General features: G+C 65.3%; 110 protein-coding genes (1 of these 110 cut by a window edge). 43 read left to right on the forward strand and 67 right to left on the reverse strand.

What is annotated here, in order from left to right; all coding sequences use genetic code 11:
* Both ARTH_RS20610 and ARTH_RS20615 read right to left on the reverse strand, forming a co-directional pair.
* Positions 1-489, reverse strand: partial view of a Gfo/Idh/MocA family protein gene (locus ARTH_RS20610; RefSeq protein WP_011693883.1) — the 5' portion only. It extends 624 nt beyond the left edge of the window; only the first 489 of its 1113 coding nucleotides appear in the window; it begins with the start codon at positions 487-489; its stop codon lies beyond the left edge, outside the window.
* Positions 490-504: 15 nt separating this feature from the next.
* A complete protein-coding gene (locus tag ARTH_RS20615; protein ID WP_011693884.1) occupies positions 505-2073 on the reverse strand; it encodes a sugar transferase in 1569 nt (522 codons plus the stop codon).
* A gap of 427 nt (positions 2074-2500) precedes the next feature.
* On the opposite strand from ARTH_RS20615, the gene ARTH_RS20620 reads away from it, so the two are divergent.
* From ARTH_RS20620 to ARTH_RS20645, 6 genes are all read left to right on the forward strand, one after another.
* A complete protein-coding gene (locus ARTH_RS20620) occupies positions 2501-3340 on the forward strand; it encodes an ACT domain-containing protein (RefSeq protein WP_043430148.1) in 840 nt (279 codons plus the stop codon).
* 252 nt (positions 3341-3592) lie between these two features.
* Positions 3593-4951: an MFS transporter gene (locus ARTH_RS20625; RefSeq protein ID WP_011693886.1), complete on the forward strand. Its 1359-nt coding sequence runs from the start codon at positions 3593-3595 to the stop codon at positions 4949-4951.
* A gap of 83 nt (positions 4952-5034) precedes the next feature.
* Positions 5035-5718: a GntR family transcriptional regulator gene (locus tag ARTH_RS20630; RefSeq protein ID WP_011693887.1), complete on the forward strand. Its 684-nt coding sequence runs from the start codon at positions 5035-5037 to the stop codon at positions 5716-5718.
* Complete coding sequence (locus tag ARTH_RS20635) at positions 5715-6554, forward strand: aspartate/glutamate racemase family protein (RefSeq protein ID WP_011693888.1); 840 nt, start codon at positions 5715-5717, stop codon at positions 6552-6554. The genes ARTH_RS20630 and ARTH_RS20635 overlap by 4 nt, the downstream gene beginning before the upstream one ends.
* A gap of 10 nt (positions 6555-6564) precedes the next feature.
* Positions 6565-8004, forward strand: coding sequence for an amidohydrolase family protein (locus tag ARTH_RS20640; RefSeq protein ID WP_011693889.1), 1440 nt, complete (start codon positions 6565-6567; stop codon positions 8002-8004).
* Positions 8005-8012: 8 nt separating this feature from the next.
* Positions 8013-8741, forward strand: coding sequence for a maleate cis-trans isomerase family protein (locus tag ARTH_RS20645; RefSeq protein ID WP_011693890.1), 729 nt, complete (start codon positions 8013-8015; stop codon positions 8739-8741).
* An 81-nt stretch (positions 8742-8822) separates the two neighbouring features.
* Here ARTH_RS20645 and ARTH_RS20650 read toward each other — a convergent pair whose 3' ends face one another.
* Positions 8823-9809 (reverse strand): diacylglycerol/lipid kinase family protein, encoded by a 987-nt coding sequence (locus ARTH_RS20650; RefSeq protein WP_011693891.1) that lies wholly within the window; start codon positions 9807-9809, stop codon positions 8823-8825.
* Between the two features lie 110 nt (positions 9810-9919).
* Here ARTH_RS20650 and ARTH_RS20655 point away from each other — a divergent pair, with 110 nt between their 5' ends.
* Positions 9920-10381 (forward strand): pyridoxamine 5'-phosphate oxidase family protein, encoded by a 462-nt coding sequence (locus ARTH_RS20655; RefSeq protein ID WP_011693892.1) that lies wholly within the window; start codon positions 9920-9922, stop codon positions 10379-10381.
* Between the two features lie 10 nt (positions 10382-10391).
* Here the strand turns inward: ARTH_RS20655 and ARTH_RS20660 are convergent, their stop codons facing one another.
* From ARTH_RS20660 to ARTH_RS20715, 12 genes are all read right to left on the reverse strand, one after another.
* Positions 10392-11216 carry an IclR family transcriptional regulator domain-containing protein gene (locus tag ARTH_RS20660; RefSeq protein WP_011693893.1) on the reverse strand — a complete coding sequence of 275 codons (825 nt, stop codon included), beginning with the start codon at positions 11214-11216 and terminating at the stop codon, positions 10392-10394.
* 110 nt (positions 11217-11326) lie between these two features.
* Positions 11327-12022 carry a 3-oxoacid CoA-transferase subunit B gene (locus ARTH_RS20665; RefSeq protein ID WP_011693894.1) on the reverse strand — a complete coding sequence of 232 codons (696 nt, stop codon included), beginning with the start codon at positions 12020-12022 and terminating at the stop codon, positions 11327-11329.
* Position 12023: 1 nt separating this feature from the next.
* The gene (locus ARTH_RS20670; protein WP_011693895.1) at positions 12024-12683 is read right to left on the reverse strand and encodes a 3-oxoacid CoA-transferase subunit A; all 660 of its coding nucleotides are present in this window, start codon (positions 12681-12683) and stop codon (positions 12024-12026) included.
* A gap of 4 nt (positions 12684-12687) precedes the next feature.
* Complete coding sequence (locus ARTH_RS20675; RefSeq protein ID WP_011693896.1) at positions 12688-13887, reverse strand: thiolase family protein; 1200 nt, start codon at positions 13885-13887, stop codon at positions 12688-12690.
* Positions 13888-13972: 85 nt separating this feature from the next.
* A complete protein-coding gene (gene pcaC, locus ARTH_RS20680; RefSeq protein WP_011693897.1) occupies positions 13973-14437 on the reverse strand; it encodes a 4-carboxymuconolactone decarboxylase in 465 nt (154 codons plus the stop codon).
* Positions 14434-15252 carry an alpha/beta fold hydrolase gene (locus ARTH_RS20685; protein WP_011693898.1) on the reverse strand — a complete coding sequence of 273 codons (819 nt, stop codon included), beginning with the start codon at positions 15250-15252 and terminating at the stop codon, positions 14434-14436. Before ARTH_RS20685 ends, pcaC begins: the two co-directional genes overlap by 4 nt.
* Positions 15245-16750, reverse strand: a complete 1506-nt coding sequence (locus ARTH_RS20690; protein WP_011693899.1) for a class-II fumarase/aspartase family protein — start codon at positions 16748-16750, stop codon at positions 15245-15247. The genes ARTH_RS20685 and ARTH_RS20690 overlap by 8 nt, the downstream gene beginning before the upstream one ends.
* Complete coding sequence (pcaG, locus tag ARTH_RS20695; protein ID WP_011693900.1) at positions 16747-17352, reverse strand: protocatechuate 3,4-dioxygenase subunit alpha; 606 nt, start codon at positions 17350-17352, stop codon at positions 16747-16749. The genes ARTH_RS20690 and pcaG overlap by 4 nt, the downstream gene beginning before the upstream one ends.
* 4 nt (positions 17353-17356) lie before the next feature.
* Positions 17357-18259: a protocatechuate 3,4-dioxygenase subunit beta gene (gene pcaH / locus ARTH_RS20700; RefSeq protein ID WP_011693901.1), complete on the reverse strand. Its 903-nt coding sequence runs from the start codon at positions 18257-18259 to the stop codon at positions 17357-17359.
* Positions 18260-18310: 51 nt separating this feature from the next.
* A complete protein-coding gene (locus tag ARTH_RS20705) occupies positions 18311-20200 on the reverse strand; it encodes a bifunctional sugar phosphate isomerase/epimerase/4-hydroxyphenylpyruvate dioxygenase family protein (RefSeq protein ID WP_011693902.1) in 1890 nt (629 codons plus the stop codon).
* Positions 20200-21081 carry a shikimate dehydrogenase gene (locus ARTH_RS20710; RefSeq protein WP_011693903.1) on the reverse strand — a complete coding sequence of 294 codons (882 nt, stop codon included), beginning with the start codon at positions 21079-21081 and terminating at the stop codon, positions 20200-20202. Before ARTH_RS20710 ends, ARTH_RS20705 begins: the two co-directional genes overlap by 1 nt.
* 167 nt (positions 21082-21248) lie before the next feature.
* The gene (locus tag ARTH_RS20715; RefSeq protein WP_043431229.1) at positions 21249-21989 is read right to left on the reverse strand and encodes an IclR family transcriptional regulator; all 741 of its coding nucleotides are present in this window, start codon (positions 21987-21989) and stop codon (positions 21249-21251) included.
* Positions 21990-22355: 366 nt separating this feature from the next.
* Here ARTH_RS20715 and ARTH_RS20720 point away from each other — a divergent pair, with 366 nt between their 5' ends.
* Positions 22356-23675, forward strand: coding sequence for an MFS transporter (locus ARTH_RS20720; protein WP_011693905.1), 1320 nt, complete (start codon positions 22356-22358; stop codon positions 23673-23675).
* A gap of 83 nt (positions 23676-23758) precedes the next feature.
* Here the strand turns inward: ARTH_RS20720 and ARTH_RS20725 are convergent, their stop codons facing one another.
* The 4 genes from ARTH_RS20725 to ARTH_RS20740 all read right to left on the reverse strand — a co-directional run bounded on the left by ARTH_RS20725 (position 23759) and on the right by ARTH_RS20740 (position 27817).
* Entirely contained in the window at positions 23759-24841 is a 1083-nt protein-coding gene (locus ARTH_RS20725) for an ATP-dependent DNA ligase (RefSeq protein WP_043430149.1), read from the reverse strand.
* A 92-nt stretch (positions 24842-24933) separates the two neighbouring features.
* Entirely contained in the window at positions 24934-26307 is a 1374-nt protein-coding gene (locus ARTH_RS20730; protein ID WP_011693907.1) for an NAD(P)(+) transhydrogenase (Re/Si-specific) subunit beta, read from the reverse strand.
* The gene (locus ARTH_RS20735; protein ID WP_011693908.1) at positions 26304-26600 is read right to left on the reverse strand and encodes an NAD(P) transhydrogenase subunit alpha; all 297 of its coding nucleotides are present in this window, start codon (positions 26598-26600) and stop codon (positions 26304-26306) included. The genes ARTH_RS20730 and ARTH_RS20735 overlap by 4 nt, the downstream gene beginning before the upstream one ends.
* Positions 26600-27817, reverse strand: a complete 1218-nt coding sequence (locus tag ARTH_RS20740; RefSeq protein WP_083812761.1) for a Re/Si-specific NAD(P)(+) transhydrogenase subunit alpha — start codon at positions 27815-27817, stop codon at positions 26600-26602. Before ARTH_RS20740 ends, ARTH_RS20735 begins: the two co-directional genes overlap by 1 nt.
* A 128-nt stretch (positions 27818-27945) precedes the next feature.
* Here ARTH_RS20740 and ARTH_RS20745 point away from each other — a divergent pair, with 128 nt between their 5' ends.
* The 3 genes from ARTH_RS20745 to ARTH_RS20755 all read left to right on the forward strand — a co-directional run bounded on the left by ARTH_RS20745 (position 27946) and on the right by ARTH_RS20755 (position 31056).
* The gene (locus tag ARTH_RS20745) at positions 27946-28932 is read left to right on the forward strand and encodes a TIGR03885 family FMN-dependent LLM class oxidoreductase (protein WP_011693910.1); all 987 of its coding nucleotides are present in this window, start codon (positions 27946-27948) and stop codon (positions 28930-28932) included.
* Complete coding sequence (locus ARTH_RS20750) at positions 28929-30620, forward strand: alpha-amylase family protein (RefSeq protein ID WP_011693911.1); 1692 nt, start codon at positions 28929-28931, stop codon at positions 30618-30620. The genes ARTH_RS20745 and ARTH_RS20750 overlap by 4 nt, the downstream gene beginning before the upstream one ends.
* A 199-nt stretch (positions 30621-30819) precedes the next feature.
* Positions 30820-31056, forward strand: a complete 237-nt coding sequence (locus ARTH_RS20755) for a hypothetical protein (protein WP_011693912.1) — start codon at positions 30820-30822, stop codon at positions 31054-31056.
* 5 nt (positions 31057-31061) lie between these two features.
* On the opposite strand, the gene ARTH_RS20760 is transcribed toward ARTH_RS20755, so the two are convergent.
* From ARTH_RS20760 to ARTH_RS20770, 3 genes are read right to left on the reverse strand one after another with little or no spacing between them, the layout of a single operon-like run.
* Positions 31062-31349: a MoaD/ThiS family protein gene (locus tag ARTH_RS20760; RefSeq protein ID WP_011693913.1), complete on the reverse strand. Its 288-nt coding sequence runs from the start codon at positions 31347-31349 to the stop codon at positions 31062-31064.
* A gap of 9 nt (positions 31350-31358) precedes the next feature.
* Positions 31359-32492: a WD40/YVTN/BNR-like repeat-containing protein gene (locus ARTH_RS20765; RefSeq protein ID WP_011693914.1), complete on the reverse strand. Its 1134-nt coding sequence runs from the start codon at positions 32490-32492 to the stop codon at positions 31359-31361.
* A 60-nt stretch (positions 32493-32552) separates the two neighbouring features.
* Positions 32553-32753, reverse strand: coding sequence for a hypothetical protein (locus ARTH_RS20770; protein ID WP_011693915.1), 201 nt, complete (start codon positions 32751-32753; stop codon positions 32553-32555).
* Positions 32754-32972: 219 nt separating this feature from the next.
* Between ARTH_RS20770 and ARTH_RS20775 the strand changes: the two genes are divergently transcribed.
* The 7 genes from ARTH_RS20775 (at position 32973) to ARTH_RS20805 (ending at position 38986) form a co-directional block, all read left to right on the forward strand.
* Positions 32973-33305: a hypothetical protein gene (locus ARTH_RS20775; RefSeq protein WP_156810721.1), complete on the forward strand. Its 333-nt coding sequence runs from the start codon at positions 32973-32975 to the stop codon at positions 33303-33305.
* A 73-nt stretch (positions 33306-33378) separates the two neighbouring features.
* Positions 33379-33885 (forward strand): universal stress protein, encoded by a 507-nt coding sequence (locus ARTH_RS20780; protein WP_011693917.1) that lies wholly within the window; start codon positions 33379-33381, stop codon positions 33883-33885.
* Positions 33882-34451: a DinB family protein gene (locus tag ARTH_RS20785; RefSeq protein WP_011693918.1), complete on the forward strand. Its 570-nt coding sequence runs from the start codon at positions 33882-33884 to the stop codon at positions 34449-34451. The genes ARTH_RS20780 and ARTH_RS20785 overlap by 4 nt, the downstream gene beginning before the upstream one ends.
* Before the next feature lie 209 nt (positions 34452-34660).
* Positions 34661-35860: an MFS transporter gene (locus ARTH_RS20790; protein WP_011693919.1), complete on the forward strand. Its 1200-nt coding sequence runs from the start codon at positions 34661-34663 to the stop codon at positions 35858-35860.
* Between the two features lie 75 nt (positions 35861-35935).
* Positions 35936-36283: a metal-sensitive transcriptional regulator gene (locus tag ARTH_RS20795; protein ID WP_011693920.1), complete on the forward strand. Its 348-nt coding sequence runs from the start codon at positions 35936-35938 to the stop codon at positions 36281-36283.
* 94 nt (positions 36284-36377) lie between these two features.
* Complete coding sequence (locus tag ARTH_RS20800; protein ID WP_011693921.1) at positions 36378-36608, forward strand: heavy-metal-associated domain-containing protein; 231 nt, start codon at positions 36378-36380, stop codon at positions 36606-36608.
* A gap of 38 nt (positions 36609-36646) precedes the next feature.
* Positions 36647-38986: a heavy metal translocating P-type ATPase gene (locus ARTH_RS20805; protein ID WP_011693922.1), complete on the forward strand. Its 2340-nt coding sequence runs from the start codon at positions 36647-36649 to the stop codon at positions 38984-38986.
* On the opposite strand, the gene ARTH_RS20810 is transcribed toward ARTH_RS20805, so the two are convergent.
* A complete protein-coding gene (locus tag ARTH_RS20810; protein WP_011693923.1) occupies positions 38983-39255 on the reverse strand; it encodes a DUF2277 domain-containing protein in 273 nt (90 codons plus the stop codon). The genes ARTH_RS20805 and ARTH_RS20810 overlap by 4 nt on opposite strands.
* Before the next feature lie 222 nt (positions 39256-39477).
* Between ARTH_RS20810 and ARTH_RS20815 the strand changes: the two genes are divergently transcribed.
* Positions 39478-39741, forward strand: a complete 264-nt coding sequence (locus ARTH_RS20815; RefSeq protein ID WP_011691158.1) for a hypothetical protein — start codon at positions 39478-39480, stop codon at positions 39739-39741.
* Positions 39742-39869: 128 nt separating this feature from the next.
* Here ARTH_RS20815 and ARTH_RS20820 read toward each other — a convergent pair whose 3' ends face one another.
* Positions 39870-40943: an EamA family transporter gene (locus tag ARTH_RS20820; protein WP_011693924.1), complete on the reverse strand. Its 1074-nt coding sequence runs from the start codon at positions 40941-40943 to the stop codon at positions 39870-39872.
* Positions 40944-41014: 71 nt separating this feature from the next.
* Here ARTH_RS20820 and ARTH_RS20825 point away from each other — a divergent pair, with 71 nt between their 5' ends.
* On the forward strand, positions 41015-41557 hold the full coding sequence (locus ARTH_RS20825) for a CGNR zinc finger domain-containing protein (RefSeq protein WP_011693925.1): 543 nt from the start codon (positions 41015-41017) through the stop codon (positions 41555-41557).
* 61 nt (positions 41558-41618) lie between these two features.
* Here the strand turns inward: ARTH_RS20825 and ARTH_RS20830 are convergent, their stop codons facing one another.
* From ARTH_RS20830 to ARTH_RS20840, 3 genes are all read right to left on the reverse strand, one after another.
* Positions 41619-41996, reverse strand: coding sequence for a hypothetical protein (locus ARTH_RS20830; RefSeq protein WP_011693926.1), 378 nt, complete (start codon positions 41994-41996; stop codon positions 41619-41621).
* Positions 41997-42078: 82 nt separating this feature from the next.
* On the reverse strand, positions 42079-42675 hold the full coding sequence (locus ARTH_RS20835; protein ID WP_011693927.1) for a hypothetical protein: 597 nt from the start codon (positions 42673-42675) through the stop codon (positions 42079-42081).
* Positions 42672-44048: an MATE family efflux transporter gene (locus ARTH_RS20840; protein WP_011693928.1), complete on the reverse strand. Its 1377-nt coding sequence runs from the start codon at positions 44046-44048 to the stop codon at positions 42672-42674. The genes ARTH_RS20835 and ARTH_RS20840 overlap by 4 nt, the downstream gene beginning before the upstream one ends.
* Positions 44049-44197: 149 nt before the next feature.
* Between ARTH_RS20840 and ARTH_RS20845 the strand changes: the two genes are divergently transcribed.
* Complete coding sequence (locus ARTH_RS20845; RefSeq protein ID WP_011693929.1) at positions 44198-44632, forward strand: DoxX family protein; 435 nt, start codon at positions 44198-44200, stop codon at positions 44630-44632.
* Positions 44633-44735: 103 nt separating this feature from the next.
* On the opposite strand, the gene aztD is transcribed toward ARTH_RS20845, so the two are convergent.
* The gene (gene aztD, locus ARTH_RS20850) at positions 44736-46025 is read right to left on the reverse strand and encodes a zinc metallochaperone AztD (RefSeq protein WP_043430150.1); all 1290 of its coding nucleotides are present in this window, start codon (positions 46023-46025) and stop codon (positions 44736-44738) included.
* A gap of 247 nt (positions 46026-46272) precedes the next feature.
* Here aztD and ARTH_RS20855 point away from each other — a divergent pair, with 247 nt between their 5' ends.
* Entirely contained in the window at positions 46273-47259 is a 987-nt protein-coding gene (locus ARTH_RS20855; protein ID WP_011693931.1) for an acyl-CoA thioesterase, read from the forward strand.
* A 9-nt stretch (positions 47260-47268) separates the two neighbouring features.
* On the opposite strand, the gene dnaB is transcribed toward ARTH_RS20855, so the two are convergent.
* Positions 47269-48651 (reverse strand): replicative DNA helicase, encoded by a 1383-nt coding sequence (gene dnaB, locus ARTH_RS20860; protein WP_011693932.1) that lies wholly within the window; start codon positions 48649-48651, stop codon positions 47269-47271.
* Positions 48652-49340: 689 nt separating this feature from the next.
* Here dnaB and ARTH_RS20865 point away from each other — a divergent pair.
* Positions 49341-49808, forward strand: coding sequence for a hypothetical protein (locus ARTH_RS20865; RefSeq protein WP_011693934.1), 468 nt, complete (start codon positions 49341-49343; stop codon positions 49806-49808).
* Between the two features lie 2 nt (positions 49809-49810).
* Positions 49811-50392 (forward strand): hypothetical protein, encoded by a 582-nt coding sequence (locus ARTH_RS20870; protein WP_011693935.1) that lies wholly within the window; start codon positions 49811-49813, stop codon positions 50390-50392.
* Between the two features lie 17 nt (positions 50393-50409).
* On the opposite strand, the gene ARTH_RS20875 is transcribed toward ARTH_RS20870, so the two are convergent.
* Positions 50410-50790, reverse strand: coding sequence for a TFIIB-type zinc ribbon-containing protein (locus ARTH_RS20875; RefSeq protein ID WP_011693936.1), 381 nt, complete (start codon positions 50788-50790; stop codon positions 50410-50412).
* A gap of 79 nt (positions 50791-50869) precedes the next feature.
* Complete coding sequence (locus ARTH_RS20880) at positions 50870-51496, reverse strand: FMN reductase (RefSeq protein WP_011693937.1); 627 nt, start codon at positions 51494-51496, stop codon at positions 50870-50872.
* 160 nt (positions 51497-51656) lie between these two features.
* Here ARTH_RS20880 and ARTH_RS20885 point away from each other — a divergent pair, with 160 nt between their 5' ends.
* A complete protein-coding gene (locus ARTH_RS20885) occupies positions 51657-52079 on the forward strand; it encodes a DUF1801 domain-containing protein (RefSeq protein ID WP_043431235.1) in 423 nt (140 codons plus the stop codon).
* Between the two features lie 136 nt (positions 52080-52215).
* Here the strand turns inward: ARTH_RS20885 and rplI are convergent, their stop codons facing one another.
* The 4 genes from rplI to rpsF all read right to left on the reverse strand — a co-directional run bounded on the left by rplI (position 52216) and on the right by rpsF (position 53990).
* Complete coding sequence (gene rplI, locus ARTH_RS20890) at positions 52216-52668, reverse strand: 50S ribosomal protein L9 (RefSeq protein ID WP_011693939.1); 453 nt, start codon at positions 52666-52668, stop codon at positions 52216-52218.
* Between the two features lie 17 nt (positions 52669-52685).
* The gene (gene rpsR / locus ARTH_RS20895; protein WP_003800144.1) at positions 52686-52925 is read right to left on the reverse strand and encodes a 30S ribosomal protein S18; all 240 of its coding nucleotides are present in this window, start codon (positions 52923-52925) and stop codon (positions 52686-52688) included.
* Between the two features lie 125 nt (positions 52926-53050).
* Positions 53051-53629, reverse strand: a complete 579-nt coding sequence (locus ARTH_RS20900; RefSeq protein ID WP_011693940.1) for a single-stranded DNA-binding protein — start codon at positions 53627-53629, stop codon at positions 53051-53053.
* A 55-nt stretch (positions 53630-53684) separates the two neighbouring features.
* On the reverse strand, positions 53685-53990 hold the full coding sequence (rpsF, locus tag ARTH_RS20905) for a 30S ribosomal protein S6 (protein WP_011693941.1): 306 nt from the start codon (positions 53988-53990) through the stop codon (positions 53685-53687).
* Positions 53991-54256: 266 nt separating this feature from the next.
* Between rpsF and ARTH_RS20910 the strand changes: the two genes are divergently transcribed.
* The 7 genes from ARTH_RS20910 to ARTH_RS20940 all read left to right on the forward strand — a co-directional run bounded on the left by ARTH_RS20910 (position 54257) and on the right by ARTH_RS20940 (position 61580).
* Complete coding sequence (locus ARTH_RS20910) at positions 54257-54925, forward strand: DUF1345 domain-containing protein (RefSeq protein ID WP_011693942.1); 669 nt, start codon at positions 54257-54259, stop codon at positions 54923-54925.
* Between the two features lie 291 nt (positions 54926-55216).
* Positions 55217-56398 carry a glycosyltransferase gene (locus ARTH_RS20915; RefSeq protein WP_011693943.1) on the forward strand — a complete coding sequence of 394 codons (1182 nt, stop codon included), beginning with the start codon at positions 55217-55219 and terminating at the stop codon, positions 56396-56398.
* 159 nt (positions 56399-56557) lie between these two features.
* Positions 56558-57838 carry a hypothetical protein gene (locus tag ARTH_RS20920; RefSeq protein ID WP_052309736.1) on the forward strand — a complete coding sequence of 427 codons (1281 nt, stop codon included), beginning with the start codon at positions 56558-56560 and terminating at the stop codon, positions 57836-57838.
* Positions 57835-58707 carry a glycosyltransferase gene (locus tag ARTH_RS20925; RefSeq protein ID WP_011693945.1) on the forward strand — a complete coding sequence of 291 codons (873 nt, stop codon included), beginning with the start codon at positions 57835-57837 and terminating at the stop codon, positions 58705-58707. Before ARTH_RS20920 ends, ARTH_RS20925 begins: the two co-directional genes overlap by 4 nt.
* Before the next feature lie 61 nt (positions 58708-58768).
* Positions 58769-59548, forward strand: coding sequence for a hypothetical protein (locus ARTH_RS20930; protein WP_011693946.1), 780 nt, complete (start codon positions 58769-58771; stop codon positions 59546-59548).
* 3 nt (positions 59549-59551) lie between these two features.
* Complete coding sequence (locus tag ARTH_RS20935; protein ID WP_011693947.1) at positions 59552-60874, forward strand: O-antigen ligase family protein; 1323 nt, start codon at positions 59552-59554, stop codon at positions 60872-60874.
* Positions 60867-61580, forward strand: coding sequence for a hypothetical protein (locus tag ARTH_RS20940; protein WP_011693948.1), 714 nt, complete (start codon positions 60867-60869; stop codon positions 61578-61580). Before ARTH_RS20935 ends, ARTH_RS20940 begins: the two co-directional genes overlap by 8 nt.
* A gap of 14 nt (positions 61581-61594) precedes the next feature.
* Here ARTH_RS20940 and ARTH_RS20945 read toward each other — a convergent pair whose 3' ends face one another.
* The 3 genes from ARTH_RS20945 to ARTH_RS20955 are packed head-to-tail and all read right to left on the reverse strand — an operon-like array spanning position 61595 to position 64196.
* Positions 61595-62938 (reverse strand): M18 family aminopeptidase, encoded by a 1344-nt coding sequence (locus tag ARTH_RS20945; protein WP_011693949.1) that lies wholly within the window; start codon positions 62936-62938, stop codon positions 61595-61597.
* 48 nt (positions 62939-62986) lie between these two features.
* Complete coding sequence (locus ARTH_RS20950) at positions 62987-63898, reverse strand: intradiol ring-cleavage dioxygenase (protein WP_011693950.1); 912 nt, start codon at positions 63896-63898, stop codon at positions 62987-62989.
* Positions 63899-63920: 22 nt separating this feature from the next.
* A complete protein-coding gene (locus tag ARTH_RS20955; protein ID WP_043431242.1) occupies positions 63921-64196 on the reverse strand; it encodes a YegP family protein in 276 nt (91 codons plus the stop codon).
* A gap of 260 nt (positions 64197-64456) precedes the next feature.
* Between ARTH_RS20955 and ARTH_RS20960 the strand changes: the two genes are divergently transcribed.
* Complete coding sequence (locus ARTH_RS20960) at positions 64457-64942, forward strand: Hsp20/alpha crystallin family protein (protein WP_011693952.1); 486 nt, start codon at positions 64457-64459, stop codon at positions 64940-64942.
* 53 nt (positions 64943-64995) lie between these two features.
* A complete protein-coding gene (locus tag ARTH_RS20965; RefSeq protein ID WP_011693953.1) occupies positions 64996-65280 on the forward strand; it encodes a hypothetical protein in 285 nt (94 codons plus the stop codon).
* Positions 65281-65362: 82 nt separating this feature from the next.
* On the opposite strand, the gene ARTH_RS20970 is transcribed toward ARTH_RS20965, so the two are convergent.
* From ARTH_RS20970 to ARTH_RS21015, 10 genes are all read right to left on the reverse strand, one after another.
* Complete coding sequence (locus ARTH_RS20970) at positions 65363-66781, reverse strand: amino acid permease (protein WP_011693954.1); 1419 nt, start codon at positions 66779-66781, stop codon at positions 65363-65365.
* A 228-nt stretch (positions 66782-67009) separates the two neighbouring features.
* Complete coding sequence (locus ARTH_RS20975; RefSeq protein ID WP_011693955.1) at positions 67010-67762, reverse strand: response regulator; 753 nt, start codon at positions 67760-67762, stop codon at positions 67010-67012.
* Positions 67759-69093: a sensor histidine kinase gene (locus tag ARTH_RS20980; protein WP_011693956.1), complete on the reverse strand. Its 1335-nt coding sequence runs from the start codon at positions 69091-69093 to the stop codon at positions 67759-67761. Before ARTH_RS20980 ends, ARTH_RS20975 begins: the two co-directional genes overlap by 4 nt.
* 38 nt (positions 69094-69131) lie before the next feature.
* Positions 69132-70058 (reverse strand): ABC transporter permease, encoded by a 927-nt coding sequence (locus tag ARTH_RS20985; protein ID WP_011693957.1) that lies wholly within the window; start codon positions 70056-70058, stop codon positions 69132-69134.
* Between the two features lie 3 nt (positions 70059-70061).
* A complete protein-coding gene (locus ARTH_RS20990; RefSeq protein WP_011693958.1) occupies positions 70062-71006 on the reverse strand; it encodes an ABC transporter ATP-binding protein in 945 nt (314 codons plus the stop codon).
* Positions 71007-71166: 160 nt separating this feature from the next.
* The gene (locus tag ARTH_RS20995; protein WP_011693959.1) at positions 71167-72666 is read right to left on the reverse strand and encodes a bifunctional phosphatase PAP2/diacylglycerol kinase family protein; all 1500 of its coding nucleotides are present in this window, start codon (positions 72664-72666) and stop codon (positions 71167-71169) included.
* A gap of 66 nt (positions 72667-72732) precedes the next feature.
* A complete protein-coding gene (locus tag ARTH_RS21000) occupies positions 72733-73935 on the reverse strand; it encodes an MFS transporter (RefSeq protein WP_011693960.1) in 1203 nt (400 codons plus the stop codon).
* Entirely contained in the window at positions 73932-74702 is a 771-nt protein-coding gene (locus ARTH_RS21005) for a DeoR/GlpR family DNA-binding transcription regulator (RefSeq protein WP_011693961.1), read from the reverse strand. Before ARTH_RS21005 ends, ARTH_RS21000 begins: the two co-directional genes overlap by 4 nt.
* A 171-nt stretch (positions 74703-74873) precedes the next feature.
* Complete coding sequence (locus ARTH_RS21010; protein WP_011693962.1) at positions 74874-77699, reverse strand: FAD-binding and (Fe-S)-binding domain-containing protein; 2826 nt, start codon at positions 77697-77699, stop codon at positions 74874-74876.
* The gene (locus ARTH_RS21015; protein ID WP_011693963.1) at positions 77699-79444 is read right to left on the reverse strand and encodes an L-lactate permease; all 1746 of its coding nucleotides are present in this window, start codon (positions 79442-79444) and stop codon (positions 77699-77701) included. Before ARTH_RS21015 ends, ARTH_RS21010 begins: the two co-directional genes overlap by 1 nt.
* A gap of 144 nt (positions 79445-79588) precedes the next feature.
* Here ARTH_RS21015 and ARTH_RS21020 point away from each other — a divergent pair, with 144 nt between their 5' ends.
* Positions 79589-80281 carry a GntR family transcriptional regulator gene (locus ARTH_RS21020; protein WP_011693964.1) on the forward strand — a complete coding sequence of 231 codons (693 nt, stop codon included), beginning with the start codon at positions 79589-79591 and terminating at the stop codon, positions 80279-80281.
* 39 nt (positions 80282-80320) lie between these two features.
* Here the strand turns inward: ARTH_RS21020 and ARTH_RS21025 are convergent, their stop codons facing one another.
* The 5 genes from ARTH_RS21025 to ARTH_RS21045 form a co-directional block, all read right to left on the reverse strand.
* The gene (locus tag ARTH_RS21025; protein ID WP_011693965.1) at positions 80321-82003 is read right to left on the reverse strand and encodes an ABC-F family ATP-binding cassette domain-containing protein; all 1683 of its coding nucleotides are present in this window, start codon (positions 82001-82003) and stop codon (positions 80321-80323) included.
* A 31-nt stretch (positions 82004-82034) separates the two neighbouring features.
* Positions 82035-83840 (reverse strand): S-layer homology domain-containing protein, encoded by a 1806-nt coding sequence (locus ARTH_RS21030; RefSeq protein WP_011693966.1) that lies wholly within the window; start codon positions 83838-83840, stop codon positions 82035-82037.
* Between the two features lie 151 nt (positions 83841-83991).
* Positions 83992-85986, reverse strand: coding sequence for a penicillin-binding transpeptidase domain-containing protein (locus tag ARTH_RS21035; RefSeq protein ID WP_011693967.1), 1995 nt, complete (start codon positions 85984-85986; stop codon positions 83992-83994).
* 99 nt (positions 85987-86085) lie between these two features.
* Positions 86086-86742 (reverse strand): response regulator, encoded by a 657-nt coding sequence (locus tag ARTH_RS21040; protein ID WP_011693968.1) that lies wholly within the window; start codon positions 86740-86742, stop codon positions 86086-86088.
* Entirely contained in the window at positions 86739-88043 is a 1305-nt protein-coding gene (locus tag ARTH_RS21045) for a sensor histidine kinase (protein ID WP_011693969.1), read from the reverse strand. The genes ARTH_RS21040 and ARTH_RS21045 overlap by 4 nt, the downstream gene beginning before the upstream one ends.
* A 201-nt stretch (positions 88044-88244) precedes the next feature.
* Between ARTH_RS21045 and ARTH_RS21050 the strand changes: the two genes are divergently transcribed.
* Together ARTH_RS21050 and ARTH_RS21055 are read left to right on the forward strand one after the other, a co-directional pair.
* On the forward strand, positions 88245-89330 hold the full coding sequence (locus tag ARTH_RS21050) for an ABC transporter permease (protein ID WP_011693970.1): 1086 nt from the start codon (positions 88245-88247) through the stop codon (positions 89328-89330).
* 41 nt (positions 89331-89371) lie between these two features.
* Positions 89372-90085: an ABC transporter ATP-binding protein gene (locus ARTH_RS21055; protein WP_011693971.1), complete on the forward strand. Its 714-nt coding sequence runs from the start codon at positions 89372-89374 to the stop codon at positions 90083-90085.
* Here ARTH_RS21055 and ARTH_RS21060 read toward each other — a convergent pair.
* Positions 90046-90450 carry a winged helix-turn-helix transcriptional regulator gene (locus tag ARTH_RS21060; protein ID WP_011693972.1) on the reverse strand — a complete coding sequence of 135 codons (405 nt, stop codon included), beginning with the start codon at positions 90448-90450 and terminating at the stop codon, positions 90046-90048. The genes ARTH_RS21055 and ARTH_RS21060 overlap by 40 nt on opposite strands.
* A gap of 79 nt (positions 90451-90529) precedes the next feature.
* Between ARTH_RS21060 and ARTH_RS21065 the strand changes: the two genes are divergently transcribed.
* Positions 90530-91180: an NAD(P)-dependent oxidoreductase gene (locus tag ARTH_RS21065; RefSeq protein ID WP_011693973.1), complete on the forward strand. Its 651-nt coding sequence runs from the start codon at positions 90530-90532 to the stop codon at positions 91178-91180.
* A gap of 25 nt (positions 91181-91205) precedes the next feature.
* On the opposite strand, the gene ARTH_RS21070 is transcribed toward ARTH_RS21065, so the two are convergent.
* The 5 genes from ARTH_RS21070 to ARTH_RS21090 form a co-directional block, all read right to left on the reverse strand.
* Complete coding sequence (locus tag ARTH_RS21070; protein WP_011693974.1) at positions 91206-92645, reverse strand: phytoene desaturase family protein; 1440 nt, start codon at positions 92643-92645, stop codon at positions 91206-91208.
* The gene (locus ARTH_RS21075; RefSeq protein ID WP_011693975.1) at positions 92638-94107 is read right to left on the reverse strand and encodes a glycosyltransferase family 87 protein; all 1470 of its coding nucleotides are present in this window, start codon (positions 94105-94107) and stop codon (positions 92638-92640) included. Before ARTH_RS21075 ends, ARTH_RS21070 begins: the two co-directional genes overlap by 8 nt.
* 183 nt (positions 94108-94290) lie before the next feature.
* On the reverse strand, positions 94291-94512 hold the full coding sequence (locus tag ARTH_RS21080; RefSeq protein WP_011693976.1) for a hypothetical protein: 222 nt from the start codon (positions 94510-94512) through the stop codon (positions 94291-94293).
* 583 nt (positions 94513-95095) lie between these two features.
* Positions 95096-95680 carry a histidine phosphatase family protein gene (locus tag ARTH_RS21085; protein WP_011693977.1) on the reverse strand — a complete coding sequence of 195 codons (585 nt, stop codon included), beginning with the start codon at positions 95678-95680 and terminating at the stop codon, positions 95096-95098.
* Positions 95681-97171 (reverse strand): CCA tRNA nucleotidyltransferase, encoded by a 1491-nt coding sequence (locus tag ARTH_RS21090; protein ID WP_011693978.1) that lies wholly within the window; start codon positions 97169-97171, stop codon positions 95681-95683.
* Positions 97172-97331: 160 nt separating this feature from the next.
* Between ARTH_RS21090 and ARTH_RS21095 the strand changes: the two genes are divergently transcribed.
* The 5 genes from ARTH_RS21095 to trxA all read left to right on the forward strand — a co-directional run bounded on the left by ARTH_RS21095 (position 97332) and on the right by trxA (position 103364).
* Positions 97332-97880, forward strand: coding sequence for an NUDIX hydrolase (locus ARTH_RS21095; protein ID WP_011693979.1), 549 nt, complete (start codon positions 97332-97334; stop codon positions 97878-97880).
* Positions 97881-97949: 69 nt separating this feature from the next.
* A complete protein-coding gene (gene murJ / locus ARTH_RS21100) occupies positions 97950-100049 on the forward strand; it encodes a murein biosynthesis integral membrane protein MurJ (protein ID WP_052309828.1) in 2100 nt (699 codons plus the stop codon).
* A 167-nt stretch (positions 100050-100216) separates the two neighbouring features.
* Positions 100217-101836 (forward strand): ABC transporter substrate-binding protein, encoded by a 1620-nt coding sequence (locus ARTH_RS21105; protein ID WP_011693981.1) that lies wholly within the window; start codon positions 100217-100219, stop codon positions 101834-101836.
* A gap of 207 nt (positions 101837-102043) precedes the next feature.
* Positions 102044-103000, forward strand: coding sequence for a thioredoxin-disulfide reductase (gene trxB / locus ARTH_RS21110; RefSeq protein WP_011693982.1), 957 nt, complete (start codon positions 102044-102046; stop codon positions 102998-103000).
* 37 nt (positions 103001-103037) lie between these two features.
* On the forward strand, positions 103038-103364 hold the full coding sequence (trxA, locus tag ARTH_RS21115; RefSeq protein WP_011693983.1) for a thioredoxin: 327 nt from the start codon (positions 103038-103040) through the stop codon (positions 103362-103364).
* 6169 nt (positions 103365-109533) lie between these two features.
* On the opposite strand, the gene ARTH_RS21120 is transcribed toward trxA, so the two are convergent.
* The 8 genes from ARTH_RS21120 to rpmH form a co-directional block, all read right to left on the reverse strand.
* Positions 109534-110718: a ParB/RepB/Spo0J family partition protein gene (locus ARTH_RS21120; RefSeq protein ID WP_011693986.1), complete on the reverse strand. Its 1185-nt coding sequence runs from the start codon at positions 110716-110718 to the stop codon at positions 109534-109536.
* Between the two features lie 65 nt (positions 110719-110783).
* Positions 110784-111851, reverse strand: coding sequence for a ParA family protein (locus ARTH_RS21125; RefSeq protein ID WP_011693987.1), 1068 nt, complete (start codon positions 111849-111851; stop codon positions 110784-110786).
* Positions 111852-111938: 87 nt separating this feature from the next.
* A complete protein-coding gene (rsmG, locus tag ARTH_RS21130) occupies positions 111939-112589 on the reverse strand; it encodes a 16S rRNA (guanine(527)-N(7))-methyltransferase RsmG (RefSeq protein ID WP_043430154.1) in 651 nt (216 codons plus the stop codon).
* Positions 112590-112608: 19 nt separating this feature from the next.
* On the reverse strand, positions 112609-113175 hold the full coding sequence (locus ARTH_RS21135; RefSeq protein WP_011693989.1) for a Jag family protein: 567 nt from the start codon (positions 113173-113175) through the stop codon (positions 112609-112611).
* Positions 113175-114149, reverse strand: a complete 975-nt coding sequence (yidC, locus tag ARTH_RS21140) for a membrane protein insertase YidC (RefSeq protein ID WP_011693990.1) — start codon at positions 114147-114149, stop codon at positions 113175-113177. The genes ARTH_RS21135 and yidC overlap by 1 nt, the downstream gene beginning before the upstream one ends.
* A 16-nt stretch (positions 114150-114165) precedes the next feature.
* Positions 114166-114561 carry a membrane protein insertion efficiency factor YidD gene (gene yidD, locus ARTH_RS21145; protein WP_011693991.1) on the reverse strand — a complete coding sequence of 132 codons (396 nt, stop codon included), beginning with the start codon at positions 114559-114561 and terminating at the stop codon, positions 114166-114168.
* A complete protein-coding gene (gene rnpA, locus ARTH_RS21150; protein WP_011693992.1) occupies positions 114554-114964 on the reverse strand; it encodes a ribonuclease P protein component in 411 nt (136 codons plus the stop codon). The genes yidD and rnpA overlap by 8 nt, the downstream gene beginning before the upstream one ends.
* 42 nt (positions 114965-115006) lie before the next feature.
* Entirely contained in the window at positions 115007-115144 is a 138-nt protein-coding gene (gene rpmH / locus ARTH_RS23625) for a 50S ribosomal protein L34 (protein WP_003800212.1), read from the reverse strand.
* Positions 115145-115343 lie beyond the last annotated feature (199 nt).

Raw genomic sequence — 115343 nt, forward strand, 5'->3', positions numbered from 1 at the left:
GATCTCGCCCAACGAGCCCTCCGCGATCAGTTCGCGGATCTTCAGGACGGCGGGGGTGTAACAGTACGTATGGTCGGCCATCAGGACCAGCCCGCGGTTCTCTGCTTCTTCGACCATCTCCACGCCTTTGGCCCTGCTGTCGGCCAGGGGCTTTTCCACAAGCACGTGCTTTCCCGCGCGCAACGCTGTCAGGGCGATCCCGTGGTGGGTGTGCGCCGGAGTAGCAATGGCCACCGCGTCGACGTCAACGGTGTCCAGCAGTTCGTCAATTGATTCGCAGACCGGCACGCCGCCGTGGGCTGCCGCAAGCTTGGCGGCCCGGTCGCGGTCCATGTCCACGATCGCTGCAAGTTGCCAGTCCGGGCTGGCCTTGAAATTCCGGGCAAGGTTTGGCCCCCAGTAGCCGGCACCGATCACGGCGGCCCGCAGCGGTGCCGCGGATGCCATAAGGTCAAGGTCCCGGCGGTAGGACTCCTGTGACGATTCCATATCTGTCCCCTCCACTTAATACGCGCCCGCAGGCATGCACATTGCTTTGAAGGTCCGCCACATGATGATGACGTCCCCCATGATCGACCAGTTCTCGACGTAGTAGAGATCGAGGCGCACGGCCTCATCCCAGGGCAGGTCCGAGCGTCCGTTGACCTGCCAGAGTCCGGTGATTCCGGGCTTGATGAGCAGCCGCCGGTGGGTGTGCCGTTCGTAGGCCTCCACTTCGCGCTGCAGCGGTGGCCGGGGGCCCACCAGGCTCATTTCGCCGGTGAGCACGTTCCAGAACTGTGGAAGTTCATCGAGTGAGTAGCGGCGCATCCATCGTCCGCAGCTGGTCACCCGCGGATCGTTCTGCATCTTGAACAGCACGCCCGCGCCCTCGTTGCGGGCCATCAGTGCCGCGAGTGACGCTTCCGCGTCGGTGACCATGGAACGGAACTTGATCATCCTGAACGGGCGGCCTGCTTTGCCGACGCGCTCCTGCTTGAAGAACACGGGTCCGGGGCCGTTCCGCTTGACGATGACCGCCAGGACAAGGAACAGCGGCGACAGCAGGATGAGGGCCAAGGAGGCGGCCACAATGTCCAGCAGCCGCTTGAGAACATGCTTGCCGCCGCTGTACTGCGGCACGTCCACGTGCATCAGAGGCAGTCCCTCCACCGGCCGCCAGTGGATCCGCGGCCCGGCGACATTCGTGAGTGTTGAAGCGAGGACCAGTTCGGCGGAATACTCCTCCAGCCGCCACCCCAGCTCCCGGATGTACTGGTTGCCTCCCGGCACCGGTCCCGCCACGATGACGGCTTCGGCGCCGTACCTTCCCACGGTCCGGACAACGTCGTCGGTGGAGGACAACACTGGAACACGGCGGCCGTCGACGTCGAGCATCATTCCCCGGCGGGCACCAGGGAGCGACACCCCAAGGATTTCGTATGCTGCACCCGTCTTCTTGGCGATCCGGCCGAGGACGTAGCGGACATCTTCGGGCTGTCCAATGACTATCGCCCTCACCAGGAACTGACCGTCGGACTGTTTCCGGTTGTACCAGCGGCGGGCGAACCAGCGGTTCCCCACCAGGGCCAGGAGCCCCAGCGGAAACGATGCGACATAAAAGGCCCAGGCCGGTTCCAGCCGGAATACCACCAGGAACACGGCCAGCAGGCCAAACACCCGGGTGGTTGCAACGGCGACGCGTTTGTATTCGCTGGCACCGACTCCGAGCACCTTGGGATCCCTGGTCCGGTAAAAGTGGAGGGCGCCGGTCCATAACACCACGAGGCCTGCGGCCAGGACGGCGCCCAACGCATTGTCGCCGCTTTCGGAAAAGGAGTGCCCGCCGTCGAACCGGATCACGTATCCGATCAGCACCGACAAAACGACTACCAGGGTGTCGGTCAGGCGGAGGAAGCGGGCAAGGAAGCGCGCCCATTCTCGGCCGGAGAGCCGGCGCCCGGGCAGCTGCCCCTCGGTGCCTCCGAGGGAATGCCCGACGGCGGCACGCGGCGGGCCGGCGACCGTCCCGGAACTCACTCCGGGACTAATGAACTTCAGCACGAACGGGCTTGTTTTACCGAGTTGGCTCATTCCAGCCCCCGCATACTGAGGGCTGACCACAGCGATATGCCTGCAGACGAGGTCGCCATTTGCCTATCCCCCCGACCGTTGGTAGGCGGCACCGGTTGATGCCTTCCCCAATAGAAGCCGTGGGCGCCTGCCCCCGTCACGAGGGCCACCTACCCGGCTTTCTATGCAGCGGTCCGGTGCTTTATGCGTGTGCTACTCGGACGTCTGGATGACCGTTAGGTGGGCGGGCGGAAATTACGCGCCGGCTTTAAGGCCCGGGACACCCGGGACTACTTGCACGGCCCCGTCAGCCTGGCTGCAACCGGCACCTCCCGGCCGCAGCTTGCGGGCGGGGCAAGTACTCCAAAAATCCGCGCCATTCCAAGGATGTTGGCGATCGTGACGCGGTCGCAACGCCATTGAAACAGGGCCGGACCATGATGTGAGTATGAAGCGCAAGGCACAGTCCACCGAAGCAGCCGACCTGAGCTGCGAAGTTTGCGGGCAAATGCCGGAACCCACAAAAGCACGGCTGACCCTCGCGAATATCGCCGTCATGCTGCCCATTGAGCTCCTGGTGCACGCTGCGGTGGTGGAAACCCACCTCCCCTACGTGGCCAAGGTCCTGGTCCTTACCCTGACGGCAACAGTGCTGGTGATCTGGGTGGCTGAGCCTTCCGCAGCCCGGATGCTGAGGAGTTGGCTGCACGCTCCCGCCCTGCGGCACCGGAAACGGCTGAATACCGCCCCTGCCCTCTGGCGGGCACGCACAGTGCTGCGCGACCAGCCCGGGTCGCTCCAGAAAGTCACGCAGGCCCTGGCGCGCCTGGACACGAACATCCTCAGCATCCACATCCATCCGGTGGCGGGCGGCGTACTCGACGAGTTCGTCCTCTCCGCGCCCGGGAACCTTGGCGAACGTGAACTCCTGGACGCCCTGCGTGACGGCGGCGGCAGGCATCCGCACGTCTGGCCCACCACGGCCCTGGCCATGGCGGACGGCCAGACCAGGGCACTCAGCCTCGCCGCCCGGATTGCGGCCAACCCGGATGAGCTTCCGCTGGCCGTTGCCGAGCTTCTTTCCGCCAGGCTTGTCCCCGTCGCTGCTGAGGGGCGCCAGGAACTCCTGGCCACCGCCGACGCCGGGACGGTGCTGAAGATCCCGACGGCGTGGCACGGGCCCGCCACCTTCTACCGGCCCGGCGAACCGTTCACTCCGGCGGAATCAGCGCGGGCACACCGGCTGGCGGAGCTCGCGGAAATTCTGGCGCACAGCGACAGCCGGTAGTCACAATCGGTAAATAGGCCGCCCGGCGGGCACTGCGCGAAAAACCCTTGACAGTGGCACGGGTCACTTCTATCTTTGTTTTTGGGATCCCAAAACGGGATCCCAAAAGTGACCATCTTCCCGGAGCCTGGCGCCATGAAGGCGTACCCAGATCCAGGCCGGGACAGTAAGGCCTCCGCCGGATCCGGCCGCGGCCAGCCACAACACCAGAGTCTTTCCCCTGCCCGCAATCTTCCCCGTGAAGGAGAAGCTGTGTCTCTTCCAAGTACCGAAACTTCCAGCACCGATCCAGCCGCAGTTCAATCCCCTGAGAGCCAAACCGGCAAGGACGGCGTGCAACGGCGCACCAACGTCCGCTGGAAACTCTTCCTGCTGCTCCTCGTCCTGGTCGCCGTCAATTACATCGACCGCGGCTCCATCTCGGTGGCGCTCCCCATCATCCAAAAAGAATTCAACCTCGCTCCCGAACTCGTGGGCCTGCTGCTCTCGGCCTTTTTCTGGACCTATGCCCTGATGCAGATCCCGGTCGGCCTGCTGATCGACAAGTTCGGCCCGCGCAAGGTCATGACCGCTTCCTGCGTGGGCTGGGGCGCCGCAACGGCCGCTTCGGGCATGGCCGGCGGCTTCCTCAGCATGTTCATCGCCCGGCTCGGCATCGGCGTCACCGAAGCCGGCGTCATGCCGGCCGGCGGCAAGCTCAACGCGATCTGGATGCACAAGTCGGAACGCGGCCGCGGCGCCACGATCCTGGACGCCGGCGCTCCGCTCGGCGCCGGGCTCGGCGGCATCCTCATCGCGGGCCTCATTGCCGCGACCGGCAGCTGGCGCAGTTCATTCGTCATCGCCGGTGCCGCCACTGTCCTGATGGGCCTGGCCGTCTGGTGGTACGTCCGGGACAACCCGCGCCAGCACCGTGGAGTCAACGCCGCAGAGGCCGAATACATCGAAGCCTCCCACGCGGCCGAGGACGCCGAGGCCGAGCTGGACGGCAGCAAGGGCAAGCGTGCCCTGCTGCCCTACCTGAAATTCCGTTCCTTCTGGGCCATGTGCTTCGGCTGGCTGGGCTTCAACGGCGTGTTCTACGGCCTGCTCACCTGGGGCCCGCTGTACCTCGCCCAGGCCAAGGGCTTCGACCTGAAGACCATCGGCTGGTCCACGTTCGTGATCTTCGGGGCGGGCTTCGTCGGTGAGATCCTGGGCGGGACCATCGCCGACAAGTGGCGGGCAGCCGGGGCCTCGGCAAACCGAGTCATGCGCACACTGCTGGGAACATCCAGCGTCGTGGTGGTGGGCGGCCTCGTCGGGGTGACCGTCGTGGCAGACCCGACCACCGCCGTCGTGCTCCTCTCCGTGGTGATGTTCTTCCTCCGCTGGGTCGGCCTGTTCTGGAGCATTCCCTCCATCCTGGGCGGCCGGACCAACGCCGGCGTCCTGGGCGGGGCGATGAACTTCAGCGGCAACATCTCCGGCTTCGTCACCCCCATCGCGGTCGGGCTGATCGTCGGTGCCACCGGCTCCTACACCTGGGCGCTGCTGTACTTCGTCGGGTCCGCGATCATCATGGGCGTGTCCGTCCTGGTGCTGGACTACAACAAACGCCTCCCTGTCTAAGCTGGCGGCCCTAAGCTAGGCACCGCAGCACCCCTCCCGGCGCCGGGAGCGCACCACCCGTCAAGAGACCCGAATGGAGCACCATGCTTACCGCAGAAGAAACCCAGGACAAGGAACGCCCCCTCCGCGAGACTGTCCGGGACACGCTCCGCACCAGGATCTTCGAAGGGCACTACGCTCCCGGCACCCGGCTGGTGGAACGCGACCTGGCAGCGGAGTTCAACGTCTCCCGGCTGCCTGTCCGGGAGGCGTTGCGGATGCTGCGCCAGGAAGGGCTCCTCAGCGACCGGGGTGCGCGCGGCGCCGAGGTCAGCTCGCTCAGCCCCAAGGATGTGGAGGACCTCTTCGATGTCCGCCAGTCGCTGGAGGTGCTTGCCTGCCGGCTTGCTGCCGTCCGGGCCACCGGCGAGGACCTTGAATACCTTGCCGGGCTGCTGGACGAGGCCGAACGCTGCCTCGCCATGGGCGCCGTCATGGAGGCCCACCGCGCCAACAGCGAATTCCACGACGCCATCACCCGGATCGCGGACAACGGCTTCCTCAAGTCCGCCCTGGAACCCCTGCAGGGCCGCATGCACTGGCTGTTCCGGCACGTGAGCGACCTGCCCGAACTGATCCGGGAGCACCGGGAACTCTACGCCGCCATCGCCAGCGGCGACCCGGACCGCGCCGCGGCACAGTCGGCGTCGCACATCGGCAAATACCGCGAACAGTTCCCCGACGACTTCCAGAAAACCGAACCCGCCCTTCACCGGAAGAAAAAATGAAACTCCTCGTCATCAACCCCAATATCAGCGACGACGTCACGGCGCTGATCGAATCGGAGGCCCTGCGCTCCGCCTCGCCGGGCACCGAACTGGTGGTCCGCACCGCGGCCCAAGGTGTCGAATACATCGAAACCCGCTTCGAGTCCCTGATCGCCGCCGGCGCGGTGGCCGAGGTGATCGCCGAATACACCGCGGGAACCGCCAACGACGGCCCGTCTGTCGGCGCCGACCCCGCGGACCGCATCGACGCGGCACCCGTCGATGCCGTCGTCGTCGCGGCCTTCGGTGATCCGGGCATGCCCGCCCTGAAGGAGCTCACGGACGTTCCCGTCATCGGGATCACCGAAGCCGCGCTGTGCGCCGCAGCCCTGCAGGGGCACCGCTTCTCCATCATCGCCATCTCCGACCGGATCCGGCCCTGGTACCTGGACTGTGTGGAGCGCTTCGGCCTCGGCGGCCGGCTGGCCTCCATCCGCTCCATCAACGAGGCGCTCAACGGCATCGCCTCCGTGCAGCAGGACTTCAAGGAAACGCTGCTGGCACTCAGCCGGCAGGCCGTCGCCGAGGACGGGGCCGACGTCGTCATCCTCGCCGGCGCGCCCCTCGCCGGGCTGGCCCGCGAACTTAGCGGCCAGATCCCGGTTCCGGTGGTGGACGGCATCTCCGCCGGCATCCGCATGGCGGAGGCCGTCGTCGGACTTCAATCCGGCCCGCACCGCGCGGGAGCCTTCGCGCCGCCGCCGGTCAAGGCCCGCAAGGGACTCTCCGAAAACCTCGACGCCGCCCTGGCTGCCGCGCAGTCAGCACAGTCAGCACGCACCGCTTCAACGAACTAGGAGGACAAAGATGTCCCGCATTCCCGACCTCGTCATCGCCCACGGCACCGTGGTCAACAGCTTCGGCCGCCGGAACGCCCACGTGGTGGTCCGCGACGGCCGCATAGAACAGCTCATCGATGCCGCGGAACCCGTCCCCGCCGCTAACCGCACCATCGACGCCACCGGACAGCTGGTGATTCCGGGCGGCGTGGACGGCCACTGCCACGTGGCCCAGGTGACCGGACGCTTCCGCACCTTGGACGACTACCGCACCACCTCCACCGCGGCACTGTGGGGCGGCACCACCACCATCATCGACTTCGGCATTCCCCGCGACGCGCAGGAAACCCCGCTGGCGGCCGTCCTGCACAAGAAGGAACTGGCGCTGGAATCCCGCTGCGACGTCGCCCTCCACGGCTCCGTGGTCAGCTGGGACGAGACCGTGCCCTGGCAGTTGGAGCAGCTCGCCGCCGAGGGGGTGCGTTCAGTAAAGATGTACACCACCAACCGCGGCACCACCATGGCGGACGGCGACACCATCCTGAAAGTGATGCGAGAGATGGTCCGGCTGGACGGCCTCACCTACATCCACGCCGAACACGACCCCATCATCAGCGACTGCACCCGGCAGCACGCCGACGACGGCAGGATCGGCATCGAACACCTGCACCGGACCCGCCCCGAGCTCGCCGAGGAAATCTCGGTCAAGGAAACCCTGGCCATGGCCGAGTACACCAAGGCACCGGTGTACTTCGTGCACCAATCCACGCCGGGCGCCGTCGACCTGGTCACCGAGGCACGGGCCCGCGGCCAGGAAGCCTTCTCCGAGACGTGCCCGCACTACCTCACCCTCGATGACACGGTGTACGGCTCCGCTTTCCCCGAATGGTACGCCTGCTGCCCGCCCATGCGCAGCCCCGAAACCGTTGCCGCGCTCAAGGAGCGGCTGGCCGACGGCGCCATCCACACGGTTTCCTCGGACCACTCCTGCTACGACCTCTCCCAGAAGCGCGAGCGCACCGATGACATCCGCGCCATGCCGCACGGCCTGCCTGGCGTCGAAACCCGGATGCCCGTCACCTTTACGGCCATGGCGTCCGCGGGCTCGTCAGTGGAGGACTTTGTGGAGGTCTTCGCCGCCGGCCCCGCCCGCATCAACGCGGTCCCCGGCAAGGGAACCATCGCCGAGGGCTTCGACGCCGACCTGGTGATCTTCGATCCTGCCGAGGAACGGACGGTGGACGGCGGTGCGCTGCACATGGGCACTGATTTCTCACCGTTCGACGGCCGCACGCTGACCGGCTGGCCCGCCGTCGTGGTTTCCGCGGGAAGGGTGGTGCTCGACGGCGCCGGCTTCCATGACCCCGGAGCTGTGGGACGTTTCGTGGCCCGGAACGGCTTCCGCGAACACCTCTCGTCCACCACGGCGTCCGCCGCCACTCCCGCGACCCTCTCCGCAGCTAAGTAGGAGCAGCCATGCCTTCCGAAGCACGCAAGACCCGCATCGGCATGATCGTGCCGTCCTCCAACACCTGCCTGGAGCCGCAGAGCTACCGCATCCTGGGCGACCGGGACGACGTCACCATCCACTTCACCAGGATCCCCGTTACCCGCATCGCGCTGGACGATTCCTCGGACAGGCAGTTCGACCCCGCTGTCATGAGGGCCGCCGCCGAGCTGCTGGCGACGGCGGACGCGGACGTCATCGCCTGGAACGGCACGTCAGGCTCCTGGCTCGGCGCCGACCACGACCGCGAACTGGTCGGTGAGATCGTCGACGCGACGGGCATCCCGGCCACCACGTCCACGCTCGCCTACCTGGCGGCTTTCGAATCCTTCGGCACGGAGCGGATCGGGCTCTTCACGCCTTATACGGCGGACGTCAACCACGCGATCATGGCTTCCTACGAGCGGGACGGCATCAAGACCATCGGCCATCGGGCCCTCGGGCTGAGCGACAACGAGTCGTTCGCCCGGGTCACGGAGGACGAGATGCGGCCGGGGTCGCTGGAGCTCGCGGCGGCACGGCCGGACGCCCTGATCTACCTTTGCACCAACCTGTACGGCGCCAACATCGCGGCGGAAATGGAGGCAGAAACCGGCGTACCGGTGCTGGACTCCGTGGCCGTGACCCTGTGGCAGTGCCTCAAACTTGCCGGGTCCCCCTTGCTCGCACCGAGGTGGGGCAGGCTGCTCGCAGACTGATCCAGCCCAGGCAAGAACCGACGGCGGCCCACTGGGAGCGGGCCGCCGTCGAACCCTCTTGAGTCTGCTGCGCGCTGCCATCTAGGCGGCAGCGGGCGCGTTCATCCTGACCGTCAGTGCGCCGGGAAGCATGGTCATGCGGACGTGCTTGCCGTCTCCTTCATGGTCGCCGTCGAGCTGGTAATCATCGGCGTGTTCAAGGGTGATCTCCACGTCCTTGCCCTGGAAGTACTCCACGGACGTGTCCTTGCCTTTGCCCTTGCCGATCATGCCGGCCACAACGGAGAACCAGCCGAGCTTGCCCCGGGGCGCCAGGACCACGACATCCAGCAGGCCGTCATCCACCTTCGCGTCGGGGAAGATTTCCAGTCCGCCCTGAACTTTGCCGCAGTTCCCCACCATGACGCTGCGGACACGGCGATGGACCACTGATTTGCCGTCGATGACAATGCTCGCCTTCACCGGTTTGCCGGGAAGGTTCCTGATGCCCGCATCAACGTAGGCCAGCCAGCCCACCTTGTCCTTCAGGTCCTCATTCGTGTCCGCCATGATGGTGGCGTCGTAACCCACGCCAGCCATCACCAGGAAGTGCTGCTCCTTGTCCGGATCGCTCCGGACGGCACGGACCACGTCGATCTTGCGGTCCTCGCCCGTCAGGGCACCGGCCATGGCGCCTTCAATATCGGTGACGTCCATGCCGAGGTTGCGGGCCAGCAGGTTTCCCGTGCCCAGCGGCAGCAGCCCCATGGGCGTGGAAGTGCCGGAGAGGACCTCTGCCACGCACCGAACGGTGCCGTCGCCGCCGGCGGCAATCACGACGTCGGCCCCGCGGCTCAGCGCTTCCTTCGCCTGTCCGACGCCGGGGTCCTCCTTGCTGGTTTCGATCCACATGGGCTCATCCCAGCCCGCATCTGCACAGTGCTTGGCCATCATGCCGCGAATATCGAAGTCCACCGGTTTGGCCGGATTGATGATCACGGCGGCGCGCTTGGGACCGGTGCCGGCCTGCGGCGCGGCGCTGCCTTCCGGAGTGTTCGTGTTCTCCGGCTCATTATTGTGCTGGGTCATGGCATCCTTCACGGGCAAATGGTCGGGGGTTCTCACTAAACTGAAGCGTAACTGAAAACAGGGTCTTACTGCCTTGCCGCAACCCGGACCTGACGCCTAGGCTCAGCACCATGAACACCTCTGGGCCGGGGCCGGAAATAACAGAACTCACCGTCCGTGAATGCTGGCGGCACCTTCGCTCAGCGTCAGTGGGACGGCTGGCGGTCATCAGCCATGCTGCCCCGGAGATCTTTCCGGTGAACTACCTGCCGGACGAGGGCACCATAATTTTCCGGACCGGTCCCGGGACGAAGCTCGACGCTGTGCTCGCCGGGGAGCCGGTGGTTCTTGAAGCCGACGGGCTGAACGTCTACGGGACCATCGCGTGGAGCGTGGTGGTCAAGGGGGTCGCCGAGGCCGTGCAGCCGGGCGAGGACGCTCCTGACGAGACTCCGTCGCCGTGGCAGGAGGGTGCCAAGGACGTCCTGGTCCGGATCACGCCCAGCGAACTGACCGGGCGCCGGTTTGTCATCGGTCCGCCCACCAAATGGTGGCCGCCCCTGGAGCCGATCACGCCGGGAAAGAAGGAATGAGCCACACGGGCTAGTGCTTGGCTGAAAGGTCCGCGGAAATCAGCCGGGCCGTCTCCACAGTTTCCTTCCGCACCATCTCCAGGTAGGCCTTGGGATCCGGTTTGGCGGCCACCGACTGGGCCTGCAGCGACACGTTGATCGCCGCCACCACCTTCGTCGGGCCGTGGTACACCGGCGCCGCTATGGACATCAGGCCAAGTTCGAGTTCCTGGTCCAGCAGGCACCAGCCCTGCGCGCGGACCGCGTCCAGGGCAGCCACAAGGTCCTTCGTGGTGCCGATGGCCCGGGGAGTGAGCGGCCTGATCTCAGCCTCCGCGAGGTACTGCTTCAATGCGGCCGGCGGCAGCGCCGCGAGCAGCACGCGGCCCATGGAGGTGGCGTAGGCCGGGAAGCGGGTTCCCACCGTGATGCCCACGTTCATGATCCGGCGGGTGGTGACCCGCGCGATGTAGGCGATGTCCTTGCCGTCCAGGACAGCGGCCGACGTCGACTCCCCCAGCCGCAGCGAAAGCTCCTCAAGGTGCGGCTGGGCAAGCTGGGGCAGCGACAGCCCGGACAGGTAGGCGTAGCCGAGCTGCAGCACCTGCGCGGTGAGGGCGAACGTCTTCCCGTCCGTGCGCACGTACCCCAGTTCCACGAGGGTGTGCAGGAAGCGGCGTGCAGTGGCCCGGGTCAGGTCCGTCCGTGCAGCAACTTCGGTGAGCGTCATCACCGGGTGGTCGGTGTCGAAAGCGCGGATCACCGCCAGCCCGCGGGCCAGCGATTGAACGTATTGGTCACTGGCCTGGGGCGCAGAGGAAGGCCTGGGCGCGGTCTCGGCTGCTGCGTCGGTCATGGTTACCAATCCTATTAGCCGCCGTCGTCTCCCCTGAGCGCGAACCGGCAGCTAATGACTCCAAATCGGGGATTTGGCGTCATCTTCTGCCGGTTCGCGCTGTGGTGAGGTTAGCGTTCGACGGCGGGGGCTGCCGTGAGGGGGACGGGCACCAGGGCCTGGAGCTCCTCGAGGGTGCAGCCGAACGTTTCGCGGACCTGGACGCCGTCCGGGCCCGTGAGGAACACGGCCTTGTCCGTGTACACGCGGGTCACGCAGCCCACGCCGGTGAGCGGGTAGGTGCAGGCCTCCACGATCTTGGACGCACCGTCGCGGGTCAGCAGCGTCATCATCACAAAGACGTCCTTGGCCCCGGTGGCAAGGTCCATGGCGCCGCCCACCGCGGGGATGGCGTCCGGCGCGCCGGTGTGCCAGTTGGCGAGGTCACCGGTGGCTGAGACCTGGAACGCGCCGAGGACGCAGATGTCCAGGTGGCCGCCGCGCATGATCGCGAACGAGTCGGCGTGGTGGAAGTAGGACGCCCCCGGCAGCTCGGTCACGGGGATCTTGCCGGCGTTGATGAGGTCTTCATCAATCTCATCGCCCTTGGCTTCCGGGCCCATGCCCAGCATCCCGTTCTCGGTGTGGAGCGTGATGTTCTGCTCCGGTTCGAGGTAGTTGGAGACCAATGTGGGCTGGCCGATACCGAGGTTCACGAAAGAGCCGGGCTTGATGTCCTTCGCCACCAGCCGGGCGAGGTCGTCGCGGCCCAGGGGCTGGTCGCTGCTCTGGATCGAGCCGGTCTCGCGGCTTGTCTGTGCGCTCATGTCAGGCCACCTTCACAATGCTGTTGACGTAGATGCCAGGGGTCACGACGTTCTCCGGGTCGAGTCCGCCGGTGGGCACAATCTCGGAGACCTGGACAATGGTGTGCTTCGCGGCGGCGGCCATGATCGGGCCGAAGTTCCGGGCGGTCTTGCGGTACACCAGGTTTCCGACGCCGTCCGCCTTGAGCGCCTTGATGAGCGCCACGTCGGCGTGGATGGGGGTCTCGAAGACCTGGCCGCGGCCGTCAAGGATGCGGGTTTCCTTGCCCTCGGCCAGCATGGTTCCGTAGCCGGTGGGCGTGAAGAAGCCGCCGATGCCGGCGCCGGCGGCCCGGATGCGCTCGGCCAGGTTGCCCTGCGGGACGAGTTCCAGTTCGATCTCGCCGGCCTTGTACTTGGCATCGAAGTGCCAGGAGTCGGACTGCCGCGGGAAGGAGCAGATCATCTTCTTCACCCGGCCTTCCTTGATGAGCAGGGCGAGGCCCTGGTCGCCCTGGCCGGCATTGTTGTTCACCACGGTAAGCTCGCGGGCGCCGCAGTCCAGCAGCGCGTCGATCAGTTCGAACGGCTGGCCGGCGTTGCCGAAGCCGCCGATCATCACGGTGGACCCGTCCTTGATGCCGGCGACGGCCTCGCCGACAGTGTCAATAAAATTCAGCATGTTCTTAGCCCTTAGTTCCCGTGGTGACGTTTTCGAGGACGACGGCGAGGCCCTGGCCGACGCCGATGCAGATCGCGGCGACGCCCCAGCGTTCCCCCGAGGCCTGCAGGGACCGGGCCAGGGTGCCCAGGATGCGTCCGCCGGAAGCACCCAGCGGGTGGCCCATCGCGATCGCGCCGCCGTGCCGGTTCACTATTGCGTGGTCGATGCCCCAGGCGTTGACGCAGGCCAGGGACTGCGCGGCGAACGCTTCGTTCAGTTCGACGGCGCCTACCTGGTCCCAGCCGATGCCCGCCTTCGCGAGGGCCTTGTTCGCTGCCTCTACCGGGGCGTAGCCGAAGTACTGCGGATCGTTCGCGTGCGCACCGCGGCCGGCGATCCGGGCCAGCGGTTCCATGCCCAGGAGCCCGGCGGCGTTCTCCGACCCGATCCAGGCCGCGGATGCACCGTCCGAGAGCGGGGACGCGTTGCCGGCGGTGACCGTGCCGTTCTCGGCTCGGAACACGGTCTTCAACCCCGCGAGCTTCTCCGCCGAGGACCCGGCACGGATGCCCTCGTCACGGACCAGGTCCGTGCCCGGCACCGGGGCAACGAGGTTGTCATAGAACCCCTCGTCCCACGCCGCGGCGGCCAGGTTGTGGGAGTTCGCGGAGAACTCATCCTGCTGCTCGCGCGTGACGCCGTACTTTTCAGCCAGACGCTCGGTGGCCTCGCCCAGGGAAATAGTCCAGTCCTTCGGCATCGCCTTGTTCACCAGCCGCCAGCCCAGGGTGGTCGAGGCCAGGTTGAGGTCGCCGGCCGGGTACGGCTTCTCGGTCTTCGGCAGAACCCACGGGGCACGGGACATCGACTCGGCGCCGCCGATCAGCATCAACTCCGCGTCCCCGGCATTGACCTGGCGGGAGGCGATGATCGCCGCGTCCAGGGAGGAGCCGCAGAGCCGGTTCACCGTGGTCCCCGGGATCGACACGGGCAGCCCGGCCAGCAAGGTGCCCATCCGGGCGACGTTACGGTTCTCCTCTCCGGCGCCGTTGGCGTTGCCGAAGACAACCTCGTCGATCCGCTCCACGTCGAGCTTTGGAGCGCGTTTGACGATCTCACCGATCACGTGGGCGGCAAGGTCGTCGGGACGGACGGCAGCGAGGCCGGAGCCGAACTTCCCGAAGGGCGTGCGCACGGCATCGTACACAAAAGCTTGATTCATAACTATTCCTCTAATTCCGTCTGATAGTCCCGACTGGGTCGCAGTTAATGTCGATATGAGGGCTCAAAACGACACCTGTTGCTGCCTAGTTGGGCGGGGCGGCAGCGTCCATGTCTCTAAAGACCTGTTGCGCTGTCTTGAAGGCGGTGTTGGCGGAGGGAACTCCGCAGTAAATGGCGGTCTGCAGCAGGATTTCCTTGATCTCGTCCCTGCTCAGGCCGTTGGTGATGGCTGCGCGGATGTGCATCGCCAGTTCTTCCCAGTGCCCGTGCGCCACCATGGCAGTGATCGTGACGGCGGAGCGCATCTGCCGGGTCAGGCCCGGCCGGGTCCAGATGCCACCCCACGCGATGCGGGTGATCATGTCCTGGAAGTCTTCGGTGAAGGAGTCCTTGTTGGCGTTGGCGCGGTCAACGTGCGCGGCGCCCAGCACCTCGCGGCGAACCACCATGCCGCCGTCGTAGATGTCCTGGCTGGTGGCACCCGGCTGGACGACCCCGTGCCGTTCCGGGCCGGCGGGTGCCCCGCCGGGGGTTTCGGGGCCGGTCACTTGGCCGCTCCGCTGGTTTCACTCCAGGTGATGAGGCTCCGCAGAAGTTCGGCAACATGGGCGGGCGCCTCGAACGGAGCCAGATGTGCCACTCCCTCCAGTGTCACGGCGTTTGCGGTGCCGCCGCCGGCGGTGATTCCTTCGACGATCTCCTTGGCAAACGACGGCGGCGCAACCGCGTCCTCCGCGCCGGCCACAGCCTGCGTGGGAACACGGATGCTGCCCAGCTCGGCGCGGACGTCGAAGCCGGCAAGGGCTTCGCAGCAGAAGGCATAGCTGAAACGGTCGGCATCGCGCAGGGAGTGCAGGAGCCGGCCGCTGAGCTCCGGTTCGCGATCCATGAAGCCGGGCGCGAACCAGCGCTCGGCTGAACCCTGGATCATCACGGGCGTGCCCTGGGTGCGGACGGTCTCCGCGCGCTCCAGCCAGCCTTCGGGCGTGCCGATCTTGGCACCGGTGCACTGCACCGACAGGCTCTTGAGGCGTTCGCCGTGCTTGATTCCCAGCTGCAGGCCGATGGCACCGCCGAGGGACACGCCGGCGTAATGGAACCTCTCGCCCGGGGCAATCGAGTCAACAAGGTCGACGACGGCGTCAGCCAGTTCGGCGACGTCGAACGTTTCCTTCGCAGCCGGTGACACGCCGTGGCCGGGCAGGTCGCAGGCGACGACGTCGTGGTCGGTCCCGAGGAGCGCGCCAGCCTGGCTCCACAGCAGTGAGGACGTCCCCAGCGACGGGCCCACCACCAGCAGGGGCTTGTCCCCCAGCGGGCGCTGGGGCGAGAGCAGTACTGCCTTGACTGTTGGTCTAGCCACGGGGGTCTCCGTTCAGGTCTGTTTCGGTAGTGGTTCCGGCGGGAATGGCCCGGCCTGCGTCAGCCGGTGGTTCACCGCTGCCGGCAAAGTCGGGGAAAGCGGCCAGGATGCGGCGGGAAATTTCGCCGGCCTGGCCCAGGTAGCTGGCAGGATCCAGGAGTTCTTCCAGCTGTTCGTCGGACAGGGCGCTGGCCGGAACGGCCTCCCGCAGCAGTCGGCGGTATGTTCCGGACTGCTCGGCGGGCGGGGCCTGGAGCGTCCGGTCCACCACGTCCTGGAGCTGTTGCTTGCCGGTGCGGCCGTCCCGTTCTTCGAGCAGCGGCGCCACGGCGGCGGATACTCCCTCGCTGAGCAGCAGCGGCCCGGACAGTTCGAGGTTGCGGCGCATGGCAGCCGGGAAGACCTGAAGGCCCTCCGCGAGTTCCCGCAGGTGCCCCGCGGCTCCAAGTGCCAGCCGAAGGAGCTGGCGGAAGGCCGGCCATTCGCTGTGCCAGGCGCCGTCGGGACGTTCATCGTTGAAATTGGCCGCTGCCAGATGCAGCTGCGCGGCCTGGCCGGGTGCCTGCAGCGCGGCGCTGCGAACCAGCACGGACAGCACGGGGTTCTGTTTCTGCGGCATGGCCGAGGACACTCCGCGACCGGCGGCCCGGGGTTCGGCGAGCTCTCCCACCTCCGGCCGGCTGAGGAACAGCACATCGCCGGCGATCTTGCCCAGCGCGTCCGTCACCGCTGCCAGGGCATCGCCCAGCGATGTCACAGCCAGCCGGTTCGTGTGCCACGGACCCGGTGCCACCGCCAGGCCAAGGTGCGCGGCCAGGTTGCCCGACAGGTCGAAGGGCGTATCCACCGATCCCTTGGTGAGCACCGTCCCGGCCGCAAGCGTTCCCGCGGCGCCGCCCGTCTGCAGCGGCAGCTCCACCGCCTCAAGGCGCCGGGCAGCGGCGGCCAGTCCGTGGAACCACTGCGCCGCCTTGAGCCCGAACGTAAACGGCAGCGAGTGCTGCGTCAGGCTCCTGCCCACGCACAGCGTGTCCGCATGCTGCTCCGCAAAGACCGCCAGCGCCGTCGTGATTGCGCGAACGTCAGTCATGAGTGCGGTCACGGCGTTCCTGGCCAGCAGCATCAGCGCCGAGTCCAGCACATCCTGGCTGGTCAGCGAGGCGTGCACCGCACGCAGTGCACCAACGCTCTCCGTGTCCAGCGCCTTGACCTCCGCGCGGAGGTCAGCAAGCAGCGGGATGACCGGATTGGCCCCACCCTGCGCGCGGACGGCGATGCCGGCCACGTCATAGCGGTCCACGTCCGCGGCGGCATCCACGACGGCGGCAGAGCCGGCTGGCGCGAGGCCGGCCTTCTCCAGTACCGAGGCCCAGCCGGCCTCGACGGCGAGGATCGCCGCAAGGACCGCACGGTCCCCCGTCAGCACCGCCACCGAAGGCGACGCCGACACGGGGCTAAGGAGTCCGACGTCGCCATCCGACAGGTGGGAAGCAGTCACTGCGCGGCGCCCCCGGCAGCCGCACCCTCGAAGTCGAGGAACACGGTTTCACCCTCGCCCTGCAGCCGGATATCCCAGGTGAGTCCGCCATCGGCGTCGCGGCGCGCAATCAGCGTGCTGCGGCGTTCGGGGTCCAGGGAGGACAGCAGCGGATCGGCCGCCAAAGCTTCCTTGTTCTCCGGCAGGTACACCCGGGTGAAGAGCCGGTTCATCAGGCCGCGGGCAAACACGGCCACGGAAATAAACGGAGCCGCCGCTGGTTTTCCGGGAATCGGCTCGGTGGGGCCGGGATTGACCGTGGTGAAGGTGTACACGCCGGTGTTGCCCACCGCGCTCCGGCCGAAGCCGGTGAACGTGTAGCCGTCGCGGACCAGCGAACCGGTACGGTGTACGACGTTGCCTTCGGAGTCCGGCTGCCAGATTTCCAGGATCGCGTCCGGGATGGGGTGGCCGGCGCCGTCGTACACCGTGCCCTGCAGCCGGATGGAGCCCGGCGAACCAGGAGCCAGCAGTTCACGGTCCTTCTCGTACGGGAGGGCGTAGCCGTAGAAGGGGCCTACGGTCTGGCCGGGGGTGGGGGTCAGCTTCGTGGGGTTGCTCATCCGACTACTCCTCGCCTTCTGTGCCAAATGCTTCGTTTTCGGTCCAGGTTCGCTTGGAGCCCGTCAGGACAATGTCCCACTTGTAGCCGATCGCCCACTCAGGCTGGGTGAGGTCGTGGTCGTAGGTGGCCACCAGGCGGTCCCGGGCATCCTGGTCAACGATGGACTGGTAGATGGGGTCCAGCGGGAAGAGCTGGTCACCGGGGAAGTACATCTGGGTGACGATGCGCTGGGTGAACTCCTGCCCGAAGAGCGAGAAGTGGATGTGCGCCGGCCGCCAGGCATTAAGGTGGTTCTTCCACGGGTACGCGCCGGGCTTGATGGTGGTGAAGCTGTAGGAGCCGTCGGCACCGGTGATGCAGCGGCCCACGCCGGTGAAGTTGGGATCCAGCGGGGCGGGGTGCTGGTCCCGTTTGTGGATGTAGCGGCCGGCGGAGTTGGCCTGCCAGATCTCCACGAGCTGTCCCGCTACGGGACGGCCGTCGCCGTCGAGCACACGGCCGGACACAAGGATGCGTTCACCCAGGGGTTCCCCGTTGTGCTGGATGGTCAGGTCCGATTCCAGCGCGTGAACGTCCATGTGCCCGAAGGCCGGTGAGAACAGTTCGATGGTTTCCGGGTCCGCGTGGTGCAGGTCCTTGGTCGGGTGGCGCAGGACGCTGCTGCGGTACGGTGCGTAGTCCAGCCGGGGCTGGATTTCCGCCTTGGCTCCGTTCTTGAGCGCCTCCGCATATGCTTCGCCGATCGACTTCATTTCTGCGCTGAGGTCCGCCTGCGATTCCACAGCGGCGTCAAGCGGCGCATAGGTCTTCGGTGCGGCTCCGGTTCCGGCCTCGGGCGCCGCGTCCGACACGTCTTCGGTGATCGGGTCGGCATTGAAAATTTCAAGGTTGATGTCTTCAGGCACAGCAGCCTCCTTTCAGTTGTTGTTGATGGTTGGTGGTGATGGCTGGTCTGTTCAGCTGGTGCGGCCCAGCCGGTGCAGGTGGTCGTACTGGACGGCATGCCGGACCGGCGCGTTGGGCGCCCCATAACCGTCGTAGCCGCCGCGGCGCTCCACCATTTCGAAGAAGACGCTGCCCACGGTGGCGGTGTAGAAGTGCAGGAACTCACCGTCGGCGTCGCGGTCGTACAAGAGGTTGAGCTCCCGGAGCGTGGCCAGGAAGGCGGGGTCGAGGTCGAACCGCGCGTCCAGGTCCTCGTAGTAGTTGGCCGGGATCTGCAGGAAATCCAGGCCCCGGTCCCGGGCTGCACGGGCTGCCTCCACGAGGTCGTCCACGGCGAAGGCGATGTGCTCCTGGTAGGTCTTCCGGTGCGCGGTGCCCGAATCCGCGCCGTCCTGCTGGATCACCGGGGCAAGGTTCAGCACCAGGCGCACGGCACGGTCGGCCGTCAGCATCACCTGGGAGCGCACCAGTCCGCTGGGGCTGGGCACCTCCGCGAACGGCTGCGGCTCCAGGGCCAGGGCGCTGGTGTAGAACAGCACAGCTTCGTCAAAGTGCTGCCACGGCTGGGCGAGGTTCACGTGGTCGATCACCGCGTTGCGTCCGCCGGCGCCCGGAAACTCCAGCCCTTCGCCGAACTCGCGGGTCCAGGCTGCGGTGCCGTCCGGGCTGCCCTGGCAGAGGAAGATCTCGGTGGAGTCCGGCGCAGCGAATCCCTGGAACACTTCTTCGTCGGCCTGGCTCTTGCGGGGCACGGCGGGCGCCTTGAGCTGCTGGGCGCGGGCCGCGGCGATCACGGGAGAATCGACATCGAAGCCGAGGGCGGCAATCGCTGGCGAAGAGTCCCCGGCGCCTGCCGAAGCCTCATTGATGATCACGCGTGCGTGGCCCATGCTCCACAATTGCACGTCCTTGGTGCGGTGTCTGCCGTTGAATTCAAATCCTAGTTGTCCCAGCACCTTTTCCAGGCCCGCGGTATCGGCCGCTTTGACCTCGGCGAAGTTGAAACCGGCCGGTTCGGCCACCTGCGGGAGGGTGGCCAGTTCCATGGGATAGCGATGGCGGCCGGCCGCTTTTTCGTTTGCGTCCAGCCATTTGGCACTTTGCTCCTCCAGCCAGATCAGCGAGCGCATGGCGTCCACTGCCGTGCGTTCGACGTCGGACTGGCGGAAGACGTCATTGAAGACCTCCAGCGAGACCGGTCCGGTGTATCCGGCGCGCACCACGTGGCCCATGAATTTGGCGAGCTCAAACTGGCCCTCGCCCGGGAAGACCCGGTAATGGCGGCTCCAGGACAGGACGTCCATGGACAGCTTTGGAGCGTCGGCCACCTGGACGAAGAAAATCTTGTCCGCACTGAACGCTTCGATGGGCGCCGTGTCCCAGTCCCGGGAAAGGATGTGGAAGGAATCCAGGCAGGTGCCCAGGTTCGGGTGGTCCACGGTCTCCACCAGGCGGTGGGCGTGCTCGTAATCATTGACGTACTTGCCCCAGGCGAGTGCCTCGTAGGCCACCTTCACGCCGTGGTCCGCGGCGAGTCCGGCGAGCCGGGCCAGCTGTTCGGCGCGCAGGGAGTCGTCGTCGATGGTCGCCGTGCCGACGTTGGAGCAGACCAAAATGGTGTCCATGCCCAGGCGGGACATCAGCTTGAACTTGGCCCCGGCCCGGCGGAGGTTGGCGGCGAGGAGGTCCTCGGGGACGCTGTCGAAGTCGCGGAACGGCTGGTAGAGGTCCAGTGTCAGGCCCAGGTCCGCGGCTGTCTTCCGGATGTCCTCGGGGCTAAGGGAGGACGTCACCAGGTCCTGCTCGAAGATTTCGATTCCGTCGAAGCCGGCGATGGCGCATGCCTGCATTTTTTCCTTGAGCGTGCCGGACAGGCACACGGTGGCGATTCCGGTGCGCATCAGGCGGTCACCTCTTCGGCGGCAACGAGTTCCAGGAAATGGGCGCGCATGCGGTCCGCGTCGGCCTCGAGGCCGGTGAAGATCCGGAAGGCGTCGGCTGCCTGGCCCACGGCCATGCGTCCGCCGTCAAGTACCTCGCAGCCTTTGGCGCGGGCTTCACGGACCAGTTCGGTGTCGATCGGGCGGTAGACAATGTCCGCAACCCAGTGCCGGGACTCCAGCAGTGACAGATCCAGCGGCGCGCCCGGGTGCGCGGCCATGCCCACGGGAGTGCAGTGCACCAGGCCGTCGGCGAGCGGCATCAGCTGCGGCAGCTCCGCCGTCGTGCGGGCCGTAACCGAGCTGTCGGGGAAGAACCCGGCCAGTTCGGCGGCGCGCTCGGCGCAGCGGGCGGCATCCGTGTCCACGAGGTCAAGGTGGCGGACGCCGGCGGTGAGAAGGGCGTACGCGACGGCTGAACCGGCGCCGCCGGCACCCAGCTGGACTACGCGGTCAAGCTTTGCATCGGGCAGCCCGGAGGCGAGGGCGGCCGCGAAGCCGGAGAAGTCGGTGTTGTGGCCGGTGAAGCGGCCGTCCCGGATGATCACGGTGTTGACAGCACCCAGGCGGCGGGCGTCCGGTGCAATTTCATCGAGGTGGTCCAGGACCAGCTGCTTGCACGGGTGCGTGATGTTCAGCCCGTTGAAGCCCATGCGGTGGGCACTCTGCAGGAGCTCGCCCACCGATTCACCCGGCAGGCCCAGCTCCAGCAGGTCGATGGGGCGGTAGAGGTACCGCAGGCCCTGCACGTCGCCTTCGCGCTCGTGCATGTGGGGCGTGAGCGACGGCATCACGCCATCACCTACGAGGCCCACCAAAAAGGACTCTGCTCGATTGCTCATCCGTATAGCTCCTTTGACAACGGCACTCGGCGTACCGGGGACGCGCTGGGCGCCGGCGGCGTGCCGGGTGATAGGGATTACAGTACAGGAAATGTTCATATATTGCACTGATGTTCTTATGACGAACAAAAAACGACGCCGACGACCACCACTGCGGGCGGCCCGGCTTATCTCTGCGGCAGCCTCGCGGACAGTTCCGCAGCGGCTTCTTGGAGCACGGGGACAAGGGCCACCAGATCCTCCAGGCCGAGCCGGAAGACCGGAACCGCCGTGGCCAGCGACGCGAAGGCGTAGCCCTGGGCATTGAAGACAGGAACGGCCACGGCGCGCATGCCAAGCTCATTCTCCTCATCCATGACGGCGTAGCCGCGGCGGCGGACCTGCTCGATCTCGGACCGGAAGGCCTCCCGGTCCGTGATGGAAAATTCCGTCAGCGGCTCAAGTTCCAGCTCCTCCACCAGGCGCTTCCGCTCGGCATCCTCGGCAAAAGCCACCAGCGCCTTGCCCACCGACGTAGTGTGGAGGGCACCCAGATGCCCGGGATCACTCGTGACGCGGAACGTCTGCGGCCCGTCCACCTTGTTGACGGTGAGGTGATGGTTTCCGTCGCGGACAGAGAGGATGGTCGCTTCCCCGGTCTTCTCAGTGACCCGGCGAAGGATAGGCAGCGCCGTTCCGGCAAATCCATGGTGGTTGGATACGCGCTGGCCCAGTTGGAAGACGCGCAGGCCCAGATGGTAGCGGCGGCCGTCCGGCTCGTAGTCCACAAAACCGTCGCGCGTGAGCGAGCCCAGCAGCCGGTACGTGGTGCTGAACGGAAGCTCCGCCCGCCGGGACAGCTCCGCAGCACTGGCGCCCCGCGGCTCATCACCCAGCAGGACGAGAAGACCCAGGGCCTTGCCCACCATGTCCGTCCGGGAGTCATCCTTTGCAGCCCTGGGCGCCTTCGCCGTTGCGGCTGTTCCATCCGTGGCCGCGGCGGCTGTTCCGGCGGCTTCCAGCCCTGTGGTTTGATTCACACTCATAGTTCGATGTTGCCACATTGTGAGAGCTATTTCTAGATAGTGATCATTTTTCTTGACAGGTGACAGCCCTCACAGTCATCATTGCTATATCGCACAAGTAGCTCCCACCATGTGGCTACTCGTCCGGGTCTTCACACGGACCACCGGCCGCCGCCAGCAAGGGCCCACCATCAAGGCCTGGCCCCCCACGTGCGGCAGCTGCGAAAATCCTGATCCATCCGCGACAATGTCGTCACACAAAGGAACACCATGAGCCAGACACTCCCGTCCACGACGCCGGGCACCGTTGCACCGGCCGGGACACCGAAGAAGGCGGCCCTCGCCAGCTTCCTGGGAAGCGCCGTCGAGTACTACGACTTCTTCATCTTCGGTTCAGCCGCAGCGCTGATCTTCCCGCACGTGTTTTTCCCCAATGCTGATGCCAACGCCGCCATCATGTCCTTTGCCACCTTTGGCTTTGCCTACGTGGCACGCCCGGTGGGCGCCGTCATCCTGGGCCACTTCGGCGACCGGGTGGGCCGGCAGAAGGTCCTGATGTTCACCCTGGTGCTGATGGGAGCCTCAACCTTCGTCATCGGCTGCCTCCCCGACTTCAACACGGTGGGGTGGTGGGCTCCCGCCCTGCTGGTGCTTGCCCGCCTGTGCCAGGGCCTCTCCGCAGCCGGCGAGCAGGCCGGTGCGTCTTCCATGACCTTGGAACATGCCCCGGACAACCGCCGTTCCTTCTTCACCTCCTGGACCCTCACCGGCACCCAGGGCGGCCAGATCCTCGCCGCCCTCGTCTTCATCCCCGTGCTCGCCCTCCCGGACGAGGTCAAGTACGGCATCGGCTGGCGCATCCCGTTCTGGCTCAGCGCCGTAGTGGTCCTGGTGGCCTTCTTCATCCGCCGCACCCTGCACGAGCCGCCGGCATTCGCCGAAGCCCAGAAATCCGCCGCCATCTCCAAGCTGCCGGTGGCCGACCTGCTGAAGCACCACTGGCGCGACGTCCTCCGGGTTGTGGCCTGCGCATTCATCGCCGCCGTGTCCACCGTGTTCGGCACGCTGGCCATCAGCTACGCCAAGACCGTGGCCGGCGTTGACGGCACCACCACCCTGTGGCTCGTGGTCGGCGCCAACTTCGTGGCCCTCGGCACCCAGCCGCTGTTCGGCATGCTGTCGGACAAGATCGGACGCAAGCCCGTCTTCATCTATGGCGCAGTGGCCAGCGCCGTCCTGACTCCGGTGTTCCTGCTGAGCCTCGAATCCGGCAGCGTCCCGCTGATGTTCCTGGCCGCCATCGGCTTCTTCTCCTTCGGTTACGCAGCCTCCAACGCAGTCTGGCCGTCCTTCTACGCCGAGATGTTCAGCACCAAGGTCCGCTTCTCCGGCCTGGCCATCGGTACCCAACTCGGCTTCCTGATGGCCGGTTTCGTCCCGGCGATCGTGGCCGCAATGGGCGGCATCAAGCCCGGCGGCTGGGTCCAGATCAGCATCTTCACGGCAGTCATCTGCGGTATCGCGGCGATTTCGGCCCTCACCGCCAAGGAATCCTTCAAGACTCCCACCCGGGAGCTCGGCCTGAAGTAAGCCGCGTTCCCTCAAAGGGACAGTAGACGCACAACGGCGGCCCGTCCCCTCCCGGGGGCGGGCCGCCTGGGTTTAGGCGCCGTCTAGGTGGCCAGCACCTCGGCGAGGTCGTACTTGACGGGCTCTTCCAGCTGCTCGTAGGTGCAGGAGGCAGGGTCCCGGTCGGGGCGCCAGCGGACAAACTGGGCCGTGTGCCGGAACCGTTCGCCCTCCATGTGGTCGTATTTCACTTCCAGCACACGCTCGGGCCGGAGCGGGATGAAGGACAGGTCCTTGCCCGCGCTCCACCGGCTGCCCTCGGCGTTCCGCGGCGTCCGGCTGCCTTCCTCCTGCTTGGCCCAGGCCCAGGGGTGGCCGTCGAAGCCAGTCACCAGGGGCTGGAGTTCCTCGAACAGGTCCTTGCGGCGCTGCATGGGGAAGGCGCCCACCACGCCCACGCTGGCCAGCTGGCCGTCGCCGTTGTAGAGCCCCAGCAGCAGGGAACCGATCCGGTCCGGTCCGCTGGTGTGCACGCGGTAGCCGGCCAGGACGCAGTCCGCCGTGCGTTCGTGCTTGACCTTGAGCATCACGCGTTTGTCCGGCTGGTAGCTGCCGTCCAGTGCCTTCGCCACAATGCCGTCGAGTCCGGCGCCCTCGAACCTGTGGAACCACTGCTGCGCTGTGCCGTTGTCCCGGGTGGTGGAAGTCAGGTGGATCGGCGCGGCACTGCCCGCGAGGGCCTTCTCCAGCATGCTGCGCCGCTCCGAGAACGGGCGGCCGGTGAGGTCCTCGTCGTCGAGCGCCAGCAGGTCGAACGCCACAAAGCTGGCCGGAGTCTGGGCGGCGAGGAGCCTGACCCGGCTGGCGGCGGGGTGGATCCGCTGCTGGAGCGCCTCGAAGTCCAGCCGGTCACCGGAGGCACCCACCAGGATGATTTCGCCGTCCAGAACGCAGCGGGGCGGCAGGTTCGCCTTCAGCGCCTCTACGAGTTCGGGGAAGTAGCGGGTCATGGGCTTGCCGTTGCGGCTGCCGATCTCCACCTCGTCGCCGTCGCGGAAGATGATGGACCGGAAGCCGTCCCACTTGGGTTCAAAGCTCCATTTCGGGCCGGAATCCGGGACTTCGGGCAGGGCGCTGACGGCTTTGGCGAGCATGGGCGCGATCGGGGGCATCACCGGCAGTTGCATAACGCCCATTCTTACCCGCCGGTACGCGTCGCACCACCCCCGCAGGGCCGGAACCTCCGCAGCAGCGCTCAGGCGGGTCGGGGGTCCGGCGGCTACAGGGCTTTGACCGCCCCCAGCACCTTGGTCAGCGAGTCCTTGGCGTCACCGAACAAGAGCGTGGTCTGCGGTTCGTAGAGCAGTTCGTTCTCGATGCCCGCGAAGCCGGGGCGCATGGAGCGCTTGAGGAAGACCACCTGGCGGGCGTCGGCCACTTCCAGGATGGGCATCCCGAAGATGGGCGAGCCGGAGGAGGTCTTCGCGGCGGGATTGACCACGTCGTTGGCGCCCACCACCAGGGCAACATCGGCGGTTTTGAATTCCGAGTTGATCTCGGTCATTTCCTTCAGTTCCTCGTACGGCACGTTCGCTTCGGCCAGGAGCACGTTCATGTGCCCGGGCATCCGGCCGGCCACGGGATGGATGGCAAAGTCCACCTGGATTCCGCGCAGCTGCAGGGCCTTGGCCAGTTCCGCGGCGGTATGCTGGCCCTGCGCCACGGCCAGGCCGTAGCCGGGAACAATGATCACGCGCTGCGCGTAACCCAGCAGCACGGCGACGTCCTCGGCGCTGGAGGAGCGCACCGGGCGCTCACTGACGGCGGTGGAGCCTGCCGTCGAACCTCCCCTGAACGCCCCGAACAGGATGCCCGCCACACTGCGGCCCATGGCGGCAGCCATGGCCCGGGTCAGGATGGTACCGGAGGCACCCACGAGCGTGCCGGCCACAAGCAGCAGCACGTTGCCCAGCACCAGGCCCGAGGCCGCGACGGCCAGGCCGGTGAAGGCATTCAGCAGCGAAATCACGATCGGCACGTCCGCGCCGCCCACAGGCAGCACCAGCAAGACGCCCGCGGCGAGTCCCAGCACCAGCAGCACCAGGGCCAGAGGCAGCGAACCAATCAGAACGACGGCGGTGCCGGCACCCACGGCGGCGAGCAGCACCGAGCCCATGATCACCGGCAGTCCGGGGAAGACCACCGGCCGGGTGGTCATGAGTTCCTGCAGCTTGGCGAACGTGACGGCGGAACCGGCGAAGGACACCGCGCCCACCAGCAGGGTGAAGGCAATGGCCAGCCGGACCCACGCGTCCTCCGTATGGGCGAGTTCAAGCAACGCCACGAGGGCGGCGGCGCCGCCTCCCACTCCGTTGAAGGCGGCAACGAGCTGCGGCATCTGGGTCATCTTGACGCGGCGTGCCACCGGAGCAGCCACGGCGGAGCCCACGGCAATCGCCCCGAGGATCCACGGGATGTTGTCCAGCCGGGCCGAAAGAAACACGGTGGCTACGCCCAGTAAAGCTCCGGCGGCGCCCACGAGGTTGCCGCGGCGGGCGGTGCGGGGCGAGTTCAGGCCCATGAGGGCCAGGATGAACAAGACTGCGGCCACCAGGTAGAGGAGTCCCGTCCAAGTCGGGTCCAGGATGCTCATCGCGGGCCCGTCCCGTCTTTGCGGCCGCGGAACATCTCCAGCATGCGGTCCGTCACCACGAAGCCACCCACCAGGTTGGCCGTGGCCAGCACCACGGCGAGCAGCGCGACGCCGAGGACCCACGGGTCCGCGGCCTGCCCGGCCACGATGATGGCCCCCACCAGGATGATCCCGTGGATGGCATTGGCCCCGGACATCAGCGGTGTGTGCAGGGTGCTGGACACCTTCGAGACCACTTCGAAGCCCACGAAGACCGCCAGCACGGTGATCGTGAGCAGGCTGATGCCGTCCATCAGGCCACCCCTTCGTTATCGGACCGGCGGTTCCCGGGATCAGTGGGAAGCGGGTCAGCGGGAACCGCTGCACCGGGACCCGCTGCCAGCGCCTCCGCCGTGGGCGCGTGCCTAACCTCGCCGTCGTGCGTCAGGCACGTGCCGGCCACCACCTCGTCCCCGAAGTCCAGGGACAGGGTTCCGCCGCGGACCACCAGGGCGAGCAGGTTGGCCACGTTCTTCGCATAAAGCCGGGAGGCGTCGGCGGGCATGGCGGATGCGGCGTCCTTCAGGCCCACCAGCGTCACCGTGCCCTGGCCGTCGGCGGTGTCCACCTGGATGTCCCGGCCGGCCACCGATCCCTCCACGTTGCCGCCGGACTCCGCTGCGAGGTCCACCACGACGGATCCGGGCCGCATTCCCTGCACCATTTGCCGGCTCACCAGGAGCGGGGCCCTGCGGCCGGGGACGGCCGCCGTCGTAATCAGCACATCCGCCTGGGCCACATGCGGTGCCAGGAGCTGCCGCTGCAGGGCGCCGCGGTCCGCACTGAGCTCGCGGGCATAGCCGCCCGCGGCCTCTGCCGTCTCCAGGTCGAGCTTGATGAACGTGCCGCCCATCGAGGCGACCTCGTCGGCCGAGGCGGGCCGGATGTCGTTCGCGGAGACCCGCGCGCCCAGCCGTTTTGCCGTGCCGATGGCCTGCAGGCCGGCCACACCGACGCCGAGCACCAGCACGCGTGCCGGCGGAACGGTGCCCGCCGCCGTCATAAAGAGCGGGAAGAACCTCGGCAGCCGGATGGCCGCTTCCAGTACGCAGCGGTAACCGGCCACGAGGGCCTGGGAGGACAGGGCGTCCATCGACTGCGCCCGGGAAATCCGCGGCACCAGTTCCATCGCGAAGGAGGTCACCCCTGCGGCGGCGAGCGCCCGGACCGTGGGCAATTCGGACGACGGCGACGCGAGGCCCGCGGTGACGGCCCCGCGGCGCAAGGCCGCCGCCGTCGCAGGTTCCAGGGGGCGCACGTGGGCGAGGATGTCGAGTGATCCGGGCTCGAGTACGGGGACGACCCGGGCGCCCGCGCGGACGTACGCCTCGTCGCTGTAGCCGGCCGCGGCTCCCGCCCGGGATTCGACCAGGGCCTCAAGGCCCAGGCCAATGAGTTGCTGCACCGTCTCCGGTGTTCCGGCAACCCGCCGCTCGCCCTCACGGTGTTCCCGCGCAATGCCTAGCTTCACCCGCCACTCCCTTTCCAGCGTCATCGCTGTCCCGGGTCATCGCTTCCCCGGGTCGGTACTGGCTAGAGTCTATGCAGAAAGACGCGTAATTCCTCGACACACCTCCTCCCCGCCGGTAGACATTAACGATGGCTACTATCGGTTTTCACGCGTCGCATGAACAGATCAGCCCGGGACAACTGCTCCAGGACGTCCAACTGGCGGAGCAGGCGGGCTTCGACGCCGCCATGTGCTCGGACCACATTGAACCCTGGTCAGCGCGGCAGGGCCACTCCGGTTTCGCCTGGTCCTGGCTGGGGGCTGCGCTGGCCACCACCTCGCTGCGCTTCGGCGTGGTCACAGCTCCCGGCCAGCGCTACCACCCGGCCATCATCGCGCATGCCTCGGCCACCCTTGCGGACATGTTCCCCGGGCGGTTCTGGATGGCGCCGGGGAGCGGGGAAAACATGAATGAACACATCACGGGTGATGCGTGGCCGGCCAAGGAAACACGCCAGCAGCGCCTCGAGGAATGCGTTGATGTCATCCGGCGCCTGCACAACGGCGAAGAAGTCACCCATCACGGACTGGTCACCGTGGAACAGGCACGCCTCTGGGACGTTCCGGAAACCAGGCCGCCGCTCATCGCCCCCGCCATCAGCGTGCAGACAGCCCGGCGTGCGGCGGCCTGGGCGGATGGACTGGTCACCGTCAACCAGCCGCACGCCAAACTGCAGGAGATGCTGGCCGCCTACCGGGACAACGGCGGCAAGGGCAAGGCGGTGCTCCAGATCCACCTGTCCTGGGCGCCGCGGCAAGAGGACGCGGTTTCCGTAGCCCTGGACCAGTGGCGGTCCAACGTCTTCGCGCCGCCCATCCCCTGGGACCTTCCCACAGCGGCCCACTTTGACGGCGTCAGCACCGACGTCGGCGAGGACCAGGTCCGGAAGGCCGTCAACATCTCCTCCAGCCTGGACCAGCACGCCACATGGCTGCAGGAGTACGCGGACCTGGGCTTCGACGAGCTCTACCTGCACTTCGTGGGCCAGCAGCAGAAACCCTTCATCGAAGCGTTTGCCGAACACGTCCTGCCGCAGCTGCGGGCCGGCAGCGGGACGCAGGCGGTGACAGCATGAGGATCGCAGAGACGTCCGATCTGTGGTGGAAGAATGCCGTGGTCTACTGCCTGGACCCGGAAACCTTTTTCGACGACGACGGCGACGGCACCGGAGATTTCGGCGGCCTGATTCAGCGCGTGGACTACCTGGCGGCCCTCGGGGTCACGTGCATCTGGCTCATGCCGTTCTACCCCTCGCCGGACCGGGACGACGGCTACGACATTACCGACATGTACGGTGTGGACCCGCGGCTCGGCACCCTGGGCGACGTGGTGGAGTTCATCAGGACGGCGAAGGACCGGGGAATGCGGGTGATCGCGGACTTCGTCATCAACCACACCTCGGACAAGCACCCCTGGTTCAAGGAATCCAGGAAGTCCGTCGACAATCCCTACCGTGACTACTACGTGTGGCGGAAGGACACTCCCCCGGACACGTCGGAACAAGTGGTTTTCCCCGGCGAGGAAACGTCCATCTGGACCCAGGACAAGGCGACGGGCGAGTGGTATCTGCACATGTTCGCCAAGCACCAGCCGGACCTGAATGTCGCCAATCCGAAGGTCCGCGACGAGATCGCCAAGTCCATGGGGTTCTGGCTCCAGATGGGGCTGGACGGATTCCGGCTGGATGCCGTGCCGTTCTTCCTGGAGCTTCAGGGCGTGTCCAAGGAGGACGCGGCCAAGATCGATCCGCACGACTACCTGGCCGCGCTGCGCAGCTTCCTGAACCGGCGCAACGGCAGCGCGGTGCTGCTCGGAGAGGTCAACCTCCCCTACAAGGAGCAGTTGAAATACTTCGGCGGTCCGGACGGCAACGAGCTGAACATGCAGTTCGACTTCCTGAGCATGCAGAACCTCTATCTTTCCCTGGCCAGGGAGGACGCCCGTCCGCTGGCCAAAACCCTGGCCGGCAGGCCGGCCATCCATCCGGACAACCAGTGGGCCATGTTCGTCCGCAACCATGATGAACTGACGCTGGACAAGCTGAGCGACGAGGAACGCGCGGAGGTTTTCGCCGCCTTCGGGCCGGACCCGGACATGCAGATGTACGGGCGGGGACTCCGGCGCCGCCTGCCGCCGATGCTCGACGGCGATCCCGCCCGGATCCGAATGGTCTATTCGCTGATGTTCTCCCTCCCCGGAACCCCGGTCCTTTTCTATGGCGAGGAGCTCGGGATGGGTGAGGACCTGCGGGCGAAGGGCCGCTCCGCCGTGCGCTCCCCCATGCAGTGGACTGACACGGCAAACGGCGGGTTCTCCACCGCTCCGGCGGACAAGCTGGTGGCGCAGGTAGTGGACGGCTACTTCGGGCCTAAGAACATCAACGCGGCACAGGCGAAGCGTGACCCGGACTCGCTGTGGAATTTCATCGCCGCACTGATCCGAAGCTACCGGGAGAGTCCGGAGCTTGCCTGGGGCGACTTCGAGCTCATCAAGCAGTCCAATCCCGGAGTGCTCCTGCACAGCTGCACCCGCGCCGGTTCAACGCTGGTCCTGGCGCACAACATGGCCGCGCAGCCGGCCTCCGTCTCGGCAAAGGTTTCCTCGCCGGAAGATCCGGAGGAGGCATTCGGCGGTGCCATCCTGCGGGATCTGCTCGACGGCGACAATGTCCCCTTGGCGGACGACGGCGGCTTCGAACTCGAGCTGGAACGCTACGGCTACCGCTGGTTCCGGATCCAGCACCCCGCCGACAGGCGGATATAGCGCCGAGGCGGATATAACACCGCCGATCAGCCGCGGCGGTGGGCTTCCTTCAGCTGCTTCGGGGCACGGAAACGTCGCGGGCGCGGAAAGCTAACGCGGCCATTACCGGCGTGAAACGCGGCGGCAACAATGGCGCAGGACACTGGATGTGCCGGCAATTGCAGGCAACAGCACAAGCTCCAGCTCAGGAGGCCCCGCCATGTTGAAGGAAGCCAAAACCCATGTGACCCGCGTTCGCGCCCTGGACCAGCTGCACCGCGGCGACGAGATTGAAGCCCGCCTCTCCGTGGGTCCCAGCTATGACGATGTGGTGATCCGTCGGGGCCGCGTGCAGGAAACTGCGCCGGGCATCGGCGTTGTATGGATCATGGACCGTCAGACCGGGATGCGCAAAGCGATCAATTCGGACGAATGCAGCATTTGGCGAGTAGCCTGAGCCCTTCAGCCGCCGGCCACGGACTGGATGATCACCACCTCCTGGCCGGCAGCCACTTCAGTTTCCAGTCCCCGCAAGCGCCGGACCTCGTCCCCGTTCACGTAAATATTCACGTAGCGGCGGAGGGCACCGGTCTCATCCCTCAACCGCCTCGCAAGCACCGGATAATCCCCGGCCAGCGAGTCAAGCAGCAACCCCACAGTCACCGCACCGTCGGCGGGCGTAGTCAGGATGGACTGCCCGCCGGCGAGCGGCTGGAGGACACTGGGCAGCACCACGCTGATGTCAGCCACAACGGACCCTTAAACGGGTACCGGAGCGTCTGGCACCAGGGCCGCGGACACTACCGCAGCGCGGACGCACAGGACGTCCGGAAGATGTGACGCCACTTCGGTGAAGTGCTCGCCCTCGTCCGGGCTGGCGTAGACCGAGCCTCCGCGCGTTCCGAAGTACACCCCGGCCGGTTCCGCGGAATCAACCGAGGCAGCGTCACGGAGCACCGCGTTGTATTCGCCCTGCGGCAGCCCGGAATCAAGGCGTTTCCAGGTCTGCCCGGCATCGTCCGTCCGGTGTACTGCCAGCTTCCCGTCCGGCGGAATGCGTTCGCCGTCGGCCTTTAGCGGGACCACCCACGCCGTGCCTGCCCGCCGGGGATGGGTGAGCATCACAAAGCCAAAATCGGCCGGAAGTCCTTCCGCTATCGAATCCCAGTTCTCTCCGTTGTCATCCGTGCGGTACACGCCGTGATGGTTCTGGGCGTACAGCCGGCCCTCGACGGCGGCATCGGCCGCGATCTTGTGCACGCACTGGCCGAACTCGGGGTTGGGATCAGGCATGAAGTACGCAGAGATTCCCTTGTTCCGCGGCTCCCAGGAGGAACCGCCGTCGAGCGAGCGGTAAACGCCGCCGGTGCTCATGGCTACGTGCACATTTTCCCCGGAGGGATTGACGACGATTGAGTGCGCGGCCGCTCCGCCGTACCCTGCACCCCATTCGCTGCGGTGCGGGTGGTCCCAGAGTCCGCGGTTGAGTTCGAAGTGTTCGCCCCCGTCCGTGGACTTCCACACGGAAATGGGTTCGGCCCCGGCCCAGACAACCCCGGGGCGGGATTCGGCGTCCGGGTAAATCTGCCAGATGCGCTCCACCGCGGCGTCAGTGCCGTCCGGGAACTTAATGGCGCCCTGTTCCGGCTCGGTCCATGTCGCGCCGAGGTCATCCGAGTGCGCGACAGTGGGCCCCCAGTGCTCGGAGCGGACACCCACCATGATCCGGGTACGGCCGTCGCGGGTGTCGATGCCGATGCTGGGGACTTCGCTCATCAGGAAATGAGGGCCGGACATGGACCATGTCTGCCGGTCGTGGCTGGTCGCCAGCCACAGCCCTTTTTTGGTTCCGATTGCTAGGACATAACTCTGTTCGGTGGCCATGCACCCCATGCAACCACTCAGACCCGGAGGCCGCAATGGTTTTTGCGCGACGTTATGCGCCCTGCAGGGTCAGTCCACGAATTCAGACTGCGTCTCGATGAAGTCCCAGTCCGCGTTCGTGAGGACTCCCGTAGCGGTGTCCGGGTGCGGTCCGCCGGCCTCGGCAATCCCTTGAAGCACAAACAACGGCAGTTCGTCCGCGCGCAGATTCTCGCGCAGCCATTCCTTGCTGGCCAGGTCCAGATCAAGCCACCACATGTAGATTTCCACCGCGGACCACCTCTCCTTATGCGTCAACGTTAATCCGCGGCGAGGGGGTGTACAAGGGTCCAACGGCCGTGGCGCTCCGTTCCCGGGCCGCGCGCCCGTTGACCCTTGTGCCGGCACTTCCACTGCGTCAATCTTGTCTTGTGGGCCTGCCCCGCGCACCCGCACCACAGGCGTCGGAGGCCCGCTGTGGAGGCTCCGCACGGCACTGAGAAGGTTGTCATGGACGGCGACATAGAACTCGAACTCGCATCAGGTTCCGAGCCGGGTGAGTACACCGTGCGCGTCGTTCAGGCCCCGGCAGGCGGCAATGCGTCGGGGCTGTTGAGGCTGGATGTGGACGGGATCCTGGCACGCCGCGCGGAACTGGAGTCCACGGTCCTGGCCTCGGCCGTGGCTGCCCGCCGGACCACGCCGGTCGCCGAACTTCCAGTGCGGGGCGTGGGCCGAAGCCGGGGCGTTCATTGCCGCCGCCAGCACCAGCTCAAACTTCACGGTGACCCTCACCTGGCGGCGCCCCAAGCCTGCGCTGGAGGCTCCGGAGGGCGGCCCTGACTAAGCCGCCCCGGCGCAGGCAGTGCTGCGTGGCCGCGCTGTTCAATGAATGCACGCGGGGCCACAATGGAGTATGTCTCCTGAACGCTTCAGCGGTCCGCCTCCCCTGGTGGTCGGAGTGCTGCCCGGCCAGCACGCAGAGGTACTGCACTCGGCTACCGGCCTCGCAGAAAAACTGGGCGTTCCGTTGTTGTGCGCCTACGTGGACGAGGCAAGCTACCTGGTCGAGTGGGACCCGGCGCGGTCAGCGCACCGGCTGTCCCTGCATCCGGACAAGGACGACGCCGACGTCCGGGCCGTGAGCGAAGAGCTCCGCGGCGTCGTGGGGGCCGCCTGCGCATCGAAATCGGTGGAATGGACACTGCGGATCCTGTCCGGGGACCCCGCCCGCGCCCTGGGGCGTGTGGCAGCGGAGGCCAACGCCTCCATGATCATTGTGGGAACACCCGAGCGCGGTCTGGGCCACCGCCTCTCGGCAGCCCTCAACGGTTCCGTGGCTGCGTGGCTGACCCACCACCAGGACCGCCCCGTCCTGGTGGTCCCGGCACATATGGGCGCCCACCGGGACACCCCCGCGTGACCGCCGTTCCGGGCAAGGTCCTGCATGGCTATGAGCGCAACTGCAGGGAACTCGAGCGGTGGCTGGCCTCCGCGTCCGACGCGGACCTCCGCCGCACCAGCGCCGGCACCCGCTGGACCAACGAGGAGCTTCTGTTCCACATGGTTTTCGGCTACATGGTGGTGCAGGCGCTGTTGCCCCTGGTACGGATCTTCGGGGTGCTCCCGGCGCCTTTAAGCCGGGGGTTTGCGTGGATGCTGAATGCCGGAACCGCACCGTTCGACGTCGTCAATTACCTCGGATCCAAGGCTGCGGCCCGCGTGTACAACCGCAGGCGGATGGCCGCGAAGCTCCGGCGGGTGACGCGCTCCCTTGAGCGGCGGATGCGGCGCGAGACAGCCGCCGCGATGGCCCGCGGGATGTCCTTTCCGGACCGTTGGGACCCGTTCTTCACACCCTGGATGTCCTTGGCAGAGGTCTACGCCTATCCCATCGAACATTTCGACTTCCATGCCACCCAGCTCAGCCTGGGCGGGAGTCAGCCTCAAGAGACAAGGGGCAGGAAGACAGGACGAAAGACCCTGTGAAAGTAAAGCGAAAGTAGTTATTCAAGGTGGTGGCGCTCACCGCTACCGCCACGTAAGCTGGAGTTCGCAGGAAGATGTTGGACCTGCCCCAGAAGCTGCTCCGGAGTGCGTATCCCCCAATAACGCACTCCGGAGCTTTTTAATGCCAGGCCGGATTCCGGGGATAGTCAAGCGAAAAGCGGCGCCGGCCGCATGCCAGGAGCAATCCCGTGACCACAGCGCCAATCCCCACGCCGACCGCAGCCGTCACCGCGCCACTGTACGCCGCAGGCTTTGTCACAGCCTTTGGTGCCCACAGCATCGCAGCCGGGATGGGCGCCCACAGCGGTGATATCGGCCTGAGCCTGCTCAATCTGGGCGTCCTCCTGGCTGTTTACGACCTCGCCGAGGTGGTGCTGAAACCGGTCTTCGGAGCTTTGAGCGACCGCATCGGCACAAAGCCGGTGGTCGTGGCAGGGCTTTTCGCGTTTGCGCTGATGTCGTTGATCGGATTGTGGGGCTCCAACCCCCTGATGCTCGGGCTCGCCCGGATCGGCCAGGGCGCCGCCGCCTCGGCGTTTTCCCCGGCGTCCTCGGCGATGGTGGCCAGGCTTGCCGGCCGCAACGCAGGAACGTATTTCGGCCGCTACGGCTCGTGGAAAAGCCTGGGCTACGTCGCGGGCCCGCTGATCGGTGCCGGCCTGATCTTCCTGGGCGGCTTCACCCTTCTCTTTGCCGCCCTGGCCATCCTCGCGGCGGCCACTGCGGTGTGGGCGATGGTGACGCTGCCGCAGCTGGCCCCTCTGCCCCGCCCGCGGTACACGCTGTTGGATCTTGCCCGCCAGGTAACCCATCGGAGCTTCCTCGTGCCTACGCTCGTTCTTGCGGCAGCCACCGGGGCCCTGGGCACAGCCATCGGCTTCCTCCCTGCGCTGGCAACGCGGCACGGCCTGGACCCTGTGGCGGCCGTTGCCGCGGTCAGCGTGCTGGCACTCGCGTCCGCTGCCACCCAACCCTGGATCGGCCGCCTGCGTGACGGGGGCCGGCTCCATGACGGCCCCGGCATGACAGCCGGGCTGCTGCTGACGGCGGCCGGAATCGCCGCGGTGGCACTGCTTCCGGGACCGGTCACCATTTTTTGCGCTGCGGCGGCCATCGGCACGGGAATCGGTGTTGCCACGCCGCTGGGCTTCGCGCACCTTGCCGCCACCACTCCGCCTGAGCGTTTGGGAAGGACCATGGGAACAGCCGAGCTGGGACGGGAGCTTGGCGACGCCGGTGGTCCGCTCCTGGTTGGCGCCGTGGCTACAGCTTCAGCTCTGCCGCTGGGCCTCGGAGTCCTTGCCGCGGCCGTCACCGCCGCGTCCCTGCTCGGCGTCGGCAGCATCGGCCGCCGGGCGCCGTCGCCGGAACCGGCCGCCAAACCGTGACATCCGGCCCGGCAGTCGCACACCATACCCCCGGGGGTACTTGTCATATACCCCTTAGGGGTATATCTTGAGGACATGGACTCAGCAGAAGACGCCGGACCCCGGACCGTGGACGCCGGAACCGTCCCCCAGCATGGCTACACCTCGAACAAAGAGGCATACCTGCGCCGGCTCAAACGCATTGAAGGCCAGGTCCGCGGCATCGCCAGGATGGTGGATGAGGACAAGTACTGCATCGACATCCTCACCCAGGTTGCGGCCGTGAACAAGGCCCTGCACGCAGTGAGCCTGGGCCTCGTCGAGGAGCACATCGGTCACTGCGTCGTGGGTGCCGCCTCCGAACCGGACCCGGAACTCCGCGCGGAAGCCATCGACTTCAAGGTCAAGGAGGCCACCGATGCCATCGGGCGCCTGCTGCGGTAGCGGTCATCCCACCCACCACACCATCCGGATGACCCGACCGGGTCCATCCGGTGCCACCGGTGCCACCGGCACCACCGAGAAAGAGGAGCAAACCATGAGCCCCGTATCCACCACCGTGAACGTGTCCGGCATGACCTGCGGACACTGCGTGTCCTCCGTGAGCGAAGAACTGGAAGCACTGGAAGGCGTGGAAACGGTCGACGTCGACCTCAACGCCGGCGGCATCTCCACCGTCACCATCACATCCGATAAGGCCCTTTCCCGTTCCGAGATCGGCGAAGCCGTAGCCGAGGCCGGTTACCTGGTGGTGGCCAACGAGGCCTGAACCGCACGAACCCATCCCACCCGAATTGAGGACACGCCGTGAGTAACGAGCAACTGCTGCACCAGCCGGGAACCCGGGTCATCGAACTCGACATCGAAGGCATGACCTGCGCTTCATGCGTCGGCCGGGTGGAACGCAAGCTCGGAAAGCTCGACGGCGTCGAAGCCTCGGTAAACCTGCCCCTCGAATCGGCCCAGGTCACGGTCCCCGCCGGCATCACCGACGAACAGATCACGGCCACGGTAGAGGCGGCAGGCTACAAAGCCCGGGTGCGGCCCCCGCGCTACCCGAGACGGGGTGGCGACGCTGAGATTTCGGCCGGCTCAACCACAAGCGGTGGGCCGCCCGCGGACGGCGACCACCTAACGCACCCTGCCGCCGCTGCCCAACTTAAAACGCGGCTCATCGTTGCCGCCATCCTCACCGTCCCGGTGTTCGCGATATCGATGGTTCCGGCGTTCCAGTTCTCCAACTGGGGCTGGGTGGCGGGGGTGCTCGCCTTGCCGGTGGTGACGTGGGCGGCCTGGCCGTTCCACCGCGCTGCGGCCATCAACGCCCGGCACTTCGCATCCACTATGGACACCCTGGTCTCCCTCGGCGTCACGGCCGCTTACCTGTTCTCCGCCTGGCAGTTGCTGGCCGATCCCCGCATGACCGAACACCCCGGCATGGAGATGGGTACGGGCGGACTGTACTTCGAGGTGGCCTCCGTGGTCACCACGTTCCTGCTGCTGGGCCGCTTCTTGGAAGCCAACGCGAAGCAGAAGGCGGGCGACGCCCTGAAGGCGCTGCTGAACCTGGGCGCCAAGGATGCCGCGGTCCTGGTTGACGGCGCCGAGCTCAGGATTCCCGCCGACCAACTCATGGTGGGCGACGTCGTAGTGGTCCGCCCCGGCGAGAAAATCGCCACGGACGGCGTGGTGGTTGACGGTGCCTCGGCCGTGGACACCTCCCTGGTGACGGGCGAGTCGGTACCCGTCGAGGTGGCTCCGGGCAGCCCTGTCACCGGGGCCACGATCAACACCTCCGGCCGCCTGCTGGTCCGTGCCACCCGGGTCGGATCCGAAACCACGCTGGCCCAGATGGCCCGGCTGGTTGCCCGGGCGCAGACCGGAAAGGCCCCCATCGCCCGCCTGGCGGACCGCATCAGTGCGGTGTTCGTTCCGATTGTGCTGGCCATCGCCGTCCTCACGTTCGTGCTCTGGATCGTCTTCAGCGGCCCGGTGATTGAGCCTGCCGAAATCCGCGCGGCGTTCACGGCGGCTGTGGCGGTTTTGGTCATCGCCTGCCCTTGCGCCCTGGGCCTGGCCACGCCGGTGGGCCTCCTGACCGGCACGGGCCGCGGGGCGCAGCTGGGGATCCTGATCAAAGGCCCCCAGGTGCTTGAAGATACCCGCACCGTGGATACCATCCTGCTGGACAAGACCGGCACCGTGACCACCGGCCACCTGGCCGTGTACGGCACGCTGGCCTTCGGCACGTACAGCAGCGCCGAAGTGCTGCGCCTTGCGGGCGCCGTCGAGGCCGCCTCCGAGCACCCCGTGGCCCAGGCCATTGCGGCTGCTGCGCTCTCCGCGGAGCGCAGGAACGACGGCGGGCGGCTTCCCGCCGTCGAACACTTCCGTTCCGCGCCGGGAGGCGGGGTATCCGGAACCGTGCAAGGCCGGCTGGTCATCGCCGGACGGACGGGCTGGCTGCGGGACAACGACATAACGGTCACGACGGAACAGCAGGAGGCACTCGGGGCCGCCGAAGAATCCGGTGCCACCGCCATCTGGGTTGCCGTGGACGGGGAACCTGCGGGCATAGTCTCCCTGCGCGACACCATCAAGCCCGGATCGGCTGCCGCGATTTCACGGCTGAAGCAGCTGGGCCTCCGGCCGATCCTGCTGACCGGGGACAATGCCGCAGTGGCCGAGCAGGTGGCCACCGCCGTCGGCATCCCTCCGGAAGATGTGTTCGCGGGGGTCCTGCCGGAGGGCAAGGTCGACGCCGTGCGGAAACTGCAGGCTGGCGGCGCAACCGTTGCAATGGCCGGAGACGGCGTGAATGATGCAGCAGCCCTGGCCCAGGCCGATCTGGGCATAGCCATGGGGTCGGGCACCGACGTGGCCATCGAAGCCGCGGACCTGACCGTGATGGGCAATGACCTGGGACAAGTGGCTCAGGCCATCGAACTGTCCCGCCGAACGCTGGCCACCATCAAAGCCAACCTGTTCTGGGCGTTCTTCTATAACGCAGTCGGTATACCCGTGGCGGCACTGGGGTTGCTGAATCCGATGATCGCCGGCGCAGCCATGGCAGCGAGCTCGGTGCTGGTGGTGGCCAATTCGCTCCGGCTTCGCAGCTTCGGCAAGACCGGCGGCCGGGGCGCTTAGGCGGCGCCGAAGCGGACGGCCGCCTTGGCACGGGCCTTGGCGGCTTCCTCTTCCCGGTCCTTGGCCGGGGCATGTGTCACCAGGGAATCGAGCAGGTGCTGGGTGGCGTGCGCGATCTCGTGCACGGCGCGGTTGAACGCCTCCTCGTTGGCTTTCGACGGTTTGGTACTGCCACTGATCTTGCGCACGTACTGCAGCGCAGCGGCTTCCACCTCGGCCGACGTGGCATGGGGCTCAAAGTTATGCAGGGTCCGGATATTGCGGCACATAGTCCCATGCTAGGCTCTGGACCGCCTGGGATCGAGGTCCGAAGCCTAGTACGGATACCACTGGCCCGGCAGCTGCCCTCACGGGTAGGGCTGCATGGGGAGCGGTGCCCATCGACAGTGACCGGGCCGCGGGATAGTTTCTAGGTAATGGATCTTCCGGATGAGCCGGGGGCCGCTGGGGATGCCGATCGGATCGGGTCCGTTGACTGAAGGAGAAAACTAATGGCTATTTGGGGTGCAGACATTGCTCAGCTCAAGGCGCTCGGAACCAAGCTTCAGGCTGGTTCGTCCGAGATCGAGAAGGCTAAGTCGCAGCTGACGAAAGCTCTTGACAGCACCGACTGGAAGGGCCCGGACGCGGAGAAGTTCCGCAGCGAATGGTCCGGCCGCCACGTAACGGACCTGGCCCGCGTGGCCCGGGCACTGGAAGAAGCCGGCAAGCAGGCCAGCAAGAACGCCGCCCAGCAGGAAGAGGCTTCCCGCTAGGGAACGCCCGCCGCTGGCAACGCTGAAACGGATGCCCCGGACGCAACAAAGCGTCCGGGGCATCCGCCTTTAAACCGAAGCCGCTTAACGCGATGACCGCCGCGTGGTGCAGATTCGCGTGGTGCAGATTAGGGGACGGGTTCGACGTCGTTCGCGTGGTCCAGCGGCGCCGGCACCGGCGCTGCACCGGGTCCGCCTGAAGAGGCCGGCGCTACCCGCGGCCCGCGGAGCTCGTCCACGCGGACCAGAACGACGCCGCCAACAATCAGCACACCGCCGAGGAGCTGGATAGGACCGGGCAGTTCACCGAGCAGGAGCCACGCCCAGATGACGGCGAAAAGCACCTCGGTGAGCGACACGAATGATGCAACCTTTGAACCGAGCGCCCGCGCGGCAACGATGCCCGAGACGTACGCGAGGACCGTGGCAAGGATGATTAGGCCGCCCAGCGAAACCCACCACGGTGTGACCCACGGCCCCAGTTTGGTGTCCGCCGTGCTGAACGCCATCGGCAGAAGTCCGGTGGCAGCCGCCAGCCACATCACCACGGCGCCCACCATCAGGCCGCCGGATGCGAGGACGATCGGCGGGAGGGTGTCATTTTCCTTTGCAGTGATGAAGAAATAGATCGCCAGGCAGACGGCTGCGGCGACTCCCCACAGGACGCCGACGACGTCGATCTTCACGGCACCGGTAAGGTCCAGCACCAGGATGAGTCCGCCCAGCGAAAGCAGCGTTCCCGCAATGGTGAGCGGGCGCGGACGCCGTCGGCTCGCGGCCCACAGCCAGAGGACGATGATCACCGGGGCCAGGTACTCCAGCAGCAGGGCAACGCCCACGGAGAGCCGCTCGACGGCGTTGAAGTAGAACAGCTGGCAGGCTGCGACCCCGATGAGCCCGAACAGCAGGATGGTCAGCCAGTTGTCCCTCAGCTGGCGCCAGCGGCCGTGCAGTGCGGGCACTGCCGGGATCGCGAGGATGAGGGCTGCCCCGGTCAGGCGCGCGGTCACGGCCGCACCCGGAGTCCACCCGGTTTCGAGCAGGGCCTTGGCAAAAGATCCGGAAAGGCCGAAGACGGCTGAAGAGAATAGCGCCACGCCGAGCCCGGATGCCAGGAACCCGGCAGCCGGCCGGCGGGGGGCGCCGACCCTGGGCGCGGCGCCCTGGAAGGACGCATCGGCGCGTTTGCTTGCGGCAGGCACGGCTGCCTCCTGTCAGGAGTAAAGTGGGGTAATGGTCATGACATTACGCCCCGCCCCTGTAAGGAGTCAAGATGGTTTTTGCCCCTGACACTGAAGTGGCACTTCGCACCGTTGTGGGACTGATCAACAGCGCGGCTAACGGCGAAGAACATCTCGCCACGATCGCGGACCTGGACCGCTTCCTCCTGGCTGAGGGCTTCTCCGGTGCGAGGTCACGGGACGCGGCTGAACTGGCCAGCGTCCATAAGTTGCGGAGCCAGCTCACCGAGCTCTGGACCATGGACGAGGACGCGGCCGTCGGGACGGTGAACCGCCTGCTCCGCGAAGCCAATGCCCTTCCGCAGCTGATCAAGCACGACGAATGGGACTGGCACCTGCACGCCACTACCCGCGAGGCCCCGCTGGCGGACCGGATGGGCACCGAGGCCGCCATGGCGCTGGCGGACGTGATCCGCAGCAAGGAGATGGACCGGATGCTGGTGTGCGCCGCGGAGGATTGCGACGCCGTCGTGCTGGACCTCAGCCGGAACAGGTCCAAGCGGTATTGCGATACCGGAAACTGCGCCAATCGGGCACACGTGGCCGCCTACCGCGCACGGAAAGCCGCGTCCTAGGGACGCGTGGCGGAAGAAGCGTTGCTTGAGGGAACTGGTGCCGGGGAAGCCCCCGGAGGATCTAGCGGGGATCGGCGCCGGGTGCGGCATCCGGCGCACCGGGAGCCTGCGCACCGGGAGTCTGCGCGTCCGGACGCGCCGAATAGCCGCCATGGCCGGAAGACTTCTTGGAACTCAGGTTGACGCCGGACCCCTTACCCAGGTGGTCGGCATTGTCCTTGTGGCTCATGGAAAGCATCGCCGCGATGACCAGGGTCACGATGAACGCAATCCCCGCACCCGTGAAGGCGAGATCGAAACGAGGGGACCGGGCGCTGCCGCCGGAGGCGAAGATCAGCACGGCAAAGAAGGCCAGGACAGCCCAGAATGCGGAGAACATGAGGGGTCCCTTGACCGAGGTCCGCAAGTTTCGCGGTTCTCCTGGTTTCTGCTGTGCCAAGGTGTTTCCTCCCGTGCAGCACGGCCTGGGCCCTGCCGCTTAAGTCAAGCGATTGTTCTACGCGAAGTAGAACCGTTCCCTACTAGTTTACGGCCTCGCTGGAAACAGACCGCGCATCGTGCCGCAGGGTCAGGCCGGCCAGGATCCAGAGAACCCCCGAAATGATCGCTCCGCCACCGGCCACTCCCAGCAGCGCATGCGCTCCGAGGCTGATGAAGAACGGCAGGGCCACCGCAGTCCCCAGCCCGATCACCCCGGAGGCAAGCCAGTCGCGCGCCAGGACACTGCGTCCGCGGTACAGGAAACCGAGGTAGAGTTCCGCAGCTCCCAGCAGGCCCAGGCCCAGGGCCGCCAGGACACCGAACACCAGTTCACTGCCCAGGAACGCCACGGCCACACCGGCACCGGTGAGGACTGCCCCGGCGGCTGCCATGACCTTGCCGGCCGGCTGCCTGGCCGCCAAGCCAAACTTCCCGATTCCGCGGATCAGTATGACGCCGGTCGCCAGCAAGTAGAGCCCGCCGGTCCAGCCCATTTCGGACGCCGACGGGGACGCCCAGAAGACCGTCACCGCACCGAAGGCAAGGGCAAGCAGGGCCCTGGTGAGCACGGGCTTCCACAGGTCCGCAGCAGGAGCGGTCAGGGCAGCGGGATCGGAAGGAGTTGCGGGAAGGGTCACGGATCCAGTTTAGTGCGCAGCGGATTCGACCCGAGAACCATCCACTTGTCAGTCCTTGCCCGTAGTCCCAGCGTTACCGCCCGGGCGGACATGTAACCCAGCGAAAAGGCCACCCACAGCCACGCCAGCCCGGCGGCACCGTCGACATGGGCGAGTCGGACGGCTGCCAGCAGCGGCAGGTACACCGCGAGGTTCACGACGCCGGCAATCGCCAGGTATTTCGCGTCGCCGGCGCCTATCAGGACGCCGTCCAGTACGAAGACATAGCCCGCCACGGGCTGTCCGGCGGCGAGCACCCACAGGGCGAGCATCAGTGCGGACTGGACGCCGGCGTCGGACGTGAACAAGGCGCCGGCCCACGGAGCCGCAGCCGCCAGCAGCACTCCCGTGATCACCCCGAACCAAGCACCCCAGCGGATCATGGTCCGGGTCAGGTCCCGCACCGCGGCAGGGTTTGCCGCTCCCAGTTCCTTGCCGATCAGGGCCTGGGCGGCAATGGCCAGGGCATCCAGGGCGAAGGCCAGGAAGGTGAAGATGGTCATGGCCAACTGGTGGGCGGCCAGGTTCACCGGGCCCTGGGCCGTGACCACCAGCACGGTCGCGAGGATCGCGATCCTCAGGCTGAGCGTCCGAAGCATAAGCCAGGACCCCACTTTGGTCATGGCACGCACGCCCCGCCAGTCCGGACGGAGTGAAACCCCGTGATCACGCGCATTGCGACGGACGATCACCAGGTACACCAGGGCCATGGCCCAGTGGGCAATGCTGGTGCCCACGGCGGAACCGGTCACGGACCAGCCCAGGCCGTAAACCAACGCCAGGTTGAGGAGGACGTTCAGGGTGAACCCTGCAGAGGCCACCGCCAAGGGGGTCCGGGTGTCCTGGAGGCCACGCAACACACCGGTCCCGGCGAAGATCAGCAGCATGGCCACGAGCCCGGGCATGGACCAGCGGAGGTAGTCCACGGCGAACCGGCGGACGTCGCCCGTAGCGCCCATCAGGTCAACGAGCACTTCGGCGCCGGCGAACCCTGCCGCCGCCAGCATTAGGCCCAGGACAAGCGCCAGCCAGACACCGTCCCGTCCTGCCGCGAGGGCTTTGGGAAGCTTGCCCTCGCCGATGGCCCGGGCAACTGCAGGGGTGGTGGAGTATGCAAGGAACACCATGAGGCCCACGGCCGTATGCAGCACTGCCGACGCCAGCCCCACCCCCGCCAACTGGGACACGCCGAGGTGGCCCACTATGGCCGAGTCAGCCAACAGAAAGAGCGGTTCCGCGATGAGGGCGCCGAATGCCGGCACGGCGAGGCGGAGGATTTCCCGGGCGTTTCGGCTGGCGGGAACAGTCCGGGAGGTGGCACGTGATTCTGGCACGGAGCCAGCCTAGCTGGAGAGACCTGTCACAGCCGACCCTATTAGTTGACTCTTCAACTAACTAGCTGGCAAGGTTGAGTATTGAAGCTTCAACCGCGTCCGAAGAGGGCGCACGGCAATGCTCCCGACCTCGAAATGGTGAAATTCCCATGACCCAGTCCACACTGACCACCACAGCACTCACTATCCTGCGCGTCATAGCGGGCTTCCTGTTCGCAGCCCACGGCTGGCAGAAGTTCAACGAATGGACCATCGCCGGCACCCAGGTCTCGTTCGCCAAGATGGGCGTGCCGGCCGCTGAGCTGGCAGCCCCTGCCGTGGCCACTCTCGAGCTTGTGGGTGGAATCGCGCTGGTCCTGGGCGTACTGACCCGCGTTTTCGCAGCCCTTCTCGCTGTGGACATGCTCGGCGCCCTGTTTCTTGTGCACGCCTCCGCCGGTGTCTTCGCCGCAACGGGCGGTTATGAACTGGTGCTGCTGCTTGCAGCCGGAGCGCTGGCCATTGCCCTCACCGGCGCCGGCAGGCTGGCCGTCGACCAGGCACTGTTCGGCCGCAGCAACTCGAAGCTCCGCATCCTCGCGTAAGGCGGGAAGCGCCAAAGACCATGCGCGACGCCGGGCCGGCCACTCACGTGGCTGGCCCGGCGTCGTTGCATCCACCATGTAGAAGTATTCCCGCGCCGGAATGCTAGCCCGAGACTCCCGTCAGCTCGTTGGGCACGTGCGCGAGTTCCGCCGATTTGGTTACTTTGCCCGAGGCAAGGTCCACGGCATGGATCGCGCTTTCTGCAGGCTCCGTGACGTAGGCGGTGGAGCCCTGCACAAACAGCGTCGGGCGCGGGTCCTGCCACGTTTCCGATTCCTCCCAGGCGTCAACGACGGGGATGGTGGAGGTGATGCTTCCGGTCAATGGGTCAATGACACGCAGGGCGCCGTCGGTCCCCAGGACCAGGGCCTCGCCGGCGGCACCCCTGCCCAGCGAGCGGAACGAATAGCTCGTACCGAGTTCCACCAGCCGGAGGGTGGCCGTCTCCGTATTGACGAGCGAGACGCGCGTGGGCCGTTCCAGCGCAGCATCCTTATCCACTTTGTAGTCACCCAGAACCACCGGCGACCTGGGCGAACCCGCCTGGTTTCCCATCCGCCCGTAGGCGTCGGGGCTTGCCACTTTGGAAATCTTCCCGTCCCGGTAGATCAGCATGCCGTCTTCACAGCCCACCACGACTGTATCCGGGCCTGCGGCTGCTTCGCCGTGCACGCCGGGGCAGTCCTCGTTGCGCACCAGTTCCGCGCGGTCCTGCCCCGCTCCCGCTGCCAGCACGGCAATCCCCCGCCTCGACTCCTCGTCTCCGACCGTGACGAGGAGTTTGCCCGCCTCGAGCGGCACCGCTACGCCATGATGGGCTTCCGCAGTCGTGTAGACATCACTGTCCGGAAGGACACCCGCACTCTCCCCCAGTCCTGCCGGGTCGAAGAGCTCCACCTTTCCGGAACCATCGCTGAAGAGGGCGGTCCGGCCGGAATGAAAGACAGCGTGGCCGGCCTTGCTGGCTTCGAACGAGGCAGCCGTGAGGGACGGCTCAACGGCGTAGGAATGCCCGTGATCACCATGCTTCTCCGTCCACACGCCCGCATCGAACACCCTGAACGCGTTTCCGGTGGACACCAGGACATGCCGGCCGTCGCCCGCAGGGTTCAATCTGTTGAAGCCCGTAAGCTCGGCCTCCCCCACGACCTCCAGTGAGGTGGCATCGAGCACCGTGATGCCCCCGGCATGAGTCAATACCAGCCTGAGCGCGGGGCCCGGGACCTCCTGGCTTGCACTGGACGACCCGGTGGACTGCCCGGCGGATGACGCGCCGCCTCCCGACTGGGCGCCGTCAGCGCCCCGCCCCGGGTCCGCGGCGCAAGCGCTCAGGACGAGGGCGGCAACGGCAAGTCCCGCCGCTCCCGGAACGCCGATAGGGGAAACCCTCAAACCGGGCCGCCGCGCCGGGCGAAGTGGAGGAAAAGAGGGTCTAAGGCGGCGGCGATTGACGCTATGCTGATTCTTCATAAGCTAAATGATAGTCATTCTCATTAGAAGGGCAAGCTGAACAGTCATGTCCAGGACTACCCGCCTGTCCTGACAAGGCGCGCCGCGGCCCCGCCCGCATGTGGCGGGTTCTGCGGCCTTTGTGTCATTCGGACCCGCCGGTATGCCGGGTCATCAGTAAACTCTCAGCATGAGCGAGACTGCCGCCAATTCAGTGACCCTCCGCTTTCTAGCGGCCCCCATGGACGTCGGCCACAGCGGCTCCGTGGATGCCGGAACCGTGCTCGAGTGGGTGGACAAAGCGGCCTATGCCGCAGCGGTTGGCTGGGCCAAGTCGTACTGTGTCACGGCCTACGTGGGTAACATCCACTTTGCCGATCCGGTCAACAGCGGGGACATGGTGGAAGTCACCGCGACGATCGTCTATACCGGCCGGTCCTCCATGCATATCCGCACGGTGGTGTCCTCGGGCGACCCCAAAGGCGGGGCGGCCACAATGCGCAGCCAGTGCATGGTGATTTTTGTGGCGGTGGGCCCGGACGGTAAACCGGTGCCCGTCCCGCAGTTCGAACCTTCCACTCCCGAGGAAATCGAGCAGCGTGACCACGCCCTGGCGCGGATCAAGGTCCGCGAGGACATCGTCCAGGCGATGAATGCACAGGAATATACGGACGCCGGCACCGCGGAACGGGTGGTCCTTCGGTTCATGGCCGCCCCCACGGATGTCAATTGGGGCGGCAAGGTGCACGGCGGCATCGTCATGAAGTGGATCGACGAGGCCGCCTATGTTTGCGCCTCCCGGTACTGCGGCAAGGACACCGTGGCGGTATTTTCCGGCGGGGTGCGTTTCTACCGGCCACTGCTGATCGGCCATGTCGTGGAAGTGGAGGCGCGGCTCGTGTACACCGGCACCAAGGGAATGCACATTGCGGTGCACGTCCGCTCCGGGGATCCCAAGGGGCGGGAGATGAACCTGACGACGTACTGCCTGACCGTAATGGTGGCCAGGGACGCTGCGGGGAACTCCCTGCCGATTCCGCCGTGGGTGCCGGTCTCGGAGGAGGACAAGCGCCTGCACGCCCATGCCCGGGAGCTGCTGGAAATCCGTGGCCGGGCACCGGGAAACCGGCTGCCCAACCACCTGCTCTCCGCTGGTGGCGTGCAGGAGCCCGCATAGTCGGGTCGGCTAGAAGCCGCCGCCGCCTGCGTCTGCCGCCATGTTGGCGAACCGCGAGTAATGCCCCTGGAAGGCCACCACAATGTCCTTCGTGGGGCCGTTACGGTGCTTGGCGATGAGGATGTCCGCCTCGCCGGCGCGCGGCGATTCCTTGTCGTAGACGTCCTCGCGGTGGAGCAGGATGACCATGTCGGCGTCCTGCTCGATGGAGCCTGATTCACGGAGGTCAGAGACCATGGGCCGCTTGTCCTGGCGTTGTTCCGAGCCACGGTTCAGCTGGGACAGGGCAATCACGGGCACCTGGAGCTCCTTAGCCAGCAGCTTCAGTGCACGGGAGAACTCCGAGACTTCCTGCTGGCGCGATTCCACTTTCTTACCGGAGCTCATGAGCTGCAGGTAATCCAGGATGACCAGCTTGAGGTCGTGCTGCTGCTTGAGCCGGCGGCACTTGGCCCGGATTTCCATGAGCGACATGTTGGGGCTGTCATCGATGAACAGCGGCGCGTCATTCATCCGGCCCATGGTCGTGGCGATCTTGGACCATTGTTCGTCCTTGATGGTGCCCTTCCGGAGATCCTGGAGGCCGATGGTCGCCTCCGCGGAGAGCAGGCGCATGGCGATTTCGTTCCGGCCCATTTCCAGGGAGAACATCACCGTGGCGAGGTTGTTCTTAATGGCGGCGGACCGGGCAAAGTCCAGCGCAAACGTGGACTTGCCGACGGCCGGACGGGCTGCGATGACAATCATCTGCCCCGGGTGCAGGCCGTGGGTCAGTTCATCCAATTCGTAGAAGCCCGTAGGTACGCCCACCATTCCCTCGCCGCGATGGCCTGAGGCTTCGATTTCGTCCACCGTGGATTCCATGACGTCCTTGAGGACCACGTAGTCCTCGGCGGTGCGCCGCTCGGCCACGGCGTATACCTCGGCCTGCGCCTGGTTGACGAGGTCTTCTACTTCGCCGTCCGAGCCGTAGCCCAGCTGGACGATCTTGGTACCGGCATTGACCAGCCTGCGCAGGACTGCACGCTCGGCAACGATCTCCGCGTAGTATCCGGCGTTGGCTGCCGTGGGGACGGTCTGGATGAGCTCGTGCAGGTACGCGGGCCCGCCGATCCTGTTGATCTCGCCGCGCTTGGTCAGTTCATCGGACACTGTGACGGCGTCGGCGGGCTCACCACGGCCGTAAAGGTCAATCACGGCTTCGTAGATGGTCTCGTGCGCGGGGCGGTAAAAGTCCTGGCCCCGCAGGATCTCCACTACGTCGGCGATGGCGTCCTTGGACAACATCATGCCGCCAAGAACTGATTGCTCAGCGGGGATGTCCTGGGGCGGCTTGCGGCTGCCTTCGGAACCCCGGGTGCCCTCGATTGAGTCCAGGTGCGTAACTGACAAAGCTGCCGTCCTCCGTTGTGTACCGCGGCGCATTCCTTGATGCCGTCGGTGCTGTAGCTATCTGCCATTGGGCTGCCGCGGCGCAGCGAAACCCCGCTGCGTGGCAGGACAAGTACTACCACCCGGCACTGACAGTCCTCCTGCGCGGGACTGCGCCCGCGCCCGCTGTTCCGGCCGTAAGCCCGGTTATCCCCATTTTGCGGAGGTTATCCACAATTCGTGGTCCGGGCGGGCCCGGGATCGCCTGCAATATGCTTCTGCGGACTCCCGAAACCAAGTACTGATGCCCCATAAACAGGTATCCCGCTACGTTAGTACCCCTTCCCCCGGGCACCAAGCCCACATGCATGCACACCTGTGGATAAGTTGTGGACTACCGGCCGCTGCTTGTGCACAGCCTGTGTGGCCACCTGTGGAAACCAAGAAACTTTGAGAGCGAATATGGCTCTGACCTGCGGAAACGCTAAAAATGGCCTGTGGATGAAAGATTCTTTTAGGGAACGTTCATCCACAGCTTGCAGGTTCCCACTGGGGATACCGGCCAGTAACTCGGGGACAAGTGACGGAGAATATACCCGTTGTGTGATTTAGGCCGCTCCACGGGGTCCGAATTGACGCTTTCCTCTCAGCGCTGTATGCGCAACCGAGAATATGCTGTGGATAACAGCGAACTGGCATAAGCTCTATCCATGGGCGATGTATTCATAGTTATGCTGCCTGCCCTCATCCTTGTGGCAGTAATCTGGGCGGTTTCCACGGCACTGAAACCCCGGGACACAGGGATCTCGGATGCGGAGCGCTATCAGCTGGAACTGGCCATACGGTCGCAGGCTCACTACGCCGCCCAGGTGCAGGCAGCCACCGCCGCGCGGGCACGGGTTGATGCCGCCACCCGGCCAAGCCAGAACGAGCAACAGCAGTCCCAGCAGGCAGACCACGCACGGGCGGCCTTGCGCGCCCAGGCCGGGTCCAGTCCCGGCGTTGGCATGCATGGCTACCAAGGTCCGGTCCTCCCCGGCGGCCAATTGAACCCGCAGTTCGCCCTCCAGCTGCAGTCCATGGCCCGCAACGGCCAGAAACTGCAAGCCATCAAGATGCTGCGGCAGGCAACGCACTCAGATCTCTTGACCGCAAAAAATTATGTAGATCGGCTTTAGCAATGGAATCGCTAGTGATCCCCGTCCTGATCCTGCTCATCGTAGGGGCCGCCGTCCTGCTGGTGGCCCGTGCTCTAGGACGCCGCACCGCCGGCGCAACGGGTTCTGCCGCCAAGACGGGCCGCGGCACGCCGCCCGGCGATCCGGTGGAAGCTGCCAAGGCCGCAGCAGCCAAACTCACCGAAGACCAGCACCGGCGCCTGTACGCCCTGATCGCCCAAGGCCAGGCCATGGCGGCCATCAAGCTCTACTACGAAGCATCAGGTGAGGGCCTGCGGGCCTCCCGCGACGCCGTCGGCGCCCTGGCCGCCCACCCGCAGCCGTTCCACTCAGCGGCCCCTGAGGCCCCGGAGCATGACGACGACGATGCTCCCGAGCGTTTCCCGTACCGCTACCGCGCGATCGCCAGTAAAGGCGACGTCACTCGGGAGGTCAGCAGCAATATGCTGAACGACGAGATCTACGGCCGGATCCGCACGCTGGCCAAAAGCGGTGACACTGAGGGAGCAGCAACGGCACTGACCCGGCACTCGGACATTTCCATGAAACAGGCCAGGGAGTTCATTGCGCTGCTCGACGACTGAGCATCCAGCCTGACCACTCAGAAATCGAAGAGCTCCCCGAGCCAGCCTTCTTTCTTCTTGGGCCGCCGTCGGTCGTCGTAGCGTCGGTCGTCATGGCGGGGCTGATCATAGCGGGGCCGGTCCCTGCGCTCGTCATAGCGTCGGTCATCCGGCCGCCTGTCATCCCGGCGCGGGTCAAGGTTGTTGTACAGCGGCGGCGGAATCAGCCCGGGAGCGGGAGCCGCCGGGGCAACGGGAGCAGCCGGCGTCCCCGGCCCCATCAACTCGGCTGCGCGGTCGATAATCTTGTCCAACTCGCCGCGGTCCAGCCACACGCCTCGGCACTGCGGACAGTAATCGATCTCCACTCCGCTGCGCTCACTCATTACCAGGTCTACTGAATCCACAGGGCATTTCATGTCCCGCACAACGAGCGGACCCCTGGAATAGTTCGGCGAACGTGCGGAGGACACGCCGGCCTGGTGCCGGGCGCCGCGCCTACCGGCTGTTCGAGATTCCCGCCAGCAGCTGTTCAAACGGCAGGGACTCTGCGGCGTCCGGCTTACGCTGCGGCCGCGAAGCTGCAACAAGTCCCGCGAACTCTTCTGCTGCCCGCTCGATCCGCACCGAAAGGGGCGAGCCGCCGTCGTCCGTGTTTCCCCAGTCCTGGGGCCCGGCGAACACGCCGGTGGCAGCAGTGCGGGTCCGCAGGTAACTGAACAAGGGCCGCATGGCGTAGTCCAGAACCATCTGGTGGCGGTCGGTGCCGCCGGTTGCCCCAAGGAGGACGGCCTTGCCCTCCAGCGCCTTGGGGTCCAGGACATCGAAGAAGGACTTGAACAGGCCGCTGTAGGAGGCGCTGAACACCGGCGTGACGGCGATGATGCCATCGGAGTCCTCCACACCGGCAATCACTTCGGCCAGCCGCGGTGGCGCGAACCCGGTCACGAAGTTGTTGGCAATGTCCACGGCCAGATCGCGGAGTTCCACCACATCGATGGATACCTCATAGCCGGCGGCAGTGATGCTGCGTTCGGCTGCGGCTGCGAGTTGGTCGGCCAGCAGCCTACTCGACGACGGTACGCCCAGTCCGGCGCTGAGGACGGTTATGCGGCGGGTTTCCACGGTTTACTCCTGAGGGTCAACGGTAAATCAGACTACATGCGTTTGCATCTATCGAATAAACCCGCCTGGGCCCGTCTTTATTCCGCGGCAACCGAACCCTGCTGTGGAACGCTGCCGCGACCCTGCTGACAAGCGCAGCGGTGTCTGCCAGACTGCCGTCATGGTTGAAAACAAGACCCAGGCAACGGACGCCTCCGTGGAGGACTTCCTTGACGGTGTGGAGAATCCGGCCCGCCAGCGGGACGGCCTGCGGCTCCTGGCCCTCATGAAGGAACACACCGGCGAAACGCCCGTGATGTGGGGCCCCGGCATCGTGGGTTTTGGCAGCTATCACTACCGGTATGAGAGCGGCCGCGAGGGGGACACGGTAGCCGTCGGCTTCTCCCCGCGAAAGGGGAGCCTCTCACTCTATGGACTGACCTACGCGCCCGAAGCTGCGGAGCTCCTTCCGCGGCTAGGCAAGCACAAGGTCGGCGCAGGATGCCTCTACATCAACAAGCTGGAGGACGTGGATGAAGCCGTACTGGCAGAACTCATCCGGGCGGGCCACCGGCACTCCACCACGGTGATGCACCAGGAATAGCCCCGCGGACACCATGCACTGAAAGCAGCCTGGAATTTAAGAACAAAGGCCCCCGCGTTCGGTTCCGATAGGAATCCGAAGCGGGGGCCTTCAGCAGTTCAGGACTTCGTAGCGCTCTGGCGAATGGCCGGAGGAACTACTTGCCTGCGACTACGTCGAGTTCGATCACAGCAGCAACGTCGTCGTGCAGACGGACGTTGGCCTGGTAGGAACCAACCGACTTGATGTGTGCCGGCAGTTCAACCTTGCGCTTGTCGATGCGGCCGAGACCGGCGGCCTCAACAGCGTCGGCCACGTCGCCCTGCTTGACGGTACCGAACAGGCGTCCGGTCTCGCCAGCCTTGACAACGAGCTTGACCGGCTTGGCGGAGAGTGCAGCGGCCTGCTTCTGAGCGTCTTCCAGGGAAGCGTGCTCACGGGCAACGCGGGCAGCCTTGATCGACTCAACCTGCTTCTCGCCACCCTTGGACCAGGTCAGTGCGAAACCGCGGGGCAGCAGGAAGTTACGTGCGTAACCGTCCTTGACCTCGACAACATCGCCAGCAGCACCGAGACCGGTTACTTCGTGGGTCAGAATGAGCTTTGCCATTTTAGTTAATCCCTTCCTTAGCCGCGGCCAGCGCCGGAGTAAGGCAGCAGAGCAACTTCGCGGGCGTTCTTGATTGCCTGGGCGATTTTGCGCTGTTCCTGCACCGTGACGCCAGTGACGCGACGGGCGCGGATCTTTCCGCGGTCGGAGATGAACTTGCGCAGCAATGCTACGTCCTTGTAGTCGATGACGGTGATGTCAGCGGCCTTCAAGGGGTTGGACTTTGGTTTGGGCTTACGGAGTTCAGCCTTAGCCATCGTGGAGCTCCTATTCTATGGAGCCCGTGGATATTGATCCACGGGATGGTGGTGGTTCGACGGCGGTACTCACCCGGGAGCCGTAAGGCATCCCGGCGGGTTCCGAGCCGGACCTGAATTATTGGTTAGAAGGGAGGTTCGGAATCCGGGCCGTTGCCCCAGCCGCCGCCTGCATTGCTGACACCGGGCGTTGCCCAAGGGTCTTCCTGCGCTGCCGCGGGCTGGTTGCCGCCCCAGTTTCCGCCGGTATTGCCGCCCTGGCTTGCACCCTGGCCGCCACCGAACCCACCGCCGCTGTTGCCGCCGCCGAAGCCACCCTGACCACCCTGGCCGCCGGAGCGCTGGGTGCGGTTGACCTTGGCGTTGGCGTAGCGCAGGCTCGGGCCGATTTCATCGACTTCGAGCTCGATAACGGTGCGCTTCTCGCCTTCTTTGGTTTCGTAGGAACGGCTCTTCAAACGTCCGGAAACGATAACCCGCATACCCTTTGTGAGGGATTCTGCGACGTTTTCGGCTGCTTCACGCCAGACGGATGCGCGGAGGAACAGGGTTTCCCCGTCCTTCCACTCGTTCGACTGGCGATCGAAGGTGCGGGGCGTAGAAGCGATGGTGAAATTCGCTACTGCCGAACCTGACGGTGTAAACCTCAGTTCGGGGTCATTGGTGAGATTACCGATGACCGTAATAGTGGTTTCGCCTGCCATCTACTGCCTCCTTGTTCGTTCCTGCGGGATAAAGATTGAATGCACGGTGCTGAAATTACTCAGCAACGACCTTCTGCTCTTCGGGGCGGGTGATCTTGGTGCGCATGATGGTCTCGTTGAGACTCAGCTGGCGGTCAAGTTCCTTGGCGGTGTCCGGCTTGGCGGTGAAGTTCACCACGGCGTAGATACCTTCAGACTTCTTCTTGATTTCGTAAGCCAGTCGACGACGGCCCCAGATGTCAACCTTTTCGATGGTTCCACCATCGTTGGTGATGACGTTCAGGAACTTCTGAAGCGACGGCTCAACGGTACGCTCTTCGACCTCGGGGTCGATGATTACCATCAATTCGTAAGGACGCATATGTGAACCCACCTCCTTTGGGCTAAGCGGTTACGGCATTTCCGTAACAGGAGGTTCATTTGCGGTGCCGTGCGCATCCGGTCCCCAAACGGAGGCAGGACGCAGCACAGACTTCAATATCTTAGTGCATTTAGGCCGGTTTCGGCGATTCGTGACCGCTTCAGGCTAGCCCCGGGTCCGCCCCGGGCGGAAACGCTCCAGGTCCCTATGTGGAAAAACAGCCCGGATCCGGGCGCGGCCTGTTTGTTTGACTAGAGTATCGACATATGGACACCAGCCCCCTGCCCGCCAGGGTGAAACGAAGCCGGCTGCGGTTTCTTGCCATGGTTATGACCGGGCTGGCGGCCGCTGCGGCCACCGGACTTTCCGGATATTGGGTGGAGGCGCCGGCCGTCGGCTGGGGCAGCGCCGCGCTGGTCTACGTGGCCTGGATCTGGCTTGTGGTGGGACGCCTCGATCCCGCCGGGACCCGCGCCCACGCGACGTCCGAGGACCCGTCCCGCAGTACCACCGACCTGCTGATCCTGGTGGCCAACGTCGCGAGCCTGGCCGCAGTTGCAGCCGTTGTGGTGGACTCGCACAGATCCGACGGCGGCTCGCGACTGAGCGGCGGCCTCCTGGCCCTGGCGTGCGTCGCGTTGTCGTGGATCCTGGTGCAGACCCTTTTCACCCTGCGCTACGCCGAGCTGTACTACAGTCCCGGGAAGCGCGGCGGATCGGACGCGGGCGGCATCGATTTCAACCAGGACCGGCCTCCGCAGTACACGGACTTCGCCTACCTGGCCACGAGCCTGGGCATGACCTACCAGGTGTCCGACACCAATTTGCAGAACCACCTCATCCGAGCCGAAGCCCTCAAACACAGCCTGCTGTCCTATCTCTTCGGCACCGTCATCCTGGCCGCCACCATCAACCTGGTGATCGGGCTCGCCTAGGACCCGGCTTGTTGCACCGGCGTCCTACGGGGACGTCGTGCGAGTGGTGGAGCCCTTCACCCAAGTGGTGGATTCTCTAGTGCCGGGTAGAACCGGTCGTTATATTTGCCTCAGTTCATCACCACCGGTCCATGCATCTTCCGGCCTAAGCCGCTGGGCGCAGGATCGCGGTGTGTGGGGCATCGCCGGTGAGAAGACTGAAGCTGGGCCATGGCCAACGGCAAAATGCCGGCGGCAATGGATTGGGAACGCAGAAAGCACGGTCTCTTTCTGACAGAGGAAGGCAACCGCATGCTTCAAACCGGCAGTCTCGACTGCAAGCCAGGGCAACAGGTTTTCGTGTATGTCCCCGGGAGCCGCTGGGAGAACGTTCAGGGAACCGACCACCGGCTGGCGGCAGCTCTGGCGAGCCAGGTAGCGGTGCTGTGGGTCGATCCGCCGCTCCCGGTTCACCTGGCGTTCCGGCATGGGATAAACGCACTGCGCGTCCGCAACGAACTGAGCAACGTCGCACCCGGCATCACCCGCTTGCGTTCACTTTCCATCCCCGGCTTCACCCGCGCGGTCCTTGCCACTGTTGCCAAGGGCGTATTGGGGCATGCCATCAGGTCCGCTCTCCGGACCATGAAGGCTACCCCCGTCGCCGTGATGGTCTCATCGCCCACCTCCGGTTTCCCCACCCGGCTGGCGGGCCGGAAGATCCTTTTTGTCACCGATGACTGGGTGGCCGGAGCGCCATTGATGGGCCTGTCCGGTCCGTTGGTGCGCCGTACGCTGCGCCGGAACCTCCGCGAGGCGAACATCGCCGCGGCCGTGTCCCCGCATCTGGCCGAAAACCTGGAGGCGAGCTTCCCTGACCGCCCGGCCTCCGTCGTCGTCCTGCCTAACGGCTGTGATCCCGGGAAGGACGCCCCGCTTCGCGTCGAACGCTCCGACAACGCCGCCCTCGTGGGCCAGCTGAACGAAAGGCTGGATATGGATCTGTTGGAGGCGGTCACGGATGCGGGGGTCCCGTTGCTGGTCATCGGTCCCCGGACCGAACGCGACCCGGAGACCGGCCGGCGCCTCGACCTCTTCCTGGCTTCCGAGAACGTCACCTGGCTCGGTGAGCTTCCGACCACGGAACTGGGGCAGCACCTGGCGGCAGCGGGCGTGGGCCTGACTCCGTACGCCGACACCCCCTTCAACCGGGCGAGCTTCCCCCTAAAGACTTTGGAGTACCTTGCCGCCGGCGTACCGGTTGTCGCCACCGACCTGCCGGCCGTCCGGTGGTTGAACACGGAACTGGTGACCGTCGGCAGCGGCCGTGACGAGTTCGCAAAGCGCGTTCAGCAGGCACTGGCCGGCCCGCACGATCCCCTGGCGGAGGAACAGCGCCGTCACTTTGCGGCACTCCACACCTGGGAGGCAAGGGCCAACCAGCTCCTTGACATGGTGGGCCCGCATGGCCAGGCAGGAGGCATGGCCGCGTAGTGCGGCAATGACGGTTGATTGGAGTGACAAGCGATGAGCGGAACCACAGCAACTCGGGCAACAGAGTCCCGGGAGCGGAGGGAACAAGGCATGCGCGGAATCAGAACAACACGAAAATGGAAAGGCTTCCAGCAGAGGGCGAATGGCAGGCGCCGGGCCATGAAGTCCTTGCTGACCTCAACAGCCCTGCTATCAGCCGTGGGGCTCCTCGTCACGGCATGCACGGCGCCCGATGACCGCTCCCGGATCGAGGCAGCACCCGTCGTAGCCGTTCAAGACCTGCCCAAGATCCCGTGGGAAGGCGGCCCTGACTACTGGAAGAAGTTCAGCAAGGCCGACGGCGCCGGGTGGGATGATCCGGGCTTCTTTCCGATAGCCATTTGGTACAACGGGATCAGCAGCGACGCCGAAGTCCAGTACGACAAGGATCACGGCATCAACACCTACATGGGGATGTCAGACACCACTCCCTACTCAATATTTGAGGCCAACGGCGTCTATTGGATCGGCGGAAAACTGAACGCGACGTTCACGGAGCAGAGCCGCAACTGGGTTGGCTCTTTCCTGGACGACGAGGTGGACGGGCGGTTTACTCCGGAAGCCGGGAGGCAGCACCTGAAGGCGCTGGCTGACGGCTCACCCCAAGGGTTCTTCAAGTACGCGAATTTCACCCAAATGGTAATCAGCCATTACATGGCCGCCCCGGACGCCCAGCAATTCGTGAACAATTACACCGACGCCGTCTCGCTCGACATGTACTGGTACACGATTCCTTACTGCGGCCTGCGCCCATACACCAACGCCCACATTGTGCCTGTAACCGAGCAAAACTGCCGCACTGCCTCCAGCTACGGAAAAACAATGAACGCCCTCCGGATCCAGGATGCCGCGGATGGAAAGCTTCAGCCGTTGTGGCAGTTCGTGGAAAACCTCAACGGCGGCCCCGGGGAAGGCCCGTTTGTGGCAAACATTTCGGCGGGCCAGCTGCAAGGAGCCGTCATGAATTCGATTATCAATGAGGCACGAGGGATCGTGTACTTCAATCAAAGCCTGAGCGGCCCCTGTGGCGGCGGAAGCGTGCTCCGGCTCTCCCAGGTCATGACCGGCTTCTGCGGAGCCGAACAGATGGAGGCCGTCAAAACCGTGAATTCCCGAATCAGGGAACTCGCGCCGGTGATAAATACGCAATCCTATGACTTTTCACTGGGAAATCAATTGGACACGATGCTGAAAATTCGCGATGGATACGCGTATATTTTTTCCATGGTGGACGGGAGTTCCACGCCGGGTAATCGGAATTTCAAGCTACCCGACGGCATCAAAACGAACCAGGCAGAAGTCCTATTCGAAAACCGCACTGTCCCCGTTGACGCTGCGGGGTCTTTTTCTGACACATTCGAATCGGAATACACCTACCACATTTACAAGGTGAAGCTGTGAGCGCGCCCGCCGACCACGTTCTGCTTACCAGGTTCAATCTGCCATCGAGGGGCGCCGAGAGCAGGATAAGGGCCAAGGATGGATGGCTGAAGACCCGCCTGGGGCTCTTCGAAAGCTACTGCCTGCCCTCAGTCCGGTGCCAGTCGAACCAGAACTTCCATTGGATTATCTACTTCGACCCGCAAAGTCCCGCGTGGCTCAGGGAACGCATTGCAGAGCTCAACCAGGACGCGCTCTTCACGCCCATCTTTCGCGCCGAAGTGAGCAGCGCGGAGCTACTGCAAGACCTGCATGCCGTCACCGGGGCCAGGCACAACGAACTCCTCACCACAAACCTGGACAACGATGACGGACTGGCCAGCGACTTCGTGGAGCGCCTCCAGGCGGCCGGCCATAGTGGTACCCGCACCGCGATCTACCTCGTCAATGGCCTCATTCGCTGCGGCAGCGGACTTTATCTGAGAACAGACCGGGCGAACGCCTTTTGCTCAGTCAGGGAAGACTGGGCGGCGGCCCGCACCTGCTGGTCGGACTGGCACAATCTCCTCGGACGCTCCATGAGCGTCAAGGAACTGGCCGGAGACCCGGCCTGGCTCCAATTGGTCCACGATTCGAACGTCAGCAACAGAATCCGCGGCAGGCGGGTTTCTCCGGAACCGTACCGCGTTGCCTTCGGCGGGTTGCTGGACGGCGTGCCCGATCTCAGCGCCATCGAGGAGTTCAAGGATCTGGCGGTGGGCAGGCCGCGGCGATTCGTCAAGGAATCCGGCCGTTTGCTGGTGAAAAAGATCGCCTTGAATGTCCTGGGCAAAGAGGGACTGGACCAACTCAAGTCGGGCTGGGCGCTTCGCCCGGTGCATCGAAGATAAGGGGAAGCTGCGATGAGAGGCTGCGAGGCGCTCCAAGAACTGTTGAGGCGGGGGATATCCTGTGTTCTTACGTGACCTGTACGCCAGCGCAAGGCGTCGCTGGTACTTTGTGCTCGCCGGGCTGCTGATCACGGCGGGAATGTCCTTCTGGGTGTTCCGTGTGGCGCCCGTGACTTATGAAGCGACCGCAAATGTGGCCCTTATACCCCCGCCAACAGCCGTCATATCGGGAGACAACCCGTTCTTGTACATGGGTGGCCTTGACCAAGCCATGGGGGTGCTCACGGTCAAACTGAATTCGGACTCCGTGCGCGGTCCCATTGAGGAAGCCTATCCGGGCGCGGAGTATTCCACCGAGCGTGACGCCACAACCAGCGGTCCTATCGTGCGGGTGAAGGTCGCGGGAGACTCCTCCGAAACAACCTTGGAGGCCCTGAACCGCGTGCTGGACGCCATGCCCGTGACCATGACGTCGCTCCAGGACGAACTGTCCCTGCCGCAGGCATCCCGCATCTCCTTGCTGACCCTCGGTGTGGACAAAGACACGACACTCGTGGGCGAGGCCCGGACCCGGTCCCTGCTGGTGGTTGCGGCGCTCGGTCTGGCGGGCACGCTGCTGCTGACGGGGCTGGCAGACAAGAGGCTGATCAAGCGGCGCGGCAGGAAGCATAGTGGGGCTGCCACCTCGCCCGCCGATGACTTTCCCGTTGAGGAGACGGGACTGTCACGGCGGAACCGTGCGGACCGCATGCCTTTGCCTTCCGGATCATATGCCGGCACCACTCCGTCGGCCGAGCCTTTACCTGAACCGTACGTGCCCGTTGCCGATCTGCGACGGTAATGCATGTTTACCAACAGCGGCCCCCGGCAGCAGGTAGTTCTTCCAGGCCTGGAGCGAAGACCTCCCGGGCCGGATGCGGCGACCGTCCTGGCGGTCTACCTGTTGCTCCTTCTGGCCATCCCGTCCAACAGGAGCGTAGCGGCACTCGGCGGCGCGGGCGCTCCGGCGGCCCTCTTCGCGCTCGTCGCGTTGCTGTGGTGGTGCTGGTACCACGTTCAACGCCCGACGCCGTCGCTCGCCCGGGACTCCCAACCAATCCGGATGGCCTTACTGGTCTTTGTGGCGGCAGCGCTGGCCAGCTACGCTGCCGGCGCGGCGCGGGCACTCCCGCCGGCTGAGGTCAACGCACTGAATCTGGGACTGCTCCGGGTGGCAGCCTGCGCCGGAATACTCCTGCTGGCGACGGACGGAATCCCCAACCGGGAACGGCTGATTAAGCTGCTGCGCTGGCTCTGCCTTCTGGGGGGAATGTTTGCAGCCCTCGGCCTGCTTCAGTTTTTCACCGGTCAGTCATTTGTCGAAAAACTCAGCATTCCGGGCCTGGCCGTTTCTGACTTCGGCGCCCTCCAGGACCGCGGCGGCTTCAACAGGTCCATCGCCACGGCCCGCAACCCGCTGGAGTACGCCTTCGTACTTGCCATGGTCCTTCCCCTCGCTTTGACGTTGGCCCTGTACGACACGGGCTCCCGTCTTCTGTTGCGCTGGTTCCCCGTCGGAACCATCACCGTGGCTGCGCTTTTGTCCGTATCCAGGTCTGCGATCATCGGCGTTCTCGTGGCCGTGGTGATTCTCCTGCCTTCGTGGAGTCCGGCTGTGCGGCGGCGGGCAGGACTGGCGGCGGTGGCGCTGGTAGGCGTTGTCTGGGTGATGGTGCCGGGCATGGTGGGCACCATCAAGGGCCTGTTTGGCGGCCAGGATCCGAGTCTGAAATCTCGGACTGACAGCTACGATGTTGTCTCCAGCTTCGTGGAAATGAATCCGCTCCTGGGACGCGGCTTTGGGACGTTCCTGCCGGATTACCGCATTCTCGACAACCAGTACCTGGTCACACTCATCGACATGGGCATCCTTGGGCTGATCGCCCTGTGCGCCGTTCCCGCAGTAGGGTTCGTCGTCGTCATCAGGGCACGCCGACACTACGCAGAGCCGCTGCTGGCCAACCTCGGCCCGGCTCTGGCAGCTTCCCTGGCGGCCGGCGCCGTGCTCACCGGGTTCTTCGATGCATTGTCCTTCCCCCAGGCCGCCGGGATGCTGTTTTTCGTGGCCGGACTGTGCGGGGCCTACTGGCGGATGAAGGATTCGCAGGGAACGGAGCGCTATGCCTAGCCCCGGACCCCAACACCGGCTGCGCATGCACGCCGTCCTTCGGCGCTGGTATGTGGTCCTGGCCGTGATGGCTCTGATGGTTCCGGCCGTTTTGCAGGCAGCCGGGGCCACCGGCGTCTACTGGAGCAAGGTCGACGTGGTGTTCTACCCTCCCAGCGGCGCGGCAGCGGGAAATCCCCTGCGGGCCGATTCGCAGGCCACCATCCACTATGCCGCGATGGTGGAGCGACTGGTGAACGGAGAGCGCGGCGACGCCGAACCCGGGACTACCAGTGCCGATCTGTACGGCACCGGCCTACGGAACGGTTACTCCGTCTACGTTCCCAGTTCCGGCGGCCAGTGGCAGAACTCATTCGACCGCTCGGCCATCACCGTGGAAGTGGTGGCAGAGACAAGGGACGAGGTGAGCAGGGTGCTCACGGGGATCGTGGACAGGATTGAAACAACGGCAGCGGAACGGCAGGAAGCCATGGGAGTGATTCCGCGGTCCTTCATCACCACGAGCCTTTCGCCCGGCACTCCGGAAATCAGCTACCAGGCGGCCAAACCCGTTTACGCCGCCAGTGCGCTGGCTGTACTCGCCGTTGGGTTGTCCATAGCCGCGGCAGGTTTTGTGGACCGGCTGACGCTGCGTGCCGCAGGCCGGCGCGCCCAACTCCGCCCCCGTGCCCCCACCGCCAGGGACCGCACCGAAGTCCGCTCCTGAATCCTGCGCCCCCGCTAAGCCGCCGTCCGGAAGAACAATTCCGTCACACGGGCCAGCCGGAACGGGTCTTCCACGCCGCAGAGTTCACGGGCGGAGTGCATGGACAGCAACGGCACGCCCACGTCCACGGTCCTGATGCCCAGCCGCGTCGCCGTCAGCGGTCCGATGGTGGACCCGCACGGCATCACGTTGTTCGAGACGAACTCCTGGTACGGGACCCCCGCGTCGGCGCACAGCCGCGCCCAGAAGGCGGCACCCGGGCCGTCGGTCGCGTAGCGCTGGTTGGCGTTGATCTTAAGCAACGGGCCGCCGTTGAGCACCGGCCGGTTGACCGGGTCATGGCGCTCCGCGTAGTTCGGGTGCACCGCGTGGCCGGCATCGGCCGACACGCAGAACGACGCCGCCAGGGCCTGCCGGCGCTGGCTGACCGACGCTCCGAGGCCGTCCGAGATACGCACCAAAACGTCCTCGAGGAGCGGTCCGCAGGCCCCCGACCGCGAATTGGAGCCGATCTCCTCGTGATCGAACGCCGCCAGCACCGCGATGGGCCCCCCGTCCGGATGGTTCCCGGCTTCGGCGTGGGCGATGAGCGCGGCCAGTCCCGCATGGGTGGCGGACAGGTTGTCCAGCCGTCCGGAGGCAAAGAACTCACCCCTGGCCCCGAAAACCGCGGCCGGCTGCGTGTCCGCCACGACTACGTCGTACCCGCCGATCTGTGCGGGATCCACCGGCGCCAAGCCGGGCGCCGCTGCAGTGGCCCGTTCCGCCAGCAGCGCGAGGAGGTCCTCAGCTCCCGGATCGCCGAGCCCAAAGACGGGATTCATGTGCTGCTGCTTGTCCAGCGCCAGGCCCTCATTGACCGCGCGGTCCAGGTGGATGGCGAGCTGCGGGAACCTCAGCAGCGGCCCCGTGGCGGTCAGGCACTGCTTACCGTCCAGCATCACCAGCCGGCCGGCCAGCTGCAGTTCCCGGTCCAGCCAGGAATTGAGCAGGGGGCCGCCGTAGACTTCCACACCGGCCTGCAGCCAGCCGAATTTTCCCGTGGTGGGCTTGGGCTTGAGTTTGAACGACGGCGAATCGGTGTGGGCCCCGAGGATGTTGAAGCCGGTGGTCGGGCCGGCATTCTTCGGCGTCAACCATGCGATCAGGGCGCCGTCGCGGACCACATAGAACCGCCCTGCCGCGCCGCCATCCGTGCCACCGCCGGCCGGCCACGCCGCCAGTTCGTCCAGGCCGGTGAAGCCCGCCCGGTCCAGCCGGCTCGCGGCTTCCTGTACTGCGTGAAAGCTCGACGGCGAGGCGCTGACGTACGCGCCGAGGTCCTGGATGTGGTGTGCGGCAGTGGCGTGGGAAGGCATGGCTCCGAGTCTAGCCGTGACCCGGCGGCCCGCGCCTGAGGCCCTGTCCTACACCGTGACGTTGAGTCCTGCCGAGAAGCCGCCGGCCACTGAACCGGACATGGTGGCCAGCTGGTGGATGCCGCCGTCGTCGCCAAACACGTTGTCCGAGGTGAGCGTGGTGTTCGGAAAATTCCGGGCGCTGGACTCATAGCCTGCCGTGGCGTAGACCTCGTTGCAGGCGGCTTCCGTCATGGCGATCTGGGAGACCGCCAGCACCTGGCCGGCCGCTGTGGTGTTGCTCATGGATTCGAAGACTTCGAAGTGGATGTGCGGCCAACGTCCGTTGTATGCCCCGGGGTAGATGGTGGTGAAAGACACCTGCCCGTTGGCATCCGCTTCCTGGACACCGCGGAGGAAGTTCTCATTTTCAAGTCCGGCGTCGTACATCGAGTATTTGCCGTCCCGGTCGCAGTGCCAGGCGTAGACGGCGGCGCCGGCAAGGGGTTTGCAGCCGCTGGCGTTGTCCAGGAGAGTCAGGGTGACCGTCAGCGGGATGCCTTCCGCCTTGGTGGTGGAGGTTCCGAAGCTGGCGGTGATGTCCTGCCGGACCACGCCGGACGCCTCCAGGACGTTGGGCCCGTTGGAACCGTCCCCGGGATAAGGCCCAGCTGTTTCCTGCGGAATTTCCACGCCGCATTCGGCGATGGCCCGGGTTAGCGTGGGTGATGTGGATGGTGTGGCGGACCCTGTCACTGACGAAGCCGGGGTGTTGGTTGCGGAACTGCTGGCGGCCGCCGTCGTGCTCGCGGTTCCGGAAGCGGACCCGCCGGGAGTGCAGGCCGCCAGCGCCGCGGCGGCTGTGCCGGCGCCGAAAAAAAGGCCCAGGGAACGCCGGCTCATCAGGGTGGAGAGGTCGAATTCCAGGCCGCGGTCATGGTCGGGATGGGGCTCGCGGGGAAGTTGCGTTGAGGTTGTCATGGACACATCAAACGCCGACGGGCTATGCCGCGCATAGGCCTTTCCTGTGAGCCCGCTGTGCGACTGCCGAAGGTGCGGGGGTTTTCATGGTGCGGGCCTTCACCGGCTCGAGGACGCTTGGGCAGAGGTTGCTGATCAGGCCCGTGCCGGCGCATTCCCGCATTGCCTCGATGCCGGCAGCGGCCGACCTGGTATCCGGAAACGGCCGGGATACGGCCAGCACCGTACCGTCGGGGGCGATCATCCTAAAACGCACCTCGGCTGCATCGTCCGCGAAAAGTTCAAATTGTCCCGCCATGGTTTCCTTCCAAAGGTGGTCGTGGGGATTCCCATCCATGGTGTCCCGCATCCCTTCAACCGGTAAGGGGCGAAAGTCCTCTGCTTGGATAAATTCCGGACATGGGCGCGGGCTCCCCCGGTCACCGGGTTCAGTCCCGCACCATCCGGGGACTTTGGGCCCTGTTGCCCGGTCCGGGGATGGGTATCTACTGGGGTTTGGGTCCGGGCCGCCAACGGATGTCGGTTTGCCTTTGCCAGGAGAACAATCAGGAGAGAGCTATGTCCGGTGCGTTGAAATGGTCCCCGTTCGAATCGGCCCGGTGGCCATCTGCCCAGGAAGGAACGGGCAGGACACCGTCCTCCTTCGTCGGTGCAATGGCGCGTCCCTTCGAACACGCGCACGCGCCAAGCCCCGTGAGCGTCGAGGAAGTCAGTGTCGACGAGTACGTCGACGGGGAGACCCTCGTGGTCCGGGCACAGATGCCTGGCGCGGATCCGGACAAGGACATTGAGGTTTCCGTGGCCGGCGGAGTGCTGCACATCCAGGCCGGGCGCGATGGGGCCGGCGGCCACTCCGAAGGGGACCGCTTTCCTTCCGGACTGAGGTACCGCCGTTTCACCCGCAACCTGCCGTTGCCGGAGGGGGTGACGGACCAGGACATCAAAGTGTCCTTCCGGAACGGCGTCCTGGAAGTCAGGACCCCTCTTCCCACGGCACCTGGAACCGATGCCGCCGAGAAACGGCTTCCCATTAGCCGCGATTAGCCGCAGCTCCGCCATCGAACAACAGCCCGACCGGGAAAGAGGCAATACAACACATGGAACTGAAATCACAGTGGCACCGGCTTGATCCCGCGACCCGCCGGTGGCTCATGGACAATCCCGGGTGTGTTGTGCTGCCCAGGACGATTTCGACCATCGTCGCCCGGGTTGCGGATGAGCCCGTGGTCCTCGACCAGCACGGTGCCATCCAGCTCACGGCGGCAGACGTCAGCTTCATTCGCTCCCGCGTTCACGGATCATCCGCTGCAGCCGGGGATCATCGGTTCTTCGACGCGGTGCAGCCGGATCCAAACGGAAAGGAGTCCGGCCACCCTGACTGAAGGTGGCCGGACTCCGTTTCCGGGCGGACTGTGCCCGCTCCTGCTGCTGCGCTAAGCCCTTTCCCGGGCTAGCGCCTTTGAATTACGACGCCGGGCCGGCACTCACTCCGGCCTCTTCCGGCGCGGCTTCTTCCGTAACGGTGCCAGTGGCGCCCAGACCCTTGCGGTAGCGCCAGACACCCACGCCCACCACCACAGCGGCCAGGCCCAGTGAAAGCAGCAGCGACTCCCGTGTGGATTCCAGGATCACCATGCCGATCAGCAGCGCGACGATACTGGCAATGGCCACCCAGGTCAGGTACGGGAACAGCCACATCTTCAGGGCAAGGTCCTTGGCGGCGGCACCCATGCGCTGGCGCAGGACGAGCTGCGAGGAGGCGATAACCAGCCAGACGAACAGCGCAATCGCACCCGAGGTGTTCACGAGGAACAGGAACACGGTGTCCGGGGCGATGTAGTTCAGGCCCACAGTGATGAACCCGACCACGGTTGAGGCCAGCACGGCGGAGGCAGGTACGCCGCGGCCGGAGATCCTTGTCCAGGCGCGGGGTGCGTCCCCGCGGCGGGCGAGGGAGAACAGCATGCGGCTAGCGGTGTAGAGGCCGGAGTTCAGGCAGGACAGCACCGAAGTCAGCACCACAATGTCCATGATGGTGCCGGCGCCGGGGATGCCGAACAGTTCAATCACTGCGACATACGGGCTCTTGGCCACGGATGCGGAGTTCCACGGCAGCAGGGTGACCACGATGGCAATTGAGCCGATGTAGAACACCAGGATGCGCCAGACAGTGGACTTCACGGCCTTCTTGACGGCGTCCACCGGGTTCTCTGATTCGCCGGCGGCAATGGTGGCGATTTCGGCGCCGAAGAAGGAGAAGACAACCACCAGGATGCCGGCGAGGACTGCTCCGGGGCCGTTGGGCAGGAATCCGCCGTTGTTGACCAGGTTGTCCAGTCCGGGTGCCGGAACTCCGGGAATCAGGCCCAGGATGGCGGCCACGCCGAAGAGCAGGAACAGCACAATTGCGGCGACTTTGATGGAGGCGAACCAGAACTCGAATTCTCCGTACGATTTCACCGAGCCCAGGTTGGTGAGCGTCAGGAGGACCATGAGGACCAGGGCCCACACCCACTGGTCGATGCCCGGAACCCAGCGGTGCATGATGGCCGCACCGGCGGTGGCTTCGATCCCCAGGACGATGATCCAGAACCATGCGTAGAGCCAGCCGATGCTGAATCCGGCCCACCGGCCCAGCGCCTTGTCCGCGTATGTGGAGAACGATCCGGTCTCGGGGTTGGCTGCAGCCATTTCACCGAGCATCCGCATCACCAGGATCACCACAATTCCTGCGGCCATGTAGGCGAGCAGGATGCCGGGACCGGCCTGCTGGATGGCAGCACCGGAACCCACAAAGAGCCCGGCCCCGATCACGCCGGCGATGGCGATCATGGAAAGGTGCCGTGGTTTCAGGGACTTGGAAAGCTGTTGGTCAGCGTGCATGGAAGCGCCGTCCTTCGTTGAGGGTGTGGGCCCCGGGCTACACGGATCACCGTGTTGCAGGCCACATTTCTTTTTCACCCTAGACCGGAAGCCATCGCCCGGATCATGTGCAGTCGAACATTTTGACGTACCCACAAAGGGAGCTTCACACAATGAAGCACATCAATACGCAACAGGAGTGACCTTTAGAACAACTCTGAAATGTGCCCGAAATCTACCTAAGAGTAGCTAATAGTCCGGATTGCTGGGTACCACCAGCCCGGTCTCATACGCATAGACCACCGCCTGCACCCTGTCCCGGAGATGCAGTTTGGCGAGGATCCGGCGCACGTGCGTTTTCACCGTCGCCTCGGAAAGGAAGAACCTGTGGGCGATCTCGGCGTTGGACAGTCCCTCTGCCATGGCTTCCAGCATCTCCATTTCACGGGGCGTCAGGGCCTCCAGCAGGGGGTCCCTCTGCTGCTCTTCTCCGAGCGAATGCCGACCCCGGCCGGCTGCAGGGGCGGAGGTACCTGCCCGTTGTCCGTTGACTGCGGGCGGGTTGCCCTCCCGGACGTACGCTTCCAGCAGGCGGCGCGTGACGCGGGGCGCCACCACGGCGTCGCCGCTCGCCACCACACGCACGGCACTCACCAATTCGGACGGTGCCACATCCTTGAGCAGAAACGCCGAAGCGCCCGCCTGCAGCCCGGCGAAGGCGTATTCGTCGAGATCGAAGGTGGTCAGGATGATCACCTTCGCGTGGGAGCCGGACGAGGTCACTGCCCGGGTTGCCTCGATTCCGTCCAGGACCGGCATCCGGACATCCATCAGCACCACGTCGGGGTCCACTTCCCTGACCTGCCGGATCGCTTCGGCGCCGTCGGATGCTTCCCCCACGATCCGAAGGTCGTCCTCGCCCTCAAGGATCAGGCGGAAGCCCATTCTCAGCAGCGGCTGGTCATCAACCAGCAGGACTTTGATCGGTGTATTGCCATTCATGTTTTTCCTTGGTCCCCATTCCAATTCAGAACTGCCCGGACGCGCCATCCTCCGCCGGCAGGGCGTCCGGCTTCCACCGTACCGCCGTAAATGCCGGCCCGCTCACGCATGCCGGTCAGGCCCTGGCCGGAACCAAGCGCCCTGGCGCCGCCCGCCGCTGCGCCAGGTCCGCCCGGGCCCGCCGCCCCGTACCCCACCGTGCCTCTGCCGTCGTCGAGCACTTCAATGATGACCGTCCCGCCCACCCGGACCATGCCCACCTCCACCCGGCTCAGCGCCCGGCCGTAGCGGAGGACGTTGGTGAGCGATTCCTGCACGATCCGGTAGACGGTCAGTTGGAAGGCCGCGTCCTCGGGAAGGGCCGGCCCGGTATGCGAATAGTGCAGCGGCAGCCCCGCCGTGCGGAAGCCCTCGAGAAGTTTGGCCAGGCTGTTGCCGGCGCTCAGGGGTTGCCTGGGCGCCTGGCCCGCCGGCGACTCGTCGCGCAGGACGCCCAGCACCCGGCGCATGTCTCCCAGGGCCGTGCGTCCGGTCCGGGAAATCTCCGCCAGGACCTCAGCGGCGCGCTCCGGGCTCTTCCTGACCACCACTGCGGCGCCGTCGGACAGGGTGAGCATCACCGTCAGGGAGTGGGCCACGACGTCGTGCATCTCCCTGGCGATCCGGTTGCGTTCGGTGACTGAACCGAGTGCCGCGGTCCGGGCCGCCCAGGCCGCGATTTCCGCTTCGTGTTCCCGCCGCTGCCGGATGGAGATGCCGATGCCGGTGGCGATGACGTTGGACAGCGTGATGGTGATGCCGGCAACGATGCCAAAGACCAGCTGCGAATTCTCCGGCGCTGCGGGGCCGCCGTTGGGAAGGGCGCGCTCCAGGGGTCCCACGAGGGTAAGGAAGTACAACAGGGAAAGCGGGGCATTTGCCAGCGCCAGCGCCGTGATGGAGAACCGTCGGGACCGCTGGACGGCCAACGCATACAGCGCAAACCACAGCCCCGCGGAAACGTTGGAGCCCCAGGGGTGCAGGACGGTGATGCCCACCTCCAGCACGGCGATGACGGCAACAACGGCCACCGGATGGGATCGGCGGAAAAGGAGGGCCGCTGCGACTGCGGCGAGCAGCGCGGTGGCCGCCCAGCCGCCGTCGAGCACGGCGTCCACGGCGGTGGGCGTGACCAGCAACAGGTAGCAGAGCACCACCACCGCATCCATGACCCTGGGCCGCCGGTACAGGTACCGGCGGAGTCGGCCGCGGCGGCGGTCTGCGAGTTCGGCAAAGGACGCATCAACCTGGGTGGGGGTTGATGCGTCCTTTGCCGGCGGTTCTTCGTTCATGTGATGAGCCTAGACGGCGGCCCGGCCGCCCTTTCCGCTCAAACGTCCCGCTTCTTGAGCAGAACCATGGCCAGGGCTGCCGGGATGACCACCCACGCGCCCAGCACCAGGGCCGCCTGCCAGACCTCGAGGGTTCCGTCCATGTGTTCCACTGCAGTCAGGGGCGTCACTGTGTTGCCGGGAAGGTACTTTCGGGCTTCCTCGAAGAAGTCGCCGGGAATGAGCTGGAAGGCGATGGGAGCCACGAAGAACAGGCCCACCAGGCTCATGATGCCCCCCGCGGAATTACGGATGATGCTGCCCAGCGACATGCCGATGGAGGCCACCGCCGCCACGTAGAGGCTGTTGACGAGCAGGAGCTTGACCGACTGGGAGCTGGCAAGGTCCAGGCTCAGGCCGTAGTTGTCCAGGATCGGGACGGACACCAGGCCCGCCAGCAGTGTCGAGACCCCTGTCAGGACGAAGGACACCACTACCACCACAAGGAATTTCGCCACGAAGGCGGGCGTCCGCTTCGGCACGGCTGCGAACGTGGAACGCGCCATTCCCGTGGTGAACTCGGAGCTCATCAGCAGCACGCCGAGGGATCCGAGGATCAGCTGGGCAAATGCAATGCCCGACGTCGGGGCACTCACCGCGATGTCCCCGCCCTGGGCCGCCATCTGGGCCGCGGCTTCCGGGTCCGATGCCATCTGCTCGCGGAACTGGCCGGTGGACCACGCCGCCAGGGCACCGAAGCCCACCATCACCAGCATTGTGGAGCCAAGCAGGATCAGCGTGGACAACAGGGTGCGGAACTTGATGAATTCCGAGTTCAGCACCCGCAGGAAACTGGGGCCGGGGCCCGGGGATGCCGAATTGCCGGCCGGGCGGGCGGGCTGCCCGGCGGGACCGCCGGCCTGGGGTCCTGCTCCGCCCTCCGCCCTGCGGCCGGAGGGGTTTGGTTCCAAAGTCGTAGAGCCCATGGCTTACTTCCCTCCGGTCTGCATGGGAGCCGTGGCACCCGTGGTGATGAGCGAGTGGTATTCGACCTCATCCTTGGTCAGCTCCATATAGGCCTCTTCGAGGCTTGCCTGGAGCGGGGTGAGTTCGTAGATCATGACGTGGTTGTCGAGGGCTGCGCGGGCGATCTGGCGCGGATCCAGGCCCTTGACCTCCAGCAGTTCGTGGTCCTGTGCCTCTACCGAAACCCCGGTTCCGGCAAGGAGGTGCATCAGCTGGTCCGGCTCATCGGTGCGGACGCGGGTGCGGCTCGCACCCTTCCCCGTGATGATGTCCTTGATGGGGGCGTCCGCGATGATCTTTCCGCGGCCGATCACGATCAGGTGGTCCGCCGTCACGGCCATTTCGCTCATGAGGTGGCTGGACAGGAAGACCGTCCGTCCTTCCGAGGCCAGGTATTTCACCAGGTTACGGACCCACACCACGCCTTCGGGGTCCAGCCCGTTGACCGGCTCATCCAGGATGATGGTCTGCGGATCCCCCAGCAATGCGGCGGCAATGCCCAGCCGCTGTCCCATGCCCAGCGAGAATCCTTTGACTTTCTTTTTGGCGACATCGGCCAGGCCGGTCATTTCGATGACCTCGTTGACGCGCTTTTTGGGAATGCTGTGCGTCGCGGCCATGGCCAGCAGGTGGTTGTAGGCCGAACGGCCGGTGTGAACGGCCTTGGCGTCCAGCAGGGCTCCCACTTCACGGAGGGGAGCCGCGTGCTTGGTGAACGGGACCCCGTTGACGGTGACCGAGCCCGACGTCGGCGAGTCCAGTCCCATGATCATTCTCATCGTGGTGGATTTGCCGGCTCCGTTGGGGCCCAGGAAGCCGGTCACCCGGCCCGCCTGGACCGTGAAATCCACTCCGCCCACGGCGGTTTTCTCGCCGTAGACCTTGGACAGGCCTCTTGCTTCAATCATGGAAGCGTTCCTTTGCGTAGCTGTGGATGCGGTGACGGCTCTGCTCGTCGCAGCTCCGTTCGTACCCTCCACGCTACAGACGCAGGGTTCCCTTTTCGCCGGTCTCAGGGATGATTCAGGGTGGAATCAGGGTAGTCCCAAGGGATGACCACCAGGCGGCCTACGCCGGTGTCGGGGAGTAGTAGGTCAGCGCTCCGGGGAGCACCGAAAACTCAACGCGGCGCACGCCCGGCATGGCTTCCCCGTCCACGGCCAGCGCCATGGGCGACCCCGCTGCTTCCACCGTCACCTTCGTGGACTCACTCAAGTGCGTGATCTTGGACGTGGCCACCGTGCCCGTCAGGACGGACCACAGGAGCCGGATCCGTGCGAACGACTCATCGGCAGTGATCATCCGCAGGTCCAGGACGCCGTCGTCCATCACCGGCCGCACCAGCGGTGCATGGTCGCGGGGGTAGTAGCGGCCCCGGCCGACGTAAAGAATCCATAGCTTGTGGCGGACGCCGTTCACAATCATGGTGGTCGGCGTGCCGGCCGCGAACGTCCGGAACATTGCGGCCACTCCGGCCAGCGGTTTGCCGAGGGCCGGCCGGAGCTGTTCCCGCCGGCGTACCAGGTTGGGGTAGAGGCCAATGCTCGCCGTGTTGAGCATGGTCCGTTCCAGCCTTTCGGGGCTTCCGGCGAGCCCCCGTTCCACCCGGACGTGCCCCACATCCGCCCGGGCAGCCGCACCGGCCGAAGCCGCCTCCACGGCGTCCTCGAGGGTGGAGGTTCCGGCGTCGCGGGCAAAGTGGTTGAGCGTCCCGCCGGGGAGCACCAGCAAGGGCAGGGAAAGTTCGACCGCGACTGCAGCCGCGGTGCCAACCGTTCCGTCACCGCCCCAGACGCCGAGCGCCTTTACTCCGGGCCGGTCGGCCACCGCCCTGATCTCTGCGGCGACGTCCCCGTCCTCGTCAATCTCATGTATATGCGCTGATGGGAATACATCCTGCAATGCCTTTATGGTTTCCGGCGCATATGAACCGCCCAGCGTGTTGACCGCGATGCTAAGGCCTTCGCCGCCGGGCAATGTGGCCGCGTGGGCGGGGGTGCGGGCGGTTTCCGGGAAGGGCGGCCGCACGGGCCACCACTTACGGGTGATCATGGCCGCTCCGGCTCCCAGTGCCGACCCGAACAGTACATCCGAAGGCCAGTGGGCGCCGGTGTGGACCCGGGAATATGCAACGCCGGCGGCCAGGGGTGCCAGCGCTACGCCAATGGCCGGCTGCACCAGCCCCACCCCCACGGCAAAAGCCGCGGCGGACGCGGAATGGCCTGATGGCATCGAAGAGCTGGTGGGTTGAGGGTTGACGAACCGGAACACGGGAAGATGCTCAGGCAGTGGCCGGGCCCGGGGAAGGAGCGTTTTGAACACCACGTTGGTGACGGCCGATGCCACGCCCTGGGCAATCAGCCCGTGCAAGGCCGCACGGCGGGGCCTGCCGGGTATGAGGGCCAGCCCTCCGGCCACCGCAACCCACAACTTTCCATGGTTCGCGGCCGCCGAGAGCCGGCGGAACAGGACATCATGGTTTCCGCCCGGCAGGTTGGACACGGCTTTGAGTAATGTCCGGTCCAGTCCGGCCACCAGGCCCGGGCCTTTCCTCAGCATCCTTCGCATTTCCCCACCCTACCGCCGACACGGCGGTTGCCGGGGTTTGGCTGCGGCTGGCGCGTATGGCCGGTACTACTCGTTGCGGATTGGCGCACCGGGCAAGGGCTTGGCCGCTCCGGCCAGGAGGAGCGCCACCAGGATGGGCACCATGATGGCGAGCAGGGCGAGGTGGATGCCGGTGAGGTCACCGAGGTAGCCGAGGAGCGGCGGCCCCGCCAGGAAGGAGATATAGCCCAGTGTGGAAACCACCGACACCCGGGCGGCAGCTTTCTTCGGATCGTCGGCTGCGGCGGACATGCCCATCGGGAAGGCCAGTGCCGCGCCGACTCCCCACAGCGCGGCCCCGGCCGTGGCCAGCCACACGTTGCCCGCCAGCACAAAGAGGCCAAGACCCGCGGCGGCCGCGGCCATGCTGGCGCGCAGCACGGCGACACGGCCGTACTTGTCGATCACGAACCCGCCGCAGAACCGCATGGCCGTCATGGCCAGGACGAAAACCGCAAACATCAGCGCGCCGGTGGATTCGCTGGTACCCAGACCGTCCACGGAGGCTTTGGCGATCCAGTCGTTTCCCGCACCTTCGGTCAGGGTGGCACCGAGGACCACAATGCCGATCAGCAGCGTGCGGCTGTCCCGCCATGCGGATGCATCCTTGGGTGCGGCTGATTCGCCGCTGGCGGGGACCTCGGCGGCAATGTGCGGCAGGAAGTAGCGCGGCGCCACCATGGTCAGGACTGCTACGACGGCGGCAATGACCAGCAGGTGGGCAGGCAGTCCCACTCCAAGACCGGAGAGGCCAGCGCCGATCAGGGCGCCCACGAAAGCGCCACCGCTGAAAGCCGCGTGGAACTGAGGCATGATGGTGCGCTTGAGCCGGTGCTCGACGTCGGCCCCTTCGATGTTCTGCGAAACGTCCCACAAGCCGATGCCAATGCCAAAGAAGAACAACGCCACCGCGGTCCCGGGCACCGATTCGGCCGTCAGCGAGAGGGCGATGCCCACGCCTGCCACCGCTGCCAGGAGTCCGCTGGCACGGACCGTGTTGGCGGTTCCGATCCGTCCCACCACCCATCCCGCGGTAGGAAGGGCGATCAGTGAACCCACCGCGGTGCAAAGGAGCAACGTACCCATTTGTCCCGAGGTGACATGCAGGATTTCGGTGACGGCCGGTATGCGGGCGGCCCAGCTGGCAAACACAAGTCCGTTGATCCCGAAGATCAGGAACGTGGCGGCTGCCGCAGCGTTCAGCTTCTGTGTGGAGACGGCGATGCTCATACATTCACTACTTTCACTGAGAGTTTTCCAAGTTGCGTGAGTTCCTGCGGGCTGAATGACCTGTCCGTGACAATGATGTCCACGGAGTCCAGGGCGGCGACGAGCGCCACGGCGGCGGCGTTCCATTTCGAGCCTGCGCAGGCGGCAATGACCCGGCCAGCGGATTCCAGGCCGGCGCGCTTGACGGCGGCGTCGTCGAGGTCGTGCGCCAGCAGTCCGTCTTTGAGGTTGACCGCGCAGGGCGTCACCACGGCCGTATCAAATCGGAGGGAGCGGATGTTTGCCTCGGCGAGCGGGCCCCGGAAGCACAGCTCTCCCGGAATCAGGCTTCCGCCCGGAACCAGCAGGGCGGGATGATGTCCGGCCTGGCCTTCCGCCGTCAAAGCGTTGAGGGCGGGCAGCGACATGGGCATCAGCGTCAGTTCGCGATGCCGAAGCTGGCGGGCTATTTCGGTTGCGGTGGTGCCGCTGTCCAGCCAGACGTGTTCGCGGTCCTGCAGCAGGCCGGCAACGCCGGCGGCAATCCGGGCCTTGGCATCCTGCCCTTCCAGCTCCCGCTGCCCGTACCCGGGGTTCTCGCCGCGGAGCACCAGGCTCTTGGCCCCGCCGTGCACCCGGCGGAGGACGCCATGGACTGCCAGCGTATCCAGGTCGCGGCGGATCGTGGCCCCGGACGCTCCGCACTCCGCCATCAACTCGTCGACGGTCACCTCTTCGCGGCTCCGCAGCAACTCACCGATCAACCGGTGCCGCTCTTCAGTCTTCATGTTCAAATGCTAACTGAAAATGATCATTTAATCAGAATCTATGAGCGAATAACCTGCTCCGGAGATCCAACGCTCTCTCACTTCCGGCAACAAAACCGCCAACGCTCTCTCGCTGGTGAGAGAGCGTTGGCGGAAAACGTGCAGGAAGTGAGAGAGCGTCCGGCTTCAGCTTCAGCGGGTGACTTCCTCCAGCAGCTCCAGCACGTGCCTGTACTGGGCACCCGTTGCCCGCGTCATGCCCAGTTCGCAGGTCCGGTTGCATGAGGCGTGGGCGGCGGCGCCCATCTCGGCCACTTCCGCGGCCTGTTTCGCGGTGGCCGATGCCGTCAGTTCGGGGTGCAGCATGCCCCGGTCCCCGGCGAACGCGCAGCAGCCCCAGTTTTCCGGAATTTCGACCCGTTCGGCCACAGCCCCGGCGACGACGCCCAGTGCCCCGTTGAGGCCCATCCGGGTGGACGAGCAAGTGGGGTGGAGGGCAAGCGACTCCAGCTTTCCGTGGCCGGGGAGCCGGGGGAGGATCCGTTCCGCGGCGAAGTCCACCGCGTCCACCATGCGCAGGGCGCGCTGCCCGGCTGCGGGTGAATCCGACTCGACCGCCTGGCGCAGGCCCTCGGTGCAGGAGGACGCATCGCAGACGATCGGAAGCTCGCCGTCCCGGGTCGCTTCGCGGAGAGCGACCAGGGTCTTCTCCCGCATCGTTGTTTGGCCCGCGGCCATGCCCTTGGAGGACCAGGGCGTGCCGCAGCACAGGCCGTCGATGCCTTCCGGAACGAGGAGGGTGAGTCCGGCCCGGTCGCACAACTGCTCGAAGCTGTATTGGACGCCCCGTCCCCGTGCGTCGGACCCCGCGCCGGCGGGTCCGAACATGGTTCCCACGCAGGCCGGGAAGTAGACGGCGTCAACTTCGCCCGTCGGCGTCGGACGTTTCCGCACTGAACCGCCGCCCGGCAGTTCGGCGGAATACAGCGGTACGGTGTCTTTGCCGAGCACTGCCCGGGCAGCCTTGTTGGGCGGGGTGATGGCGGCGGCCGGAAGCTTGTCCACCACCGTCAGCGCCAGGGCAGCGCCGCGGGTGACGCCTTCCCAGTGCCTGGCGGCGGCGTTCCACGCCCCGTTGGCGAGCGGGCCGGCGTCGTCCTTCCGTAGTTTCTTCACAAGTGATCCCGTGTTGATGTCCACCGGGCAGGCGGTCTGGCACATCCCGTCCACGGCGCAGGTGTCCACGGACTCGTACTCGTAGTCCTTCTCCAGTTCCCTGACCAGCGCCGTGTCCCCCGCCAGCCGCGCGGATTCGATGGCGCGCAGCGTGACGATCCGCTGCCGCGGCGTGAGGGTGATGTCCTTGCTGGGGCACACCGGTTCGCAGTAGCCGCAGGACACGCAGCGGTCCACTTCCTCGGCGACGGGCGGTGCGGTCTTGATATGCCGCAGGTGCGCCAGCGGGTCCTCATCCATCAGCACGCCGGGGTTGAGCATCCCGGCGGGGTCGAAGAGCTGCTTGATGCTGCGCATGACGTCGTAGAGCTCATCGCCGTACTGCCGGCGGACGTAGGGGGCCATGACGCGCCCGGTCCCGTGCTCGGCCTTCAGTGATCCGCCCTCGGCGAGGACCAGGTCCACCATGTCCTCGGTGAAGGCGCTGTAGCGGTCCAGTTCTGCCGTTGTGGCGAAGCCGTCGGTCAGCATGAAGTGCACGTTGCCGTCCTTGGCGTGGCCGAAGATCACGCTGTTGCCGTAGCTGTACTTGTCGAAGAGCCGGATCAGTTCCCGGCACGTCCGGCCCAGCACCGGGACAGGGACGACGATGTCCTCCAGCAGCGCGGTGGTGCCCTGCGGACGGGCTCCGGCAACCGAGGCGTAGAGGCCCTTGCGCAAGTGCCAGAGCCGTCCTCGTTCCCGCCCGTCGCCGGTGAACCGGGCAGGTGCGGCCAGCCCGAGGCCCTGGAGCACACCCTCGCCGTTGCCTTGGAGTTCCGCCAGGTCACCGGCGCTGCCGGCGGAGTACTCCACGAGCAGGGCGGCATGCTCCCGGACCGCCAGGTCCTGCACGACGGCGGGAGTTCCCTTGAGCGTCTGGCCCACCTTGAGTGACAGCGCATCCATTAGTTCGATAGTGGCGGCTCCCGTGTCGACGAGCGCCGGCAGGGCTGCGTTGGCGGCCTCAAGGTCGGGGAACACCAGCAGGCCCGCGGCGGCATGCTGGAGCCGCGGGATGGTGCGGAAGACAGCCTCTGCCACGAAACCCAGGGTGCCTTCACTGCCCACGATCAGGTGGGTCATGATGTCCACCGGGGTCTGGAAGTCCAGCAGGGAGTTCAGCCCGTAGCCCATGGTGTTCTTCATGGAGAACTGTTGCCGGATCCTATGCACGGAGTCCGGATTGTTCCTGACGCGCTCCGCCAGCCGGGCCAGGCCTGCGTACAGTTCCGGTTCCAGGGCGCGGAGTTTCCGGTCCGCGTCCGGCGCTCCGGTGTCGATCACGGTGCCGGAGGGCAGGACCACGGTCAACGACTCCAGGGTGCGGTAGGTGTTGTCCACGGTGCCGCAGTTCATGCCCGAGGAATTGTTGGCCACCACACCGCCGATGGTGCAGGCAGCCTCGCTGGCCGGATCCGGGCCGAACTTCCGCCCGTAGCGGGCCAGCCTCGCGTTGAGCGCCCGGACAGTGACGCCGGGCTGGACGCGGACCCGCGCGCCGTCGTCGAGCACTTCAATGTCCTTGAAGTTGCGGCGGACGTCCACCAGCACGCCGTCGGTGACCGCCTGGCCGCTCAGGCTGGTGCCGCCGGAGCGGAGGGTCAGCGGCACGCCCTGTGCGGCGCTGGCGCGCAGTAGTCCCCCCACGTCGGCGGCACTGCCGGCCGTGACCACAGCCTGCGGGATCAGCAGGAAATGCGAGGCGTCATGGGCGTTCGCGTGCAGGTCGATGGCCCGGGTCTTCACCTGGGCCGGATCTTTCACCGCCGCGCGGAGGCCAGCCATGTCCAGGGGAGCCATCAGGGGACCATCCAGCCCAGCACGGGGGTGGACTGTAGGAAGATCAGCACGGTGATGAGCGCCAGCAGGCCGAGGCTCCAGCCGAGCAGCTTCCGGAAGAGGGTCCCTTCGGCGCCGTCAAGGCCCACCGCCGCCGAGGCCACGGCAAGGTTCTGCAGCGACAGCATCTTGCCCATCACACCGGCGGAGGAGTTGGAGGCGGCCATCAGCACCGGAGACAGGCCGGTCTGCGCCGCTGCGGTGGCCTGCATCTGGCCGAACAGCGAGTTGGAGGACGTGTCGGAGCCGGTGAGGGCTACGCCGATCCAGCCGATCAGCGGGGAGAGGATGGCGAAGAAGCCGCCCGCGGAGGCCAGCGCGAAGCCGAGGGTGGTGGTCTGGCCGGACAGGTTCATCACGAAGGACAGCCCCAGGACGGCGGTGACGGTGACGATTGTCCAGCGCAGCTGCACGAGCGTGTCCCGGTAAATGCGCAGGCCCTGTGATGCAGTGACCTTGTACAGCACCATCGTGAGCAGGCCGGAGAACATCAGCAGCGTGCCGGTGGCCTTGAGGTGGTCAAGCTTGAATTTGGTGGCCGCGACCGGTTTGCCGGCCGAATCGGTAATGTCCAGGCCGGGCCAGGCGAATGTCACGCTGCCCACCTGACCGAGCCAGGTCTTGACGAACGGGATCTGGGCCACCGAAAACACCGCGATGATGATCAGGTATGGGGCGATCGCCATCCAGATCTGCCGTGGTTCCGGCCGGGAGTTGTCGGTCGGCACCGTGGTGCCTGAAGCTGCGGTCGCTGCCGGGTGTCCGGCACCGGAACCGGCCGCCGGCCCGGCGCCGGAACCGCTACGGCGGGAACCGGCAGCGGACCCGACGACGGCGGTGGCGTGGGCAGCTTCCGGGGCGGTTTCCACGGCACCGCTCATTCCGATGGCTTCCTTCGGCTGCCAGACCTTCAGCATCAGCAGCACGGCGGCCACTGTCACGACGGCGGCAACGACGTCGGTGAGTTCCACGGCGAAGAAGTTGGAGGTAACGAACTGGGCCGCGCCGAAGGCGACGCCGGCCACCAGGGCCACGGGCCAGGTCTGCTTCACGCCGCGCCGGCCGTCGACGATAAACACCAGCAGCAGCGGCACAATGAGCGCAATGAACGGGGTCTGGCGTCCGGCCATCGAGGAGAGGTCGTGCAGCGGCAGGCCGGTGACGCCGTTCAGGGCGATGATCGGCGCAGCCATGGCGCCAAACGCGACGGGAGCCGTGTTGGCCAGCAGCGACACCACGGCCGACTTCAACGGCTTCATGCCGGCGGCCATCAGCATGGCCGCGGAGATTGCCACGGGTGCGCCGAAGCCAGCCAGGGATTCCAGCAGCGCGCCAAAGCAGAAGGCGATCAGGATGGAGAGGATGCGGAGGTCGTTCGAGATGGAGCGGATGGTCCGGCCCAGCACTTCGAACCAGGGAGTGGCCACTGTGAGCCGGTAGATCCACAGCGCGTTGACCAGGATCCACAGGATGGGGAACAGGCCGTAGAAGACGCCGGCTGCGGTGGCGCTCAGGGCCTGGTTGACCGGCATCTGCCAGCCGACGATGGCCAGGACGAGGGAAAGCGCCAGGCTGGCCAGGGCCGCCTTCGGTGCCTTGACCTTGAAGACGCCCAGGAGGACGAAGAGCAGGACGAGGGGAAGCGCCGCGCAGAGGGCTGAAATCACTAGGGATCCGGCAATGGGATCGAGGATCTGCTGAAACATGTGTCTCCAGATTGTGTTAGGCGTCACAACACCGTGGCGCCTTACGATTGTCTAACAAGTACACATGATGGTCAAGAGAGACTTGTTGACTTGTCTGGCAAGATTGAGATGAATCAAGAAAGTCTTGGCGGGAATGGAGCTCCGGTGGCCGGCCGAATTGCAGCAGTCTCGATCGTTGATGCGATCGCCGCGGATTTGCGGAGCCGGATCTTTGCCGGTGATCTCGGTTCCGGCCAGACCCTCACGGAGACAGAGGTCGCCTCGTCCTATGAGGTGGCACGTCCCACGGCGAAGGCCTCCATCGAGAAGCTCGTCGCAGAGGGACTATTGGAGCGCGGGACGCACAAGACCGCCCGGGTGGTGGACCTCGGACCGGACTCGGTGCGGGATATCTACCTGGCGCGCGCCTATCTGGAAAGCGAAGTGCTCCGCAGGCTCGCCCGCACCAGGGACGTACCGGAAGCGGCCCTGCAGGCCAACCGCGACATCGCTGCGGTTCAGACGGGCGCTCCGCTCGACGTCGTCGAACCAGACATGCGGTTCCACACCAGCCTGATTGACGCCGTCGGCAACGAGCGGATCAGCAGGATGTACCGCTCGCTCGTGGGTGAGGTGCGGCTGTGCATGGTCCGCATCCAGTCCCTGCACCTGCTGGATACCGCCCTGATCCAGGCCGAACACCAGAAGATCCTCGAACTCATTGAGGCGGGCCAGGGAGACGCCGCAGCCGAACTGCTCGACGAGCACCTCGGGCGGGCGCGGGAGCGGCTGGTGGCCGCCATGGGAGGAACTGCCGGCCCGGAAGCCGGGGTACGCTCCGAACTGCTGCCGGAGTAACCGGCACACCCGCCAGGCCAGCACCCAGCCAGTCGTTTGCTAGCGGGCTCGCTCCACGCGCTTCTCGTCCCAGACCGGCTCCGCGGATTCGTAAACCCTGCCGTCGGAACCGAACACCAGGAAGCGGTCGAAGGTCCGGGCAAACCAGCGGTCGTGCGTCACGGCCAGGACGGTCCCCTCAAAGTGGTCGATGGCGCGTTCCAGCGCCTCGGCCGAGTGCAGGTCCAAGTTGTCCGTGGGCTCATCGAGTAGCAGCAGGGTGGCGCCGGAGAGCTGCAGCAGCAGGATCTGGAACCGGGCCTGCTGGCCGCCGGACAGGGATTCGTACTTCTGCTCCGACTGGGATGCCAGGCCGTATCCGTCCAGTGCACCGGCCGCTGCCTCACGGCCGAGCCCGGAGCGGTGTTCGTCCCCACGGTGCAGGATTTCCAGCAGGGTCTTGCCCAGGAGGTCCGGCCGGACGTGGGTCTGGGCGAAGAAGCCGGGACGGATGCGGGCGCCGAGTTTCACGGTGCCTTCGTGCGGCACTTCGGCGATCTCGACGTCGGACACGGGCAGGTGCTCCCGCTCGGGATCGGTTCCCCCGGTGGCGAGCAGGCGGAGGAAGTGGCTCTTGCCGGACCCGTTGGAGCCGAGCACGCCAACGCGGTCCCCGAACCAGACCTCGGTGGAGAACGGCTTCATCAGCCCGGTGAGTTCCAGCTTCTCCGCGACGATCGCACGCTTGGCCGTGCGGCCGCCCTTGAGCCGCATCTGCACGTTCTGCTCGATGGGCAGGGCCTCGGGCGGCCCGGCTTCCAGGAACTTCGCCAGCCGGGTCTGGGCGGCGTGATACCGGTTGGCCATGTCTGAGCGGAACGCCGCCTTGTTCTTGTACATGTTGACGAGTTCCTTGAGCTTCACGTGCTCCTCGTCCCAGCGTTTGCGCAACTCTTCGAAGCGGGCGTTGCGGTCCGCCCGCGCCTCCACGTAGGAGCCGAAGCCGCCGCCGTGGATCCAGGCTCCGGCCCCGTTGATGCCCGGTTCGAGCGTCACGATGCGGCCGGCGGCGTTGTTCAGCAGTTCGCGGTCGTGGCTGATGAAGAAAACGGTCTTCTTGGACTCGTTCAGCTTGGCCTCGAGCCAGCGCTTGCCCGGGACGTCGAGGTAGTTATCCGGCTCATCGAGGAGCAGCAGCTCGTCGGGACCGGCAAAGAGTGCTTCCAGCACCAGCCGCTTTTGCTCGCCGCCGGAAAGGCTCGACGCCGGGCGGTGCTGCGCGCGGTCGAAGGGAAGTCCCAGCGCGGCCATGCAGACCTCGTCCCAGACCGTCTCGACGTCGTAGCCGCCGGCGTCCCCCCAGTCCACGATCGCCTGGGCGTACTGCATCTGGGTGGGCTCGTCGTCGTGCTCCATCATGGCCAGCTCGGCGTCGTCCACGGCGCGGGCAGCGGCCGCCAGGGCGGGCGGCGCCGCGGAGACGAGGAGGTCGCGGACTGTGGAGTCATCCCGGACCTGGCCCACGAACTGGCGCATGATGCCCATGTTCCCGGACCGGCCGATCACGCCTTCATCCGGCACAAGGTCGCCGGAAATGATACGGAAAAGCGTGGTCTTGCCCGTTCCGTTGGGTCCGATCAGAGCCGTCTTGGTGCCGTCCGGAACCTTGAAGGTCACCCCGTTCAGCAGCTGCGTGCCGTCGGAGAGGAAGTAATCGATATTGGAAACGTCAATATGAGCCACGCTTTCAATCTTCCCACGCCGCGTAGAGCCGCTATACGGGGCGGCAGCCTCCGTTCGCGTCCTGGAAACTGTCCAGACGGTGGATGAAGGCGGCCATGGCCTCGCGGGAGATCGGCTCCAGCGGCCGGTATGTCCCGTCGCTCCAGCCCCTGGAGATTCCTGCCTGGCTTGTCCAGGCGATTTCCCCATAGAAGGAAGCCGACACGGGTACGTCCTTGAACGGCGAAGCGAGGGGCTCGGTGTAACCCAGCGTGGCCGGCAGCCTGCAGTATTCACCGCTGTACCTGAAGATGAAGGCGGCCATGGCCTCACGGCTCATCGAGGCCCCCGGACGGAACGTGCCATCCTCCCAGCCGTTGGCCAGCCCTTCCGCCTCGAGCCAGGCGATCTGCTTGTAGAAAAGGCTTCCGGTGGGCACGTCGGTGAACGGCGACTTCGCCGGCGGAGTGTAGGCAGGGCTGCCTGCAAGCCGATACATGAAGGCAGCCATGGCCTCGCGGCTGATCGCCTGGTAGGGCCGGTAGGTTCCGTCGCCCCAGCCGGTGCTCAACCCGCTGTCGTACATCCAGATGATGTCCGAACGGAAGCCGGATCCGCTGATGTCCGTGAAGGGCTCGGGGGCCGTGATGGTGACACCCGCCGCGTCCCCGGACACGTAATCGATCCTGACCCTGGTGCCGGCATGGGTCACGAACGTGCTCCCCGCCTGCCAGGCATGGTTCGTCGCGTAATAGCCGTCGAAAGGAATCGTGGACGGCATCAGCAGCAATGAGGAGACGGCTGTGGCTCCGCCGCGCTGGACGATCTTGACGCCCTTGTTGCCGTTCACGGCCAGCCGGGCGTCGTAGCCCACGGGCAGCCGAAGCTCAACGAAGTAGACTTCCCCGCTTTTGGGGTCGGTGAATTTCAGTGCCCGATTGGCTTCGGTGCCTGCCCAGGCCTTGAGGGTGTAGCTCTTGCTGCCGGCTGCAATACCCGTGTTGCGGATTTCGTCGCCTCGGCCGAACCCGCCGGCTTCCCAGTGGCTGGAGCTGATGGTGGGCAGCTCAAACCAGCGTGATGCCCCCATGAGGTCCATCGTGTCGCCATACTCGCGGACGCTGCAGGAGCTGTCCGTGTAGTTGCCGTTGAGGTCCGATCCGACATCTGGCGTGCCGCTGAGGCACTGCAGGCTGTCGGCGTGCATGAGGCCCAGGACGTGTCCAAACTCGTGGGCGACAACATTGTTGGTGAAGTTGCTCGGCAAGGGCATCAAAATCCGCCCGCCCTGGTTCCCGGCGCTCCAGCCTGCGCCCAGCGCACCCCACGACAGTTCAGTCACGGGCACGAACACAACGAGTGCCTTGTATGACGCATTTACCCAGCCCAACTCGCGGGTCACGGTGTCCATGATCTCGTAGTACGTCTGCGTGGACTTTGCAGCGGAGGGAACGCCGGTCCGGGTGGAAGCAACGGACATGGAAAGCCGGTTGTTCGACATGGTCTTCCAGAAGTTGCTGGATGCAGTGATCCCGGCTTTTGCGGCATTCAAGTCGATGGCCGCTGTCTGTTCGGCCGTTTTGTCGGCGAGCTTGACGGTCACCAGGGTCACTTGGATGTCACCGGCCCGGGTCAGGCTGCTGGCAGCACCCTGCGGAGTTTCCGCCTCCCGGATGGCCCGGAGGGCCTCGGGTTCGAAGGTGTGATCGGAATGCGGCGTTCCCTCGGCAGTCGACGACACCGGGGGTACGGCAGGGTCCGACGGGGCTGCCTGCGCCGGCGGGGCCACGAGGTTGATCGAGGCCATGGAAAGGAGCAGGGCCGATAGGACGGCGGCCGTCCGGTGAATGAGCTGCATCGGGCGTCAGTGCTTCTTTCCGTGTTCAGAAATCAAGTTCAGTAGGCCGCCGCGGGGCGAGCCCTCCCAGAATATGGTCCGTTTGCTTACTTTCCGGGTGCACTCGCCAAAACCTGACGGAATACTGCGCTGAACCTGCGCTAGTGCCGGGTTAACCGGCCGCGATCAGGAAGTCCTTGAGCAGGGGCCCGGATGTCGTGGCTCCCAGGCCACCCTCTTCGACGAAGACTGCTACCGCGAGGTCGCCGTGCACGGCCACAATCCAGGCGTGCGTCTTGGGCGGGTTTTCATTGCCGAATTCGGCGGTGCCGGTCTTGGCCCCCACCGGTTCCCCCGGCACCGAGGCCAGGAATCCGGCGTGGCCCGAGGTGACCACAGCCCGCATCATGTCGGCCAGGGCCGCAGCTTCTGCCGCCGTGACCGGTTTCTCCGCAGCTTTAGCGGGAGCAGGCGCGGTGGAGGACAACGACGGCGAAGTTCCGGCGGCCGTCGGTGTTCCGGCCGCCTCAGGGGCTGCGGTGCCGGCCCCTGCTTGCGCGTTCAGCACGAGCGTGGGGGACACGGGGGAGCCCTTGGCCACTGACCCGGCCATCACGGCGGCAGCCAGCGGCGAGAGCAGCACCTTGCCCTGCCCGATCATGGATGCGGCATGCTCGGTTCCCTCAGCTTCGCCGGGGACTGAGCCAAGGAAGGCATCCGCTCCCAGCCCGGGCGCCTCGACGGCAACACCGAGGGAGGTGGCCGCGGATTCAAGCTGGGCCTGGCTGACGGAATCGCGGGCCGCGATGAAGGCGGTGTTGCAGGAGTGCGCAAACGCATCCCGTAGCGTGACGGATCCCAGCGAGTCCTCCGGATAGCCCTCGGCGTTCTTGAACGTGCGGCCGTCCACCGTGAGTGTGGGCGTGCATTCAACCTTGGAGTCCGGCGTCATGCCGTTGCGGATCATGGCCAGCGAATCCACCATCTTGAAGGTTGAGCCTGGAGCGTACTGTCCCAGCATGGCAGTGTTGTAGCCGTTGCTGCCCGGTCCTGACGCCGCGGCCAGGATGGCGCCGCTGGAGGGGCGCAGGGCCACGATGGCGGACGCCGGGCCAACATCCGCCAGGACGTCCTCGGCGAGCTGCTGGAGCCTGGGGTCCAGCGTGGTTTTCACCGGCGTTCCCGGTTTCATCCCAACCTGGAACAGGATCCGGCGGCCCTGGTTGGGCAAGGCCTGCCTTTCCTCGGTGGTAAGCCCGGCCTTTTCTGCGAAGACCTGGATTCCATCGGTGCCGCGGAGTTGGGCGTCATATTGCTGCTGAAGCCCGCCGGTGCCGGTGGTGTCCCCGGCTTTGAGGGCTCCGCCGGATTTTTCGATTTGTTCGGCATTCGCCTCGGCAGCGGTGCCCAATAGGGCGCGGGCGAAGGTGCGGGTTGGCGCCAGCGGCAGGAGGCCTGCGATGGACCTGGCGCCGGGGATACGGGCGATCTGCTCGTCCGTGATGGTCCGGCCGTCCTGGCGAAGGGTGATGGCTGTGACGAAAGCCTCCGGGCCTGCCGCCTGGACCTGCTGCGTGTAGGCTGCGGGGTCCACTCCCACCAGTTGGGCGAGCCGGGTGGCGGACGCGGCGGGGTCGGCGGAAGCCAGCCTGGGCTTGTCGATGCCTACGTTCACCACCGGCCGGTAGGTGACGAGTTTTGCGTCACCGGCGCCCAGGATATCTGCCCGCTGCGGGGAGTCCGTGGCGGCGCCGACAACTTCGCCGTCCGCCAGTTCAGGGACCAGCAGGGCCGGCTTCCACACGGTCAGCCACTTGTCACCGGACTTCTTCAGTTCGGCGGAGGCAGTGTACTTCCATTCACCGGAGCCGATCTTCCAGCTGTAGTTCAACGGGACCGTGGCAGTGTCCTTCTCCAGCGTCAACTCTCCTGCTTCGACAGCCGGTTTGGCAGGATCGAGCCCCTGGAAAACTCCTTTCAGCTGTTCGTTGGCTGCTGCGGCGTCGGTACCATCAAAGGCGACGGCACCGACGTCCAGCGCCGCCACCGCCGAAGCGAGCTGCTTCGCTGCGTCCTGCGCCCCGGCACGGCCGTCGTCGCAGGCCACCAGCGATCCGCCGATAACGAGGCCAACAAGAGCAAGCGAAAGTTTCTGAAAGTTCCCCATCGCGCCATTATGCCCGCAAGCCCCGACAAAGTTCTTGTCACATGATCGTGCTGAAGGAAGCCCGTCAGGCGGCCACCCGGCGCCGGACGGGACGCCGGCTCACGCGGGCCGGATGATCCGGCGCTGCGTCGCCACGGAAATGGCCGCGGTGCGGTTGTCCACGCCGAGTTTCCCGTAGATGTGCACCAGGTGGGTCTTGACGGTTGCCTCGGAAATGAAGAGCCGCCGGGCGATGGCGCGGTTCGGCAGTCCGGTGGCCAGGAGCTGCAGCAGTTGGATTTCCCGTGCGGACAGCGCCGGTTCGGGATTACGGATCCTGCCCACCAGCCGCGCGGCCACCTCGGGGGCCAGCGCCGTCCCGCCTGCCGCGGCGGAGAGCACGGCCTGGCGGATGTGCTCGGGCGGGGCATCCTTGAGCATGTAGCCGCTGGCGCCGGCTTCGACGGCGGCCAGGATGTCGGCGTCCGAATCATAGGTGGTGAGGATCAGCACCGGCGGGGCGGGAATGCCCGCCTCGCCGGCCTTGATTTTCTGTGTGGCCGTGACGCCGTCCATGCCTGCACCCATTTGCAGGTCCATCAGGACCACGTCCACGGGCTCGCCCAGTGTGCGGAGCCTGGCGAGCTGGGCCAGCGCAGCGGCACCGTCGCCGGCTTCGGCCGCCACGGTGATGCCCTCGAAGTCGCTCAGCATGGCGCGGAGACCGGCACGGACCACGGGGTGGTCGTCCACCAGAAGGATCCGGATTCCGCTCATGCCCGCTCCCCGTTTGCCGGCTTCCCGGCGGCCGCCGCACTCTCCACCAGCGGGAGCCGGATGGCCACCACGGTTCCCTCACCCGGCGCGGATTCGATGTCCAACGTTCCCGCCAGGGCCGTCACCCGTTCCCGGAGCGAGCGGAGGCCGTACCCGGAACCGTCCTTGCGCTGCGGGCTGCCCCCGGATCCCTCCGGCGCCGGCCGGAAGCCTACGCCGTCGTCGTAAATGTCCATGGCCACTTCTGTTCCCATGAAGGACAGGGTCACGACGGCGGTGCTTGCCTTCGCGTGAACCCACACGTTGGCGAGGCTCGCCTGGGCGGCACGCAGGAGCGTGGTGGAGTATGGATTGGAGAGTTCAACGGGAGTGCCTTCGAGGTCGAAGCGGCAACGAAAGCCGGCTCCGCGTGCCGCCGCCTCGGCCTCGGTCTTTTCACAGAGCCGGCGGAGGCTGCCCGCCAAGGACATCTGCTCAAGCGCCGGGGACTGCAGGCCGCGGACAAAGTTGCGCGCCTCTGCGAGGTTGGCGGACGCAGTCTCCTGCATCGTCCGGAGCCGCTCGCGCGCCGTTGCCGTGTCGCCGTCGTCGAGCGCCTTCTCAGCCGAACGGCCCATCAGCACAATGCTCGAGAAGCCCTGGGCCAGGGTGTCGTGTATTTCGCGGGCCAGCCGTGCCCGCTCGGTCAGCGTGCCGGCGTCGTGCTGGCTGCGGGCCAGTTCCCCGCGCGTCCGGCGCAATTCCTCGGCCGCCAGCCGCTGGTTCTCCGCTTCAAGGTAGAGCGCCCGGTATGCGAGGCCGGTGATCACGGCGAAGGCTGCACCGAAGACCGGCCCCAATGCCATCGGCAGCTCCAGCGCCGGCCCGGCAGTGCCACGGTTGTGGAACCAGAGCGCCACCACAACCAGCACGGTGGACGCCGCAATAACCGGCAGGGCCACGCGCCTCGGCAGTATGTGCAGCTGCAGGAAGAAAAGCGGAAAGGCCAGCCAGACGAAGTCCGCGCTGGACCATATCAGCACCAGCCACAGGACCGAGACGGCGCCAAGCCACCACACCGCATAAGGGCGTGGATCGAAGCGGTTCGTATCCGTGGAGTGGCGCTTCTCCAGCACGGTGCCGATGACGTAGACGGTTGCTAGCAGCAGGGCGAGGGCCAGGCTGAGCCAGCCGGTCAGCCCGGGGCCGGACACCAGGACGCGCGCCGTGGCCACGAGGAGCAGGACGGCGAAGCCCACGTGGAGGCTGACCCTCAGCAGCCGCAGGATGATCGCGGACCCGCTGGATTCACCCGGTATCAATACTTGCCTCGCATCAATCCAGCGTATCCTCCGGGGCCCGGGTTTCCCGGCGAAAAGGGGCCCCGCGGCCCGAGATCAACCTTTTGGTTGATCCGCGGTTCCACCAGCTGTCTCCGGCTGACCAACCGGCCTGCCGATGTGCAGTGCCGCACGCGGCGGAAGAGTGGAACCAGCACGCCACACCGCCACGAAAGGAAACCCGTGTTTCTCGCTATTCGCGATCTCCGCTTTGCCAAAGGACGCTTTGCCCTGATGGCAGCCGTTATCGCCCTGATCACCTTGTTGCTCGTGATGCTCTCTGGCCTCACCGCCGGTTTGGGAAACCAGTCGACGTCGGCAATCACCGCGCTGCGGGCCGACCAGATCGTGTTCGGAGCCCCCGCCGGCACTCCGGCCAAGGCATCCTTCACCGAATCGGAAGTGAGCCGCGACCAGCTGGCCGCCTGGTCGGGACGGGACGGGGTTTCGGGGGTGGAGGCGCTCGGCATCAGCCAGGCCCGCGCTCAGGCCGTTGGCCCCGCCGGAGCCCCGGGCGGCACCGCAAACGTGGCCGTCTTCGGATCCGGAAACGGAAACTCGGGGGACCCGGAGGACGGAACAGTAGTGGTGGGCGAAACCCTCGCTGCGGACCTGCACCTGAGCCCCGGCAGCCGCCTTGCGGTGGGCGGGGCGGAACTTGCCGTTGCGGACATCGTCCCGGACGAGTGGTACTCGCATACCGGCGTCATCTGGACGTCGCTGAACGACTGGCGGCAATTGGCCCGCGCAGGCAACGGATCACTCGGCACCGTGCTGGCCGTAACGTTCGACGCCGGCGCCCGGGTTGACGTGGACGCCGCCAACGCGGCGGCGGGAACAGTCAGCGCCACCCGTGAAGGCTCGTTCCAGGCGCTGGGGTCGTTCAAAAGCGAAAACGGCTCGCTGGTGCTGATGCAGGCGTTCCTGTACGGCATCTCGGCCCTGGTGATCGTGGCGTTCCTGACGGTATGGACTGTTCAGCGGACCCGCGACATTGCCGTCGTCAAGGCAATGGGCGGGTCCCCGGGGTATGTGCTCCGCGATGCGATGGCGCAGGCCGGGATGGTGCTGGCAGCAGGGACGGTTACCGGCGGCGGAGCAGGACTGCTCGGCGGGATTTTTGCGGCACAGGCTGCCCCGTTCCTGGTCACACCGGACACCACGCTCGTTCCCATTGCCGGAATCCTGCTCCTGGGCCTCAGCGGAGCCGTCGTGGCGGTCCGCGGCGTTACCCGGGTTGACCCGCTACTTGCCCTCGGCGGCAACTGATTTCTCCCCACTACAGCTATATTCCTCGAAAGGAATACTCATTGGACACCCCGCTCAACCTCGTCAACGTCACGCTCGAGTACCCGGACGGAGACGCCACCCTCAAGGCACTGGACCAGGTCAGTCTCGCCGTCGGCGCAGGGGACTTCCTAGCCCTCGTGGGCCCCTCAGGGTCCGGGAAGTCATCCCTGCTGGCAGTCTCCGCTGCGCTCATCCGGCCCACGTCCGGCGCTGCGACAATCGACGGCGAGGTGATCACCGGCCTCCGGGACGCTGAGCTGACAGCCCTGCGCCGGGAGAAGATCGGCATCATCTTCCAGCAACCCAACCTCCTGCCGTCACTGACTGCGGCCGAACAGCTCGTACTGGCGGACCACCTGCGCGGGAAACCCTTGGCGGCCGCCCGCAGGCGCGCGGCCGAGCTCCTGGACGTCGTCGGACTCGGTACAGTCCGGGACAAACGCCCTCACCAGTTGTCGGGTGGTCAGCGCCAACGCGTCAACATTGCACGGGCCTTAATGGGCCGGCCCAAGGTACTGCTGGTGGACGAACCGACGGCGGCGCTGGACCACGAGCGAAGCGCCGGCATTGTCCGGCTGCTGCGCGAGGTCACCGACGAATTCAATGTGGCCACGGTGATGGTCACGCACGACACAGAATTCGTGTCACTGACGGATGCCGTGGCCACCATGCGGGACGGGCGGATCCGTTCCCTTCAGCCCTCAGGCAGTGCCCCGTCGCGGGCTTCATCATAGGCATCCCGGGCGTTCAGGATGCTGGGAACGTTGGACTCCGCCCATTCCCGGAGGACAGTGAGAGGGCCCAGCAGCGACAACCCCAAATCGGTCAGCTGGTAGTCCACCCGGGGAGGGACCTGGGCGTATACCGTCCGGGTGATCAGCCCGTCGCGTTCCAGCGCTCTTAGGGTCTGCGTCAGGACCTTGGGCGTGATCACGTGGACGTGCTTGCGCAATTCGGAGAAGCGGACGGGGCCGTCGGACAGCACCTGGACCACCAGCGACGCCCATTTGTCGCCGATTCGCTGGAACACAACCCTGGACGGGCACCGCGGATCCATGATGTCCGCACCTGGCGTGGCCTCGCGCGTAAGGGTATCCATTCGGTACCTCGTTTCTTCTAAGCCTCTAGGTATCCTAGAGATACTGTGAATTCCTACGATACCCAATACGAGGAGCGGCATGAAAATCGCAGTGTATGGTGCCACCGGGATGGTGGGCGGCCAGATCGTCAAAGAATCGTTGCGGCGGGGCCACGACGTCACGGCCATTTCGCGGACTGGCGCGGCGGTACCCGGCGCCACCGCGTGCCGGGCGGAACTGGCGGACGTACACACGTTTACCAGCGTTGCCAGGGATCACGACGCCGTTGTGCTGGCCACGGTGCCCAGCCGCACGGGCGGGGATCACGGCGAATGGCTGGCTGCGATGAAGGCGGCCTTCGGCAGCGCCGGCACAACGCGACTGCTGGTGGTGGGCGGAGCGGGGGCTCTCGAAATCAACGGCGTGCGCCTGTGCGATTCCCCCGACTTCCCCGAGCCCTACCGTCCCGAAGCCCGCAGCATGGCCGCCGCTTACGATGAGATCCGCTCAGCCCCGGAGGCCCTCAACTGGACCATGCTGGCGCCCGCCCCCGTGATGCAGCCGGGGGCCCGGAGCGGTAAGTACGTCACGGCCGACAATTCGCCTGCGGGGCGGTCCATCACCACCCAGGACTTCGCCGTAGCCATGCTGGACGAGCTGGAGAAACCGTCCCACGTCCGCGCCCGTTTCACGGTGGCGAACCCTGAAGCAAACACGGACGCCGTCGCCGCGGCCCAACCCGTGTCCTGATTGCCTGATTCCGGAATCCGCAGCCTCAAAAACGGAGCGGGGGGACCTTCAGGCCGAATATGTCCTTGAGGGCATACCTTGCCGCATGGAAGCCGGGCATGCCGGTGACACCGGGCCCGGGAGGTGTGGACGAGGAGCACAGGTACACGCCTGCCAGGGGCGTTCGCCAGGGCACGGGACTGATCACCGGCCGCTGGATCAATCCGCGGAGATCCATAAGCCCGGCCGCAAAGTCCCCTCCTACGTAATTCTGGTTGTATTCCGCCAGCCCGGCAGCCGTGGTCACATGGACCTGGACCACGAGGTCCCGGAAGCCCGGCGCAAAACGTTCCAGCTGGGCCGTCACCGCCTCCGCCATATTCACCGTTGAACCTGACGGAACATGACAATACGTCCACAGGATGTGCCGTCCGTACGGAGCGCGGGAATCGTCAAACCGTGACGGTTGGGACACCAGGACGTAAGGCCGTTCCGGATGCTTCCCGGAAGCCACCTGGTTCTCGGCCTCGGCCATCTCTGCGCGTGTGCCGCCCACGTGGACAGTTCCGGCGTCGGCCAATCCGGCCGCCTCCCACGGGACAGGTCCGGACAGGATGAAATCCACCTTGCAGGCGGCATTTCCAAAGCGGAACGACTCCAGCGACCGGCGGTATCCGGCCGGCAAGTTATCCCCGGCGAGCCTGACCAGCGCGGGCGGCGCGATGTCCAGGAGGGTCGCCCTGGCCGGCGGCAGCTCCGCCAGGGATTCGATCCGCCGTCCGGTTTCCACTGTCCCGCCATGGGCTTCGATGTCCCGCACCATGGCGCGGGCGATGGATGCGGACCCGCCCACGGGGATCGGCCAGCCCTGCGCGTGTGCCAACGTCCCGAGCATCAGGCCGGCCCCTGCCGGTGCCAGCGACGGCAGCCGCCCCACCGAGTGTGCTGCGACGCCGGTCAGCAGGGCGGGCACAAGCTCGTCGCTGAACCTGGCGTTCCATGCCGCAGAGCCCTGCTCCAGTGTCCGCACGCCGAAAAGCACGGCGGCAACGGGATCGCGCGGGATCCGCAGGAGCTGGTTAAGCGTGAAGTCGGCAATGCCGTCCGCCCGGCGCACGAGGGGTGCCATCAGCCGCTTGTAAGCGGGCCCATCCGGTCCGAGTCCTGCGGCAGTGCGGTCCAGGGAACGGTAGGCCAAGGCAGCCCGGCCGCCGTCCAGAGGTGATCCGAAGGAAAGCTCCGGAGTGACGAGGTCAATCCGGCGGGACAGCTCGAAGGCTTGGAAGAACGGCGAGACAAGGGCCATCGGCTGGACGGCCGAACAAATGTCGTGCAGGTGGCCGGGCTGCATGAGTTCCGAGGTCCGCAGACCGCCCCCGGCGGTCTCCGCGGCTTCGAACACGTGCACCTTGAGGCCTGCCCTGGCCATGGTCACGGCAGCGGCAAGTCCGTTCGGCCCCGAACCTACGACGGTGACCTCAGGCATTGCCGGCCGTCCGCCGCCAGGGGAGTGCCGACGCCGCCGGGTCTGCCGGATTCAGGCGCAACCAGTCGCGCGCGCCGTCGAACGGGCCTCCCTGCGGATCGTCCACCGAGTGGCGGCGGACCACATCGTGGCCGGGGTCACGGATATCCCAGGCCACACGGGCCATCAGGTAGGCCGTTGCGATCATGTGCAGACCCACGGCCAATACGTAATACGGCATGTCGATATTGTGCTGCGTCGGGCCGCCGCTGGTCACCTGTCCCAGGTACATCCACACGGCCGCCCAGTGCAGCCCTTCGATGCCCTGCCAGATCAGGAAGTCACGCCAGCGCGGACGGGCCAGGGCCAGCAGCGGAATCAGCCAGATGACGAACTGGGGTGAGTACACCTTGTTGGTCAGGATAAACGCTGCGACGATCAGGAACGCCAGTTGCGCCAGGCGGGGCCTGCGGGGGGCCGTCAGGGCCAGGACGGCGATGAGAACGCAGCTGATGAGGAACAGATTGAGGGCCAGGGTGTTGATGGCTTCGGGCCCCAGGGGCAGCCACTGCAGGCGCCCGGCCACGAGGTTGTACGCAAACCAGGGTGAGCTGTAACCGGCCGGGCGGTCTTCCGTGAATTGGTAGAAGTACTTCCAGCCCGAGGGGTTCATTGCAGCGATGGGGACGTTGACGGCGAGCCAGGCAGCGACGGCGGCCGCTGCGGTGACCAGCAGCGGCCGGATTTTTCCTGTCCTCAGGGCAAGCAGGAGGATCGCACCGAAGACCAGTAGGGGATACAGCTTGGTGGCCGTTCCCAGGCCAATGAAGACGCCGGCCAGCACTAGCCGTTCGCGGGAAAAGAAATACATGCCGACGGCGAGCAGGCCCACCGCCCACATGTCCCAGTTGATCACTCCGGCGAGGATGATTCCGGGGGCCACCGCAACCATGGCGGCATCCCAGGGCCGGCGCCCGCTCATGCGCGCCGTGGCAAGGACCGTGACAATCCACACGGCGGCGATGAGGGTGGCGTTGACGTCGAAGTAGCCAAGAATGCGGGCGTCAGTGGCGCCCTGTCCGGGCACCAGCATGGCCGTCAGTCCCGCGATGATGCCCATCAGGACCGGATATTCGAAGAAACTGCCTTCACTGAAGAAGGGAAAGGTGCCCTCGCCGAGTCCCCGGTTGCGGAAGAGTTCCGGGAAATCGGAGTAGCAGGTGGAATAGAACTGGCCCGGCGACTCCCAGCCGTTCACCCGGCAGTAGTTCTTGACCATGATGCTTGCCAGGGCTGCCAGCACGGTGAGGATAATGAGGACGCGTTCAACGGTGAAGAATCCCGGCGAGACGATGCCCGGTGCGGCCCGCCGTCCCATCGGTCCGCCGATCAGCTCGGTGAAGTTCCTGAGCAGGAGATCACTTCGGCTGGGGATAACCAGGCGGGACCGTTTTCGGTGCGCCGGCGGCATTGTCTCCTGCATTCCTCGAGCTTACCGTCGCTCCTGCGGGATCCGGCCCCGGTATACAGCTGCTCCGGCAAACAAAAAGCCCACGCGTGGCCGCGTGGGCTTTTTGAGCATGGATATGGGTCGTCGCCATCGGGTCCTCCTGGATATTTCCGTTCCCGACTGCAGCACGGGAGCTCAAGAAACAGGGCCTTGGCCTCAGCGGATGATGCCGCCCATCTGGTGCAGTACGACGTAGACGTCTTCGCGGTTCTGGTCCAGAAGCTGGCCGTTGAACAGCGTCTTGTTCTTCAGAGCCGGCTGCCAGCCAAAGCGCAGGACGCTTCGGAGTATTTTCAGCATGGTTACCTCCTCCCGTGATGTTGCTCGGCGGCGCCGGCCATGATCGGCCTGCGCGGTGGCAGTGGCGTTGATGCTCACGTTGAATCCTTTGATGATTGATTGCGCCCGAAATTGGGCATGACAATTAAGGCCAATTAATTGCTTGAATTAATGGCGGAAATTAGGGCATAGGAATGCCCGGTGGATATGCCCGGACATAAAGACCGAGGCAATTGATGGATTTCGCCAGGCGAAGGTTGGCCCCTGGATACAGCTGCGCCGCAGTCCCCAACAAGAAGCTGGGTTCCGAACTATGGGGTGTTGCGCAACCGAATGGGCCCGCGTAGACGGCTGACTGCCAGGCAGCTTCCCTGATGGGAAGCCGGTTAACTCAATTCCGGCCCGGGGGCCGGAATCTGCAGGTCAGGAGGCAGTCAGTCCGTGAAGTGGGCGCGAGGCAGCAGCAAAGGCCGGGAAGGCGGTGATGGTCATCTTCCATCCGCTAGTCAAAGTAATCATTTTCCCAACCTCCTTTTCTGCTATGCCGCGGCCCAGTTGACTACTGGACAGCGGGCGCCGGTGACCCTGGCAAAGCGCACTGGAGTCAGGAATAAAATTACACTATCTTCAGGGGTCTTGACTACTGAATTTGGAAGATTCCCCGAATATTTATAAATCGTCTTTATAGTCCCCAGCGGACGATTGCGGGAGTCTTCTTATCCCATCCGAGGGTGCAGACTTTCGCGGTCCCCAGGATGAAATGCCGGCCCTCGTGCGGGTCCAGTCCCAACCAGCGCGCAGTCAGGATCCTGGAGAAGTGTCCGTGGGCCACTATGAGCACGTTGTCCAGGCCGGATTCCAGCACACGTGCCACAATCTTGTCCGCCCGGGCAGCCACTTCCTCCAGGGCTTCCCCGTTGGGCACGCCATGGGTCCAGATCAGGTACTCCGGGTTATCCTTCCGGATCAGGTCGGAGCTGATTCCTTCGTAATCGCCGTAGTTCCATTCCACCGCGAGGGGTTCCTGTTCGGCGTCGGGGAATCCCGCCAGTTCCGCCGTGCGGCGTGCCCGCCGCAGCGGCGAGGTCAGCACCAGGTCGAAGTCGACGGCGTCAAGCACTTTGCGTGCCTCCACGGACTGCTGCTCGCCCTCTACCGTCAAGGGCAGGTCGGTGAGTCCGGTGTACTGGCCGCTCTTGGACCATTCGGTTTCGCCGTGGCGCAGGATCCAGAGCTGGGGGCGGGCAGTGCTGTTGAGTGAAACCACTTATGACTCCTCGGTAGTGGAAAGTTCGACGCCGGCGGCCGGCTGGTGTTCGGCGGCCTCGGGCTGGTCCGCCCACCACTCGCGCAACCTGGCCTCTGCCACAACAGGATCGAGCGGGCCGTGCTCCATCCGCTGTTCAAGCAGGAACTTGTATGCCTTGCCCACCACGGGCCCCGGCTTCAGCCCCAGCAGGGCCATGATCTGGCCGCCGTCCAGGTCCGGCCGTACCGCTTCCAGCGATTCCTGCTCACGCAGTGCGGCGATGCGCGCCTCAAGGTCGTCATAGGCAAAGGACAGCCGGTCCGCCTTGCGCTGGTTCCGGGTGGTCACGTCTGACCGGGTCAGCCGGTGCAGGCGCTCCAGGAGCGGCCCTGCGTCCGTAACGTACCGGCGGACCGCGGAGTCGCTCCAGCCGGCCTCCCCGTAACCGTAGAAGCGCATGTGCAGCTCGACGAGCCGTGCCACTGCCTTGATGGTGTCGTTGTCGAAGCGGAGGGCCTTCATCCGTTTCTTGGTCAGTTTGGAACCCACCATGTCGTGGTGGCGGAAGCTCACCGCGCCGCCCGGTTCAAAACGGCGCGTAGCCGGCTTGCCGACGTCGTGCATGAGGGCCGCAAACCGCAGCACAAAATCGGGGCCGGGCACTGCGCCGTCGGAATCTGTCTCCAAGGAAGCGGCCTGCTCCAGCACCTGGAGGGAGTGCTGGTAGACATCCTTGTGCCGGTGGTGTTCGTCCGCCTCCAGGCGCAGGGCGGACACTTCCGGCAGGACGAATTCGGCCAGGCCGGTGTCCACGAGGAGGTCGATGCCCACGCGGGGGTGGGCTCCGCAGATGAGCTTCACCAGTTCCTCGCGGACACGCTCCGCGGAAATGATGCTGATCCGTTCCGCCATCTGCGACATTGCGTGCTTGACGTCCCCGCGGACCGCCACGCCGAGCTGGGCGGCAAAGCGGGCCGCCCGCATCATGCGCAGGGGGTCATCGGAAAAGGACGTCTCCGGTGCACCGGGCGTGGCCAGCACGGAGGCGTGGAGGTCGCGCACACCGCCGAAGGGGTCGATCAGTTCCATTGAGGGCAGCCGCAGCGCCATGGCATTGATCGTGAAGTCCCGGCGAAGCAGGTCATCGGTCAGCGAGGACCCAAACGCCACCATGGGCTTCCGCGACTCCGGATCGTACGCCTCGGCGCGATAGGTGGTGATTTCAATCTGGAAACCGGACTTCCGCATTCCGATGGTGCCGAACGCCTTGCCGATCTCCCAGAAGTTGTCCGCCCACTTCCGTATCAGTGCCAGAGTCTGGTCCGGCGTGGCGTCCGTGGTGAAGTCGAGATCAGGGGAGCGCCTGCCCAGGAACAGGTCACGTACGGGCCCGCCCACCAGCGACAGTTCATACCCGGCGTCGACGAAGCGCTGCCCGAGCTCCAGGACCACCGGGTCCACCTGGAAATCGACGGTGTGCGGGTCGGACTTTTGATGTGCGTGCGCCATAGTTACTTAAGCTTGTCAGAAAACCACGCCAACAAGCACCAATCGGACCCGCCTAACCGCGCCGTTACACCGCAGGTTCGGGAATCCGCGTCATACGCAGTCCACTTTCTTGTCATGTTCCGGTCATCACCAACGGGCAAGAGTCGTTAGAGTGGACTTCATGGCCCATCCCGTACCGAGTGCTCCTGGCAGGAGGACAAACCCACCGTTGCCGTCGGCAATCGGTGCCCATGTCGCGCCCGCCCAGCACCCCGGGCCGGCCTCGCTGCCCACGGTCGAGGAAATCTCCGCCGGCGGCGTAGTCGTTGACACGTCCGACGGCGAACTGAGGGTCGCGATCATCGCCCGCCTTAACCGCGGCGGACGCCTCGAATGGTGCCTGCCGAAGGGCCACCCGGAGGGCAAGGAAAAGAACGAGGAAGCGGCAGTCCGCGAGATCGCCGAGGAAACCGGCATCAGCGGCGACATCCTGGCCCCGCTGGGGAGCATCGACTACTGGTTCACCGTCAGCGGCCACCGCGTCCACAAGACCGTCCATCACTACCTGCTCCGGGCCACGGGCGGCGAGCTGACCATCGAAAACGATCCCGACCAGGAAGCTGTGGACGTCGCCTGGGTGCCCATCCAGGAACTTGCCCGCAAGCTGTCCTTCCCTAATGAGCGCCGTATTGCCGACCTCGCCAGAGAAGTCCTGCCGGAACACCTCTGAGGTCCCGTGACTGATTCCATGAAGCGCCGCCCACGTGCCTAAATGCGCACCTTTGAGACGATGAAGGCCATGTCAGCAGCCAATCCAGCTTCCCCCGAATCCGGCTCCGCCGATTCCCAGGCCGAATCAAGGACTGTCCAACACGGAGAGGCCCGTTCCAGCGCCATCATGGCCGCCGGGACCCTGGTCTCCCGCTTCCTGGGCTTCGGCAAGACCTGGATGCTTGGAGCGGCCCTGGGCCTGGGCTCCACGGTCAATGACACTTTCATCAACGCCAACAACCTGCCGAACCTGATCTTCCTGCTGGTGGCCGGCGGCGTGTTCAACGCCGTCCTGGTGCCCCAGATCATCAAGGCCAGCAAGGCGCCGGACAGGGGAGCGGACTACATCAGCCGCCTGCTGACGCTGGCTGTGGTGGTGCTTCTCAGCCTGACTTTGCTGGTCACCCTGCTGGCTCCGTGGGTCATCGAGCTGACCACGCAGGGCTACTCGGCCGAACAGAAATCCCTCGCCGTCTCCTTCGCGTTCTGGTGCCTGCCCCAGATTTTCTTCTACGGCCTCTACGCCCTCCTGACGCAGGTGCTGAACGCCAACGGGGCATTCGGCCCGGCAATGTGGGCACCCATCCTGAACAACGTTGTGGCCATCGCCGGCCTGGGCATGTTCATCTGGATCCTCGGCGCCAACGTCACCAATCCGCACACCCTGGACAACTGGGGACCCACCCAGACCTTCCTCATAGCCGGCTTCTCCACCATCGGCGTGGTGGCCCAGACAGCCATCCTGCTGATCCCGGTGTTCCGCCTCCGCCTGGGTCTCCGGCCCAGGTTCGGCTGGCGCGGGGTCGGCCTGGGGCAGGCCGCGAAGCTGAGCGTCTGGACGCTCCTCACTGCCGCCGTCGGGCAGCTCGCCTTCCTTTACGTCATGCGCATTGCCACGATTCCGGGTACGGAGCGGCTCCGCCTCGAGCGCGCGGGGGACCTCACCGCCGCGGCCACCCTGCCCGGCAACGCCGTACTGGAGGTGGCCAGCCAGCTGTACCTGCTGCCGCACTCCATCATCGCCCTCTCGCTCGCCACAGTGCTGTTCAACCGCATGACCCGGGCTTCCCAGGACGGAGACCGGGCAGGGCTCCGGGACGCGCTCTCCCACGGGCTTCGCACCATGGCGGTGGCCACGGTCTTCGGGGCGCTGGCGCTGTTTGCACTGGCCGGTCCGCTGGGCATGTTCTTCTCCGGCGGCAAGGTGCAGGACGGCGTAATGCTCGCCCAGACCCTGACCATCCTGGCCCTGAGCACACCGTTCATGAGCGCCAACTTCATGATGTCCAGGGTCTTCTACGCGAATGAGGACGCCCGTACGCCGTTCTACATCCAACTGGTTCTGGCAATCGTCAATGTGGTGGCCGCCTTTGCCATCCAGTTCCTGCCTTATGACCGAATCATCTTCGCCATTGCCATCCTCTACACGGGCGGAAACATCCTTTCCGTGGTTGTGAGCTCGTTCTTCCTCCGCCGCCTCCTGGGGCACCTGGACGGCCCCCGGATCGCCAATTCATACATCCGGATGGGATATGCAGCGCTGGGTTCCGCGCTGGCCGGCGCCGGCGCCCTGTGGCTGATGGGGAGCTACAGTGCCGACGGCTTCGCCTGGAGCGGCAGGATCCAGGCCCTGGTGACCATCGTCGTCGTCGGGCCCGTGATGCTCGTGGCGTACCTCTTCCTGCTGAAACTTTTCCGCGTCACGGAACTGCGCGACCTGCTGCAGCCGCTGCTCGGCCGCCTGGGCCGGGGGGCCGCCCCCGCCGCCGAACCGGCGGAGCCTGCCCCGGGCTCCCCGGCCGGCACCCCCTCCGCCCCGCAACGAACGACGCCGGAGCGCGCCACTGTCTCGGTGGACACCGGCCTGATCCCGAGAATATCCGGCGAATTCGACGCTGCGTCGTTCCGTGCGGGACCGCAGGTTGACGACCCGGCGGCGCATCCCGATGTGCAGCAGAGCGGTTCCCCGGGCGAATACCTGCCGGCCGAGGAAGTGCCCAACACCGCGAGGGGCGGCATCCTGCGGGAGGAAATCCCGTTGCCGGGCCGCCGCACCTTCCAGGGCACGGCCGGCCGCAACCCGCACTTCAGCAGGCGGTCAGAGAGTCGGCGCAGGAAGAAAAGGTGACACCGCCTCGGGTCCACCGAGCCTGTCTCACACGGCCGTAACGCACCATCGGCTAGGATCAGAAGCTAATTAGGGTAGTAGTTACAGACCAGAAATTAACCGGCTAACCGGCGTATCCGCTTTCGCATGATTGAGGCGCGGTTCCCCGGACAGTCTAGGAGGAACCCGTGTCCCACCCGATCGATGTTGGATCAGTGCTCGGCGGCCGCTACAAGGTCACCGCCACCGTATTGACCTCACACGACCATGATCTGGTGCTGGATGGCGTTGACCAGGTCCTCAACCGGCCGGTAAGCATCCTCGTTGCGGGTCCGGACAATGCGGAGCAGGTGGCCCAGAGCGCCCGCGAGGTTGCCACCGGGGAGCGGCCCGGAAATGTGCAGATCCTGGACCTTGGCGTCAGCGATTCCACCACCTACCTGATCACCAACCACACTACGGCTGCCGATCTCCTGGACCTTGTGGTTGCCTCCAACCCGCCCTACGTGGAGCCCTTCTTTACGGACACCCTGGGCAGTGAAATCTTCGGACAGGCACGGTCGCACGAACCGGAAACGTATGACGGCCAGTACGACGAAGAAGAGGTCGAGGCCGGCTACATCAACTACGGCAACAACCAGCCGGCCGCCCAGGACCGCAAGCAGTCGTCCCCGCCGGTGGTCCCCCCTGTCGTTCCGCCACGTGCCGCACCGGTGCGACCGGCGGCGGCCCCCTCTGTTGGTTCCTCCGGCTCCGATGCAGGCGCTGCGCGTACCGGCGGGGCACGCGGAACAGGCGCCGGAGTCGCAGGGTCGGGCGCCGGAGTCGCAGGTGCGGCGGGGCTTGCGGCCGGAGCCGCGGCTGCGGCCAAGGAGTCCAACGCCCCTTCCACGGCACCCCAGGCCACCACGCCGCAGCGCGCTGTTCCCACCGGGAGTCGCAATACCGAAGCCATCAACACACAGGCTCCCGCTACGGATTCTCCCAAAGTGTCCCTCTGGGAGAACAGCGACTACGACTACCCGGAAGGGGAGGCACCCTCCACCGGCCCCGCCAGGACTGCCCGGGAGCGCATGGCAGCCACCTTCCCGGCATTCGCCGGCGGCGGCGGCCGCGATGAAACAGACGAATACTACGACGACGAAGAGCCTCCCGAGCGCGAGCCGCGGTCAATGCGCTGGCTTGTGGGCGGGCTGCTGGCCGCTGTGTTGGTGGTCGGACTGATCTTTGCAGTCTCCAACCTGGGAAGCCTGTTTAAGAGCGAACCCCAGAGCAATCCTGCACCGGGAACCTCCAGCAATGCATCCCAGCCCCAGACGTCCGAGGCTCCGACAGCCAGCGGGTCCTCAGCGCCGGTGGCAGGTCCGCCGGCCGTCGAGGGCGTCTCCCGCCTGGGTACCTTCGATTTTGCCGCCACCTACGACGGCGACCTTTCAAAGACATTCGATGGCAACGGGGCAAGCTACTGGTCTGACATGGAATTCGCCACGGACAACTGGGGCGGGCTTGCCCCGGATGTTTCCCTGGTCGTGAAGCTGAAGAGCCCCTCGAAAGTCTCCTCCATTACTCTCAGCCAGCTGGGCGGCAGCGGCGGTAACATCAGCGTCCTGACGAATGACCGGCCCTCGCTGGAAGGCGCCAAGCAGGTGGGAACCAACAGCTTTACCTCACCGGACCTGACCATGCCGCTCCCGGAGCCGGTCACGGCACAGTACGTGATCGTGTCCATCAAGAATCTCCCCAAGCTGGCTGCGCCGAAGACCCGCTTCGGCTACGGTCTCCGCCTCGCTGAGATCAAGGTTCAGTAGCTTCCCTGACATCTGGCAGGAGCGGGCCCGAAGTACCTCAGTGGCCCGGTAACACGGTGTCTCCCGGCCCGGCAAGACGGTACCCTGAGTGGTGGCGTCTTGTTGGTCTGCCTCCATGCCCGGAATATTCAGGATCAACAATGGGTTGTGCCATGTGGCCGGCCAGCAACAGCAGGCGCATCGACAAAGGAAGAGGTTCACCGTTCAGTGAGCACCGCAGAAAACACCGCGTCCCAGGTACGTGATGTCATCATCGTCGGCTCCGGCCCTGCAGGCTACACGGCTGCAGTTTATACGGCGCGAGCCAACCTGAAGCCACTGCTCCTTGCCGGTTCCGTCACTGCCGGCGGCGAACTGATGAACACCACCGACGTGGAAAACTACCCTGGATTCCCTGAAGGCATCATGGGTCCCGACCTCATGGAGAACTTCGAAAAGCAGGCTGCACGCTTCGGCACGGAGATCCAGTTCGAGGATGTCACTGCTTTGGATCTCGACGGCGACATCAAGACAGTCACCATCGCCACGGGGGAGACCTTCCAGGCCCGCGCCATTATCCTGTCCACCGGATCGGCATACCGCGAACTCGGCCTTCCCAATGAAAAGCGACTGTCAGGCCACGGCGTTAGCTGGTGTGCAACCTGCGATGGTTTCTTCTTCAAGGACCAGGACATCGCCGTTATCGGCGGTGGAGACTCCGCCATGGAAGAGGCATTGTTCCTCACCAAGTTCGCTAAGTCCGTCACAGTAGTGCACCGCCGGGATTCCCTCAGGGCGTCCAAGATCATGGGCGACCGTGCGCAGGCGCACGAGAAGATCAAGTTCGTGTGGAACACAGGCGTCGAGGACGTCCTCGGCGGGGACAAGGTCACCGGCCTGAGGCTGAAGAACCTCGTTGACGGCACCGAGTCTGAACTGGCTGTGACGGGCGTTTTCGTGGCCATCGGAAACGATCCCCGCACCGAGCTCATCAAAGACACTCTCGAGCTCACGCCCGAGGGCACCATTGCCGTTGACGGCCGCAGTTCCAGGACGAGCGTTAAGGGTGTATTCGCCGCCGGCGACGTCGTGGACCCCACGTACCGCCAGGCCATCACCGCCTCCGGCTCGGGCTGCGTGGCAGCTATCGACGTCGAGCACTACCTCGCAGACATCCACGCTTAAACAGCGCACCATTGATCCGAAGGGAAACAACAAGGTAATGAGCAACGCAAAAGACGTAACGGACGCAAGTTTCAGCACGGATGTACTCTCGGCCGACAAGCCGGTCATCGTCGACTTCTGGGCTGAGTGGTGCGGTCCCTGCCGCAAGCTGGGCCCCATCCTGGACGAGATCTCCGTTGAGTACAGCGAGAAGGTCAATGTAGTCAAGGTTAACGTTGACGACAACCCGGCAATCGCTGCCGAGTACGGCATCACCTCCATTCCGGCCGTCTACCTGTTCCAGGGCGGCGAGGTGAAGAACACGGTCATCGGCGCCAAGCCGAAGCAGTTCTTCGAGAAGGAATTCGCTGACGTCCTATCCTAGTAGCCGGACAACTTTGGGCGGACCTCACGCTGCCCGGGATTCCGGATAGCCATTGGCGGTGGCTGGCACTCACTCAAGGGTGCCAGCCACCGCTTTCGCGTTTAAGGGTCGGCAGTACGGGCCGGGAACGCGGTACCTCCAGGTGATGCCGAAATAAAACTCATATCGGCTGCTTAATAGCCGTATTTCCGCTCAAGGCCGTTCCCGCCGGCGGCACTAGGCGGACCTGAATAGGGGTAGGCTGAATTGGCCCCACACTCCGGCGTTCAAGACTCTGACACGTGATGAGTTGGCTAACGCCAGGTCAACGCTAGACCAAACCCGAACAGTCACGTTTAGTGCGAGCATGAGTCCACAAGGGGCGCAGCGCGAGGGACTGGTACTGACGAGGAACCGAGGGGCGTTCCGAAGGTATAGGGGAGACGACGTCGGGCAGGTAGTCGGGGCTATGACTGGTACGGCCCCCGACCTGCGGCGCTGGTTCATCGTTCACCGCAGCAGCGAACCTCGATGCCTGGCGGTGCCACAACCGGTTAGTCGAAGCGAAACTCATTCCCGGGGTGGGTGCTGTTTCACGTGAAACATTGGAGTGTCGATTCCCGCTCTTAGTCCGGTCTATTTCGGTGGATGAGGCGCCTGCCGCCGTGGCTGGAAGCCGGCGGTACAAAACAATCGCTTCGAGGTCCGATTCAAGAAGAATCCAAACGTGTTTCGAGAACATCAGGCTGTCGGAAAACCTGACGAGCGAGGCCAGCCGTTCAGTCCCAAGCCCAGTCTCAGACTGGCGTTGTTTCACGTGAAACGTTCAGGGGACCAAGTGGTGCCGACCCCTGACTCCGCTGCCGCACTGGTTTGGAGGGAGCCAAGTTCTCCACCGTCGGATGGAAGGGGAGGGTTCCAACTTGGCAAGCACAGGCGCCAGAATCACAGCAGCTTGGGCGCCGCACGGAGCAAATGCCTTGGACGGCGTTGCGGTCGATACCGGCAATTCATGGAATACGGAATATGCCGCCACGATGCCTGCTGCGGAGGCCATCCCGTCCGACTTCAAGTCGAGCGAGGTCAGCCCAACGGGGCAGGCTTACCCTTCGTTGACTCAAAGAGGCGACCATGGGCGACGCAACCCGCCCCGGCTCTCGTGCCGCCCAGCGAACATATCATTCCGACCCCAGTAGCCCCCGGGGGAGGAATTCCAATCATTTGGAAGCTCGGAATGGTCTTCGCCCCGGAATTTGCCGTTCAAAGCCCCTAGGGAAGCGCTGGCGACTGAATAAATGCAGAGAACTGGTCGAAAATGACACGTCCGGTGGGGGCACCCAAGTAGATGCTTTCCCTCCGCGGACAGCTACTTCCGACCAGTTCCCGTTTGGGGTGACCACGGACCTTGGGAGTATGACTGAATCACCAAGCATTATTCCAAGCTCTGATGCAGACGGGGTGGGTGTGGGGCGGTCGGTCCCTGAGCCGCAATGCGTACAAGACCCGCCATCTCCGTTTCCGTTAGCAGCCCAGAACAGAAGTTGCCATCGGTGCCCTGCGCTCGGCATGTCAGGCAGCCATCCGCCGCCTCATGGCGGGCAGCATCGAGGGTCAGCTGTTTCACGTGAAACATTGCCGTCCCCGTTGCAGCGGTCAAACCCGAGGTCTTCGACGGCAAGGCAGACCTACTGACCGCGGACGCTTGGCAAACTCAACACTTCCCCCGGGGAAGGACATTGGCCCACTCCAATCTCTAGGAGGGATCCCCGGAACTACGTTCATGGACAGGTGTCACAACAACACCAGAACTGGACTGCAACTGCGTGGTCGGGGCCCGGCCGGAGCCCGACAGATCCAGGGCAGGAACGTTCGCACCGGCAGCCGCGTGTCGATATGTACGTCGTCCTACTTGCTTCCTCCAAACAACCTGAGACTTCCGCTTCTGCGACTACAGAGCGGCGCAAATGACCTTGCCGGCGGGGGACCGGAAGCCGCCCGAACTGAGGTAGTCCGGTTCACAGCAACTCGAGCTTCAAGGAACCGTCGCCTATGGACCTACAACCCGAGGGTCCGCTAGCAGACGCGCCCTGTACACCGTCATGTTTCACGTGAAACATGACGCGCATCAATGGACTCGTTTGCCCAGTTAGCCACCCCGTCAACCTGGAACGAATGAGCGCAAAACTAGGACTGGGACCGGCGCAGTCCGGTATGCGATATGCACAGCGCCGCCCTGCCGAACGCCTGCGTCCTGAACACCACCTGTCTACCTGGTAGCCAACCCTTAGTTGTCACTGAATATCCGACGGCGGGACTGACCCTGCAGGCAAACCACGACTGGACCAAAGGAACGAGGGATGTGGATAAGTGCTCCGCCGGAATGGCACCGCAGCTCGAGTTGCGTGGGCCAACGTCGGCGGAGCATCCTTCTCTTCATGACCGAAGAACAAGGGAGAACCAAGAACCAAGGTCTGCGCCAGGACCCACGCATCCGTAGCCGCCGCAGTATCCGCATCAGGTGCCATCACCCACCTAACCCAGAGTCCCGACGGCGGTTGCCGACAGTCCGATCCGCAATCCGGGTCGACGTCGCACCGCCAATGTCCATGGCGTAAGTCACGAGACGCCACTCGAGCCGCCAAGTCAACGTGTGCCACGGGCTGGCAGGTGGACAAGGCTAGCAGTTCCCATCAGGAGAGCTGCCCACCAGGAGCTCAAACACATGCACTGCCCGCCGGACCTATTCCGTTCAAAGCGACTGCACACTCCTGAGCCTTCCCTGCAGCCCTCCTCGGGGGAGAGCCCGGACGAAAACAGTCATGACCGGACGCCAAGAGATGCCCTCTACATCTTCCACGCACCTTGCCCTGGCGGTCATGGCCTTTGGTACGCTGTGAACCCCATGCCAATACGGCCGGCGCAGAATGAGCCGCGGTCCTAAGGCCCGACGCTTCCGCAGCACTCATGGATACCGCTTCAGCCACCTTCTGTGGAGCCGGGATGGCACAGGCACAGAACGTCCGAACCTTGGCCCCGCGGCATCACCCCACGTAGGCGCAATTTCCCTAACGGGAGAGACAGGCCCGGCGCGACGACTCATTTGTTTGGGTAGTCCCGAAATGGTCTGAGCTCGGGAGCCTGCGACCGATCCGACCACCCATGAGGAACTCAAGGGGCCTGCGACAGCATGGGAAGCCAGGCCCGTTTGACTATGTACGGCTGCTCTTAGGGCCACCGGAGTTGCTTCCATAACCAAACAGCGCGTACGCGAGAGCGGTAACGCCACCGTCCTAGCGGCTTAGCGTAATGGCGCCATGCACTAGCTGTTCCAGTAACGACGGGCGTCGACCACATGCCCACTAGCTCTTCACCGCCCCCTCGACCGAGCGTACGGCCTGGTTCGATTCCGCGCCGTCCGGTCACCCACGTCCGCCCTCGCTGGACGGCTTGGGAGAGCCTTGCCGATTCCGGCGGCACTTGACGGCTTCATGATTCTGATTCCAAGCGTCCGCGGCAAGACGGTGTCTAGTCTCCTGGAACGGGTTTGAAGATCAGTTGTCCCCACCGCTTCCCTCTTTCTCCACAGAAGTTATCCACAGGTTTGTCCACACGGATCCAGGTTGTCCCCTACTCGTGACTTTGGACATAGCTTTGTACCGAGTCGGCAGAAGTCCTAACGTGGCTTGCGTCACCTTCTGTGTCCTATGGGAATTGGAAAGACTACGCCCTTCCGGGGCATCTGCAATCATCATTAATTGAGCTGTTTTTAGCTGATTTCCGCAGGATTACACGCACTGCAGGGGGTCTCGCTAACGACAAGCAGTGTTTCACGTGAAACGATGCGGCGGCGGCGCTTTCCACCCGGCCTTCATCCGGCCTGCGCACGTCTGGGAGGGGCCGGCGGTGGGGCATTGAACCTCTGCTTATCCCCAAAGTTATCCACAGCGATATCCACCGTGTTATGCACCGTCTTATCCACCGAGGTCGACCATTCTGAATGACGAGAGCTTCCACCTCTGACGTCGTCCAAGACAGAACTGGTGGCGTCATGACCACTTGAAAACTGCCACACCTCGATGCTGGCGGATCCCGAATTCGGATAAGCAACATTCAAGGAAAGATGCAAGTGACCACGCTGCGCCATGGAACTGCCCCGGACTGAGGGTAAAACTTCATCCACCCAACGAAGCTGCCCCCGCATCAGGACCGCGTCCTCCTATGCCAAGTGTCGGCAGGGGAGGGGTTTGGACGACGACGGCAACTAGATCAGACGGGAACTTGATCATGGATACATTTTCCTTGCCACTCCTTCGCTGAAGGGATCAACCGGCACTGCGTCTCCCATGCCAAGGCCATCGGTCAAATGCCGGAGGAACTCATGGACTGGTATCTGTCAGGTTGGTCAATCCCTCGACGCAAACACGAATGGCTTTTGCTATCTCAACCCATCCCGACGCTCACGAGGCTTGGCATCCTGCTCGGGTACGAACACACTCCATGGCCAACCCGAATAGGTGCTCCGGTCTGCCCACTGGTACTCCGGCACCGACAGTTGCTGCGGCTGGTTTGTGCTCCCTACTTAGCTGCGAGCAATACCGGGGAAGCCTGGCAACAGGGCTGCAAGCGATCCCGATCAGGCTTCCTGCGGACTCCTTGTATTCGGGGCCCAGCTGCCATTTCGGTCTCTCACCCCGACGCAGCCACATTACGTACTCACGGGGGAGTACACATTCGGGTGGTGGCTATCGGGCTGTTGACGACGATGGGACCAGGCTGGTCGAGCTGCCTTCCGTCCCGCGCCGCTCTGATCATCACCTGCCAGCTGTCAACCGGGGGCTCAGAGAAGTATGCCAACATCGGACCGGCATTCACGAGTAGGTTTCACGTGAAACAAACCATAGTGTTCAGCGCAACCCTTGCTCGTCTAGGCAGTCTGTCCGACCCTGAAGCGACGAGCGAATCACAGCGTACCCGGCAGCGAGCCGATCAAGGAAGGTTGAGACGGACCGAAGGCTTTGCGACACCGTGCGGTCGGGAAGACCGCCTGGACCAATATGATTGAGATTTCACCATCACGCGGCGGCGGCAACAGGGCTGCCGGCGACCGCGTTCACTAAACAACGAGAGCGTGGGCAGCGACTTTACCTAACCACGGGCGGCCGCATGCCGATACCAGGAGGCATCACTTCATCTAGATCTACCCGGAAAGTAGCGCGGTAGAACTCCCGGCCAGACCACCAGTGCCACGTTCTAAGCCCCGGGGTTTCACGTGAAACATATACACCGTGCCACGGGCGGGGACGCACTCGTGGCGGCGAGACCACCAGGCGCCATGCACCCAACTGCGGACCCTCTGGCACAGTTCCGACTACAACACGAACAGTGGCGCCTGCTCCGCACATTGCCCGTTCGACGCACAGGAAACACCGCCACTCGCCAAGCAGGCCCAAGAACATGAGGCGACCTGCTACCGCGAACATCATGCTCACAAGGCGTCGTGGGGCCCCTGAACCACAATTGCTGCATGGTTGGCATACAGAATATGGCTTCCTCCCGCGAACGCCGTCCAATACCGAAGACAACTTTCAAAACACCGGAACAACAACCACAGCCTCGGTAGAACCGTGCACATACAACAGGCTTGGGAGGGCCTCGTGATAGTCGTAGCGCCTGCCGCTGTGTGCGCACACCACACACAGTATCGGCAGCGTGGCTGCCACAATTGGCAGCGCCAGGCCCTCGCCGCCGAGCGCAAACGGGCCATGTCATGGCAGTGCAGTTGATTCCGCAGTCAGAACTACAGCAACAGCTTCCGTAAGAGCGGCCACGGAGCGCTCTCAGAGGCCCAGTGGCCCAGGCGGTGCCGTCAGGCTCCTCGCGCCCGGCGTACAGCCCCCAGAGCCCCCGGTAGAGCACCACCGCAGGGGCGGCAGCAACGGAGCCTGGGCCTGGCAGCAACTCACACAGAACGCCGTGCGCCGCCAGGGCGGCTTGGGTTGCCCACTCCAATCCTTGCTGCCCGGACTTGAGCGGCTGCCTTTCCTTCGGCTACGTACCCCCGGCAGCGATCCGGCAGCTTCCTAAAGGGTGAACCACAACCTCGAAAGGGTTCGGCAACAGCGTTACCTCCGCCAGCCACAAAAAAGGGGCCTGTTTCACGTGAAACAGGCCCCGAACTTTTGCTATAGAACTAGTTTTCTGACCCCGGGGTCAGAACTTCCATGATCCGGTTCAAGTCCTCCACGCTGGCAAACTCGATGCTCACGCGGCCCTTTCTGGCACCCAACGAGATTTTCACGTTGGTATCGAGCCGATCCGACAGAGAAGACGCGAGATAGTCCAGCCGCTCATGACGGGCACCCGGGCGGGGAACGTTGTTCTTAGCCGGCGTTGCTGGGCTCTGGTAAAGAGTGACAGCTTCTTCAGTTGCACGAACCGACATTCCCTCAGCGACGATCTTCTGGGCAAGACGCTCCATTGCAGCCGCATCGGGCAGGGCCAGCAGTGCGCGTGCGTGGCCAGCGGACAAAACGCTCGCAGCTACCCGGCGCTGCACCAACGGCGGCAGCTTGAGCAGGCGCAGAGTGTTCGACACCTGGGGCCGCGAGCGGCCAATGCGGTCGGCAAGTTGTTCATGCGTCGTACCGAAGTCCTCGAGCAACTGCTGGTACGCGGCCGCCTCTTCCAGAGGGTTCAGCTGGCTGCGGTGCAGGTTTTCGAGAAGTGCATCCCGAAGCAGGTCATCGTCAGTGGTATCCCTGACAATGGCAGGGATAGTTTCCAGCCCCGCGGCCTGTACTGCCCGCCAACGGCGTTCACCCATGACCAGCTCAAAGGGTTCGCCACCCTTTTCGGTTGAAGTACGGACAACAATTGGCTGGAGAACGCCTATTTCCCGGACGGAGTGGATGAGCTCCGCCATGTCGTCTTCATCGAAGACGGAACGCGGCTGTTTCCGGTTGGGATGGATGTCGCCAACCGGAATCTCCGCGAACCTGACCCCGGGGACTTCCACCAGTTCCGGCCCGGCGTCGGCGACTGCAGCTGCTGAAGCCGAAGTGTCGGCATTCCCCTCAGGCTTTTCGGTAGCGGTCTTCTTGGCGGGGGCTGACTTGGCCGCAGTTTTTCGAACAGGGGCTTTCGAATCAGGCGACGGCGTAACGCCGGGGGACTCACTGGGGGCCGGGGACACTGAAGGAGCTGCGTCGTCCTCGACGGGAATCACCGCGACTGGAGTAGCCGTCTTCCTGGCCTCCGGAAAAAACAGATCCACCGGACGCGAAGGTGCTGCGCCGTTGCCGGATGCGTTAGCCGGAGCGGAACTTGGAATGAGTGCGCCAAGACCGCGACCGAGGCCGCGTCGCTTATCGCTCATGGATAAATCCCTCCAATGGAAGAGCCCGGCAGATCCGGCTCTGGCTAGTGCAATTGTTGAAAATTCTAACGTTCAGCGATTTCCGCTGCGGCTTCCAGATAGGAGAGTGCACCGCTGGAGGACGGATCGTAGGTCATCACAGTCTGCTGGTAACTGGGCGCCTCGGAGATCCTGACTGACCGCGGCACCACAGCACCGAGAACCTGTTCAGGGAAGTGTTCACGGACCTCGGCAGCTACCTGCGCGGCAAGGTTCGTTCGACCGTCGTACATGGTGAGGAGGATGGTGGAGACGACCAGATCAGCGTTGAGGTGCTTCTGGATCATTTCGATGTTCTTCAGCAGCTGGCTGAGACCTTCCAGGGCGTAGTACTCGCACTGGATGGGAATCAGGACCTCACTTGCGGCACAGAAGGCATTGACTGTCAGAAGGCCCAAGCTGGGCGGGCAGTCAATGAAGATGTAGTCGAGACGTGCCTCGCCGGCCTTTTGGCGCTCCTTGGCGTAGACGTCAATCGCACGGCGGAGTCGCTGTTCCCTAGCGACCAACGAGACAAGTTCAATTTCCGCGCCGGCCAGGTGAATGGTGGCGGGTGCACAGATCAGGTTCGCAATGTCCGGGCACTGGGCTACAACGTCTTTGAGGGGTACATCGTTGATCAGGACATCATAGATACTGTCCACGTCTGCGTGGTGCTCAATGCCAAGGGCGGTAGAGGCGTTGCCCTGGGGATCAATGTCGATGACGAGGACGTTCAGTCCGGCTGCAGCGAGTGCGGCTGCAATGTTGACGGTGGTGGTGGTCTTGCCAACCCCGCCCTTTTGGTTCGAGACGGTGAAGACACGGGTCTTCTCCGGCTTCGGGAGCTGCCGGCCGATCAGCCGCTCGCGCCGTTTATTTTCGTGGGCCAATTCACGGGCGATGGGGCTCGAGTCATCAATGGAGTCCATGATGTTTCCGCTGACCGATCCGGAAGTTTCACGTGAAACTGCGGTGGACTTGGAACGGCTTGCAACCGAATTCAGATGATTCCACGAGTCAGTCGGCGCAATCGAGGGCGCGACCATGGCCCGTGCGGACCCCAGGGACACGAACGGGGGTATCCGCTGTGTGGAGGCTTCGCTACTGGTCACTGTGACACACTCACTCTCATTCGGCTTTTTCTGCCGTTCACTAGCCTAACCGCTTCCCCCAAAAGACCCGCGGCACCGGGCCAGCTGCTAGGCAATCTTTTGCGACTTATTAACGATGATGCGGACTACAGTGGTGGGTTCCTCGAGGAGGTCTTCCCCAACAACCACCACGGAGGTCTGAACGCCGCCGAGCTTGCGGATGGCTTTGGCAGCCTTCTCAATCTCTTCACCGGCGCTGCGTCCCTTGATGGCAACGACCTCACCCTTGCCCCCGAGCAGGGGGATGGTTAGCCCGGCCAGGTTGGACAATGCAGACACAGCCCGGGCCGTGACCACATCGGCATTCACCATACCGACGGCCAGTTCAGCCCGGGTTCGCATCACCGTGACGTTGGTCAGTCCGAGGTCGTCCACGACCTCCTGCAGCCAGATGACGCGGCGTTCCAGCGGCTCAATCAGCGTCAGTTCAAGGTCAGGGCGCGCAATTGCCAGGCACAGCCCGGGCAATCCGGCGCCGCTCCCGACATCCGCGACGTGGCTTCCCCGGGCAATCTCGCGCTCAATGACGGCGCAATTCAGAACGTGGCGGCTCCAAAGCCGCGGGACTTCGCGGGGTCCGATCAGCCCACGCTCAGTTCCGGAGGTGGCCAGGTGCTCCACATAGCGCTCGGCCAGTTCCAGGCGGTCACCAAAGATGGCCTCGGCCGCCTTGAGTTCCGCGGCAGTAATGTCAACCATGGTCAGTGTCCCGGCGTCTTCAGTCTGCGGAGACAACGATGTGCCTCCCGGCACCTTCGCCTTCAGATTCGCTAACGAACCCGAGATCGGCCACAGCGTCGTGGACGATCTTCCGCTCGTAGGCGCTCATCGGCTCCAGCGCCACAGCGTTTCCGGATTCCTTGACGGAGGCCACGGCGTCCTCTGCAATCTTCTGCAGGTGGCCGGCGCGCTCCTGCCGGTAGCCGTTGATGTCCAGCACCAGGCGCGAGCGGTTCTCCGTGGCTGACAGGACCGACAGACGGGTCAGCTCCTGCAGGGCTTCCAGCACTTCACCGTCGCGGCCAACAAGGCTTTCGAGCCCCGCTGATTCTTCCTCGGCCACGATGGAAATATAGGTCCGACCGTTCCGGACCTCGATATCGATGTCGCCGTCGATGTCGGCGATGTCCAGCAGTTCCTCGAGGTAGTCGGCTGCGACGTCGCCCTCTTCTTCCAGCCGGCTCGCAGAAGAGCCCTTGCCCTCGTCCTGGATCTCATCCTGGGCGTCGTCCTGGTCTTCAATGGCCTCGCCGGAAACGGCGTTTTCGGTGCTATCGACAGACATTACTTCTTCTTCCTGTTCTTACGTTGTGGCTGGATGCGCTGGCCCTTGGCCTCGGCAACCGCGGCAGCGGCGGCAGCTTCAGCCTCGACGTCGGCCTTCTTGCCTCCCAGGATGGGCAGGGCCGGAAGGCCCTTGGCGGCACGGCGTTCGGCGAGGGCCTTGGCGGCGGGGGATCCCGGCGTCGGCATGCGGCGGATAACGAAGAACTGCTGTGCCATGGTCCAGAGGTTGGTGGTGGTCCAGTAGATGAGGACACCGATGGGGAAGTTAATGCCACCCACGCCGAAGACGACCGGCAGGATGTAGAGCATCATCTTCTGCTGGCGCATGAACGGGCTGGCCATGGCCTCTTCGGACATGTTCTTGGCCATGATCTGCTTCTGCGTGATGAACTGCGAGGCCGTCATGGCAAGGATCATCACGATCGAGAGGATCCAGACTGCGGTCTGGTTGCCGGCGCCGCCGTGCAGCAGGGAAGCCGAAAGCGTGGCCCCGAAGATGCTGGAATCGTCGAACTGCACCACCTGCTCGTGGCTCATTGCCCCGATACCGGCACCCTTGGTCCGGGCGGCCGTGATGCCGGAGAGCACCTGGAACAGTGCGAAGAAGAACGGCATCTGGATCAGCATGGGCAGGCAGGCCGAGAACGGGTTGGTCCCGTGCTTCTTGTACATGGCCATCTGTTCCTGCGCCATGGCCTGGCGGGACAGCTGGTCGGTCTTTCCCTTGTACTTGTCCTGCAGTTTCTTCAGGTCCGGCTGCAGGAGCTGCATACCGCGCTGGGCCTTGATCTGCTTGACGAAAACGGGAATCAGGGCGGCACGGATGACCAGCACCAGCCCGATGATGGACAACGTCCACGTCCAGCCGTTGGCAGCCGGCAGGCCCACGGCACTCAGGCCTTCATGGAAGCCCACCATGATGACTGACACCAGCCACTTGAACGGAAACATAATTGTTTCAAAGAAGTCCATACGATATCCCTATTCGTTAGGCCGCAGTGCGGCCTTCTCCATCAGACTGTGCAGCCAGGTACTTGTCCGGGTTGTTCAGTACAACAATTGTGGGGGTCTGGTTTTCAGGCCAGTGGCGATGACCGGCGGGGACATGGTCCACACCGCCGGCATTCCAAGGATGGCAGCGAACCAGGCGCCGGGCCGCAAGCCAGCTTCCCTTGACGGCGCCATGGACCGTGATTGCTTCGAGGGCGTACGCCGAGCACGAAGGAAAGAAGCGGCAGACCTGGCCGTACAAGGGCGAAATCACCTTGCGGTAGGTCATCAGCAGCAGAATAAGAAAGTTGCGGGGCAGGTTCCAGAGCGTCCTGCCCACCAGGACGGCAGCGGGTTTCAAGAAGCGGACGACGGCGGCAATCGAGTTACGCACGCGGTGTCCCTTCCTGTCTTGTTTCCCGTGAAACCACTGAAGCGGCCCGAGGGAGGCGGCCGCCCAGCCGTTTCATGGTCGTTTCCAGAGCGGCGTTGTAGTCTGCCAGCAGTTGGTCCCAGCTGGCAGCCGCGGCCGCAGGCAGTGCCCGGACCACAATGGCGAACCCGGTACCGTACTGCTGCAACGACAAAGCACCGGCTTCCCTCAGTCTCCTCTTAACGAGGTTCCTGACAACAGCGTTCCCGACACTCTTGGAAACGATGAATCCGATCCGGCTTGGTTCGTCAGCAGCAATAGCTACCGTATATAACACTACGTTCCGGCGTCCATTGCGGACGCCGGAACGTACAGTTGTTGAAAAATCGGTTGATGTCCTCAGACGGTTCCTGGTGGCTAGCACCGTTAAACTCGCAAAGGGATGGTGACCGACGAGTCAGTGTATTTAGGCCGACAGTTCGGTGCGGCCCTTGCCACGACGGGCTGCCAGGATGGCACGGCCGGCACGGGTACGCATACGAAGGCGGAAGCCGTGCTTCTTGGCTCGACGGCGGTTATTCGGCTGAAAAGTCCGCTTGCTCACGTTAGTTACTCCAGTGGATCAAAGGTGCGCCCACCCGATCAAAAAGGGGAAGAACTGGCCGACGCTAAGTTTTGTATATGCACGCTGCCCTCGGCTCGTAGGACGCAGAACGTCAGAGAGATTCAAATGAGGTCGAAAAGCGGACACAAAGGACTTCACAACGTTAGGCCAGGAAGCGTCGCGTAGTCAAACCGGACTG

Origin of the sequence: Arthrobacter sp. FB24 (genome assembly GCF_000196235.1) — a bacterium.
Taxonomy (GTDB): Bacteria; Actinomycetota; Actinomycetes; order Actinomycetales; family Micrococcaceae; genus Arthrobacter.

Bases quoted from the DNA above. Each gene is read 5' to 3' on its own strand.
- ARTH_RS20615 (WP_011693884.1), bottom strand. From the start codon at position 2,073: ATGAGCCAACTCGGTAAAACAAGCCCGTTCGTGCTGAAGTTCATTAGT.
- ARTH_RS20620 (WP_043430148.1), top strand. From the start codon at position 2,501: ATGAAGCGCAAGGCACAGTCCACCGAAGCAGCCGACCTGAGCTGCGAA.
- ARTH_RS20630 (WP_011693887.1), top strand. From the start codon at position 5,035: ATGCTTACCGCAGAAGAAACCCAGGACAAGGAACGCCCCCTCCGCGAG.
- ARTH_RS20635 (WP_011693888.1), top strand. From the start codon at position 5,715: ATGAAACTCCTCGTCATCAACCCCAATATCAGCGACGACGTCACGGCG.
- ARTH_RS20640 (WP_011693889.1), top strand. From the start codon at position 6,565: ATGTCCCGCATTCCCGACCTCGTCATCGCCCACGGCACCGTGGTCAAC.
- ARTH_RS20645 (WP_011693890.1), top strand. From the start codon at position 8,013: ATGCCTTCCGAAGCACGCAAGACCCGCATCGGCATGATCGTGCCGTCC.
- ARTH_RS20650 (WP_011693891.1), bottom strand. From the start codon at position 9,809: ATGACCCAGCACAATAATGAGCCGGAGAACACGAACACTCCGGAAGGC.
- ARTH_RS20655 (WP_011693892.1), top strand. From the start codon at position 9,920: ATGAACACCTCTGGGCCGGGGCCGGAAATAACAGAACTCACCGTCCGT.
- ARTH_RS20660 (WP_011693893.1), bottom strand. From the start codon at position 11,216: ATGACCGACGCAGCAGCCGAGACCGCGCCCAGGCCTTCCTCTGCGCCC.
- ARTH_RS20665 (WP_011693894.1), bottom strand. From the start codon at position 12,022: ATGAGCGCACAGACAAGCCGCGAGACCGGCTCGATCCAGAGCAGCGAC.
- ARTH_RS20670 (WP_011693895.1), bottom strand. From the start codon at position 12,683: ATGCTGAATTTTATTGACACTGTCGGCGAGGCCGTCGCCGGCATCAAG.
- ARTH_RS20675 (WP_011693896.1), bottom strand. From the start codon at position 13,887: ATGAATCAAGCTTTTGTGTACGATGCCGTGCGCACGCCCTTCGGGAAG.
- pcaG (WP_011693900.1), bottom strand. From the start codon at position 17,352: ATGAGCAACCCCACGAAGCTGACCCCCACCCCCGGCCAGACCGTAGGC.
- ARTH_RS20705 (WP_011693902.1), bottom strand. From the start codon at position 20,200: ATGCGCACCGGAATCGCCACCGTGTGCCTGTCCGGCACGCTCAAGGAA.
- ARTH_RS20710 (WP_011693903.1), bottom strand. From the start codon at position 21,081: ATGAGCAATCGAGCAGAGTCCTTTTTGGTGGGCCTCGTAGGTGATGGC.
- ARTH_RS20715 (WP_043431229.1), bottom strand. From the start codon at position 21,989: ATGGTGGGCAAGGCCCTGGGTCTTCTCGTCCTGCTGGGTGATGAGCCG.
- ARTH_RS20720 (WP_011693905.1), top strand. From the start codon at position 22,356: ATGAGCCAGACACTCCCGTCCACGACGCCGGGCACCGTTGCACCGGCC.
- ARTH_RS20725 (WP_043430149.1), bottom strand. From the start codon at position 24,841: ATGCAACTGCCGGTGATGCCCCCGATCGCGCCCATGCTCGCCAAAGCC.
- ARTH_RS20730 (WP_011693907.1), bottom strand. From the start codon at position 26,307: ATGAGCATCCTGGACCCGACTTGGACGGGACTCCTCTACCTGGTGGCC.
- ARTH_RS20735 (WP_011693908.1), bottom strand. From the start codon at position 26,600: ATGGACGGCATCAGCCTGCTCACGATCACCGTGCTGGCGGTCTTCGTG.
- ARTH_RS20745 (WP_011693910.1), top strand. From the start codon at position 27,946: ATGGCTACTATCGGTTTTCACGCGTCGCATGAACAGATCAGCCCGGGA.
- ARTH_RS20750 (WP_011693911.1), top strand. From the start codon at position 28,929: ATGAGGATCGCAGAGACGTCCGATCTGTGGTGGAAGAATGCCGTGGTC.
- ARTH_RS20755 (WP_011693912.1), top strand. From the start codon at position 30,820: ATGTTGAAGGAAGCCAAAACCCATGTGACCCGCGTTCGCGCCCTGGAC.
- ARTH_RS20765 (WP_011693914.1), bottom strand. From the start codon at position 32,492: ATGGGGTGCATGGCCACCGAACAGAGTTATGTCCTAGCAATCGGAACC.
- ARTH_RS20775 (WP_156810721.1), top strand. From the start codon at position 32,973: ATGGACGGCGACATAGAACTCGAACTCGCATCAGGTTCCGAGCCGGGT.
- ARTH_RS20780 (WP_011693917.1), top strand. From the start codon at position 33,379: ATGTCTCCTGAACGCTTCAGCGGTCCGCCTCCCCTGGTGGTCGGAGTG.
- ARTH_RS20795 (WP_011693920.1), top strand. From the start codon at position 35,936: ATGGACTCAGCAGAAGACGCCGGACCCCGGACCGTGGACGCCGGAACC.
- ARTH_RS20800 (WP_011693921.1), top strand. From the start codon at position 36,378: ATGAGCCCCGTATCCACCACCGTGAACGTGTCCGGCATGACCTGCGGA.
- ARTH_RS20810 (WP_011693923.1), bottom strand. From the start codon at position 39,255: ATGTGCCGCAATATCCGGACCCTGCATAACTTTGAGCCCCATGCCACG.
- ARTH_RS20815 (WP_011691158.1), top strand. From the start codon at position 39,478: ATGGCTATTTGGGGTGCAGACATTGCTCAGCTCAAGGCGCTCGGAACC.
- ARTH_RS20825 (WP_011693925.1), top strand. From the start codon at position 41,015: ATGGTTTTTGCCCCTGACACTGAAGTGGCACTTCGCACCGTTGTGGGA.
- ARTH_RS20845 (WP_011693929.1), top strand. From the start codon at position 44,198: ATGACCCAGTCCACACTGACCACCACAGCACTCACTATCCTGCGCGTC.
- ARTH_RS20855 (WP_011693931.1), top strand. From the start codon at position 46,273: ATGAGCGAGACTGCCGCCAATTCAGTGACCCTCCGCTTTCTAGCGGCC.
- ARTH_RS20865 (WP_011693934.1), top strand. From the start codon at position 49,341: ATGGGCGATGTATTCATAGTTATGCTGCCTGCCCTCATCCTTGTGGCA.
- ARTH_RS20870 (WP_011693935.1), top strand. From the start codon at position 49,811: ATGGAATCGCTAGTGATCCCCGTCCTGATCCTGCTCATCGTAGGGGCC.
- ARTH_RS20875 (WP_011693936.1), bottom strand. From the start codon at position 50,790: ATGAAATGCCCTGTGGATTCAGTAGACCTGGTAATGAGTGAGCGCAGC.
- ARTH_RS20885 (WP_043431235.1), top strand. From the start codon at position 51,657: ATGGTTGAAAACAAGACCCAGGCAACGGACGCCTCCGTGGAGGACTTC.
- rplI (WP_011693939.1), bottom strand. From the start codon at position 52,668: ATGGCAAAGCTCATTCTGACCCACGAAGTAACCGGTCTCGGTGCTGCT.
- rpsR (WP_003800144.1), bottom strand. From the start codon at position 52,925: ATGGCTAAGGCTGAACTCCGTAAGCCCAAACCAAAGTCCAACCCCTTG.
- ARTH_RS20900 (WP_011693940.1), bottom strand. From the start codon at position 53,629: ATGGCAGGCGAAACCACTATTACGGTCATCGGTAATCTCACCAATGAC.
- rpsF (WP_011693941.1), bottom strand. From the start codon at position 53,990: ATGCGTCCTTACGAATTGATGGTAATCATCGACCCCGAGGTCGAAGAG.
- ARTH_RS20910 (WP_011693942.1), top strand. From the start codon at position 54,257: ATGGACACCAGCCCCCTGCCCGCCAGGGTGAAACGAAGCCGGCTGCGG.
- ARTH_RS20915 (WP_011693943.1), top strand. From the start codon at position 55,217: ATGCTTCAAACCGGCAGTCTCGACTGCAAGCCAGGGCAACAGGTTTTC.
- ARTH_RS20920 (WP_052309736.1), top strand. From the start codon at position 56,558: ATGAAGTCCTTGCTGACCTCAACAGCCCTGCTATCAGCCGTGGGGCTC.
- ARTH_RS20935 (WP_011693947.1), top strand. From the start codon at position 59,552: ATGTTTACCAACAGCGGCCCCCGGCAGCAGGTAGTTCTTCCAGGCCTG.
- ARTH_RS20940 (WP_011693948.1), top strand. From the start codon at position 60,867: ATGCCTAGCCCCGGACCCCAACACCGGCTGCGCATGCACGCCGTCCTT.
- ARTH_RS20945 (WP_011693949.1), bottom strand. From the start codon at position 62,938: ATGCCTTCCCACGCCACTGCCGCACACCACATCCAGGACCTCGGCGCG.
- ARTH_RS20950 (WP_011693950.1), bottom strand. From the start codon at position 63,898: ATGACAACCTCAACGCAACTTCCCCGCGAGCCCCATCCCGACCATGAC.
- ARTH_RS20955 (WP_043431242.1), bottom strand. From the start codon at position 64,196: ATGGCGGGACAATTTGAACTTTTCGCGGACGATGCAGCCGAGGTGCGT.
- ARTH_RS20960 (WP_011693952.1), top strand. From the start codon at position 64,457: ATGTCCGGTGCGTTGAAATGGTCCCCGTTCGAATCGGCCCGGTGGCCA.
- ARTH_RS20965 (WP_011693953.1), top strand. From the start codon at position 64,996: ATGGAACTGAAATCACAGTGGCACCGGCTTGATCCCGCGACCCGCCGG.
- ARTH_RS20970 (WP_011693954.1), bottom strand. From the start codon at position 66,781: ATGCACGCTGACCAACAGCTTTCCAAGTCCCTGAAACCACGGCACCTT.
- ARTH_RS20975 (WP_011693955.1), bottom strand. From the start codon at position 67,762: ATGAATGGCAATACACCGATCAAAGTCCTGCTGGTTGATGACCAGCCG.
- ARTH_RS20980 (WP_011693956.1), bottom strand. From the start codon at position 69,093: ATGAACGAAGAACCGCCGGCAAAGGACGCATCAACCCCCACCCAGGTT.
- ARTH_RS20985 (WP_011693957.1), bottom strand. From the start codon at position 70,058: ATGGGCTCTACGACTTTGGAACCAAACCCCTCCGGCCGCAGGGCGGAG.
- ARTH_RS20990 (WP_011693958.1), bottom strand. From the start codon at position 71,006: ATGATTGAAGCAAGAGGCCTGTCCAAGGTCTACGGCGAGAAAACCGCC.
- ARTH_RS20995 (WP_011693959.1), bottom strand. From the start codon at position 72,666: ATGCGAAGGATGCTGAGGAAAGGCCCGGGCCTGGTGGCCGGACTGGAC.
- ARTH_RS21000 (WP_011693960.1), bottom strand. From the start codon at position 73,935: ATGAGCATCGCCGTCTCCACACAGAAGCTGAACGCTGCGGCAGCCGCC.
- ARTH_RS21005 (WP_011693961.1), bottom strand. From the start codon at position 74,702: ATGAAGACTGAAGAGCGGCACCGGTTGATCGGTGAGTTGCTGCGGAGC.
- ARTH_RS21010 (WP_011693962.1), bottom strand. From the start codon at position 77,699: ATGGCTCCCCTGGACATGGCTGGCCTCCGCGCGGCGGTGAAAGATCCG.
- ARTH_RS21015 (WP_011693963.1), bottom strand. From the start codon at position 79,444: ATGTTTCAGCAGATCCTCGATCCCATTGCCGGATCCCTAGTGATTTCA.
- ARTH_RS21030 (WP_011693966.1), bottom strand. From the start codon at position 83,840: ATGCAGCTCATTCACCGGACGGCCGCCGTCCTATCGGCCCTGCTCCTT.
- ARTH_RS21035 (WP_011693967.1), bottom strand. From the start codon at position 85,986: ATGGGGAACTTTCAGAAACTTTCGCTTGCTCTTGTTGGCCTCGTTATC.
- ARTH_RS21040 (WP_011693968.1), bottom strand. From the start codon at position 86,742: ATGAGCGGAATCCGGATCCTTCTGGTGGACGACCACCCCGTGGTCCGT.
- ARTH_RS21060 (WP_011693972.1), bottom strand. From the start codon at position 90,450: ATGGATACCCTTACGCGCGAGGCCACGCCAGGTGCGGACATCATGGAT.
- ARTH_RS21065 (WP_011693973.1), top strand. From the start codon at position 90,530: ATGAAAATCGCAGTGTATGGTGCCACCGGGATGGTGGGCGGCCAGATC.
- ARTH_RS21070 (WP_011693974.1), bottom strand. From the start codon at position 92,645: ATGCCTGAGGTCACCGTCGTAGGTTCGGGGCCGAACGGACTTGCCGCT.
- ARTH_RS21075 (WP_011693975.1), bottom strand. From the start codon at position 94,107: ATGCAGGAGACAATGCCGCCGGCGCACCGAAAACGGTCCCGCCTGGTT.
- ARTH_RS21090 (WP_011693978.1), bottom strand. From the start codon at position 97,171: ATGGCGCACGCACATCAAAAGTCCGACCCGCACACCGTCGATTTCCAG.
- ARTH_RS21095 (WP_011693979.1), top strand. From the start codon at position 97,332: ATGGCCCATCCCGTACCGAGTGCTCCTGGCAGGAGGACAAACCCACCG.
- murJ (WP_052309828.1), top strand. From the start codon at position 97,950: ATGTCAGCAGCCAATCCAGCTTCCCCCGAATCCGGCTCCGCCGATTCC.
- trxA (WP_011693983.1), top strand. From the start codon at position 103,038: ATGAGCAACGCAAAAGACGTAACGGACGCAAGTTTCAGCACGGATGTA.
- ARTH_RS21120 (WP_011693986.1), bottom strand. From the start codon at position 110,718: ATGAGCGATAAGCGACGCGGCCTCGGTCGCGGTCTTGGCGCACTCATT.
- rsmG (WP_043430154.1), bottom strand. From the start codon at position 112,589: ATGGTTGACATTACTGCCGCGGAACTCAAGGCGGCCGAGGCCATCTTT.
- ARTH_RS21135 (WP_011693989.1), bottom strand. From the start codon at position 113,175: ATGTCTGTCGATAGCACCGAAAACGCCGTTTCCGGCGAGGCCATTGAA.
- yidC (WP_011693990.1), bottom strand. From the start codon at position 114,149: ATGGACTTCTTTGAAACAATTATGTTTCCGTTCAAGTGGCTGGTGTCA.